We start from the raw sequence: 84,755 nt of genomic DNA on the forward strand, positions 1-84,755 counted from the left end.
GGGAAGCGGGTGCGCTGCGACTCGTGCCGGTCGGCCAGCGCGGTGAGGGCGGCGCGCAGCGCGGAGGCGGCCAACGCGGCGGCTCGGGCGGCGGCGGGCAACGCGGTGGCGGGCAGGGCGGCGCGTCGCGCGGTGGCCAGCAGCAGCGGTCCGGGCGCGGTGGCGGTGCCCCGGTCAACGACGCCATGGCGGAGGCGCTGCGCCGGGCCGGGCTGGCCTGACACGTCCCGCCGGGCTGAGGTCACGAACGGCCCAGCCCGGCAGCGCCCGCCGGGAAACCGCGACGTGCCGGCCGAGGCACCGGCATCACACCCTTGATCAACACAATCTCGCCGAGGTGGTGGCATCGGAGGCTCCGCGACACCACCACTTCGGCGAGCTGGAGTTGATCACGCCGGGCAGGGGCAGCACGCGTGCCAGAGCCCCGAACACCACTCACCAAGCGCGTTGTTGACCAAGGAGTTTATGGGTTGTTCGGGGCGTTCGACTGACACAAACCCCTTGATCACCGCAGCCTCGGCGGTGTGCGCGCCGGTTCCGCGTACCCTCGCGGTCGTGGGCGGTGAGGACGACGAGCGGTGGCGGGAGCGGCGACGCCACGCGGTGCGGGCGCACGCGGAGGCCGCCGCCCGGGAACGCGAGGCCGAGCAGGCGGAGGCCGCGGAGCTGGTGGCCCGGTTCGCAGCCGAGGCGCTGCGGCGCGGGCTGCGCGCCGACCGGCTGACCGCGACCGGCCACGACGGGCGCGGTCGCTACCGCACGCGGATCACCGGCTGGTACGTGGACCGGGCGCACAGCCGCGCGGTGGACACGGACGGGCGTTTCTATCTGCTCACCGTGCCGCCGGGTCTGCGCTCGCGGCTGCTAGGGGCCGACCCGCGGCCCAGCGCGCCGCCGCTCGTAGTCGGCCGGGGCGGTCGCGACGGCGAGTCGGTGCCGCTGGCGACGCTGCTCAGCCGTCGTCTCGACGCGGGCGACGACTGGCGCTGACCGGAGCCGGACGCCGATCTGCCCGCTGCCGTTGCACCGCGTGCGCGGCCCGCCGGGCGACGTGCCGCCACCAGCACAGCTGGACCACGAGCGTGAGCAGCCCGGCGAGCACGATCGCGGCCAGGTTGATCACCAGTTGGAGGGCGGAGCCGGCCGCCTCGTGCCACACGCCGTACGCGGACGCGACAGCCACGTTCGCCGCCGCCGGCACGGTGGTCACCGAGATCAGCACACCCACCAGCGAGCCGGACTTCTTCGAGGTCAGCGACAGCATGCCGGCCACGCCGGCGAGCAGGCCCACCACCCACGACAACGCGTCGGGCCGCCAGATGAAGTCGGTCATCGGCCGTTCCGCCAGCAGCATGTCCCGGTCGACAAGTCCGGCCGCGGTGAGCGCCCAGGTGCTCAGCACGGTGGCCGCCATGGCGACGAGGAAACCGACCGTCAGCGCCTTGGCCGAGTGGCCGACCACGCGCGGCTGACGTCGCAGCAGCGCCACGCAGAGCGCGGCGAGCGGCCCGAACTCGGGGCCGACCACCATCGCGCCGACGATCAGGATGGGCTGGTCGAGCAGCACGCCGACCCCGGCGATCATGGTGGCGACGACGATCAGGGCGAGGAACGTGCCGGTGAGCACCGTCTGCTCACCGGTCTTCGCGGCGATCTCGTCCCAGACCACGGCGTCCTCGCCGTGCCCGGGCGCCTCCTCGGCGGCCCGATCGGCCGCCTCGGACAGGGTCAGCTCGACGTCGTCGGCGGCGATCCCGCCGCGTACGTCGACGTCGAGGCTCTGCAGGCGGTGCAGGACGTGGTCCGCGCTCTCCCGGACGACATCGCAGAGGATGAGGTCGCCGGCGGGCCGCCGGGCGGCGCCCGGTACGACGACCAGATGGGTCACGCCTGGCGCGTCGGCGAGCAGGTCCGCCACGGCGGACGAGCGGTCGCCCGGCGCGATGATCCGCAGGTGCAGCACGGGCGCACTCTACTGCCACGGGACCGCCGGGCTCGTCCGCCTCAAGTGAGCTGTTTTCGCATTAATACGGCCGAATGTCGGAAGGTCGATACTTGTACCACAAAGAGCAGCTTCCTTCCTACCGTGCCGGTATGGGTACCACGTACGGAAGGCCCAAGCACATGACGTACCGCCTGCTGGTCCTGGCACTGACCGCGACCCTCGTGGCCCTCGCCGGAGATCCCGCCGCGGCCGCCATCGGCACCGCGCCGAACCGGTCGGCGGACCTGAGCGGTTACGCCCGGGACGGCTACCATCCGCAGTCCGTGCCGGAGAGCGGCCTGCCCTACAACGACGGCCCTCTGGCCCCGCGGGTGGACCCGAACCCGCACGACGACCAGGGCGTCAGGCTGTTCTCGTACAACGGCCAGACCTACGACCATCCCGTCGCCCAGGCACAGTGGGGACTGAGCAACCTGCGGACCTACCTCGCCAACCGTGATCAGCTCTTCCTCGACCGGGCGATGGCTCAGGCACAGCGGAACCTCGATCGCAGGGTCGAATCGCGTTTGGCCTGGTGGTACTCCTACGAATTCGACTTCCCACGGTGCAGCCAGATGCCCGTGGTTCGTGCTCCTTGGTACAGCGCGATGGCGCAGGGTCAGCTGCTCAGCCTCTTCGCCCGCCTGTACATGGTCACCAGGGACCAGAAGTGGCGCGAGGCCGCGGACCGAACCTTCGCCAGCCTCCTGCTTCCACCGGCCACCGGACTGCCCTGGGCCGGCTGGGTGGACGACGCCGGATACCTGTGGCTCGAAGAGTATCCGGTGACCCCGGGCGTGACCGGCGAGCGCGTGCTGAACGGCCACATCTTCGCGCTCTACGGCGCGTACGACTACTGGCGGCTGACCGGTGACCAACGGGCCGTCGCCCTCTTCGACGGGGCCGCCACCACGCTGCGCCGCCACGTGCCTTCGACGTTCCGTGCTCCGCAGTGGATCAGTCGCTATTCGATCGGGTGCCCGACCTCGTACGCGAGTTACCATCCCGTGCACATCGGTCAGCTGCTCAAGACGTACGAATTGACGCGGGCGCCGGTCTTCGCGGCTCTGGCCGATCTGTTCCGCGAGGACTACCCGACGCCGGCCGTCTCCGGCACCGTCGTCTTCTCCGGCGGGGCGCACGTCGGCTATCGGTTCTCCTCCACCGGCTCGGTGCTGGAGCAGAAGTCCCTGACCCTGTCCCGGCAGTCCCAGGCGAACGCCGACCAACGCATCCGCGTCCCCGGGCGCGGCATCCACTACCGCATGTCCAACGGAGCTCTCGCCGGGTTCCTCGTGCCCGAGACGCCTGGCGAACGGATCCTGCTCGGTGCGGTCGTGCGGCACAGCTACGCGCCGCAGCGGACGCTGTGGTTCAGTGCCGGCACCTACACCGGGCACCGGTACGGGGCGACCTGGAACGTCGTCGAGAGCAAGACGTTCACCTTCCCCCGCAGCTCCGCCGCACCGTTCGACGCCACCGCCTGGGTGAACGGCAGGATGAGCTACCGGATCACCGCCGGCGTGTACGCCGGATTCTGGGTGCCCGTGCACGACGGCCTTGCCCCGGCGCCGTGACCCCACGGAGTGGTCCGCACTCCCAGCCGTTTCCTCCGGGCCCCCGGCACGGTTGATCCGGGAGATCGGCCTGTCCGGTCCCGATCGCGGCCTTACACCACCTGTCCGGAGGTGGGGCCGGTTTCGGTAACGTACTCGTGCGGAGGTTGGAGCATGTCGTTCCCGGGTGTGCTCGCGAGGATGGAGCCGCTCCCGTCCGCCCGGTCCAGCCGGTCGAAACGACTCCTCTACATGCTCGTGCCGGAGTTCCTCGACACCGCGGGGACGGCCGGGGAACCCGCCGCCCACGCCCCGGCCGGACGGGAGCAGACGTCATGACCGGCCTGGTGCATCTGTCGGCTCCGGACGTCGGCCCGTTGGAGGAGTCCTACCTGATCGCCGCGCTGCGGTCCGGCTGGGTGGCGCCCATCGGCCCCGACCTCGAGGAGTTCGAGCGCGAGATCGCGTCGCGCGTCGGCACGCGGGGAGCGGTGGCGGTCAGCTCCGGCACGGCGGCGCTGCATCTGGCCCTGCTCGGTGTGGGTGTCGGCGCTGGGGACGTGGTGGTCGTACCCACGCTGACGTTCGTCGCGACCGCCAACGCGGTCCGGTACACCGGCGCGCGACCGGTCTTCGTCGACTGTGACCCACACACGGGCAACATCGACGTGTCGCTGCTCGCGGAGGTGCTGCACCGGCTGCGCGGCCGGGGCGAACGGGTGGCCGCTGTCGTTCCGGTGGACATGTTCGGCAGTTGCGCCGACTACACCCGCCTGCTCCCGGTCTGCGCCGAGGCAGGGGTGCCGGTGGTGGAGGACGCCGCGGAGGCGCTCGGCGCGGCACATCGCGGGCGGGCGGCCGGGTCGTTCGGGCGGGCCGCCGCGCTCTCCTTCAACGGCAACAAGATCATGACAACCTCGGGCGGCGGGATGCTCGTCTCCGATGACCTGTCGCTGCTGGCACGCGCCCGGCACCTCGCCACCCAGGCGCGCGAGCCGACGCCGCACTACGAGCACCGCGAGACCGGTTACAACTACCGGCTCAGCAACCTGCTCGCCGCCCTCGGCCGGGCGCAGCTGATCCGGCTCGACGGCATGATCGGACGACGCCGGCAGCTACGGGACCGGTACGCCAAGCTGTTCACGTCCGTGCCGGGAGTGGAACTCGTCGGCGCGGCGGACGACGCCTCGAACTGCTGGCTGACCGTCATCCGAGTGCGCCCCGACCGCGCCGGTTGGCACGCGGCCGACTTGGCCGAACAACTGCGGAAGAGGGACATCGAGACCCGGCCGGTGTGGAAACCCATGCACCGCCAGCCCGCCTTCGCCGACGCCGAGAGCGTCCTGAGCGGAGCCGCCGACGACCTCTTCGCGGAGGGGCTGACCCTACCCAGTGGCAGCGCGCTCACGGAGCCGCAGATCAGCACGGTGCTCGGTGCTGTCGACGAGTTCCTGGCCGCCCGGACCGCTGTGTAACCGCGCCACGCCTCTGACGATCGTGCGGTGCGGTTGCCACGCCGGCACCGCTCGGCCCGGCGCCGTCAGCGGCGGATGCCCGCCCATTCGTGGTGCCGGCGGACCGTCGAGAGGATGAAATCGACCACCCGTCGTGACGTATCGGTGACCTGGTAGTCGACCGGGCAGGGAACGCCTTCCCCGGCGTGCTGCCGGACGGTCACCCGGACGGCCTCCGTCACCCCCGCCGGGTCCAACCCGGTCATGATGATGCCCCCCACGTCGAGCGCCTCCGGCCGTTCGATCGACTCCCGGAGCGTGACGGCAGGGAAGCCGAGGATCGCGGCCTCCTCACTGATCGTCCCGCTGTCCGACAGGGTGCAGTAGGCGGCGGTCTGCAGGTGGACGTAGTCGGGCAGACCGAACGGCTCGTGGAAGACGACGCCGTCCAGCAGGTTCGCCTCCGGGGCCAGCGCCTCCAGCCGGTTGCGCGTTCGCGGGTGCGTGGAGACGAGGACCGGGAATCCCCACGCGTCCCGGACCGCGCGCAGGCATTCCAGCAGCCGGGCGAGCCTATCCGGGCGGTCGACGTTCTCCTCCCGGTGCGCACTGACGAGAAAGTAGCGGCCGGCGGTCAGGTCGAGCCGGCTCAGCACCGTGGACGCCGCGATCGCCGGCCGGTAGTGCTCCAGCACCTCTCGCATCGGCGAGCCCGTGTGCAGAATGCGCCGCGGATGCAGACCCTCCGTCAGCAGGTTGCGCCGCGCGTGTTCGCTGTAGACCAGGTTGAAGTCGGCGATGTGGTCGACCAGGCGGCGGTTCGTCTCCTCCGGGACGTTGAGGTCGAAGCAGCGGTTGCCCGCTTCCATGTGGTAAACCGGCACCTTCATACGGCGTGCCATCAGGGCTCCGATGCTGCTGTTCGTGTCCCCGAGGACGAGCAGGGCGTCCGGGCGCGTCTCCGCTATCGCGGCCTCCATCCCGATGAGGACGCCACCGAGAACGCGCCCCAGGGACGCGGTGTCGACCTGCAGGAACCGATCGGGCTCGCGGATCCGCAACTCCTTGAAGAAGACGTCGGACAGGGTGCTGTCCCAGTTCTGCCCGGTGTGCACGAGCACGTGCTCCACAGTGTCGTCGAGGCCCGCGATCACCCGGGAGAGCCGGATTATCTCCGGCCTGGTCCCGACCACTGTCATCACCCGTGTCATGAACTGCCTTTCGCCCGGCTGGCCCAACTTCCACCAGCGACTTCTGCTCGTTGGACCAACGAGCAGGCGACGTGCCCGGTGGCGGCCGAACGAGAGTAATCAGCGAATTATTCCCTTGTTACTGTTTTCTTGCTTCCTCGTCGTTATGAGCAAGTAACGTGCAATTGCGATGTGAGCTCCCGTCAGCGGAACGGGGGAGACTGGAGGAGATGTGGCTTCCTCGCTTTCGGGCCGACGCTTCCTGATCACCGGTGGCACCGGCTCGTTCGGCCAGACCATGGTCGTTCGCCTGCTGAAGGCCGGCGCCGAAGAGGTACGGGTGCTCAGCCGCGACGAGTCCAAGCAGGACGCGATGCGGCACCGGCTCCGGGACGATCGGGTGCGCTATTACGTCGGCGACGTCCGCGACTACGACAGCACGCTGAAGGCCACCCGCGGAGTCGAGTACGTGTTCCACGCGGCGGCGCTCAAGCAGGTGCCCTCCTGCGAGTTCTTCCCGTTGGAGGCGGTCCGGACCAACGTCCTGGGCAGCGCCAACGTTGTTGACGCCTGCGAGCGCAACGGCGTGGAGGCACTGGTCCTGCTCAGCACCGACAAGGCCGTCTATCCGGTCAACGCGATGGGCATGACGAAGGCCCTCATGGAGAAGGTGGCACAGGCCCACGCCCGCAACAACCCCGGCGCCCGGACCCGGGTCTGCTGCGTCCGGTACGGCAACGTCATGTACTCCCGCGGCTCGGTCATCCCGCTGTTCGTCGAGCAGATCCGCGGGGGCGTGCCGCTCACCGTGACTGAACCGACGATGACCCGCTTCCTGATGTCGCTGGAGCAGTCGGTCGAACTCGTCGAACACGCCTTCCACCACGGTCAGCCCGGTGACGTGTTCATCCGCAAGGCGGATGCCTGCACCATCGAGGATCTCGCCGTCGCGCTGTGCAACCTGTTCGGCGTCCCGGCGAAGTTCGACGTGCTGGGCATCCGGCACGGGGAGAAGCTGTACGAGACGCTGGCCAGCCGCGAGGACCTGGCCCGCGCCGAGGACTTCGGCGACTTCCTCCGCGTACCGGTGGACAGTCGTGACCTGAACTACGGCCTTTACTTCGACGAGGGCGACACGAACCGGGAGCACCGGGTCGACTACCACTCGCACAACGCGCGCCGGCTCGATGTCAGGGAAGTGATGGACCTGCTGGCGACCCTGCCGGAGTTGCGAGCGCAGCTCGACCAGATCAGCCAACCGGCCATGGCCGCACCGGCGCGACCGTCGTGACCGGCGAAGGGGTCGCGGGCGGCGCGGCGCGGGCACATCGGATCGCCCTCGTCACGCAGTGGTTCCCGCCCGAGCCGACCGGCATCCCCCTGGGCATCGCGCGGTCGCTGGAGCGACGTGACTTCGCCGTGGACGTGCTGACCGGCGTGCCGAACTATCCGACCGGGATCGTGCCTGCCGGATACCGTGCCGATCGCCGGAGCATCGAGGATCTGGACGGTCTGCGTGTGCTGCGCACCCCCCTCTACCCGAGCCACGACCGCTCGACCGTCCGGCGAACTGCCAACTACCTGAGCTGGGCCGCCTCGTCCACTCTGGCCGGGGGCGAAGTGCTGCGCTCGGCGGATGTGAGCCTCGTCTACGGCTCTCCCATCACCGCTGCCACCGCCGCGATGGCCGCCCGGATGCGGTGGCACACCCCGTACGTCCTCATGGTGATGGACCTCTGGCCGGACTCGGTGTTCGCCACCGGCTTCCTCACCGGCGGTGCGGGCAGGCGCCTGGCAGCCGGCGCTCTCGGTGCACTGACCGACCGCGTCTACCGCTGGGCCGACCACATCACTGTCCCCTCCCCCGGGCTGCGCGGGACGCTCATCGAGCGCGGCATCCCGGCGGAGAAGGTGTCCGTCGTCTACAACTGGGCAGACGAGAAGGTCATGCAGCCGGCCGAACCGGATCGTGCCTTCCGGGTTCGGCTCGGCATCGATCCGGACGCCTTCGTCGTCATGTACGCCGGCAACCTCGGCGCCGCGCAGCGGCTCGACGTCGCGGTCGAGGCGATGGAGCAACTGCGCGATCTGCCCGACGTGCACCTCGTACTGGTGGGTGGCGGGGTCGAACGGGACTCGCTGCGCGAGCGGGCCATGGCCAGCGGACTGGCCACCGTGCACTTCGCCGACCAGATCGCGCCGGAGCGGATCGCGGCCGCCATGGCCGACGCCCAGCTTCAGCTGGTGTCCCTAGCGGACGAACCGCTGTTCCACATCACCCTGCCCGGGAAGGTGCAGGCGATCCTGGCGAGCGGCCGGCCGGCTCTCGTGTGTGCCCCCGGTGACGCCGCGCGCATCGTGACCGGCGCGAACGCGGGATTCGCGGCACCCCCCGGCGACCCGGCCGCGCTGGCCGCGGTGATCCGGCGGGCCCGGTCCACACCGCGGGACCGGCTACGCGACATGGGCCACGCCGCCCGGCGGCACTACCTGGCCCACATGAGTGAGGAGATCAACGCGCAGGTGCTCGCCGATCTACTGACCGGCGCCGTCGAGCGGCGCGCCAGACGCGGCCACCGCAGGAGGAGGAAGGCATGACACGCGTTCTCGTTCTGGGTGTCACCGGAATGCTCGGCCACACCCTGCTGCGGGAGTTCGACCGGGAACACGCCATCGACGTGCGCGGCACCTGCCGGAGCACCGACCTGGCCGGGCTGCTGCCGCCCGTGCTCGCCGCCCGCGTCGAGACCGGCATCGACGCACGCGACGTCGACCACGTCGGCTCACTGATCCGGCGTCTGCGGCCGGAAGTGGTGGTCAACTGTGTGGGTGTTGTCAAACAGCGTCCGGAGGTACAGGACGCCGTCGGCACGATCCAGCTCAACGCCCTGTTCCCTCACCTGCTGGCCCGTCACTGCGCCCTGGTGGGTGCCCGTCTCGTACACGTCAGCACGGATTGTGTCTTCTCCGGTGACCGTGGCGACTACGTCGAGACGGACCTGCCCGACCCACCCGACCTGTACGGGCGGTCGAAGCTGCTGGGCGAGGTGACCGGTCCGCACGCACTGACGTTGCGGACCTCGATCATCGGTCACGAACTCACCTCGAACCGTTCCCTGGTCGACTGGTTCCTCGGCCAGACGGGCTCGGTACGGGGTTACACGAAAGCCGTCTACAGCGGCCTGACCACGCTCGAACTCGCTCGTGTCCTGCGTACCGTGGTTCTTCCGCGTACCGACCTTACGGGGCTCTATCACGTCGCGGCGACGCCGATCACCAAGTACGACCTGCTCAGGCTGGTGGCGTCCGAGTATCACTGGACTGGCGACATCGTCCCCTACGACGGCTTCGTCTGCGACCGGTCGCTGTCGGCCGACTCGTTCGCCGCCGCCACCGGCTACCGGCCGCCCGCCTGGTCCGAGATGATCGCCCAGTTGTATGCCGCCCGCTCCCGGTGGCAGCTGCCCGCGGACGGCTCGCGGTAGGGGCGGCGTCGCCGGTAGCGGGCACCGCGACGCCTGCTACCGGCGGGGCGGCGGTCAGAGGCGGTTCCGTCGCATTCCGGCGACGTCGGCGAGAATTTCCAGGTACTTCGCCATCTGGTCGTCCCGGTAAAGTCCGGCGAGCGCCGACGCCGGCACCTCGGCGATGTGGCCGTGCTGGTCCTTCTCGCTCAGCCAGAGTCGCAACTGCTCCGCGATTTGCGCCGGGTCACTGAGGACGACGCCGGCCCGACGGGTACGCAGGATCTCGGCAACGATCCCGACGGGGTGTCCGATCATGAGGATCGGACGTCGGGCGCGCAGGTAGTCGAAGAACTTCCCCGGCACCGTCCCGGCATCGCGCGGATCGTTCCACATCACCAGCACCAAGACGTCCGCCTCCGCCTGCACCCGCCACGACTTCTCGGCCGACACCTCACCCAGGTTCGTCACCGAATCGAAGACACCGGCGCGTTCGGTAGCGGCTTGCGCGACCCCGTTGTCCTCACCGGCGAAGACGACGTGGACGCGTCGGGCCTCCGGGCCGAGGAGTGCCACAGCGTCCAGTAGTGGCGAGGGATCCCGCTTGCCGGGGTTCAGGCGGCCTGTGTGCGCCACCGTCAGCCGTGCTCGTCCGGGCACGTCCGCTGCGGCCACCTGGCCGGTCGGCTCGCCCGTCGACTGCGGTGGACGCGGGTCGATGCCATTCATCACCACCGACGTCTCGATCCCGAACGTCGAGCGCATGATCTCGGCCAAGGGCTCGGAGATCGTGACGCACGCGGCGGCCGATCGGAGCAGCGCTCGTTCCATCCGGCGATCGATGACCCGCCGGATCCGCGTCCTGCCGTACGGCCAGTAGTCGTTGCCCACCGTCCACAGGTCTCGGTAGTCCGCCACCCAGGGCACGCGCAGGCGGCGGCCGATGGCGGCGGCAACCAGGTAGGCCGACGCCGGCGGGCCGGTCACCATGACCACGTCGGGTCGCCAGTCCCCCCGGCCGCCCCGAAGAAACGCGCGCACGGCGGGCACGACCCAGTTGACGCAGGCGTCGGGGACCAGGATCTCGCGTCCCAGCGTGCCCAGGACGGTCAGCACGCGGCGCCGGCCCACTCTCGCCTGGGCCTCCGCCCGGCGGACCGAGGAGACTACGCGGGCCGAGTCCGGCACCGGTGCCACCCGAAGGACGTCGCTCGCCGGAACACCGGCATCAGGCGATCCCGCGCCCGCCGGCGTCGCTGTCAGGATCCGGACGTCCCACCCCCGGGCGGCGGCGTAACGCGCCAGCTCACCGGGTCGGCGGGCACCCACCGACTCCGACGGCGGGAAGACGTAGGCAATGATCAGGAGTCGGGGTCGCGGATGCATCGGGACTCGTTCCTCGAAGGTCTTTATTATCCATTACCTAACGCTCTGAGGGCATACGTAGTTATGCAAGCGATATGTCCCGTATAGCCGGGGTCACACCGACTCCGGCTCCCGGGTCCGTCCCGTCGGCGCGACCGGCCTGCCCGGGACGCGGCCCTGGGCCCGCACCGTCGTCAGCGAGAGCAGCCAGCAGACCAGATAGGCCACGGCGGCGGCGATCCCGAACGCCCAGACGGCGGCGAGAGCCGAGCCGCCCAGCAGCCAGACACCCGCGACCGCGCCGACGACGACCACCACCCGGCCCACGTCCCAGGCGAGCTGCAGCTTCTGCCTGCCGAAGACGACAAGCGTCTGCGACAACGGTGACGCGACCAGTTGCGCGGCCGCGCCGATGGCGAGAGCCTGCCCGTACGCGCCGCTGTCGGCCCACTGCGGACCGAACAGCAGCCGGAACGCCGAAGGCGCCGCCAGGATCGCGACGACCGCGGCCGGAAGCGCGATCATGGTCAGCCGACGGCTCGCGCCGAGGAACATCGGGTGAGCTCGCTGCGGCTCCTCACGTGCCACCCGGGCGAGTTCCCCGAGGTAGACCTGGGCGATCGCGGTGCCGGCCAGGGCCACCGGCGCCGCCAGGACTCGTTGGGTGAGGCCGAGCCACCCGGCGACGGAGCTGCCGTACCAGAGGGCGATGAGCAGGACCGGCAGCTGGTTTCCCAGCACGTTGACCAGCCCGGACGGCGCGAGCACGAGCGGGAACCGGCGGTACCGCCGCATGGTCCGCCGCAGCACCCTGGGGTGGAAGGCGGCACGCGTACCGGGATCACGCAGGCGAGCGCCCGGCACCAGCATGAGCGACCCGGCCACCTGCCCGGCCGCGAGACCGAGGGAGAGCCCGCCGGCTCGTACGCCGGCTGCTCCGAAGATCACCTGGGCCGCAAGCGTAGCGACGGCCTGCAGGAAATTGCGCCGACCGATGGCGGCGTAGCGGCGATCGCGGACCGCGAGCTGGTTCAGCACCAGCAGGCAGCCCGTCGCCGCCGCCGCCCACGGGACGAGCCAGAGCCAGACGCGCAGGGCGGGCTGGTCGTAGGCGTCGGCGATCGGCTCCCCCGCCACCGCCACCACCAGCGTGCCCAGCGTGCCCGTCGACAGCGCGCAGAGGAGCCCGAGGGCCACGAGTGAATCGCCGTCCTTGTCCTCCGTGGGCAGCGGAACGGCCATTTCGAGGCGGAGTGCCGCGACCGCGCCGACAGTCGCCACCAGCGTCGCGATCACGGTGAATACGCCGAAGTCCGCCGGCGCGTAGAGGCGCGCCAGCACCGGTGCCGCGGCGAGCAGGAGCATCTGACCGCCAACGGTTCCCGAGGCGATGCTCAGCACGCCACGACGGGCCGCGGTCAGGCGCGGTCCGGGGGCGCCACGGCGGGTGGCCCGCCGCGCCTGGTCCGCGCGCACGCCTTATCGACCCGCTCCGACAGGTGTTCTCCGCTCCGGCCCGGCCGTCTGCGGTCCCGGCCGCCACCCGACCGCCTCGTGACCCGGGGCCAACGGGGCCGCGGACGCGGTACGGCGTGCCCGCGCCGACAGCGTGGTCTGCTCCGGCTTGATCCGGCCTCCCCAGTACCAGAGCGCCAGATAGGCGACGAGCCCGGTGTTGAGGAGCGTCTCGGGGCCGCCGACGGCCCACGTGCCCAGAACCACTGTCATTCCGGCATACCCCATCAGTTCCAGGGAGTTGTAGCTGGGCCGGCGCAGTCCGTTGAAGGTGATCTTCTGAAGCAGAAAGGCGAGGAGCGCGGCCCCGACCAGCACCCCGACTGTGCCGAAGTTGTGATGGATCGACCCCCACAGCGACGGCGGGGACGTGCCGACCGTCGAGCCGTAGAGCGTCGCGAACACCTCGTTGGCCAGGCTGCTTCCCCGGTCGCCGGGCAGTACGCCGGACAGCGAGCGGAGCCACTCACTGCCGTGGCGCACCGGCAGTTGAGACGTGTAGTTGAAGGCGGCGAGCCCGGACAACTGATTGTCCTCCATGAAGCGCCGGTACAGCTCGGTCGCGGCGGCCGTGACCGGGTGCCCCTCGCCATCCGCACTTCGTCCCAGCACCTGCGTCGCGACGAAGACCACAGGCGCTCCGAGCACCGGCACGAGCAGCACCCAGCGGGACATCGCGCGGCCGACAGCGAGGAACGAGTAGACGACGAGGGTCAGCAGAAACAGGAAGAACGCCCCGCGCTGACCGGTGCCGACGAGAGCCAGCGTCGCCAGGCCGAGCGGGAACAACGCGAAAACCCGGCCCATCAGACCGCGTTGGTTGAAGAACCACACCGCGAGGACCACGGCCAGCGCGGGCAGCAGAACGTTGCGGAACTGGTTAGCGTACCCGGGGAAGAAGTAGTCCTCGCCCGCGTACGACTGCAGGCGCAGCGTACTCACGTCCTCGGTCTGTCCGCTGAGCACCCCCCGCAGGCCCACGACGAAGGCGCTGTACCCGACCGCGGCGAAGTACGCAGCGGTGGCCGCCATCGACAGCACCGTCACGACCAGCACGCTCGGTGTCGGCCGCACGAGACGGAACGTGTAGGGCGCGTGGTCGCCCACCTTGCGCGGGACGGCACGCCGGCCGGCTCGCAAGGACATGAACGTCACCATGCTCACCAGGAGGTACGTCGCCACCGCACCGAGCACGAGCCGGGCATAGAACGTCTCGGTGGCGGAGTCCGGATCAACGAGCTGCACCGTCCCCAGGGCCATCAGCAGCTGCGAGATGACGAAGAGTCCGTCCGGGGTGAGCAGACCGTACGTACGGACGGCCACGACGTAGTGCAGAACGGCCAGCAGAGTCACCACGGCGAGGAACAACATCATGAGGTGCGGAATCCGTTCATCTTCTGGAGGCGTTTCCCCGGCCCCAGGCACCCTGCGGCACAAAGGGTCAACGACGGCTCGCCCGGCAGGTCACGGCGCGTCCCGCCGCCGATGCGGATCTCGCCTCGACCGAGGGATCGAACGCCGGGCACATCCGCCGCCGGTGTGGTGAGCTGTAGCGGTGGCGGGCGATGTGCTGGGGCTGGTGCTGCACCCCACCCGGGACGTCTCCGAGGTGGTGCGGATCATCGCGGACTGGGCGGCCCGACACCGGATCACGCTCGCGGTACGCGCCGAGGACCGCACGCGCGTACCTGCCTCGGTCGAGGCGATCGCGGCCGACGAGCTGGCCGGGCGCTGCGCCGCGCTGATCAGCATCGGTGGCGACGGCACCATGCTGGGCGCGCTGCGGATGGCCGTCCACGACCCGAAGCCGGTGCTCGGCGTACACCTGGGCCGGCTCGGCTTCCTGGTCGAGGTGGAACCGCCGGACCTGCCCCGGGCGCTGGAACGGCTGGTGGAGCACGACTTCACCGTCGAGTCGCACGCCTGCCTGGCCTGTGACGTCTGCGGCGACGACGTGGTGGCGTTCAACGACATCGCCCTGGTCCGGCAGCCCGGCGCGGGCTTCGTCACGGCCACCCTGGCGGTGGACGGCCAGCGGTACGGCTACTACCGGTGCGACGCGCTGGTGGTGAGCACGCCGACCGGCTCGACCGCGTACAGCTATGCCGCCGGCGGCCCGTTGATCTCGCCCGCGACCGAGGCGATGGTGGTGACGCCGTCCGCGCCGATGGCCGGGATCTCCCGCTCGGTGCTGCTCTCCGCGCACGAGACGGTGCACCTGGAGCTGCGCGCGGACTCGGCGCCGGTGGCGGTGGAGATGGACGGCCTGCTGATCCGGCAGGCGGCGACCGAGGGTTCGGTGCACATCCGGTACGTCAAGGACGCCGGCCGGGTGGTCCGTCTCGACCCGCGCCGCTACCAGGAGCGCAACCAGCTCAAGCTGAGCCTGCTGGACCTGCCCCTGCTGCCGGACCAGTTGCGCGAGCTGTTGCCGGACGGGTTGCGGGAGCAGCTCAACCGCCGGGAGCTGCCCCCGCCCCGCTGAGCCGGGTCAGGCGGTGGCGAGCACGCCGTCGACCAGCGCCTTCGCCTCCTCCTGGATGCGGGCCAGATGCTCCGGGCCCTGGAACGACTCGGCGTAGATCTTGTAGACGTCCTCGGTGCCGGACGGGCGGGCGGCGAACCAGCCGGATTCGGTGGTCACCTTGAGCCCGCCGATCGCGGCGCCGTTGCCCGGTGCGGTGGTGAGGATCGCGGTGATCGGCTCACCGGCCAGCTCGGTCGCGGTGACCTGCTCCGGCGAGAGCTTCGCCAGGACCGCCTTCTGCGCCCGGTCGGCCGGGGCGTCGATCCGGGCGTACGAGGGCGCGCCGAAGCGGTCGGCCAGCTCGGCCCAGTGCTCGCTGGGGCTGCGGCCGGTGGTGGCGATGATCTCGGCGGCGAGCAGGCAGAGCAGGATGCCGTCCTTGTCGGTGGTCCAGGTGCCGCCGTCGCGGCGCAGGAACGACGCGCCGGCGCTCTCCTCGCCGCCGAAGCCGACGGTGCCGTCGAGCAGGCCGGGCACGAACCACTTGAACCCGACCGGCACCTCCAAAAGCGGGCGGCCGAGGTCGGCCGCGACCCGGTCGATCATCGAGGACGAGACGAGGGTCTTGCCCACCGCCGCGGCCGGGCCCCACTGCTCCCGGGTACGGAACAGGTGGCCGATCGCCACGGCCAGGTAGTGGTTCGGGTTCATCAGTCCGCCGTCGGGCGTGACGACGCCGTGCCGGTCCGCGTCGGCGTCGTTGCCAGTGGAGACCGCGTAGTCGTTCCGGGCCGCGATCAGGGAGGCCATCGCGTTCGGCGAGGAGCAGTCCATCCGGATCTTGCCGTCGCCGTCGAGCGTCATGAACCGCCACGTCGGGTCCACGAGCGGGTTGATCACGGTGAGGTCGAGGCGGTGCCGGTCGGCGATCTCGCCCCAGTACGCCACGCTCGCCCCGCCCATCGGGTCCGCGCCGATGCGCACCCCGGCGTCGCGGATCGCGTCGATGTCCAGCGCGGCGGGCAGGTCGTCGACGTACCGGGCGAGGAAGTCGTACTCACCGGTGGTGGCGGCGGCGCGCGCCCGCGCGTACGGGATGCGTTTCACCTCCTTGAGCCCGGCGGCGAGGATGGCGTTCGCGCGGTCCTGGATCCACTTCGTGGCGTCGGTGTCGGCGGGCCCGCCGTGGGTGGGGTTGTACTTGAACCCGCCGTCGGACGGCGGGTTGTGCGACGGGGTGATCACGATGCCGTCGGCGAGGCCGCTGGTGCGACCCCGGTTGTGGGTGAGGATGGCGTGCGAGACGGCGGGCGTCGGGGTGTAGCCGTCGCGGCTGTCGCGCAGCACTGTGACGTCGTTGGCGGCGAGCACCTCCAGCGCGTCGGCCTCGGCGGGCGCGGAGAGCGCGTGGGTGTCCCGGCCGAGGAACAGCGGCCCGGAAAGGCCCTGCTCGCGCCGGTAGTCGCACAGGGCCTGGGTGACGGCGAGGATGTGGTCGGAGTTGAAGGCGTTGCGCAGGCTGGAGCCGCGGTGACCGGAGGTGCCGAAGGAGACCTGCTGCGCCGGGTCGTCCGGGTCCGGGTGCTCGGCGTAGTAGGCGGTGACCAGCCGGGGCACGTCGACCAGGTCGGCGGGCCGGGCGGGCTGGCCGGCACGGGGGTGGGCCACTGCGGGATCCTCCTCGGTGATGCGGTGGGGACTGCTCAGGGCTCGACGCGCTGGCCCTTGCCGATGACGACGATGCCGTTGTCGGACACGGTGTAGCGCTGGCGGTCCTTCTCCAGGTCGACGCCGATCTCGGCGCCCTCCGGGACGTGGACGTTCTTGTCCAGGATCGCGCGCCGGACGACCGCGTGGCGGCCGATCTGGACACCCTCCATCAGCACGGCGCCGTCGACGTGCGCCCACGAGTGGACCTTCACCTTCGGCGCCACGATCGAGTTCTCCACCAGCGAGCCGGAGATCACCGAGCCGGGCGACACCATCGAGCTGACCGCGCGGCCCACCCGCTCGCCCCAGGCGTGCACGAACTTGGCCGGCGGGTACGGCGGCTGCTCGGTGTAGATGGGCCACTCGAAGTTGTAGAGATTGAACACCGGGTGCACGTTGATCAGGTCCATGTGCGCGTCGTAGAACGAGTCGAGCGTCCCCACGTCCCGCCAGTAGCCGCGGTCGCGGTCGGTGCTGCCGGGCACCTCGTTGTCCTTGAAGTCGTAGACGTTCGCCTCGCCGCGCTCGACGAGCATCGGGATGATGCTGCCGCCCATGTCGTGCTTGCTCGTCTTGTCCGCCGCGTCGCGCTCGACCGCCTCGCACAGCGCCCGGGTGCTGAACACGTAGTTGCCCATCGAGGCGTAGATCTCGTCCGGCGCGTCGGGCAGCCCGACCGCGTCGGTGGGCTTCTCCCGGAACGCGCGGATGCGCTTGCCGTCCTCGCCGACCTCGATCACGCCGAACTGGTCGGCCGTCGCGAGCGGCTGCCGGATGCCGGCCACCGTGACCCCGGCGCCGGAGGCGATGTGGTCCTCGACCATCTGCCGGGGGTCCATCCGGTAGATGTGGTCGGCGCCGAAGACGATCACGTGGTCGGGCTGCTCGTCGTTGATCAGGTTGAAGCTCTGGTAGATCGCGTCGGCCGAGCCGGCGAACCACCACGGGCCGCGGCGCTGCTGCGCGGGCACCGGCGTGACGTAGTTGCCGAGCAGCGTCGACATCCGCCAGGTCTTGGTGATGTGCCGGTCCAGCGAGTGGGACTTGTACTGGGTCAGCACGACGATCTTGAGGAAGCCGGCGTTCGCCAGGTTGGAGAGGACGAAGTCGACCATGCGGTACATCCCGCCGAAGGGGACGGCGGGCTTCGCCCGGTCGGTGGTCAGGGGCATCAGGCGCTTGCCCTCCCCGCCGGCCAGGACGATCGCGAGCACCTTGGCAGCCATGCTCAGACGCTAACCATGTCGAACCGACTTCACCACTCGGACGCCCACACTTGCGCACCGGGTGCGACATGGCGCTCTGCACTAGGGTGCGGGCATGGCACCGATGCGCGTCGACCTGCTCACCCGCGAGTACCCGCCGGAGGTGTACGGCGGCGCCGGGGTGCACGTGGAATACCTCGCCCGCGAGCTGCGCCGGCTCGCCGACGTGCGGGTGCACTGCTTCGGCGCGCCCCGCGACGAACCGGGCGTCACCGCGTACGCCGAACCGGCCCCGCTCGCCGGCGCGAACGCCGCGCTGCGGGTCATGGGCGTCGACCTGGAGATGGCCGCCGGGACCGCCGGCACCGACGTGGTGCACAGCCACACCTGGTACGCCAACCTGGCCGGGCACACCGCGAAGCTGCTGCACGGGGTGCCGCACGTGGTCACCGCGCACAGCCTGGAGCCGCTGCGCCCGTGGAAGGCCGAGCAGCTCGGCGGCGGGTACGCGCTCTCCTCCTGGTGCGAGCGGACCGCCTTCGAGTCGGCGGACGCGATCATCGCGGTGAGCGCGGGCATGCGGCGCGACGTGCTCACCGCCTACCCGGCGGTGAACCCCGACCGGGTACGCGTGGTCTACAACGGCATCGACACCGCGCAGTACGCTCCGGACCCGGGCACCGACGTGCTCGACCGGCTCGGCATCGACCCGGCCCGGCCCAGCGTGGTCTACGTCGGGCGGATCACCCGGCAGAAGGGCCTGCCGTACCTGCTGCGGGCGGCCCGGGAACTCCCCGCCGACACCCAGCTCGTGCTGCTGGCCGGCGCGCCGGACACCCCGGAGATCGCCGCCGAGGTGGAGGGTCTCGTGGCGGAGCTGCGGGCCACCCGGTCGGGGGTGATCTGGGTGGCGGCGATGCTGCCCAAGCACGAGGTGATCCAGGTGCTCACCCACGCCACGGTCTTCGCCTGCCCGTCCGTCTACGAGCCGATGGGCATCGTCAACCTGGAGGCGATGGCCTGCGAGACCGCGGTGGTGGCCACCGCCACCGGCGGCATCCCGGAGGTGGTCGCCGACGGCGAGACCGGGCTGCTGGTGCCGATCGAGCAGGCCGGTGACGGCTCGGGCACGCCGCTGGACCCGGAGCGTTTCGTGGCCGACCTGGCCGCGCGGATCAACGAGTTGCTGGCCGACCCGGCGCGGATCGCGGCGTTCGGCGCGGCGGGACGGCGGCGCGCGGTGGAGCACTTCTCCTGGGACGCGATCGCCCGCCAGACGATCGAGGTGTACGGCTCGGTCGGCGCCACCGGCTGACCGCTGGGCGGTGCGTGTCCGTGCCCGCCGTGGCCGGTACGATTCCGGCATGAGCGCAGAGGCGGTGGGCAGGTCCATGCCGTCGACCGTGTCGCTCGACGACCTGACCGCGATGATGGCCGCGGACGAGCACCATCGATACGAGATCAGCCCTGAGGGAGTTCTCTCGATCATGCCGCCGCCGGGATACGCCCATGCGATCATCGCGACCCGGCTCATGGTGTGGCTCGCCCAGGGTGGCGTACCGGCGGATCACGTCGCCCAGGCTGTCGGGCTGCGCATCCCGGGACGGCACGGCGGGGTCGGTGGACGCATCCCCGACCTCGTGGTGTGGAGCAAGACGCAGGCCGACGGCGTGTGGCTGCCGCCCGCCGACGTGCTTCTCGTGACCGAGATCGTCTCGCCCGGCTCCGAGGGCACCGACACCGTGACCAAGCGCGGCGAGTACGCCGCGGCGGGCATCCCGCAGTACTGGGTCGTCGAGCAGGATCCGGCGCAGACCGTCACGATGCACCGCCTGGACGGCGCGGACTACCGGGTCCGGGCGACGATGCCGCTCGCCTGGGTCCTCAACACCAGCCCCGCCGAACACGACCTCGGCTGACGGCACGGCCCTCGACGGCGCCGGTCGGCGGGTACGGTCCCGGGATGCCGGACGCGATATTCGCCCACCCTCGCCTCGCCGCCGTCTACGACGCCTTCGACGGCGACCGGGACGACCTGGCCGCGTACCTCGCGATCGCCGGTGAACTGGGCGCACGCACGGTGCTGGACGTGGGCTGCGGGACCGGCTGCCTGGCGGTCCTGCTCGCGCGGCACGGCCACACGGTCGTCGGCGTCGACCCGGCCGAGGCGTCGCTGGACGTCGCCCGGGCGAAGGACCGCGAGGGCCGCGTCCGCTGGGTCCACGGCGACGCCACGACGCTGCCGCCGCTGCACGCCGACCTGGCCACGATGACCGGGAACGTGGCACAGGTCTTCTTGTCCGACACCGACTGGGCGCGGACCCTGCGCGGCGTGCACGCCGCGCTGCGGCCCGGCGGGCACCTCGTGTTCGAGACCCGGCGCCCCGAGCGGCGCGCGTGGGAGGAGTGGGCGGACACCGCGCCTGTCCTGCGGGACGTGCCGGGCGTCGGGCCGGTGGAGCAGCGCCTCCAGGTCACCGCGGTCGACCTGCCGCTGGTCTCGTTCCGGCACACGTACCGGTTCCTGCGCGACGGCACGGTCCTCACGTCGGACTCCACGCTGCGGTTCCGCGACCGCGACGAGATCGAGGCGAGCCTGACCGCCACCGGTCACCGGTTGACAGACGTGCGCGAGGCCCCCGACCGCCCCGGCCGGGAGTTCGTGTTCATCGCCGAGCGGTCAACCTGAACGCCACCCGTTCGATGGAACGGCATGGGTGGTCTCGGAGCCCTTTTGACACCCGTCGCGTTCCACTCGATGCCGTCCACGCCGGTCGGTGGAACGGTATGGGTGCTTCAGCGGCACCGGCCCGGCGCCCTCGTCGGCGCGGGGCTTCTGAGGTGAAGTCACCGAGCGCGAGAGGATCTCGCGCAGTAGGTTGAGCGGGTGACTGGACGGTTCCCGATCGAAGACGTCTCCCCCGTCGTCTCCTGCGGTCGCTACCCGGCCAAGGCGGTGGTCGGCGAGGTCGTGCCGGTGTCGGCGCGCGCCTACCGCGAGGGCCACGACGCGCTCGGGTGCAACGTGGTCTGGCTCGGCCCCGACGGCGCGGCCCGCCCGTTCACCCGGATGCGCCCGGGCGAGCCCGGCCAGGACCGCTGGCACGCCACCATCCGCCCGGACGCGGTGGGCCAGTGGCGTTTCGCCGTGGAGGCGTTCGGAGATCCGTACCTGACGTGGCAGAACGCGGTCACCAAGAAACTGGCCGCCGGCCAGGGCCCGGCCGAGCTGGCGAACGACCTGGCCGAGGGCGTCCGCGTGCTGACCGCCGCGCTGGAGCTGGTGCCGAAGGCCGACCGTGATCGCGTACGCGAAGCCGTGCGGACGCTGAGCGACGACGACCTGGAGCTGCCGCGGCGGGTGAGCGCGGCGCTGGATCTGGCCGACCTGCTCTGGGAGCACCCGGTGCGCGAGCTGGTCACCACCGGCGAGGAGCGCACGCTGTGGGTGGACCGCCCCCGGGCGCTCTTCTCCGCCTGGTACGAGTTCTTCCCCCGCTCCGAGGGCGCGATCCCGGCCACCGTCGACGCGCCCGCCCGTTCCGGCACGTTCGCCACCGCGATGGAACGGCTGCCCGGCGTCGCGGCGATGGGCTTCGACGTGCTCTACCTGCCGCCGATCCACCCGATCGGCCGGGTCAACCGCAAGGGCCGCAACAACGCGCTCACCGCCGGGCCGGACGACGTCGGCTCGCCGTGGGCGATCGGCGCGGCCGAGGGCGGTCACGACGCCATCCACCCCGATCTGGGTACGCCGGAGGACTTCCGCGACTTCGTCGCGGCCGCCGCCGAGCAGGGGCTGGAGGTGGCGATGGACCTGGCGTTGCAGTGCGCGCCGGACCACCCGTGGGTCACCGAGCACCCGGAGTGGTTCACCACCCGCGCCGACGGCAGCATCGCGTACGCGGAGAACCCACCCAAGAAGTACCAGGACATCTATCCGCTGAACTTCGACAACGACCCCGAGGGCATCCGGGCCGAGGTGCTGCGGGTCGTGCTGCACTGGGTCGGCGAGGGCATCCGGATCTTCCGGGTGGACAACCCGCACACCAAGCCGTTCGACTTCTGGCACTGGCTGATCGCCGAGGTCAAGAAGGTCGACCCGGACGTGCTGTTCCTCGCCGAGGCGTTCACCCGGCCGGCGATCATGCACGGGCTCGGCAAGATCGGCTTCACCCAGTCGTACACCTATTTCACCTGGCGCACGACGGCGGCCGAGATGCGGGAGTACTGCGAGGAACTGGTCGCCTCGGTCGACTGGATGCGGCCCAACTTCTGGCCCAACACGCCGGACATCCTGCACTCGTCGTTGCAGCACGGCGGCCCGCCGATGTTCAAGATCCGGGCGGTGCTGGCCGCGCTGCTGTCCCCCTCCTGGGGCATGTACGCGGGGTTCGAGCTGTTCGAGCACGTGGCGCGCCCGGGCGCGGAGGAGTACCTGGACAACGAGAAGTACGAGCTGCGGCCCCGGGACTGGGACGCCGCGCTGGCGCAGGGCCGGTCGCTGGCGCCGTTCATCACCACGCTGAACCGGGTACGCCGGGACAACCCCGCCCTGCACCAGCTGCGCAACCTGCGGTTCCACGACATCGACAACCCGGCGCTGCTGTGCTGGTCGAAGCACGACCCGGAGACCGGCAACACGGTGATCGTGGTCTGCTCGTTCGACTCCCGCGAGGTGCAGTGGGGCAACACCACACTCGACATGCCGGCGCTCGGCCTGGACTGGCACGAGCGGTTCACCGTGCGCGACGAGCTGACCGGCGCCGAGTACGACTGGGGTCAGCGCAACGCGGTACGCCTCGACCCGTACCTGCAACCGGCGCACGTGCTCACCGTGCGCCGCCCGGCCGCACCGGAGGCCGTCGCCGAACCGGAGCACCCGGCCGCGCCCGACCTCACAGTGGAAGACGTACCCGCCGACCTCTCCGGCGGCACCGCCCCGACCGCACCGGCCGACAAGGACGACGCCCGATGGACCAGCTGATCACCGGCGAGGTACACGACCCGCACGCCGTGCTCGGCGCACATCCGGCCGGTGGGAGCACCACGATCCGGACGCTGCGCCGGGGCGCGGGCGAGGTGACGGTGCTCGCCGACGGCGAACGGCACCCGATGAAGCGGGTGCACGACGCCGGTGTCTTCGAGGCGGTGCTCCCCGGCGAGGTGCTCGACTACCGGGTCGAGGTGGACGGCACCACGCACGACGACCCGTACCGTTATCCGCCCACGCTCGGCGACCTCGACCTGCACCTGATCGGCGAGGGCCGGCACGAGCGGCTCTGGGCGGCGCTCGGCGCCCGCGTGTTCGACGAGGGCGTCGCGTTCACCGTCTGGGCGCCCAACGCCCGCGCCGTGCGGCTCGTCGGCGACGTCACCGGCTGGGCGCCGGACGACGGCTGGCCGATGCGGTCGCTCGGGTCCAGCGGCGTGTGGGAGATCTTCGTGCCGGGCCTGCCGGTGGGCACCCGCTACAAGTACCGCGTCCTGGGCGCCGACGGTCGGTGGCGGGACAAGGCCGACCCGATGGCCGCGCGCACCGAGGTGCCGCCGGCCACCGCGTCGGTGGTGCACGAGTCACGGTACGAGTGGGGCGACGCGGACTGGCTCGCGCGCCGGTCCCGGCAGGCGCCGCACCAGGAGCCGATGAGCGTGTACGAGGTGCACCTGGGCTCCTGGCGGCCCGGCCTCGGCTACCGGGAACTGGCCGAGCAGCTCACCGCGTACGTGCTGGAGATGGGCTTCACCCACGTGGAGTTCCTGCCGGTGATGGAGCACCCGTTCGGCGGCTCGTGGGGTTACCAGGTCACCGGCTACTACGCGCCCACCGCCCGGTTCGGCGGCCCGGACGACTTCCGGTACCTGGTGGACCGGCTGCACGCGGCCGGCATCGGCGTGCTCCTGGACTGGGTGCCGGCGCACTTCCCCAAGGACGAGTGGGCGCTCGCGCGCTTCGACGGCACCCCGCTGTACGAGCACCCCGACCCGCGTCGCGGCGAGCACCCCGACTGGGGCACGTACGTCTTCGACTTCGGCCGCAACGAGGTCCGCAACTTCCTGGTCGCCAACGCGCTGTACTGGCTGGACGAGTTCCACATCGACGGGCTGCGCGTGGACGCGGTCGCCTCGATGCTCTACCTGGACTACTCCCGGTCCGACGGGCAGTGGGCCCCGAACGTGCACGGCGGCCGGGAGAACCTGGAGGCGATCGCGTTCCTCCAGGAGGTCAACGCCACCGTCTACCGGCACCACCCGGGCGTCCTGATGATCGCCGAGGAGTCCACCGCCTGGCCGGGCGTCACGAAGCCGACCTCGGACGGCGGGCTCGGGTTCGGGTTCAAGTGGAACATGGGCTGGATGCACGACACCCTGCTCTACACCTCGAAGGATCCGATCTACCGGCAGCACCACCACCATCAGCTCACGTTCTCTCTGGCGTACGCGTGGAGCGAGAACTACGTGCTGCCGATCAGCCACGACGAGGTGGTGCACGGCAAGGGCTCCCTCGCCGGCAAGATGCCCGGCGACACGTGGCAGCGGCTGGCCACCGTGCGGGCGCTGCTGGCGTACATGTGGGCGCACCCGGGCAAGCAGCTGCTCTTCATGGGCTGCGAGCTGGCCGACGACCGGGAGTGGAGCGAGGAGCGCGGCCTCGACTGGTACCTGACCCACGACCCGGCCCGCGCCGGTGTGCAACGGATGGTCGCCGACCTGAACCGGGTATACCGGGAGACCCCGGCGCTCTGGGCGCAGGACACCGACCCGGCCGGCTTCCGCTGGATCGCCGGGGACGACGTCGCCAACAACACGGTGTCGTTCATCCGGATCGCCCCGGACGGGCAGACGCTGGTGTGCGTGGCGAACTTCTCCGCGGCCCCGCTGGAGGACTACCGGATCGGCCTGCCCGCGGCCGGTACGTGGGCCGAGACGCTGAACACGGACGCCCACCACTACGGCGGTTCCGGCGTGGGCAACCTGGGCGAGGTGCACGCCGAGAACGTGCCCTGGCACGGCCTGCCTGCGTCGGCGTCCCTGCGCATCCCCCCGCTGGGCGTTCTCTGGCTGACACCCCGTTGATCATGAGGTTGGCGGCACTTCTGGAGATCCACAAGGCCGTCAACCTCATGATCGACGGGAGAGAAGAGGGGGACGGTCAGACCAGGTCGGCTTCTCGGAGGAGCTTCCAGAGGCCGGCGCCGTCGGGGGCGCTCAGCCACTTCTGGCCGATCGGGCCCGATGAGGACCGGCCGGCCGGGGCCGGCAGGCTGCCTGCCAGCACCGACTGGGTCGGCGACAGCTGCCGGATTGCCACCCCTGCGACGTGGTCCGGCTGCGCGGCGGCGAACTCGCGGTAGATCTCCGGGTCGTGCTGCCCGTCGTCACCGATCAGCAGCCACCGCACCTCGGGGAACTCCCGGGACAGCCGGGCCAGCGTGGCCCGCTTGTGTTCCCGCCCGCTGCGGAACCACCTGTCGGCGGTCGGCCCCCAGTCGGTGAGCAGCAGCGGCCCGGCCGGGTAGAGGTGCCGGGACAGGAACCGGGTGAGCGTCGGCGCGACGTTCCAGGCGCCGGTGGACAGGTAGAAGACCGGCGCGCCCGGGTGGGCGGTGGCCAGCCGCTCGTACAGCACCGCCATGCCGGGCACGGCGGTGCGGGCGTGCTCGTCCAGCACGAACGTGTTCCACGCGGCGAGCAGCGGCCGGGGCAGCGCGGTCACCATGACGGTGTCGTCGATGTCGGAGAGGATGCCGAAGCGCACGGCCGGGTCGAGGACGCGGACCAGCGCCTCCACCGGCTCGGCGTCGGCGACGCTGAGGCGTACGCAGCCCCAGCCGGGGGTGAAGTCGGCCTCGATCACGGTGTCGACGAAGCCGCTGCGGTCGGCGGTCACCTCCTGGCGCACGCCGTCGGCCTCGATGGTCACCTTGACGTGCTTGGCGGGCAACGTGGCGAAGCTGCGCCAGCCCCGCACCTTGTCCAGCCGGCCCCGCCGCCGCGTGTCCGGACGCCCCAGCAGCACCCGGCAGAGCACGCGCGCCCAGCCCGGGGCGCCGTAGCCCGCGTACGCGATGATGTTGGGCTGCCACCCGGTGCGCCGCAACCGGCGCTCCACCAGGCCGTGCACGGCGTCCTCGAAGCGCGCGGCGCGGTGCAGTTGCGGAACGGCCAGCTGGTCCGGTGGTGTGGGCGGCACACGGCAACAGTGCCACAACCGGAGCGGCCGGGCCACGCGAGTGATCCACGCCGATCCGCACCGGCGCCGGGCGCCGCCGTGACAGACTGCGGTCGGGACGACGACGGGGGCGTTGGTCGTGTCGACGACGAAGCGGGACCGGGTACGGCCGCGTCCGGACGCGCCGGCGCTGGTGGCACTGCTGCTCGGCGTCGCGGGGGTCGGTTACCGGCTGGTGCTGACGCTGCTCACGGTGCCCGCGTCGAACAGCGACGAGGCCACGTTCGGCCTGGCCGCGCTGCACATCGCCGCCGGCCGGGAGCGGCCGGTCTTCCTGTACGGCCAGCGCTACATGGGCGTGCTGGAGTCGTACCTGGCCGCGCCGCTCGTCGGCTGGGCCGGGCCGAGCTGGCCGGTGCTGCGGCTGCCGCTGCTGGCGCTCTTCGCGGTCTTCCTGTGGCTGGCGTACCGGCTGACCCGCCGCCTGTTCTCCCCCTGGCTCGCAGTTGTCGTGGTGGGTCTGCTGGCGCTCGGCTCGGAGCGGGTGGTCCGCGACCAGCTCACGGTGGTCGGCGGCCGTCCGGAGGTCAAGCCGGCGGTGCTGGGAATGCTGCTGATCGCGGTGGCCCTGGGCGACCGGCGGGTCCGGCACCACTGGCTGGCCACCGGCGCGTTCGGGCTGCTCGCCGGGCTGGCGCTGTGGTCGGACTGGCTGATCGCGCCGTACCTGCTGGTGGCCGCCGTGGTGCTCGCCGTGGCGGTGCCCCGGGATCTGATCGGCTGGCCGGGTGTGCTGCTGGTGGCGGGCTTCCTGGCCGGGATCGCCCCGATGGTCAAGGACAACCTCGTCGCGCCGCCCGGGCAGGACTCGCTGTCGGTGTTCCGCGAGATCAGCACCAAGGAGGGAGTCGCGCCGTCGCTCGCCGAACGGCTGCGCGGCGGACTGCTGGAGGGGGTGCCGCTGGCCTCCGGCATGTGCCCGATGGACGGCTGCGCGCGCTGGGCGCAGTGGTTCGGCGTGCTCTACCCGGTGCTGCTGGTGGCCGCCGCCGCGCTCGGGGTGGTCGCGTACCGCCGGGCCGCCGACCACGCCGCGCGGGTGCGGGCCGTGGCGATCCTCGCGCTGGTCGCGGGCGCGGCGTTGACGCTTCTGGCGTACGTGCGCAGCCCGCTCGCCGCGACCGACCCGCTCGGCAACGCCCGCTACCTGTCGGTGCTCCAGATCTCGCTGCCGGCCGTGTTGTGGCCGCTCTGGCTGGCCGCCGCGCACGCGCTGCGGGGCACCGCCGGGCGGGCGGCCCGGCTCGGCGGCGCCACGGCGGCGGTGGTGCTGGCCGGGCTGACCGCCGCGACGATTGCCGGCACCATGGCGTTCCTGGCCGGCGTGCCGGGCGTACGGGACGAGGAGCTGACCGCCCGCCGCCTGGCCGACGCGGTGCGGGGGGCCGGTCTGCACGAGGTGTACGGGGACTACTGGACCTGCAATCGGCTGATCTTCAACACCGGCGAGGCGGTCGCCTGTGGTGTGCTCGACGGGGCGCTGACGCCGGGGCAGAACCGCTATCCGGCGTACTGGCGGCGGGTGGCGCGCGCGGAACGGCCCGGGTACGTGGTGGCGGTCGGCTCCCCGGCCGAGCGCACGCTGCGGCGGCTGCTGGGCGACCGCGCCGACGCGGCGGTGGTGGCCGAGGTGGGCGGCAGTCGGGTGTACCACCCCGAGCGTGCCGTCCGGCCGTGGCGCTGACCCCGGCCCGTACGCTGTGCCGGTGCTCATCCTGCTGCCCCCGTCGGAGGGGAAGGCCGAGGCCGGCACCGGCCGCCGGCTGGACCTGTCCCGGCTGTCCCTGACCGAGCTGAACCCGGCCCGGGAGGCGGTCCTGACCGCGCTCGTCGACCTGTGCGCCGGGCCGGACGAGACGGCGGCCCGGACCGCGCTGGGCCTCACCGAGGGGCAGCGCGGCGAGCTGCGGCGCAACGCCCGGCTGCGGGAGGCGGCGACCGCGCCGGCCGGGCGGCTCTACACCGGGGTGCTCTACGAGGCGCTCGGACTGGACACACTGCCCCCCGACGCGCAGCGCGCGGCCCGACGCCAGGTGCTGATCAGCTCCGGCCTGTGGGGAGCGGTACGCCTCGCCGACCGGATCCCGCCGTACCGCTGCCCGATCGGGGCGCGGCTGCCGGGGCTCGGGGCGCTGTCGGCGTACTGGCGGGAGGCGCTCGGCCCGGTGCTGGAACCCGCCGCCGGGCGCGGCCCGGTGCTGGACCTGCGCTCCGGGGCGTACGCGGCCACCTGGACGCCGCGCGGCGCGCTCGCCGAACGCACGGTGACGGTGCGGGTACTGCACGAACGGATCGTGGACGGCACGCCGGCCCGGTCGGTGGTGAGCCACTTCAACAAGGCGACGAAGGGCCGGCTGGTGCGGGATCTGCTGCTCGCCGACGCCCGGCCGCGTACCGCCGACGCGCTGGTGGGAGCGCTGCGGGAGCTGAAGTACACGGTCGAGGAGGCGCCCCGGGCGGCCGGCCGGCCCCGGCAGGTCGACCTGGTGGTCACCGAGCTGTGAGACGCGGGCTTCCCGCAAATTTTGCTCAAGGCTCGGGCGCAGCGGTTCCCGGCCCGGCGCTCGGCAGCGACGGTAGAGGTACCCCGACTCTGACCGAGGAGCCGCGCCGATGCTCACCACGCTGCTCGACCGCCCGCGCCCGTCGCCGCCGCCGCTGGACTGGCTGACCCTGACCGACGCCTTCGAGATCGCCTGCATGGTGCGCTGCACGCCGCCGCCGGCCGCCGACGTACGCCGGCTCGACTCCGGACCGCACCGGGGCGGGATCGCCGAGTTCAACCGCGAGGACGCGGCGCAGCGGATGCGGCAGCTGCTGGGACGCCTCGACGTGCCGGTGGAGCACGAACTGACCACCGGTGGCCTGCGCCGCCGCTACGAGCTGCACCGGCTGTCCGTGCCGCCGCAGCACCGGGCGGCGTACGCGAATCTGCTGACCGCGGGCTGGCGGCAGGGCCGCCGGGAGCTGCTCGGCGGGCCGTTCCCGGGCGCCTCGGCGCCGCGGCGGCTGTGGCGGCCCCGGCTGGCGGCGGCGGCCTGGCGGGCGGCGCTGCTGGCGGGCGGCCGGCACGTCCGCCGGCACTGCCTCGGCATCCGGCTCGCCGACCGGGACCTGGCGGCGGTGCTGGTGCGCGGCGCGGCGCTGCTGGACGTGCCGGCGGCGCTGCGGCCGGGCTCGGGCTGTTTCCTGGTGGTGGTGCCCAACGGTGAGTACCGGGAGCGGATCACCGAGAGCGCGGAGCTGGCCCCGGCGAGCTGACCGGCCCGGCCTCGCGCCGTGGCGGGCGCACGCCCCGGGCCCGCGCGGGGGTCCGGGCACCGCGCGGGCTTGCGCCGCGGCGGGTGCACGGCGCAGAGTGCAGCCCGTGAGCCGACACTGGCCTGTGCGCGCCGCCGCCCCGCTCGTGCTGGTGCTCCTGCTCGTCGCCGGGCTGGCCGGGTGCCGGGACGAGCCGTCCGAGCCGACCCGCATCCGCATCGCCACCGGCAGCCCGACCGCCGTCTACCACGCCTTCGGCCAGTCGCTCGCCGCGCTGCTCAACCGGGAGGTGCCCGGCGTACGGGCCGAGGTGGTGGTCACCGCCGCCTCGGCGCAGAACGTCCGGCTGGTCGGCGCCGGGGAGGCGGAGCTGGGCTTCACCCAGGCCGACGTGCTGCCGCCGCGCGAGCCCGAGCATCCGTCGGTGCTCGCCGTGGCCCGCGTCTACGACGACCTGCTGCACCTGGTCACCCGCGCCGGCGGGCCGATCCGCACGCTCGACGACCTGCGCGGGCAGCGGGTGTCGGTGGGGGCCGACGGATCCGGCACGGAGATCACCGCCACCCGTCTGCTGGCGGTGGCCCAGCTCGGCGGCGACCGGGTACGCCAGGAGCACCTGGGACTGGACGACTCGGTGGCGGCCCTGCGGGACGGGCGGATCGACGCGTTCTTCTTCTCCGGCGGACTGCCCGTGCGCGGCGTCGCCGACCTGGCCCAGCGGACCTCGCTGCGGATCGTGGACCTGGGCGACTGGACCGAGCCGCTGCGGCGGGCGTACGGCCAGGTCTACGTGACCCGGGACGTGCCGCGGTCGGTGTACCGGGCCGACCCGGTCAGCACCGTGGCGAACCCGAACTACCTGATCGTCCGCGCCGACCTGCCCGCCGCGCTGGTGCGGGAGGTGACCCGGCTGCTGATGGACCGCCGGGAGGAACTGGCCGCCGCGCACCCGGCGGCGGGACGGATGAGTCCCCGGTCGGCGATCGTCACCACCCCGCTGCCGCTGCATCCGGGCGCGGCGCAGTGGTATCGCGCCGCGAAGCCCTGACGCCGGGTCAGCGCCCGACCGGCTCGTCGTCGTGCACCGGGAACCACAGCTCGGCGATCAGGCCCCGGGGCTCGCCCTGGCGCATGGTGAGCCGGCCGTCGGAGGCGTCCACGAGCACCGCCGCGATGGTCAGGCCGAGGCCCACGCCGTCCACGTTCTGCGCGTCCGGCGCCCGCCAGAACCGCTCGGTGGCCTGGTCGAGCTGGCTGGCCGTCATGCCCGGGCCGGTGTCGCCGACGGTGAGCACCGTCCCGCCGTCGGCGGCGCGCACGGTCACCGTCACCTCTCCCCCGGCGCCGCTGAACTTCACCGCGTTGTCGATCAGGGCGTCCAGCGCCTGGTCGATGGCGGTCGGCACGGTCCGGGCGTACACCGGCGCGTCGCCCGCGTCGAGGCGGAGCGTGACCTCGCGGTGCCGGGCCAGCGGCAGCCACGCCGCCACCCGGGACGCGGCGGTGGCGGTGGCGTCCACTGTCACCCGCTGGTTCTCCTCCCGCTCGGCGCGGGCCAGGGTGAGCAGCGCGTCGAGCACCGTGGCGAGCCGGTCGGTCTCCTCCAGCGCCAGCCGGTGCTCGGCACGCCCGTCCGGGTCGGTGAGGCTGGGGCCCAGTTCCTCCACCCGTAGCCGCAGCGCGGTGAGCGGGTTGCGGAGCTGGTGGCTGGCGTGCGCGACGAATGCGCGTTGCCGGTCCATCACGTCGGAGACGGCCTCGGCCATGTCGTTGAAGCTGGTCGCCAGCCGGCGCAGCTCGGGCGGGCCGAGCCCGGCGCGGACCCGCGCGGCGCGGCGGCCCTCGGCGATCTCGTGGGTCACCGCGTCCAGCTCGGTGACCGGGCGCAGCACCCAGCCGGCCAGCCCGAACGCGGTCGACACGCAGGCCAGCACCGCCAGCAGGCCGATGCCGGCGAGCAGCAGCCACCACACGGTGACGGTGCGGCGCACACCGTCCGCCGGGCTGGTCGTGACCACGGCGCCGAGCACCTCGCCGCCGTCGTTGATCGGCACGGCCGTCACCACCGGCCCGCTGCCCCAGGGCCAGACCGACTCCGGGCCGCTGAACTGCTGCCCGGACAGTGCGGTGTCGAGCGCCGCGCCGGTGCCCGCGCCCGGCTCCCAGCCGGACGAGGCCACCACGGTACGGCGTTCCCGGTCCACCACCGCCGCGCCGATGCCGTAGAGCGCGTCGTAGGCGGCCAGTTCCCCGTCCAGCGGGCCCGGACTGCCGCCCCGCAACGCCGGCCCGGCCAGCGAGGCGAAGCGGGTGGCGTCGGCGAGGCGGTCGGCGCGTACCCGGTCGGTCTCCCGGGTCGCGAGCGTGGCCGCCAGCGGGGTCTCCAGGGCGAGCAGGACCAGCACCATCAGCAGCAGGTAGCTGATCACCAGCCGGCGGCGCACGGGCCCCTCCTCACGCGTCGCGGAGCCGGTAGCCGACCCCGCGCACGGTCTCCACGAGCGTCGGGTCGCCGAGCTTGCCGCGCAGCGAGCCCACGTGCACCTCGACGGTGTGCCGGTCGGCCCAGGTGGTGCCCCACACGTCGAGCAGGATCCGCTCGCGCGGCACCGCCACCCCCGGCTGGCGGGCCAGGGACAGCAGGATGTCGAACTCCTTGCGGGTGAGCGTGACGTCCCGGCCGGCCACGGTCACGGTCCGGCCGCCCACGTCGATGCGGACCGCGCCGGCCTCGATCAGGTTGCGCTGCGGCGCGGTGTGCGCGGCCCGGCGCAGCACCGCCTCGATCCGCGCCTGCAACTCCACCATCGAGAACGGCTTCACCACGTAGTCGTCGGCACCCAGCCGCAGCCCCAGCACCCGGTCGCGTTCCTCGCCGCGTGCCGTCACCGCGATGATGCCGAGCCGGCTGCTGCGCCGCCGCAGCTCGCGGCACAGGTCGGTGCCGTCGCCGTCGGGCAGGCCCAGGTCGAGCAGCACCAGGTCGCAGGGGGCGGCGGAGAGCGCGGCGGCCACCGTCGCGGCGTGTTCCACCTGGTAGCCGCGCCGGGTCAGCGCGGACGACAACGCCGCGGCGACCCGGCGGTCGTCCTCGACCAGGAGGATCCGCACCCGTGCCTCCCTCCGCTCGACGTGTTGCCCTGCGAATGGTGGCAGACGCGCCGCGCGGACGCGAGGCCGCTCTAGGCTGCTGCCGTGATCTACAAGATTCTCTCCGACGACGAGTGGGCGCGGGCGCGGGCGGACGGGCGGTTCGCCGGCACCGCGATGGACCGGCAGGACGGCTACGTCCACCTCTCCGCCGCCGACCAGGTGGTGGAGACCGCCCGGCGCTTCTTCGCCGGGGTCACCGGCCTGACGCTGCTCGCGGTGGACGAGGCCCGGCTGGGCGACGCGCTGCGCTGGGAGGCGTCGCGCGGCGACGCGCTGTTCCCGCACCTGTACGCGGCGCTGCCGGTGGACGCGGTGGTGGCCGCGCACCCGCTGCCGGCCGACCGGCCCGCCGCCGACGCGGTGGCCGAACTGCTCGCGTGAGCGCTCGTTATGCTGCGTCGAGCCCGCCCGACGGCGCGACGCGCCCTGGCATGATGCGAGTTGAGATGACTGACAGCAACGACCGGTCCGCCTCCGTCTTCGTCCACCCGACGGCCGACGTGGAGTCCGGCGCCCAGGTCGGCGACGGCACCAAGGTCTGGCACCTGGCGCACATCCGGTCCAGCGCCCAGGTCGGCGCCGGCTGCGTGATCGGCCGCAACGTCTACGTCGACGCGGGCGTCACCGTCGGCGACCTGGTCAAGATCCAGAACAACGTCTCGGTCTACCAGGGCGTGACCATCGAGGACGAGGTGTTCGTGGGCCCGTGCGCGGTGTTCACCAACGACTTCCGCCCGCGCGCCCAGAATCCGGACTGGACGATCACCCCGACGGTCGTCCGCCGGGGCGCCTCGATCGGCGCGAACGCCACGCTCGTGTGCGGCATCGAGGTCGGCGAGTACGCGATGATCGCCGCCGGCTCGGTGGTGACCCGCGACGTCAAGCCGTACCAGCTGGTGGCCGGCAACCCGGCCCGCCCGAAGGGCTGGGTCGACGCCAAGGGCGAGGTCGTCTCCCGCGACGTCGACAACCCGCCGCACCAGGGCTGAACCGACGGGAAGGGGCGACGACCGCGCCGGTCGTCGCCCCCTTCCCGGTACGCCTCACCCGCAGAGCCGGCCGATCTCGTCCCGGAACCGGTCCATCGGGTTCGACCCGGCCGGGCCGAGCAGGTACTCCTTCAGCTCCCGCCGCGCCCCGGTCATCGGGTCGTCCCCGGCCCGGGTCACGTCGAGGATCTTCGCCAGCTCGCCGCAGTCCGCCGAGAGCAGGTACGCCGCCCGCGCGGTCGGGAACTGCCGCCGGAACTCGTCCTCGGGCAGGCCGGCCGGGTTCGCCACCACGTACGGGCGCTCGCTCTGCACGAAGTCGGAGACCACGCTGGACACGTCGCTGACCAGCAGGTCGGTGACGTTGAAGCAGTCGAACAGCCCCGGCGTACGGCCGGTGACCACCAGGTGCGCGGCGCCGTCCAGCGAGGACGGATCGGTCTCGCCGCCGGCCGCCTTGATCCGGGACACGATCCGCTCGTGCACGGCGCGGGCCTTGGGCGAGCGCGTCCCGGTCAGCGGGTGCGGCTTGTAGACCACCCGCACGTCCCCGGCGGCCAGCAGGCCGGACACGATCCGCTCCCCCATCAGCACGAGCGACGTGTGGTACGGGTCGTCGTCGAGCCAGCCCTCCCAGGTCGGCGCGTACAGCACCGTGAAACGGTGGTCGGCGGCCCCGGAGCCGAACGTGTGCACCCCGGCCAGCTGCGGGCGGCCGACCTCCACGATGTCCCGGTCCAGCACGCCGACGTCGGCCCGGGCGTACCGTTCCCGCCCGGCCGGCCCGGCCACCCAGACCTCGTCGTACACCTTGCTGTACGGGTTCACGCTCGCCTGCTTGTCGCTGTCGCCGTGGCCGACGAAGACGTGCTTCACGCCCGGCTCCCGCAGCAGGTGGATGTTGGCGCCGACGTTCGCCGCGTACAGCGCCACGCGCAGCGAGCCGAGGTCCAGGTTCATGAAGTCGACGCCGGCCGGCACGCAGATCACCGGCAGCCGGGTGTCGGCGAGCTGCTCGAACGCGTCCGCGGCCCGCAGCAGCACGACCGCCCGGCGGCCGGTCGCCTCCACCGGCGCGAGCCACATGTTGGCCTGGTAGACGTCCTTGGCCGGGCCGGCGAAGTAGAGCGCCACCTCGGGCCGTTCCCGGGCCATCCAGTCGTGCACGGCGGGCAGCACACCCGGGGCCTTGCCCCGGCCGCGCAGCGCGGTGAGCGCCAGCACCGCGGCGGTGACCAGGCCGGCGGCGAGCGTGACCAGGCCGGTGACCACCACCGGGGCGACCCGGTCCAGCGCGGCGGCCACCACTGCGGCCGGCACCAGCAGCACGTTCAGCAGCGGCATGCGCAGCCCGGCCAGCCGCCGCGCCCAGGCCGGCGGCACCGGAACCCGCCGCAGCGCGCCGAGGTCGATGTTGCGGGTGTACGCCGGGGGGTCGACCCGGCCGTCGATCACCTTGGCCACCGCGTTGGTGGCGACGGCCACCGTCCACAGGGCGGCGGGCAGCAGCAGGACGGCGACGGTGCCGGCCACGCCGGGGCGCACCGCGGCGATCACGAGCAGGGCCACCGACAGGTCCCGCACCAGCCGCCGGAACGTCTCGCCGAGACCGGCCTTGTCGAGCAGCGTGGCGGTCCCGGTGTGCCGCCCGGCCAGGGCCAGCTCACCGGCGACGGCGACGACCGCGGCCACCGCGTACGGGACCACCAGGCCGAGGACTCCGGCGAGGACCATGACCGCGTAGCCGAGCAGCGTCGCGCCGACCGCGGCGAGACCCTGCTGGCTGCGTACTCTGCTGAACAACGACACGCTCCCTGTCTGACCCACCGATGTCGGTGCGAGTCGATCTCCGACGGCTGCGACCCTAAACGGGTCACATGACACAAGTATTGCCGGGGTGTCCGGCAGGTGAACTCCGGACGGCGTCATCCCGGCCACGGCATGCGACGGGCCCCGGCCGTCCGAGACGGCCGGGGCCCGTGGAGCCGACGGGGTCAGCCCCCGATGACCACCCGGCGCACGCCGGTCCAGCGCGCCGGGTCGGTGACGCGGCGGCCGTCGACGAGCACCGTCACGCCCGGCAGGTCGGCCGGGGCGAGGGTGCGGTACTCCGCGTGGTCGGCCTGGATGACAGCGGCGCCGACCGGCTCGCCGTCGTAGCCGGGCAGGCCGTGCGCGACCAGCTCCTCGTTGGTGTACATCGGGTCCGAGACGTACGGCACCGCGCCCCGGCGGCGCAGCGCCTCCACGGTCGGGAAGACGCCGGAGAACGCGGTCTCCTTGACGCCGCCGCGGTAGGCGGCGCCCAGCACCAGCACGCCCACCCCGGTCAGGTCGCCGTACGCGGCGGCGAGCAGGTCGACCGCGTACTCCGGCATGGCCGCGTTCGCCTCACGGGCCGAGCGGACCACGGTGGCGGCCGGGTCGTTCCACAGGTACATCCGCGGGTAGATCGGGATGCAGTGGCCGCCGACCGCGATGCCCGGCGAGTGGATGTGGCTGTACGGCTGCGTGTTGCACGCCTCGATGACCTTGGTGACGTCCACGCCGACGGTGTCGGCGAAGCGGGCGAACTGGTTCGCCAGGCCGATGTTCACGTCCCGGTAGGTCGTCTCGGCGAGCTTGGCCAGCTCCGACGCCTCGGCCGAGCCGAGATCCCACACGCCGTTGGGGCGGTCCAGGTCGGGCCGCTCGTCGAAGTCGAGCACCGCCTCGTAGAACCGCACGCCGTGCGCGGCCGACGCCTCGTCGATGCCGCCGACCAGCTTCGGGTAGCGGCGCAGGTCGGCGAAGACCCGGCCGGTGAGCACCCGCTCGGGGCTGAACACCAGGTGGAAGTCGGTGCCGGCGGTCAGGCCGGAGCCCTCGGCGAGCATCGACGCCCACCGGTTGCGGGTGGTGCCGACCGGCAGCGTGGTCTCGTAGCTGACCAGCGTGCCCGGCTTCAGCCCACGGGCGATGGCCCGGGTGGCGTCGTCCATCCAGCCGAAGTCCGGCACGCCCTCGGCGTCCACGAACAGCGGCACGACCACGACGACCGCCTCCGACTCGGCGACCGCGGCGGCGGTGTCGGTGGTGGCCGACAGCAGGCCGGCGGCCACCGTCTCCTTGAGCTTGACGTCCAGGTCGGCCTCGCCCGGGAAGGGCACGGCACCGTCGTTGACCAGCTGGACGACCCGCTCGGAGACGTCGGCGCCGATCACCCGGTGCCCCTTGGACGCGAACTGCACGGCCAGCGGCAGACCGATCTTGCCGAGCGCGACGACGCAGATGTTCATGAACTACTTTCCTCCAGAGGGCCAGATTCGGCGCAGGCGGGCAAGGAACCGACCGGGGGTCACCGGCGTGATCGCGACGATCACCTGGCCCTTGTGGTTCGTGGTGGGCGTGACGAGATGCCATCGGACACCGCGCCGGGCCACCAGCCGGGGTGCGGAGACCGGGCGGTCGGTGCGCATCGGCGCCGAGCCCGTCCCGCCCAGGGCGGAGACCTCGGCGCGTACGATACGACGCTCGCCCGTCCCCGCGACGACCGCCAGCAAACGGTCCACCGCGAAGTCCGTCCGTACGACGGTACCGGGGCCGGAGGACTCGACCGACGTGACACCCGTCAGGTCGCCCACGCTGACGCGCAGCGCCTCCGCGCTCAGCTCGGCCAGCTCGGCCCAGCGGCTGCGCGCGGTGACCACCAGAGCCCGCGCCCCGGCGGCGTCGCGTCCCCAGGCCAGCTTGGTCGCGGTCAGCTTGGCCAGTATCGCGGCGGCACGCTCGGTCACGTCGTACCAGTCGTCCGGGTAGCCGAACGCCGGGTCGCGGAAGCCGACCTGGTCGGCGTACCAGCGGTCGCCCTCGATGACGACCTCGCACAGCGACCGGTCGGACTGCTGGCCGACGAGCGTGCGCAGCGCGTCGAGGTCACCGTCACGCGCCACCGCCAACCGCACCCGCTCCTCGGGCGCCATCCGGGCGGTGACCCCCTCGGTCAGGTACGCCTCGGCGAGCTTGCGGATCCGGTCGTGGACGTGCCGCTGGACGTCCGGGGAGAGGGCGAGGAACTCCGTGCGGAGCAGCTTCGCCACCTCCCAGGTGAAGTGGCGTACCAGCACCGCGTCCCGCCGCGGGCCGGGCTCGATCAGCCCGGCGACGAAACCGACGAGCTCCTCGGCGCAGCGCAGCCGCTCCTCGAACCGGCTCGCGTACGTGATGTTCTGGGCGTTGTCCCGCTTGACCGCGTAGTAGTACTCGTAGTCGCCGAGGACGGACACCTTCTTCGCCCGGAAGCACGCCTCCAGCGTGAACGGCTGGTCGCTGCCCATCGGCATGTCCGTGCGGTACCGCAGGCCGTACCGCTCGATCAGGTCCCGGCGGAACAGCTTGGTGTTCGACAACGACCAGGGCAGGTCGCTGTCGAACAGGTCGAGCCGCTCCTGGGTGGTGGCGTAGACGGCCTGGTGCACGTACCGCTTGTTGGTGCCGACCATCCGGCCCAGCACCACGTCGGAGTCCCACCGGTCGGCGGCCTCGACGAGGCGCTCCAGCGCCTCCGGGCCGAGGTGGTCGTCCGAACCGATGAAGAAGACGTACCGGCCTCGGGCGTGGTCGAGCGCCAGGTTGCTCGGCGCCGCCGGGCCGCCGGAGTTGGCCTGGTGCAGCACCCGGACCGTGCCCGGGTAGCGCTTGGCGTAGCGGTCCAGTTCGGCACCGCTGCCGTCGGTGGAGCCGTCGTCGACGGCGACGACCTCCAGCCGGTCCAGGCCGATGGTCTGCCCGACGAGGGAGTCGAGGCAGGCGGTCAGGTACGGCATGGTGTTGTAGACGGCGACCACCACCGTCACGTCCGGCCCGCTCACGCGCCCACCTCCACCTGTGCCGGCTCCACCGGGGCGTGCGCCGCCGGCGCCGGCCGGGGCGGGGCGTCGGGCAGCAGCCGGGAGTAGACCTCGTCGAGCACCCGCGCCTGCGCCTCCCACGTCCAGCCGGCCAGCAGGCCCGGCCGGTCGTACGCGGCGCGGTACCGCTGCGGGTCGGCGAGCACGGCGGTGACCGCGCGGACGAAGTCGGCCACGTCCTCGGCGCGGAACACCTCGCCCTGACCGGTCTCCCGGACAGTCTCGGCCATGGTGCGCACGTCGGAGACGACCAGCGGCAGACCGGCGTGTGAATACTCGAAGAACTTGGTGATCAGCGCGATCTCGTGGTTCGGCCAGTGCTGGATCGGGATGACGCCGACCTGCGCGCCGCTGAGGAACCGGACCACCTGGTGGTGCGGCACGTACGGCAGCACGTGCACCCGGTCCGCCACACCCAGCTCGCCGGCCCGGGTGACCAGGCCCCGGACGTACGCCGAGTCGGGCTTGTTGACCACGAACGCGACGTGCGCGCCGGGCAGCCGGGGCAGCGCCTCGACCATCACGCCGAGACCGCGCTTGGCGGCGGCCACCCCGCTGTAGACCAGCAGCGGGGTGTCCGGCCCGAGCCCGCAACGGGCACGGATGTCCGGCGCCGGTTCGGCCGGGTCCGCCGGCAGCTCGTCCACCGCCGGGGCGTTGAGCACGACCGCGGGCCGTTCGGCCAGCCCGTGCTCGGTGCGCAGCAGGTCGGCCAGGCCGCCGGAGACGGTCATGGTGGCGTCGGCGTACGGCACGTACTCCCGCTCGTGCGCCACGTTGCCGGGCAGCCAGCGGGCGTTGTCGCGCCACGGCTGCACGCCGGGCAGGTACTCGTGGGCGTCCCAGAGCAGCGCGATCCGCCGCCCCTTCGCGGCGGCTCGGACCTTCGCGCGGGCGCCGACGCCGAGCATCCGGAAGTCGTTGGCGTGGATCAGGTCCGGCGCCAGCTCGTCGACCACCGGGCCGTAGGCCAGCTCGTAGTCCCACAGGCCCGGCTCCAGTCGCCGCCACGCGCCGTCGCCGCGCAGTCCGCGCCAGAACATCGTGTACGCGCGGTCCCAGGGGCCGTCCAGCTTGCGGCCCTTGCGGGCCCGGGTGAGCTGACGGTTGCGGAAACCGACCCACTTGCGGGTCAGGCCGGACAGCTTCTCCTCGGCGCGCAGCGCGGCCCAGGGCAGCCCGCCCGGCCGGCCCGCGCCGGACTCGCGGGCCGCGACGGTGAGCGCCGCCCGGCGTACCGCCAGGTCCGCGCGCCAGGCCTTCACCGCCTGGGTACGGTGCGCCGCGATGCCGCTGGGCGGATAGGCGAGCGGGTGCCGCAGCCAGGCCCGGCGGAACTCGTGCCGGCGGCGGGCCAGCGGCTCGGGCATCGGCACGAGGCGCACCTCGGCGGCGCCGAGGCGCCAGCTCTGCGGGCTGCCGACCGGCGCCCGGCCGAGCAGCACGACGTCCCAGCCGGCGTCGGCGGCGGAACGGGCCGCCTTCTGCACCCGGGAGTCGCCGATGACCCCGTTGTCCACCAGCATCACGACCCGTCCCCGGGTGCCCGCCGCTGCGGTCGTGCCGTCAGATCCCATTCCTGCCCGTTTCGTCGTCGCCAGCACCGCGCCCGCGGACCCGAGCGAGTCTACGACAGCGGATCGGACCCGGACGTCCGCCGCCGCCGGTGCCCCCCGACCTGCTGTGACTGTTGCTACCCTCCACCCTGTTCAACGACCGGCGCCCGCTCCGGGTCGTTCGCCGGGTCGCCGGCCGCGCCACGCGGGCCTTCGGCCAACCGCAGCTCAGCGCGAACGGGACCGCACAATGGACGTGGTGACCACCGAGGAACCCCGCCGGCCCGCACCAGCCCCGCCGAGCGGGCCGGCCACAGCCGAGCGCCCCCGGCCGGGCCCCGTCCGGCGGCTGCGCGACGCCGCCCGGGACGCGGCGCCCGCGCTGGCGGTGTACGCGGTGATCCGGCTGATCGGCGTGCTGGCCGTGTACGTCTGGGCCCGGTCGCTGAACCTCTCCCCGGTGCGCGAGCTGACCCTGTCCGACGCCACGTACTACCTCGCCATCGCCCAACGGGGCTACGACGGGTACGAGCGGGTGCAGAGCGACATGGCGTTCTTCCCGCTGTATCCGGCCCTGATCGGCGTGGTGGAACGGCTCACCCCGCTCGGCCCGCGTACCGCCGGGCTGGCCGTGGCCACGCTCGCCGGCCTGGCGGCGGCCTGGGCCCTGTACGCGATCGGCTCGTACCTGCACGACCGTCGCACCGGCGTGCTGCTCGCCGCGCTCTGGGCCGCGCTGCCGCACGCCGTCGTGCAGTCGATGGCCTACAGCGAGACGCTGTTCACCGCCCTGGCCGCGTGGACGCTGTACGCGCTGCTGCGCCGCCACTGGCTGACCGCGGGCGCGCTCTGCCTGTTCGCCGGCCTGACCCGGCCCACCGCCTCGTCGCTGATCCCGGTGGTCGGCCTGGCCGCGCTGCTGGCTGTGGTCCGGCGCCGGGACGGCTGGCGGCCGTGGGTGGCCATGCTGCTCGCCCCGGCCGGATGGCTCGGCTACCTGGCCTGGGTGGGCGTCCAGACCGGGCGGCCGGACGGCTGGTTCCACATCCAGTCCGCCGGCTGGCGCAGCCACTTCGACTTCGGCGTGGACACGTTCCGGCGGGGACGTGAGGTGCTGGCGGTGTCCGCGACGCCGCAGATGCTCGTGGTGAGCCTGGTGCTGCTGCTGGCGCTGATGTTCTTCGTGCTCAGCGTGATCGACCGCCAGCCCTGGGAACTGCTGCTGTTCAGCGGGCTGATGCTCGTCACCACGCTCGGCGCGGCGGGCTACTACCACTCCAAGGCGCGGTTCCTGGTGCCGGCGTTCGCGCTGCTGCTGCCGGCCGCCGTCGGCCTGGCCCGGGCCGGGCGGGCCCGGGCCGTCACCGTGCTGGTCGCGCTCACCGCGTTCTCGACCTACTTCGGCGGCTACCTGCTGCTCATCTGGACCAGATCGCCGTGACGCTCACCGGGTGAGCGGGCGGACATCCCACAGCCAGACGTCCGCCACCCGCTGCCCCGGCCCGTACAGCGCGTCGAGCACCACCTTGAGGTCGTCGTGGCGGCGTGCCCGATCCGGCAGCGCCACCGCGTCGGCCTTCCAGTGCCGTACGTCGGCGCGGGCCTGCTCGACGTCCGCCGGCCCGACCGCGGTGTCCCGCTGGCCCCGCGACACGGCGGTGAGCAGCTTCGCGGTCGGCTGCGGCTCGACTCCCCACCGTCCGGTGTTGTCGGTCTTCGACACGGGTGCGAGGAAGTACCCCTCCGGGACGGCGAAGCCGGCCAGCGCGGCGGAACTCCAGTACAGCGACGTCATGCCGTCCACCGGAACCGGCACCAGGGTGCGGCCGGGGGCGACGTGGTCCTTCCAGACGCCGGCGGTGACGAAGTCCGGCACCGGGTTGCGCCCGCGCGCCTCCAGCGGGGTGGGCAGGATCGGCAGCAGCGCGGCGAACAGCGCGACCGCGGCCAGGCGGGGAACCAGCCGGGACCGGCCGGCCTCGCCCTCCCGTACCCGGGCCACCCGGTCCCCGGCGACCGCGAACAGCACGCCGAGCGCCACCGTGGTGATCAGCGCGAACCGGGAGACCACCACCGAGTCGAACACCGGCAGCTCGGACACCAGCGCGAACGGCGCCGGCACGTCGGTGCGCCGGGTACCGACGGTCCAGGTGGTGCCGATCGAGAACACGGCCGAGATCAGCGCGACCACGGCGAGCACCCGGACCACGATCTCGCGGCGCAGCCACCACGCGGCGCCCAGCGCGAGGATCACCACCGACCAGCCGTAGAAGCTGGCCTGCTCGGTGGTGTTCGGGCCCCAGCGCAGGGCGCTGGTGGGGCTGCCGGCCACCGACTCGGTGGCGTACCGCACGAACGACCCGAGGGTCAGCGCGTAGACGTCCGGGTTGCCCGGGTGACCGACCCGGTGCTGCGGACCGGCGAACTGCATCCACAGCGGGTACGCGGCGGCGGCCCCGACGAGCACACCCGTCACGGCGAGCCCGCCGAGCATCGGCCCGGCCCGGCGCAGCGCCTCGCGCGGCCGGAAGATCACGTAGCCGATCACCATCATCAGGCAGCCGAGCGCGGTCAGGAAGAGGATCTCCAGGCTGACGAAGAACTGCGCCACCACGAGCGCGCCCAGGACCAGGCCGTTGCGCACCGGGCGGCCGTCCCGGGCCAGCCTGATCACCTGCCACAGGATGAACGGCACCAGCCACTGGGCGGTGATGTGCGGGTGGCCGTTGCTGTGCGACACCAGCGCCGGCGCGAAGGCGCAGAACAGGCCACCGGCGAACGCGGCCGCCCGGGACGAGACCAGGTTCCGGGACAGCACGTGGTACCAGGCGTACGCGGTGCCCGCCAGGTTGAGCGTGATGAACAGCAGGTACGCGAACGGCGCGCCGAACAGCAGGGTGACCGGGGACAGCACCAGCCCGGGCAGCTGCATGCCGACGTTGGTCATCAGGTTCACGCCGTCCGGGGCGTTCTGCAAGGTGGTGAAGAACGGGTTCTCCAGGTTGCTGACCGCGTGCGCGGCGTACGCCAGCATCCACTCGTTGAAGCCCTGGTCGTTCGGGCGGCTGCCGAGCAGCCGGCCGTCGGGGTTCACCCAGCCCCGCGCGGTCACCCAGAACGCGCCGGCCAGGTAGATCGCCGCGACCAGCAGGTCCGGCCGCATCCGGTGCCACCGCCCCGGGCGGTCGGCGCGCTCCGGCGCGTCGGTCTCCGGCTGCGCCTGCTGCTGCGGCGCGGCGTCGGCGGGCCGGTCCCCGCCTTCGGAAGTGGGCGGCGTCGCGGTCGCGTCGGTGGCGTCGGCCACCGACCCACCGGCGTCTGGGGTGCGGGTACGGATGTCGGGCCCGGGGGCGGTCATGGCGCCGTAGTGTACGCAAGCCGGGCCGCGGCGCCGGGCCAGGCTCGCCAGGCCGGTGAAGAGTCGGCGACGATCCGCCGGCGGCGGGGCGTACCAGCGGTGACCGGTCCGCGCCGCGGCGGGCCGCGAGCCGCCGGGTGGGCACCCGCCGGACCGGGGTGATCCGGCCGGTTCGGTTAGGCTGGTCCCTCGTGTCCCGTTCCACGCCACCGGTCACCGTGCTCCCCGTCGGGGCGGCGGCGTCCGGTGACGAGGGGTGGCCCGGCCCACCATCACGCGCCGGCCGCGTCCGCGTACGTCGTCCGGCGGCGGACGGGGCACTACTATTCCTAGGGCCTGCGGGCACCGGCCCGGCCACGTGGCCGGGGTCCACGGCCTCCCGACTCGGGCGGCGGCCGGTCCGCACCGAGAATCCGTCGCAGATCACGAGGAGTCACGTGTGAAGGTCGTCAGCATCGTCGGCGCCCGACCGCAGTTGGTGAAGCTGGCGCCCATCGCGGCGGCGTTCGCCGAGGACGGGTGCGAGCACGTGATCGTGCACACCGGTCAGCACTACGACGCCGACCTGTCCGACGTCTTCTTCTCCGGCCTCGGCATCCCCGACCCGGACGTGCACCTGGGAATCGGCTCCGGCAGCCACGGCGTGCAGACCGGCAACACGCTGGCCGCCCTGGACCCGGTGCTCGCCGCCGAGGCGCCGGACTGGGTGCTGGTGTACGGCGACACCAACTCGACGCTGGCCGGCACGCTGTCGGCGGTGAAGCAGCACCTGCGGGTGGCACACCTGGAGGCCGGGCTGCGGTCGTTCAACCGGCGGATGCCGGAGGAGCACAACCGGGTGCTCACCGACCACGCCGCCGATCTGCTGCTGGCCCCCACCGAGGAGGCCGTACGGCACCTGGCCACGGAGGGCCTGGCCGCCCGTACCGAGCTGGTCGGTGACGTCATGGTGGACGTCTGCCTGCGGGTCCGCGACGACGTGGCGCGGGGCGGGCAGCCCCGCCCGGCGCTGCCCGACGGCATCGACCCGGACGCGCCGTACCTGCTCGCCACGCTGCACCGCGCGGAGAACACCGACGACCCGAAGCGGCTCGCCACGCTGCTCGACGCGCTCGCCGACCTGCCCGTGCCGGTCGCGCTGCTGGCCCACCCGCGGCTGGTCGCCCGCGCCGACGAGCACGGGCTGAAGCTGACCCGGGGCGCGCTGCACGCCGGCCGGCCGCTGCCGTACGCCGCGATGGTGGCCGCGGTGGTCGGCTCCGCCGGCGTGGTCACCGACTCGGGCGGCCTGCAGAAGGAGGCGTACCTGCTGGACCGGCCGTGCACCACGCTGCGCACCGAGACGGAATGGGTCGAGACGCTGGCCGACGGCTGGAACGTGCTGGTGCCGGACCCGCGCGAGCTGGGTACCCGGTGGGCGGCCACCGCGACGCGGCCCGCCCCGGAGGCGCCGCGCGGCACCCCGTACGGTGACGGCCGCGCGGCCCGGCGGGTCGCCGAGACGCTGCGGCGGCACCTGGCATGACGACCCGCGCCCTCCTCACGATCGGTTATCCGCGATGACCAACCGGACCGTCCCGCTCCCCCGCTCCCACGGCGGGAAGCGGCCGCACGCCATCTACCTCGCGATCGGCTTCCCGCCCGCGGCGAAGAGCAGCGCGTACCGGCTGCGCGAGACGGCGAACCAGTTCGTCGCCCAGGGCTGGGACATCACCGTCGTCACGATCTGCCAGCAGGCGTGGGAGCGGGAGTACGGCCTGGACCACACGCTCTCCGAGAAGGTCGACCCGCGGGTGCGGGTGGTCGAGCTGCCGCTGATCCGGGAGGACCTGGAAACCGACATCCGGGCGTTCTCCGAGGAGCGCTCGCTGGACCCGGCGGGCTGGATCAAGCGGCTGCGCAAGCGCGAGCAGAAGGCGTTCCCGGAGCCGGTCTTCGGCGGCTGGCGGTACGAGCTGGAGAAGGCGGTGCTGCGGCTGCACCGCGAGCACCCGGCCGACCTGCTGCTCGCCTCCTGCGCCCCGTACGTGAACCTGGCGGCCACCTGGAAGCTGTGGGAGGAGCACAAGGTCCCGTACGCGGTCGACTTCCGCGACGGCTGGTCGCTCGACGTGATCGGCGGCGGTGAGGCGTTCACCCGCGACTCCGTGTCCGGCCGGTGGGAGTCCACGGTGCTGGAGCACGCGCAGGCGGTGTGGTGCGTCAACGACCCGATCGCCGGCTTCTACCGCGAGCGGTACCCGCACCTGGCCGAGCGGGTGCACGTGGTGCGCAACGGCTACGACGAGGACAGCCTCCCGGACATCTCCGGCCGCTCGCCGGACCCGGCCGCCGGGCTGACCTTCGGCTACCTGGGCTCGGTCAACTTCAGCCCCGCGTTCCTGGAGTCGGTGCTGGACGCCTGGCGGATCGCCCGGCGCGACGACCCGCTGCTGGCCCGGTCCCGGTTCGAGGTGCGCGGGCACATCGGCGCGGGCGCCGCGCGCGAGGCCAACCGGCACATGGACCTGCTCAAGGAGGCCGCTGTCGACGGGGTCAGCTTCGGCGGCCCGGTGCCGAAGGCCGAGCTGGCGGCGACGTACGGCTCCTGGGACGCACTGGTGCTGATGCTCGTCGGCGGACGATTCGTCACCTCCGGCAAGGTGTACGAGTTCATGGCCAGCGGCCTGCCCGTGCTCTCCGCCCACGACGTCGACCACGACGCCAGCAACGTGCTGGCCGGCCATCCGCTGTGGACCGGGGCGGTCGGGCTCGACCCGCAGCGGCTCGCCGGCTCCTTCGTGGAGGCCGGCCGGATGGCCCTCAAGGCGACCGACGCCGACCGGGCCGCCGCCCGGGAACTGGCCCGCCGCTTCGCCCGGCCGGCCGTGCTCGCCCCGGCGGTCCGCCGCCTCACCGAACTCGTCCGGCCGACCGGCGCCGGCGCGGCCACCCCGGCCACGACCTCCTCGACGGGAGATGCCCGACCGTGACCACAGTGCTCATCGTGGCCGCCGCCGCACCGAAGCAGCCGGCCGTGCTGGTCGAGGCGCTGGAACGCTTCCGCAGCCGCGGCGCCCGCGTCACGGTGGCCTGCTTCTTCGACGCCGAGGAACTCCCGGTCGACCCGGCGCTGGCCGAGGTGCGGTCGTTCGTCGTACCCGCCGACAAGCGCGACGCCCGGCTGCGGCGGGCGCTCGGCCGGGCGCAGGCCAACCGCAAGATCTGGCTGCACGCGCAGCGCCACGCCTGGCTGCGGCAGCGTTTCCGGTCCGCCGACCTGCTGGTGGCCCTCGACCCCCGCTCGGTCCACACGGTGTGGGAGATGGCCCAGCGCAACACCCGGGCCGGTGCGCACTACGGGCTCGTGCCGGCGCAGCGGGCCCTCGACGCGCCCCGCGCCGAGCCGGTCGGCAAGCGGCTGGAGCGGCAGGTCGCGGCGGCCGCCGGCATCGGCACCCGGGGCGCCAAGCGGGCGGCGGTGGAGACGGTGCGCACCACCGTCCAGAAGGCCACCGGCCAGCGGATCATGAGCAACCCGGCGGGCGCCTGGTTCTGGTCCCGCGCGGTCGCCGCGCCCCGCGTACCGGACCGGCTGCGCAGCAAGCTCGCGGTACGGCTGCACGACAGCGCGGTCAAGGCGGGCCGTCCGGCGGTGGCCGCCCGGACCGCCGCGGCCGCGGTCAGCCGGATCAACAGCGCCGCCACGCGCGCGGACGTGCTCACCAAGGCGGCGCAGAGCGAACTGGCCCTCGGGCACGTCCCGTCCGGCCTGCACGACGCGATCCAAGCCCAGCTCGCGCTGGCCGACGCCCGGCTGGCGAAGGACCCCAAGAAGGCCGCCGCGGCGGTGTCCCGGGCGTGGAGCCTGGCGTCCAACCGGGTGCTGCACTTCGACCGGCTCTCCTCGCCGATGAGCGACGACCCGGGCGCCTTCCTGGCCCCGTTCCGGGAGAGCACGGCGGCCCGGAAGCTGTCCGAGCCGCGGGGCCGGCTCGCCCCGGCCGCCCCGGCGCCCACCGACCGGCCGCTGCGGCTGCTGGTCACCACGCTGATCAACGACAACTTCCTCCAGGAGATCCTGGAGCGCTACCGGGCGATGCCGAACGTCGAGGTCCGTTTCCTGGACCTGTACGAGGACCCGGTGACCCGCCCGCTGGCGCTCAGCGGCAGCACCGTGATGGAGCACCTGCTCGGCGCCGAGTCGACGTACGGCGCCAAGATCGAGGAGTGGCTGCGGCCGCACCTGGACTGGGCGGACACCGTCTTCGTCGACTGGTGCCAGGCCACCGCCGCGCTGTTCACGCTGCACGACCCCGGGACGGCCAGGATCATCGTCCGGCTGCACAGCTTCGAGGCGTTCAACTTCTGGCCGCACCTGGTGGACTTCTCCCGGGTCGACGACGTCGTCTTCGTCTCCGAGCACCTGAGGGACCTGTCCACCGCGGTGCTGCCCCAGCTCACCGGCGAACGGGCCCCCCGGCTGTGGGTGGTCGACAACGCGATGGACCTGCAGCGCTATCCCCGGGCCAAGCCGGCCGACGCCAGGTTCACGCTGGGGCTGGTCGGGTACAGCTCGGTGGCGAAGGACCCGCGGTGGGCGATCGACGTCCTGCGGAAGCTGCGCGAGCACGACGAGCGGTACCGCCTGACGCTCATCGGCAGCAACTTCAACAACCGGACCAGCAAGCCGGCCAAGGACTACGGCCGGCTGCTCGCCAAGGACCTGGCCGAACTGGAGCCGCTGGGCGCGGTCCGGCGCTACGGGCAGACCGACGACGTCCCGGGCGCGCTCCAGGAGGTCGGCGTCATCCTCAGCACCTCGGTGCGGGAGAGCTTCCACTGCGGCCTGGTGGAGGGCGCGGCGAGCGGCGCGGTGCCGGTGGTGCGGGACTGGCCGTTCTTCGCCGGCAAGCCGCACGGCGCCCGCACCCTGTTCCCCGCCGACTGGATGGCCGGCACCCCGGCGGAGGCGGCGGAGCGGATCCTGGCCGTCACCGCGACCGAGCAGGCGTGGGCGGAGGCCGGCCGGGCCGCCTCGGAGCACGTGCTGAAGACCTGGGACTGGGCCGTCACCCAGGCCGACTACGACCGGTTGCTGCTGGGCGACTGAACACGGTGACGCAGCGGGGCCCGGCCGGTCGGCCGGGCCCCGCTGTCGTTCTCCGCCGGTCAGCGCACCGGCACCGCCGCCCGCTGGTTCGGCACCGGCCGGACTGCGGTGTCCGCCTCCGCCGGCCGCACCGGCCCGGGGTGGTGCGGCAGCAGCCGGGTGTAGACCTCGTCCATCACCCGGGCCTGCGCCTCCCACGTCCACTGCTCCAGCACGCCCGGCCGGTCGTACGCGGCCCGGTAGCGCTGCGGGTCGGCCAGCACGGTACGCACCGCCCGGACGTAGTCGTCCAGATCCTCGGCCCGGAAGACCTCGCCGTGCCCGGTGGCCCGGGTCGCCTCGGCCATCGTCCGCACGTCGCTGACCACCATCGGCAGGCCGCCGTGGGCGTACTCGAAGAACTTGGTGATCAGCGCGATCTCGTGGTTCGGCTTGTGGTGGATCGGGATGACACCGAGGTCGGCCGGGGAGACGAACGCCGACACCTGCCAGTGCGGCACGTACGGCAGCAGGTGCACCCGGTCGGCCACGCCCAGCTCGGCGGCCAGCTCCTCCAGCTCGTACATGATCGGGGCCTTGCCGTTGGGGTGCACCGAGACCAGCGCGACGTGCGCCTCGGGCATCTCGGTGAGCCCCCGGATCATGATGTCCACGCCGCGCGACGGGTTGATGCCGCCGCAGTAGACGAGCAGCGGCGTGCCGGCGTCGATGCCGCACATCGCCCGGATGTCCGGCACCGGCGTGGCCCGCTGCTCGGCGGTGAGCGACCGCGGCGGCGCGTTCAGCACCACGGCCGGCTGCTCGGGCAGGTCGTGGCTCTCCCGCAGCAGGTCGGCCAGGGTGGACGAGACGGTGATGACCGCGTCGGCGTACGGCGCGTGCTCCCGCACGTAGGCGATCTGGGCGGGCAGCCAGCGCAGGTTCGCCGGCCGGCCGATGATGCCGGGGACGAACTCGTGCGCGTCCCAGAGCAGCTTGACGTCCCGCCCGCCGGCCCGGGCCCGCATGACCGCCCGGGCACCGACGCCGAGCATCCGGAAGTCGTGCGCGTGGATCAGGTCCGGCCGCAGCTCGTCGACCACCGAGGCGAAGGCCAGCTCGAAGTCCCACAGTTCCGGGTCCAGCCGGCGCCAGGCCCGGTCGCCGTGCACCCGCTGCCAGAACCGCAGCGCCGCGCGGTCGAGCCGGGAGTTCGGGTCCTGCTGGCTCTCCTGGAGCCGCCGCAGCTGCGCCGAGCGGAACTTGACCCACTGGAACGCCGTCTTGTTGAGGAAGTACGGCGCGGCCAGCCTGGCCTTGGCGGCCAGCTCGGCCCAGCGGGGCCCGCCCGCCGCCCGGTTCACCTTGATCTCGGAGAGACGGAACGTCAGGTCGTCCCGGCGGGCCCGCAGCGTGTTCAGCCGCCGCTTGGCGTCCGGACCCGGCTTGTACGCCAGCGGCCGGCGCAGCAGCGCGCGGCGGTACGCGACCGGATGCGTCAGCCGCCGGGGCATCCGGATCAGCCGGACCTCGGCGTCGCCGATGCGCCAGCTGTCCTCGGTCGCCGCACCCTTGAGGATGCCGACCAGGATCACCTCCCAGCCGGCCTCGGCGGCCGAACGGGCGGCCTTCTGCACCCGGGAGTCGCCGTGGACCCCGTTGTCGACCAGCATCACCACCCGTCCCCGGGTCGGTCGGGCATCGCTACTCGGGACAGCTTGCATCGGGTGCTTCTCCTCGTTGGCGGGGCGGTGCACGGGCGGTCGGCGGGTCACCGGAGGAAGGCGTCGAATGCCTCGGCGGTCCGCCGGCCGTCGTGGTGGTCACGGACGTAACGCGCACCCTCCGCGGCCAGGGCGACCGCGGCGGGCCTGTCGTCGAGCAGCGACTCGATCGTCTTGACGAGCGTGCCGGGTGTGGCGTTGGCGATCGGCGGCTGGACCCCGGCGGCCCGGTGCGGTCCTTCGCTCACGTACGCCACCACGACCTTGCCGGCGGCCATCCCCTCACAGGAGAAGGTGCCGTAGCTGCCCATCACCAACTGGTCGACCACGATGTCGCAGTCCTGCACCAGGCGGCGCATCTCGCTGTGCGGCAGACCCTCCACCAGGCGCAGTTCGATGATCCGTCGATCGTGCAGCTCCTGCAACCGGGGCAGGAGCCGGTCGGTGCCCTTGGTCCAGCGGTTGGACGGGGCGTGCAGCACCACCGGCCGGGTGCGTTCCAGCACCGGCCGGTCGCAGGCCCACGCGTCCACGTCCACGATCAGCGGCGCCCAGGTGGCGAACGGCACGTCGTCCAGCAGGTCCGGGGTGGTCACGAAGAACGGCAGGCCGCTCTCCTCGGCGGTGCGCCGGTTCCGCTCGGCCACCACGGTGAGCCGCTCGCGCAGTTCCTCCGGCGCGTCCCGGAACGCGGACTCGGCGTGCCGCTCCAGGTGCGCGCCGGGGTGGCGGATCTCACTGCCGTGCGCCAGCAGTGCGACCTTGAGCCGGGCCCGGCGCAGCGCGGGCAGGTCCGCGGCGATGTCGTCGCCGTTGAGCCGGCCGAGCACCGGGCGGAACGCGTCCACGATCAGGTGCGTGTACCAGCCGAGCACCCGCGCCGCCTGCTGCATCTGCACGTCGAGCCGGTGCTCGCCGGGGAAGTGCAGATACCGGTCGGCCGGGTAGCGGTAGGTGGCCGGTGGCTTGGCCACGACCAGCTCGATGCCGACGTCCGCCCGCGCGGCGCTGATCGCCACCGCGAGGGCGGAGAGCTGCCCGGCGAAGTTCGCCGTGCCCAGACCCAGCCGGACCGGTCCGGCGCCGAGCGCCCGCCACCGGCCCGGTGTGCCGGCCTCGACCGGCGCGGCCGCCGGCTCCGGCGGTTCCGGCGTCTCCGCCGCGTCGTCGCCGCCCCGCTGCCAGGCCCGTTCCACCGCCTTGGCGAAGGAGGGCACCGAGCCGGGCGCGTAGAAGTCGCCGGCCCGGTGGCGGGCCAGGTGCTCGCGGACCACCCGGTTGTCGGCGGCCACCACCCGCAGCCCGGCGGCGAGGCAGGTGTCGAGCAGCCCGAGGCCGGCGTCCGGCGCGAACCCGAACACGGCCACGTCCCCCGAGGCGAGGAACGCGGCCGTCATCGTGCGGGGGCGCGGCACCGGGTGGACCCGGCGGCGAGCCTTGCCGGCCCGGCGGACCAGGTCCTGGGCGGCCGCCTGCTCCGCCGCGTCGCAGACCAGCGCCAGGTGGAACTCGGGCAACCGGGCCAGGGCGCGCAGCACGCCGTCCAGCGCCCGGTCGCCGCTGATCCCGCCGGCGTGCACCAGCAGCGGCGTGCCGGCGGGAAGTTCACACAGTTCGCGTACCGAAGGGGTCTCCCAGGGGCGCGTGCCGGCGGCGGCCCGGCGGAGCGCGATGCGCCACCGCCGGGGTATCCGCCGCCGTACCGCGGAGACCGTCCGCCGCACCGGCGCCGGGCTCATCGCAGTGCCGGCTCCGCGTCGCTGCCGCTGGCCGCGACGGACACGACCTTGCCGTCGGCGGACGACTCCAGCAGGGCGGCCGCGACCTGCACGGTACGCAGACCCTGCCGCAGCGTGACGATGTCGCTCTGCTTGCCCTCCACCGCGTCCCGGAAGCGCTCGTGCTCGACCAGCAGCGGCTCCCGCTTCGGGATGGCGTAGCGGACCATGTCGCCCTCGGCCACGCCGCGGAACGCGCGCAGCGCCTCCCACTCGGTGTCGATGGCGGCGTTGGCGTAGAACGTCAGGTCGGCGGTGAGCGTGTCGGCCACGAAGCAGCCCTTGTCACCGGTGACCACGGTCGACCGCTCCTTGAGCGGGCTGAGCCAGTTCACCAGGTGGTTGACCATCGTGCCGTCGGCGAGCTGGCCGACCACGGCGACCATGTCCTCGTGCAGCCGGCCGCTGCGCGAGACCGTGCGGGCGGCGACCGAGGTGTACTGCTGGCCGGTCACCCAGGCGGTCAGGTCGATGTCGTGGGTGGCCAGGTCCATCACCACGCCGACGTCGGCGATCCGGTGCGGGAACGGGCCCTGGCGCCGGGTCACGACCTGGAACACCTCGCCCAGTTCGCCCGCCTCCAGGCGGGTACGCAGGCTCTGCAGTGCCGGGTTGTAGCGCTCGATGTGCCCGACGCCGGCGACCAGGCCGGCCTTCTCGAACGCCTCGACCAGACGGGTGGCGGCGTCGACGGACTGGGCGAGCGGCTTCTCGATGAGCGCGCAGACGCCGTTGGCGGCCAGCTCCATGCCGATCGGCTCGTGCAGCGCCGTCGGGCAGGCCACCACCGCGTAGTCGACACCGAGGGCGAGCAGGTCGCTCAGCTCGGGCACCACGGGCGCGCGCAGCGTGCCGGTCACGTCGCCGGCCGGGTCGACCACACCGACCAGCTCGACGCCGTCCAGGTTGGACAGCACGCGGGCGTGGTTGCGCCCCATCGCGCCGAGGCCGATCAGGCCGGCCCGCAGCTTCCGTCCGCCGTCGCTCATCGGGCACCGCCGGCCAAGTTCGCGCCCTCGGCGATCCGCTCCAGCTCGGCCTGGCTCAGCGACGGGTGCACCGGCAGCGAGACCACCTCGGCGGCGGCCCGCTCGGTCTCCGGCAGGTCCCACGCGCCCGGCTTGCCGTCGACGAGGTACGGCTTGAGCCGGTGGATCGGGGTCGGGTAGTAGACCGCGTTGCCGATGCCCAGCTCGGTGAGGCGGGCCTGGGCGGCGTCGCGGTCGCCCCGCACCCGCACCGTGTACTGGTGGTAGACGTGCTTGGCGCCGTCGGCGACCGGCGGGGTGACCATGCCGGTGATCGCCGAGTCGAGGAACTTGGCGTTGGCGCGGCGCTGCTCGGTCCACTCGGCGAGCTGGGTGAGCTGCACCCGGCCGATCGCGGCGGCCACGTCGGTCATCCGCATGTTGGCGCCGACGATCTCGTTGGCGTACCGCTGCTCCATGCCCTGGTTGCGCAGCAGCCGCAGGGTGCGGGCGAGGTCCGCGTCGGCGGTGCTGATCATGCCGCCCTCGAGCGAGTGCATGTTCTTCGTGGGGTAGAAGCTGAAGCACCCGGCGGTGCCGAACGCGCCGACCGGCGTGCCGTTCAGCTCGGCGCCGTGCGCCTGCGCGGCGTCCTCGACCACGGCGAGGCCGTGCTGCTGCGCGATCTCCATGATCCGGTCCATCGCGGCCGGGTGGCCGTAGAGGTGCACCGGCATGATCGCGACGGTCTTCGGCGTGATCGCGGCGGCGACCGCCTCCGGGTCGACGCAGAAGCTGCCCGGCTCGATGTCCACGAAGACCGGCTCGGCGCCGACCAGCCGGACCGCGTTGCCGCTGGCCGCGAAGGAGAACGACGGGACGATGACCTCGTCGCCCGGGCCGAAGCCGAGCGCCATCAGCGTCAGCTGGAGCGCGGAGGTGCCGGAGTTGACGGCGACGCAGTGCCGGCCGCCGACCAGGTCGCCGAACTCCTCCTCGAACGCCGCGACCTCGGGGCCCTGCACGACCCGGCCGCTCCGCAGCACCCGGACGGCCGCCTCGATCTCGGCCTCGCCGATGATCGGCCGTGCGGGGGGAATGAACTCTGGATGCGGCCCGACCATGGGGCTTCCTCCTGTCGACGCGGGATTCATGGGAGACATTTCGGGGGATAGTACCGGTCTGTCGGGAAAACCAGCGGGTTGCACTGATTGTCCGACCGGATGTGACCTTCTGTTCATGATCGACGACGGCCCTCCGGGGGCGGCCCGGGGTTCAGACTTCCACCTCGTCGCGTACAGGCCCCACGCATGCTACCCGCAGCGCGGCGACGATCGCGGCCGCCATCCGGGGCACCTCGGCGGGCTCCAGAGGGGCCCGGGAGATCGCCATCCGCCAGTAAACCGGGCCGACGATGAGATCGACGGCGGCGCGCCGGTCGGTGGCCGGGGACAGCTCACCACGCTCGACCGCCCGGCCGATCAGGATCCGCCCGACGGCCTGCTGGTAGTCGTCCAGGGCGGCCTGCAGCTTCTCCGCGATCTGCGGGTTGCGGGCCGCCTCGGCCAGCAGGTCCGGGATGATCTGCGCGGCCAGCCGGTGACGCAACGCGCGCGCCATGACGTGCAGCAGGATCTCCAGGTCACCGAGGAGGCTGCCGGTGTCCAGCAGCGGGATGTTCCGGCCCGCCACCGCCGAGACCATGTCCAGCACCAGGTCGAGCTTGGAACGCCAGCGGCGGTAGATGGCGGTCTTGCTCACACCGGCCCGCCGGGCCACCGCCTCGATGGAGAGGCGACCGTAGCCGACCTCGGCCAACTCCTGCATCACGGCGGCGCGGATGGCACTGGTGATCTCCCCGCGCAGCACCGCCGCGCCGGCCGGAGCACGCCTCTTCTCGGTCGTCACGTGGAACAATGTAGCGCAACGACGGTACGGTTGCGTCCCGACGTTCGGTGGACTACCTTCCATGCAGCAGCGAGGCGGCTCCTCCCCGCCCGGCCACGCTGGATCTCTTTCACCGCACTGCTCCCCATCAGCACGAAAGATCGGAGCGCCTGAACATGGCCAACACCGCGGTGGCCGACCCCGAATCCGGACTGACCCGGGCCCAACTGGCCCAGCGGTACGGACTGCGGGTGGCCGGGGAACGACCGCCCCTGGGTGAGTACGCACGCAGGTTGTGGGCGTACCGGCACTTCATGACCGCGTACTCGCGGGCGAAGGTCGCCTCCTCGCTGAGCAACACCCAGCTCGGCCAGCTCTGGCAGGTGCTGACACCGCTCACCAACGCGGCGGTCTACTTCCTGATCTTCGGCCTGATCCTGGCCCAGAGCCGGAACGTGCCGAACTTCATCGCGTACCTGTGCACCGGCGTCTTCATCTTCATCTTCACCCAGACCGCGGCGTCCAACGGCACCAACGCGATCACCGGCAACCTGGGCCTGATCCGGGCGCTCCAGTTCCCCCGGGCCGCGCTGCCGATCACCGTCACGCTCGTGCAGCTCCAGCAGCTGCTCATGTCGATGGTGGTGCTGGCCGTGATCGTGCTGCTGACCGGCGAGCCGATCACCTTCCGCTGGATCCTGATCGTCCCGATGCTGCTGCTCCAGACGATCTTCAACGTCGGGCTGAGCATGGTGATGGCCCGCCTCGGCTCCAAGGTCACCGACCTCAAGCAGGTCATGCCGTTCGTGATGCGCACCTGGCTGTACGCCTCGGGCGTGCTCTACCCGGTGGCGCTCATCCGCGAGCACCTGCCGCCGTGGGCGGCCAACATCCTGGAGTGGAACCCGCCGCTGGTCTTCATCGAACTGGCCCGCTACGCGCTGCTCGACTCGCACCAGCCGAACCTGATCAGCTCCCCGCTGAAGCTGTGGGTGATGGGCCTGTCCTGGGCGGTCGTGATGGGCATCGGCGGGTTCGTCTACTTCTGGCGCGGAGAGAAGGAGTACGGCCGTGGCTGAGCAGACCCTGCCGCTGAACGCCGGCCCGGTGACCGACTCGGGCCGCGTCCCCACCGTGGTGGTGGACGACGTGCACGTGATCTACCGGATCCACAAGGGCGCGAGCGGCGGCACCACCCCGGTGTCCGCGCTCAAGCGGATCGTCTCCCGCACCAAGGCGCCGAACATCCGCGAGGTGCACGCGGTCAAGGGCGTGAGCTTCACCGCGTACGAGGGTGAGGCGATCGGGCTGATCGGCAGCAACGGCTCCGGCAAGTCCACACTCCTGCGCGCCATCGCCGGGCTGCTCCCGCCGGCCCGCGGCGCCGTCTACACCCAGGGCCAGCCGTCGCTGCTCGGCGTGAACGCCGCGCTGCTGAACGACCTGTCCGGCGAGCGCAACGTGGTGCTCGGCTGCCTCGCCATGGGCATGCACCCGGACGAGGTCAAGAAGATCGCCCCGGAGATCATCGAGTTCTCCGGGATCAACGAACGCGGCGACTTCGCCTCGCTGCCGATGCGCACCTACTCCTCCGGCATGGGCGCGCGGCTGCGCTTCGCGATCTCCTCGGCGAAGAAGCACGACGTGCTGCTCATCGACGAGGCGCTGGCCACCGGCGACCGCAAGTTCCGGGTCCGCAGCGAGCAGCGGGTCCGCGAACTGCGCGACAGCGCCGGCACGGTCTTCCTGGTCAGCCACTCGATCGGCTCGATCCGGGACACCTGCGAGCGGACCATCTGGCTGGAGAGCGGCGTCCTGAAGATGGACGGCCCCACCAAGGAGGTCTGCGACGCGTACGAGAACCAGAAGTAGCGCCCCGGAGCGCACCGCACCGGGTTCCGCCCGGAGCGGTGCGCTCCGGCGTACGCGTTAAGGTTTTCGGACCCATCCCCTTTCACCCAGAGTGAGGTACGGCAATGACGCAGGACCACACCACCGCACCGGACGCCGCGCCGGCGAGCCCGGCACCCTGGCGCCCCACGCGTACGGTGGCCGTGATCCTCGCCGGGGGGACCGGCACGCGCCTCGGGCTGGGCATCCCGAAGCAGCTCCTCAAGATCGCCGGTAAGCCGATCATCGAGCACACCCTCGCCGTCTTCGAGGCCGCGCCGGAGATCGACGAGATCATCGTGCTGATGGCCACCGGTCACGTCGACGACGCGCGGCGCATCGTCGCCGGCGCCGGCTTCCGCAAGGTCACCAAGGTGATCGAGGGCGGCGAGACCCGCAACGACACCACCCGGATCGCGCTCGACGCGGTCGGCGAGGGCGACGTCAACATCCTCTTCCACGACGCGGTCCGCCCGCTGGTCAGCGCCCGGATCGTGCGCGAGTGCGTGAACGCGCTCTGGACGTACTCGGCCGTGGACGTGGCCATCCCGTCCGCCGACACGATCGTCCAGGTGGACGCGGACGACTGCATCACCGACATCCCGGTCCGCTCCCGGCTGCGCCGCGGCCAGACCCCGCAGGCGTTCCGCTCCGGCACCATCCGCGAGGCGTACCGCCGTGCCGAGGGCGACCCCGACTTCGCCGCCACCGACGACTGCGGCGTGGTGCTGCGCTACCTGCCCGGCACGCCGATCAAGGTGATCGACGGCTCGGACGAGAACATCAAGGTCACCCACCCGGTCGACGTGCACCTGGCCGACAAGCTGTTCCAGCTCGCCGCCGCCCAGGCGCCCCGCCTGACCGACCACCGCAGCTACGCCGAGGAGCTGACCGGCCGGACCGTCGTGGTCTTCGGCGGCAGCTACGGCATCGGCCACGACCTGGCCGAGCTGGCCCGCTCCTACGGCGCCCAGGTCTTCCCGTTCAGCCGCTCCACCACCGGCACGCACGTCGAGCGGGCCGACGACGTGGCCGCCGCGCTGAAGACCGCGTTCGAGGCGACCGGCCGGATCGACCACGTGGTGGTCACCGCCGGCATCCTGGAGAAGGGCGCGCTCGCCGAGATGGACTCGGAGACGATGGACCGTCTCCTGCACGTCAACTTCGTCGGCCCGGTCACCATCGCGCGCCAGTCCCTGCCGTACCTCCAGCAGACCAAGGGCCAGCTGCTGCTCTACACGTCCAGCTCGTACACCCGGGGCCGGGCCCGCTACGCGCTGTACTCGGCCACCAAGGCCGCGCTGGTCAACCTGACCCAGGCGCTCGCCGACGAGTGGGCCGAGTTCGGCGTACGGGTCAACTGCGTCAACCCGGAACGCACCGCCACCCCGATGCGGACGCGCGCGTTCGGCGAGGAGCCGGAGCACACGCTGCTCTCCTCCGAGGCGGTCGCACAGGCGTCCCTGGACGTGCTGATCTCCGACCTGACCGGCCAGGTGGTCGACGTGCGCCGGTCCCCCGGCGAGCAGGTCGCCGCCGTACCGGCCCAGCCGGGCCCGCACCGCTCCGAGCTGTCCGCCGACGCCTGAACCCGACGGGACGTACCAGATGCGTGGTGACCTGGTCCGCAAGCTGCTCGCCCGGGTGCTGACCACCGGGCTGGCGGTGCTGGCCTTCCTCGTCGTGGCGCTCACCGGCGCCACCGGCTGGGGCCTGGCCCTGGCGGTCGCGGCGCTCGCCGCCACCGCCTGGGAGCGCCGGGTCCGGCCGTCGGCCGACGGCCTCGCCGAGACGGTGCTCGTCGCCGCCGGCATCCTGGTCGGCTACGCGCGGCGGCTCGACGCCGGCTTCGACCCGGCGCTGGCCGCCTCCGCGCTGGTCCTGCTCGGGCTGGTGCTGCTGGTCGGGCCGCTGCGGCAGGCCGGCGCGCTGGAGATCCGCGCGGCGAACCTCCCGGTGCGCACGTGGACACCGGTCGTCGCCGCCCGGCTCGGCGACGCGCTGCTGGCGCTGCTCGCCGTGGTGGCGCTCGCCGCCGCCCTGGCGCTGCCCGCCTGGACGGCGCTCGTCGCCGCGCTGCTCGTCGGCGCCGGCTGCGGGGCGGTCGCGCTGGACCTCGCCCGGCGCCGGTTCCGCCCGCCCGCCGGAGGCGGCCCGGTCGGCCGCGCGCTGCGCCGCCACCAGCCCGAGTTCCTGCTGCACTTCTCCGCGCCGCCCGGCTCGGAGTACCAGGTCACCATGTGGCTGCCGTACCTGGAGCGGATCGGCCGCCCGTTCGTGGTGGTGCTGCGCGAACCGGAGTTCCTGCCGGCGGTGGCCGCCGCCACCCGCGCCCCGGTGGTCCTCTGCCCCACGCTGAAGGCGCTCGACGAGGCGCTGGTGCCGAGCCTGCGGGTGGCGTTCTACGTCAACCACGGCGCGAAGAACGCCCACGTGATCCGGTTCAACCAGCTCACCCATGTGCAGCTGCACCACGGCGACAGCGACAAGGCCCCCAGCGCCAACCCGGTCTCGGCCATCTTCGACAAGATCTTCGTGGCCGGGCAGGCCGCGATCGACAGGTACGCCCGCGCCGGCGTGGAGATCCCCGCCGACAAGTTCGTCGTGGTCGGCCGGCCCCAGGTCGAGGCCGTCGAGGTACGCCGGGAGCCGGTCAGCTCACCGGCGCAGCCCACGGTCCTCTACACGCCGACCTGGACCGGGCACCACGCCGACGCCAACTACTGCTCGCTGCCGGTGGCCGAGACGCTGATCCGCCGGCTGATCGACCGGGGCGCCGCGGTGATCCTGCGCGCCCACCCGTACACCGACAAGAACCCGGCCTCGGCCCGCCAGCTCGCCCGGCTCACCGAACTGCTCGCCGCCGACCGGGCCAAGACCGGCCGGCCGCACCTGTGGGGCGCCGCCGCGAGCCGGGAGCTGACGCTCACCGAGTGCGTCAACCGCGCCGACGCGCTGGTCTCCGACGTCTCCGGGGTCATCTCCGACTGGCTCTACTCCGGCAAGCCGTACGCGGTCACCGACACCGGCGCCGACGGTGAGCACTTCGTCGAGCGGTTCCCGCTCGCGGCGTCCGGCTACGTGCTGCGGCGCGACATGTCGAACGTGGACGAGGTGCTCACCGACCTGCTCGACGCCGACCCGAAGGCGGCGCGGCGCTGGGCGGCCCGGACCCGCTACCTGGGCGACTTCCCCGCCGACGGGTACGCCGAGGCGTTCCTCACCGCCGCCCGCCGGGAACTGGAACCCGACTGGGCGGTCCCGGCGCCGCGCACGGCCGGATAGCACGCGCCCGGCCCGGCCGGCCGCCTCAGAGGTACGGGTCGAGCAGGGCGAGCACCGCCTCCGGGTCCTCGACGTGCGCGTTGTGGCCCAGTCCGGGCAGCGTGGCCACCGGCACGCCCAGCTCCTTGAGCTGCGCGTCGGTCACCATCGGGTCCAGTTCGCCCCGGGCCAGCAGCACGGGCACACCGGTGGCGGCCAGCAGGGCCGGCAGCCGGGGTTCCCCGACGGCGAACGCGGCCGGGTCCATCGCGAGCCGCCAGCGGCCGTCCACCCGGCGCAGCCCCGCCTCCACCACCGGGTGGTCCGGTGCGAACAGCCCGGCGAGCCCGGAGACCCGCAGGTAGCGGCGGGCCGCCTCGTCACGGCTGGCCAACCAGGTCACCGGCCGGGCGGCCAGCTCCTCCGACTTGGCCAGCTCGGCCGGGGACCAGACCGCCTTGATGCCGAGCCCCACCACCGCGTCGACCGGAAGCCCTCGCTGCCGGGCCGCGAGCGCCAGCGCCACCACCCCGCCGAGCGAGTGCCCGAGCAGCACCAGCCGGTCCTCGGGGCCGAGCCGGACCGGGCCGAGCCCGTCGACCACGCGCTGGGCCAGGGCCTCGAACGAGTAGCCGTCGAGCGGCGGCGACCAGCCGTGTCCCGCCAGGTCGGGGGCGAGCCAGCGGCCGGGCCAGCCGCGTTCCAGCAGCGGCGCCCAGGGCAGCCACACCTCGCCGGTGGCACCCATGCCGTGCAGGAGAATCAGGTGCCGCTTCCCCGTCGCATCGCCCATTGGCGCAGTCTGCCACCGCCCGCACACGACACGCGAGACCGAACCCCGCCACCCGCACCCCGCCCTCGCCGTCGATCTTGGAGTTGTGGCACCTTCCATAGCGGGCGAGCCGGTCATACTGGGCGCCACAAGTCCAAGATCGGCGAGCCGGGGCGGCGCATGCCACACACGGGGAAGGCCGGCGCCCCGGGTGGGGTGCCGGCCTTCGGGTGTGCGGGAATCAGGCGGAGTAGCCGCGTGTGGAGACCCAGTGCGCCAGGTCGATCGTGGTGACCCAGTACGACGGCAGCGACGGGTCGGCCGAGTCGGCGATGCGTACGGTCCGGCCGTCGTTCTTGTAGCCGACCACAGCGACGTAGTGGCCGCCCGGGAACGAGTGCCAGCCACCGTTGGTGTCGGTGGCGGTACCGGCGACGTTCGCGACGACCGCGCGGCCGTTGCTGATCGCCTCGACCACGTCTGCCTGGAGCCGGTCCATCTGGGCCGGGGTGGCGGTGCCGGGAATCATGCGGGTCCGGTACGGGTTGCCCTTGACCTGCTGGTTGAGCACGCGGGTGGTGTCCTCGGCCGAGTTGGTGCCCATCTCGGTGGTGCCGAGGGGACCGGCCAGCGCGTCCTGGCTGCGCTCGATGCCGGCGGCGCTGAGCGCGTTGCGCACGGCGGCCGGCCCGCAGTAGAAGTAGTTGATCTGCGCCTGGTAGTCGTAGTCGAGCGTCTTGCTCGACGGCGGCTTCGGCTTGGCCTTGGGCGTGGTGTCCGGGTCGGCCGTGGCCTTCTTCGACGGGGAGGCGCTCGGCGACGCGCTGGGCGCGGCGGAGGCGCTGGGCGGTACGGCGATGCGGGCCTCGCCGCGGCTGGCGGGCTGCTCGCCGAGGCGGGCGGCGCCGAGGTCGGCGACCGCTGCGGTGTTCTCCTGGACCGGGGCGTCGTCACCGGCGGTGGCGACGGTGCCGGCGCCGGCCGCCAGCACGAGCGCGGCGGCCGATCCGGCGATGATCTGGTACGGGCGTTCGGTGACGATCCGTCGCAGCTGACGCTTCAGGTGGTGCTTCAAGAAATCCTCCACGGGGCGTGAGCGGCGCACGCCGGCCCGGCACGCGGAGGAACTCACGCGTGCTGGCGGGGCCGGATGGCCGGGGGGATCGGGAACGCCCGTGATGCCGGGCGCCCAGGGGGCGGTTGCCGGTCGCGCGTCAGGCGAGCGCGGGCACCGCGATGCCGTGGAGGCGGGGGGACGATCGAGGGGTGGGCACGAGGGGTACTCCTTCCGTGGCCGCCGACCGGGTTAGCTGACGGATTCGGGCGGGAAGTACGCCCTACCGCGGGCCGTGGGCTCGCGGATTCACCCCGATGGTGCTCATGGGTCCCCGGTTCGTGGAACACGATTAGGCGGGTCGGTGCGGCGTCGCCGTCGGCGATCGATTACCGCATCGGACGCGCCGACACTACCGGTGGGTATGTCCCATGCCAAGCGCTCCCACCTGCGTAAACATGATCCGCGGTAACGGATTTCGGAACACCCGGTTACTGACTTCACTCAATGGGACAAGCAGTTTCGAGGGCGCCTGGCGGCGGAAAGCGGACAGACGGCGGGCACCGGCCCCGCAATCGCGCGGCTCGATGACCTGTTCTGCGCCCGACGCCCGTTTCGGCGGCCCGGGTGACCGGGCTCACCACATTCCGGGTAACGATTCGGTCGAGACGACGCTCAGCCGACCCGCGCCGGGCGCCACCGGGCGTTCCGGACCGCCGCGGGCACCGGCAGGGCGCTCGTCGTCGCGCTCCGGTACGCCGGGACGGGCCGCAGTGCCGCCGTGGCCGCGTACGCCTCGGCGGCGAGCGTCCGGGCGGCCTCGGCGGCCAGTTCCGCGTCCCGCCACGCCGCCCGCTCCCGCTCGGCGGCGCTCTCCCATCCGGCCCGGCGCCCGTCCCGGACGGTGCGGGCCAGCACGATCTCCTGCTCGGCCGGGTGCCGGCGCGGATCCCACCCGTTGCGGCGCGCCAGCACGTCGGCGAGCTGACGGGCGGTCAGGTCGCCCCGCCAGTGCGCCGTCATGGCGGCGTGGTGCAGCCAGCGCTCCCGGGCCGCGTACTCGGCCGGAGTCCGCGGGGTGTGCGGGGCGGGCAGCGCGGCGGCGCCGGCCAGGCGGCGGGCGGCGGCGTCCGCCTCGTCGTACGCGGTCCAGGCCCGGTCCGCCTCGTCCTGCGCGGCCAGCCACCGCTCCCGGCGGCGACGGGCCGTCTGGGCGGCCCCGGCGGCGGCCACCGCCACCTCCTCGGCGTACCGGATCAGGTCGTCGCGGCGGGCGGCGTCGGCGTCGGCCGGGTCGGGGGCGGCCTCCGGCGCGGGTTCGCGTTCGGGCCGGGCGACGAGCGCGGCGAGCAGGCCGAGGGCGAGCAGCAGCAGGAAGGACCAGATGGCGGCGGCCTCGGGCACGGAGGTGAGGAAGTGGTACAGAGCGGTCTGCGACATGGTCGGCACCTCACGGGAAGGACCTGGCGGGAGGGCCGCACGGCCGGCCGGGGCGGGCGGGCCACCGGGAGGCGGGTGCGGGAATGACGTTCGGTGGGTGCGGGAACGGGCGCGGCCCGTGGGCGGATCAGCGGGCGGGCGGGGCCCGTGGGCCGGCCGGCGCGGCGGCCCGTCCGGCCGGGACCGGCTCCGCGACGGCCGGGACCGTCGCCCGGCGAGCGGGCGCCGGGACACCGGCGGGCGAGGCCGGCCGCTCGGCCACGCGGTCGACCTCCGGCCGCGCGGCGGTCGAGGCGCCCGTGACCGGGTACGCCGAGGCGGCGACCGCCGGAGCCGGGGCGGCAGCGGCGACACCGGCCGGCAGCGTGGCGGCGCCGAACGAACAGGCGACGACCACGGCGAGACTGGCGAGCATCCGGGCGGTCCAGCGCGCCACCCACCACACGGGGCAGGTGAGCGCGATCGGAAGCACGGGTACAAATTACCGCCGATCCCCCACGAACGCACCGCCGTACGGCGTGTCGCGGACCGACCGGCCGACGTGTGCGCGTGTCAGTCCGGGCGACGCCGCCCGGCGTACTCCATGCCCTCGGCCCGACCGGCGACGGACGTCGCGCCGCCCTCGGCGGCCGGGGTGGCGGCGTCGTCGGCGGGCCCGCGCGGAGCCGGCACGGCCGGTGCGCGCGACGCCGCGCGGGCCCGGCGGGACGGGCCGAGCAGGCGCATCATCGGTGTCTCCACCCAGCGGTGCAGCGCGGCGGCCAGCGCGAGCGTGACCACCAGGAAGCCGAGCACCGCGACGGGGCCGCGCCAGCCGGGCAGTCCGGTCCCCCAGTGCCCGGTCAGCCGCAGCACGGTGACCATGACCAGCACGTGGACCAGGTAGAAGGCGAACGAGACCTCGCCGAGCCAGACCATCGCGCGGGACCGCCAGGGGGTGGGCCGGCCGCGCACGTCGGCGTCCGCCGCCGCGGCGATGACCAGCAGGTACGCGACCGCGAGCAGCGCCGCCCAGAACTCGGCCGGGATCCACAGCGCGGCGACCACCCAGGTGGTGACGAAGAGCCCGGTGGCGACGGCGAGGTTCGGCCCGCGCCAGCGGTGCCGGCGCATCAGCTCGGCGGCGGCCACCCCCATCCAGAACTCCAGCGACCGGGTCACCGGGAAGATCTGGGTGAACCACCACCGCTGCTCCTCCGGGACGAGCTGCTGGCCGGGCCACAGCGCCAGGATGAGCAGCGGCGCCGCGACCAGCACGGTCCGCAGCACGCCGGTACGGGCCCGGCGCAGCCACGGCACCACGAGCGGCAGGCACAGGTAGAAGGCCAGCTCGCAGGAGAGCGACCAGCTCACGTTGTTGACGCTGTAGAAGTAGCCGCCCAGCGGGATCCACGCCTGGACCAGGAAGAAGTTGCCGATCGCGGCCCACGGCACGACCGGGTCGGCGAACCAGGCCGCGATCGCCAGCGCCGCGACGAACGTCACCACGTGGTTCGGGTAGATCTTGGCGAGCCGGCGGTGCAGGAACGTCCAGGCGCGCTCCCCGTCCCGGTACGACCAGACCAGCACGAACCCGCTGAGGATGAAGAAGAACTCGACACCGGACAGGCCCAGGCTGAACGCCTTGTCCACCACGGTCTTCAGGTGCGGCTCGGCGACGATCCCCATGGTGCCGGCGTGGAAGGCGAAGACCAGCAGCGCGGCGACCCACCGCAATCCGGTCAGCGACGGCAGTCGCGGGGCACGGGTGACGGTGGGCGCGCTGGTCATTCCGGGCACCCTACCCCGGGCAACCGGGACGTTCCCGGCGAGCCGACGTCCGCTCGGCTCCGCAGCGGCGGCGGATAGGATTTCCGTTCCAGCACGCGCGGGCACCCCACCCGGCTCCCGCCCGCACGCCGTGCCGTACGGAAGGTGAGCGAACCGGATGCACCAGCGGATCCTGCTCCGCGCCCGCAAGGGCCCGTTCGACGTCCTCACGCCCGAGGAGACGTTCGCCGGCAACTGGATCGGGGACAACAGCGGCAACCTGGTCTTCAGCCACGCCGCGCACAAGCTGCTCGCCACCTCCACGGCCGAGATCACACCGACCCGCACCCCGGCCGACCCGCGCCTCGCCGACGAGATCAACGAGCGGCACGACGTCTTCGTCGTACCGCTCGCCAACGCGTTCCGCCGCAGCTTCGTGCACCGCCTGGCTCCGCTGACCCGGCTGATCGAGCGGCTGAAGATCCCGGTGGTGGTGCTGGGCGTCGGCGTGCAGACGAACGTCGACGGCGACCGCGAGTACCTGCGGCCGATCGACGAGCCGGTGCGCGCGTTCTGCAAGGCCGTGCTGGACCGGTCGCACAGCATCGGCGTACGCGGCGAGGTGACCGAGAGCTACCTCAACGCGCTGGGCTTCTCCGCCGTCGAGCAGATCGGCTGCCCGTCGATGTTCCTGCACGGCGACTCGTTCCGCCTGGAGAAGACCCGCCCGGAGCTGACCGCCGAGTCGAAGGTCGCGCTCACCATCTCCCCGTACGTCCGCTCGATGGCCTCGGTGGTCCGCCACCACCAGGAGCGCTACCCGAACCTCTGCTACGTGCCACAGGACCTGCGGACGCTCGGCACCCTGCTCTACGGCGACGCGCCCGAGCACCGCGGCCAGAGCAGCGACATCCCGCTGCACACCTCGCACCCGCTGTTCGCCGAGGACAAGGTGCGCATGTTCGTCGACCCGTGGACCTGGATGTCGCACCTGTCCGGGTACGACTTCGCGTTCGGCACCCGCATCCACGGCACCATCACCGCGCTCGTCGCCGGCACGCCCGGCTACCTGTTCGCGCACGACTCGCGCACCCTGGAACTGGCCCGCTACTTCGGCATCCCGCACCGGATCATGCGGGACGTGCCGGCCGACGTCGACGCCGCCGACCTCTACGCCGAGGCCGACTACACCGCGCTCAACGACGGCCACAAGGCCCGCTTCGAGACCATCACCGCGTTCCTGGCCAAGCACGACCTCGGCACCTCGTTCGCCGACGGCGACAGCGCCGCGCGCTTCGACCGGCGCGTGGCCGAGACGGTGTTCCCGCCGGCCGTCCGGCCCGCCGCCGCCACCACGCCGGCCGAACTGCTGACCCGCATCGAGCGGCTGCGCGACGAGAACGCCAAGCTCACCACCACCATCGACGCGCTGCGCTCGCAGCAGCTCCGGGAGCGGATCAAGCAGGCCGTCCCGGGCACGGTCCGCCGGATGCTGCGGCGCTGACCGTCGTACGCCTGTTCGAGAGCACGGTACGATCGGCCGCGTGTCCGACGCGTACCAGCCCTCGATGCTCGACCTGGCCGAGCAGGGCCCGACCCTGGGCCCGCTCGCCGGGGCGCTGCGCCGGCACGAGCTGAGCCGGGGCGCCTGGGTCGACCACCTGCCCGGCTGGGTGCGCGGCTCCGACGAGGTGCTCGACACGCTGCGTCACGAGGTGCCCTGGCGGGCCGAGCGCCGCACCATGTACGACACCGAGGTCGACGTGCCGCGGCTGCTCTGCTGGTACGCCGCCGGCCGCCCGCTGCCGCATCCGGTGCTCACCGCGGCCCGGGAGGCGCTCACCCGGCACTACGCGCCCGAGCTGGGCGAGCCGTTCGTCACCGCCGGCATGTGCCTCTACCGCGACGGGCGCGACAGCGTGGCCTGGCACGGCGACACCCTGGGCCGCTCCGCGCACACCGACACCATGGTGGCGATCGTCTCGTTCGGTTCCCCGCGCGCGCTGCTGCTGCGCCCTCGCGGCGGGGGCGGCGGCAGCCTGCGCTTCCCGCTCGGCCACGGCGACCTCGTGGTCATGGGCGGCTCCTGCCAGCGCACCTGGGAGCACGCCGTGCCGAAGACCACCCGCCCGGTCGGCCCCCGGGTCAGCGTCCAGTTCCGTCCCACCGGCGTCGCCTGAGCCCGGGGCGGGCCCACGTCCGGCCAGGGCGCGTGCTAGAAACAACTCCCAGGGTCGATCACGCCCCCGTCACCCGATGACGCGAAGGGCGACCGATGACCCAGTCCCCCACCTCCTCTCGCTGGTCCCCGTGGGCCCTGCACGGCGACGGCCGCCACGTACGCCCCGGCGACGTGGTCCAGCCCGACGAACGGCTCTCCTGGCCGCGCACCGTCGGCGTGGGCGTGCAGCACGTGGTAGCCATGTTCGGCGCCACCTTCACCGTCCCGCTCATCACCGGGTTCCCGCCCGCCACGACGCTGTTCTTCTCCGGGCTCGGCACGCTGCTGTTCCTGCTGATCACCGGTAACCGGCTGCCCTCGTACCTCGGGTCGTCGTTCGCGTTCATCGCGCCGGTGCTGGCCGCGAAGACCGACGGCGGCATCGGCGCGGCCCTCGGCGGCATCGTCGTCGCGGGCGTGGCGCTGGCGATCGTCGGCGTGGTGGTGCAGGTGGCCGGCTCCCGCTGGATCGACGCGCTGATGCCGCCGGTGGTCACCGGCGCGATCGTCATGCTGATCGGCCTCAACCTCGCGCCGGTGGCCTGGGACGGCGACGGCTCCGGCACCGGCGTGAAGGCACAGCCGCTGATCGCCGTGGTCACGCTCGTCGCGATCCTGCTCACCACTGTGCTGTTCCGCGGCTTCGTGGCGCGGCTGTCGATCCTCGTCGGCGTGGTGGTCGGCTGGGTGCTCGCCGCGCTGACCGGCAACCTCGACCAGCAGGCGGTCAGCGGCCTGCGCCAGGCGGCCTGGGTGGGGTTCCCCGAGTTCCACACGCCGAGCTTCGACGCGCGCGCCGTCGTGCTGGTCATCCCGGTGATCCTGGTGCTGATCGCGGAGAACGCGGGGCACGTCAAGGCGGTCGCCGCGATGACCGGCCGCAACCTCGACCGCGACATGGGCCGGGCGCTGCTCGGCGACGGCGTCGCCACGGTGCTGGCCGGTTCCGGCGGCGGTTCCGGCACCACCACGTACGCGGAGAACATCGGCGTAATGGCGGCGACCCGCGTCTACTCCACCGCCGCGTACTGGATCGCCGGCGGCACGGCGATCCTGCTGGGGCTCTGCCCGAAGTTCGGCGCGCTGATCCTGACCGTCCCGGCCGGCGTGCTCGGTGGCGCCACCACCGCGTTGTACGGCCTGATCGCCATCCTGGGCGCCCGGATCTGGATCGAGAGCCGGGTCGACTTCCACGACCCGATCAACCTGTTCACCGCCGCGGTGGCAGTGATCATCGGCGCCGCCAACTACACGCTGACCGCCGGCGACCTGTCGTTCAACGGCATCGCCCTGGGCACGGCGGCCGCCCTCGCGATCTACCACGGCATGCGCCTGATCGCCCGCCTGCGCGGCACCACCCCCGAGTCCCGCCAGTCCCCCGAACCCGAACTCTGACCCACCCCACCGCCTGCCCCGCCCGGCCTCGCCCCGCCCCGCCTCACCCGGCCCCCGCCCACCCCCGCCCCGTTGATCATGAAGTTAGCGGCACAAATTGCCCGATTCACGCCCGCCAACTTCATGGTCAACAGGCGGCGGGGGCGCGATCAGGTCACCCCGAGGACCCGACCACGTCGATCATGAGGTTAGCGGCATTTGGTGTCCGTTTTGTCGCCGCTAACCTCATGATCGACCGTGCAGAGTGGGGCGAGTGCCAAGCACCCGGAACTCGCCAGCCGCCCAGGACGCCCAGTCCGCCAGGAGCGCCGCTGCGGTGATCAAGGAGTTTGTGGGCGACGGAAGGCGCGAGAAGGCCGCTAACTCCTTGATCAACACGCGATGGAAGTGCGAACCGCACCCCCGCGCCGCCGAACAGCCGTCAACCCCGACATACGCCATGGTCCGCCGCACCACCAGCTGCGGTGATCAAGGAGTTTGTGGTCGGCGCGGGGCGCGACAAGGCCGCCAACTCCTTGATCAACCGGATTGGGCGGGGCCGGGAGGGGCGCAGCCGCAAGGGCGTGGCGGGGCAGGGAGGGCGGGTTGAGTGGCCGGAGGGCTGGGGCGGCCAGGACCAGGGCGCCGGGCGGGGTGCGGGCGAGGGCGGGGGCGGGGGACGAGCGGGAGTGACTGAACGGTTGGGGGCGGGTGGCCGCGCCGCCGCCCCCAACCTGTCAGTCGCGGTCGATGTGGTGGCCTACGACGGTGGGGCCGAGCATCACGGCGAAACCGGAGCCGTCTCGGCGCGGGTCAGCCGGAGGCAGCTCCACCGGGTCGCCGGTGGCCGTCGCGCCGACCGGCCGCGGACCGATCCAGGCCACCGACAGCTCCACCTCACCCTTGAGGAACCGCTGCGCGCGTACGCCGCCGGTCGCCCTTCCCTTCGCCGGGTACGCCTTGAACGGCGTCACCTTCACGGTGGCTCCGGTCGAGGTGACCACCATCGGCTCACCGTGTTTCGCGTCGTCGGCGCGGATCGCGCCGAAGAAGACCGCCCGGGCGTCGCCTGGCAGGTTGATGCCGGCCATGCCGCCGCCCTTGAGCCCCTGCGGGCGTACCACCGATGCGGCGAAGCGCAGCAGCGACGCCTCCGAGGAGACGAAGGCCAGCGTCTCGGCGCCGTCGGTCAGCCAGGTCGCGCCGATCACCTCGTCGCCGTCGCGCAGCGAGATCACTTCGAACTCGTCGGAGCGGACCGGCCAGTCCGGGGCGCACACCTTCACCACGCCGGCCCGGGTGCCGAGCGCCAGCCCGGGCGAGCCCTGCGCGGACGGACCCAGCGGGGCGAGCCCGACCACCGTCTCGCCCGGCTCCAGCGGCACCAGTTCCGCCGCCGACATGCCACCGCGCAGCGACACCGTGCCGGACTGCTCCGGCAGCACCGGCAACGGCAACACGTCGATCTTGAACGCGCGTCCGGCGCTGGTCACCAGCAGCACCCGGCCGCGGGCGGTGGAGTGCACGAGCGCGCGTACCGCGTCGTGCTTGACCCGGCCGCTGCGCCGGCGCGCCTCGGCGGCCTCCTCCGACTCGGCCGCGGTCCGCGCCACCAGCCCGGTGGCGGAGAGGATCACCTGGCACGGGTCGTCGGCGACCTCCAGCGGACCGGCGGGCACCGAAGCGGCGAGCACCTCCTTGAGGTCGCCGTCGACGAGCGTGGTGCGCCGCGGCGCGCCGAACTGCTTGACCACGGCGGCCAGTTCGTCGGAGACCACCTTCCGCAGCACCTTGGGGTCGTCCAGGATCTTCGACAGCTCGGCGATCTCGCCGCGCAGCTTCTCCTGCTCGGCCTCCAGCTCCAGTCGGTCGTACTTGGTCAGTCGGCGCAGCGGAGTGTCCAGGATGTAGCTCGCCTGGATCTCGGAGAGCTTGAACTTCTGCATCAGGCCGTCCTTGGCGGCCTGCGCGTCCTCACTGGCCCGGATCAGCTTGACCACCCGGTCGATGTCGAGCAGGGCGATCAGCAGGCCGTCGACCAGGTGCAGGCGCTCCTCCCGCTTGCGCTTGCGGTACGCGCTGCGCCGGGTCACCACCTCGTAGCGGTGCGCCAGGAACACGTCGAGCAGTTCCTTGAGCCCGAGCGTGCGGGGCTGGCCGTCGACGAGCACCAGGTTGTTCACGCCGAAGGACTGCTCCAGCGGGGTGAGCCGGTAGAGGTCGGCCAGCAGCGCCTGCGGGTTCACGCCGACCTTGCACTCCACCACCAGGCGGGTGCCGTTCTCCCGGTCGGTGAGGTCCTTGACGTCGGCGATGCCGGTGAGCCGCTTGGTCTTGTTCACCTCGTTGGTGATGGCCGCGATGACCTTCTCGGCGCCGACGCCGTACGGCAGCTCGGTGACGGTGATGGCCTGCCGCCCGCGGCTGCCCTCCAGCGGGCCGATCTCCACCCGGCCGCGCATGCGCACCACGCCGCGCCCGGTCTCGTACGCGCGGCGCACCTCGTCCAGGCCGAGCAGCAGCCCGCCGGTGGGCAGGTCGGGGCCGGGGACGAACTCCATGAGCTTGTCGAGTGTGGCGTCCGGGTGGTTGATCAGCCAGCGGGCGGCCTGGACGACCTCGCCGAGGTTGTGCGGGATCATGTTCGTCGCCATGCCGACGGCGATGCCGGACGCGCCGTTGACGAGCAGGTTCGGGAACGCCGCCGGCAGCACGGTGGGCTGGGTCAGCGAGCCGTCGTAGTTCGGCTCGACGTCGACCGTGTCCTCACCCAGCTCGCCGGTGAGCAGCATCGCCTCCCGCGACATCCGGGCCTCGGTGTATCGCGCCGCGGCCGGGCCGTCGTCCGGGCTGCCGAAGTTGCCGTGCCCGTCGATGAGCGGAACGTTGAGCGAGAAGTCCTGCGCCAGCCGCACCATCGCGTCGTAGATGGCGGTGTCGCCGTGCGGATGGTACTTGCCCATTGCGTCGCCGACGATCCGGGCGCTCTTGACGTGGGCCCGGTCCGGGCGGTGGCCCTGCTCGTGCATGGACCAGAGGATGCGCCGGTGCACCGGCTTGAGCCCGTCGCGCGCGTCGGGCAGGGCGCGGGAGTGGATGACCGAGAACGCGTACTCCAGGTAGGAGTCCGAGACCTCGGTGACCAACGGGTTGTCGAAGACGCGGGCGCCGGCCTGGTCGAAGGCGGCCAGGTCCGCCTTCGCGCGGTCGTCCTTGCGGCGTGCCATGGTGCGGTTTCCTTCCGAGACGAACCCGTTGGTCAGGCGTCGATGGCGTCGCGGTCGACCCGGTCGGCGGAGTCGATCAGCCAGTTGCGGCGGGGTTCGACCTTCTCCCCCATGAGCAGTTCGAGGATCCGCTCGGCGGCCTCGACGTCGTCGAGCGTGATCCGGCGGACCGCCCGGGTGGCCGGGTTCATGGTGGTCTCCCACAATTCGTCGGCGTCCATCTCACCGAGGCCCTTGAAGCGCGGGATCGGCGTGACGATCTGCTTGCCGGCCTTCTCCAGCTTGCGGACGGTCGCCTCCATCTCCGCCTGGGTGTAGGTGTAGACGGTCTGCGGGTTGCGCCCCTTCGTGGTGATCTTGTGCAGGGGCGGCATCGCCGCGTAGAGCCGCCCGGCCTCGATCAGCGGCCGCATGTAGCGGGCGAACAGCGTGATCAGCAGGGTACGGATGTGCGCGCCGTCGACGTCCGCGTCGGCCATGATGAGCACCCGGCCGTACCGCAGGGCGGACAGGTCGAACGTACGGCCCGAGCCGGCGCCGAGCACCTGCACGATGGCCGCGCACTCGGCGTTGTCCAGCACCTGCTGGAGGTTGGCCTTCTGCACGTTGAGGATCTTGCCGCGGATCGGCAGCAGCGCCTGGTATTCCGAGGAACGGGCCATGCGGCTCGTGCCCAGTGCGCTGTCACCCTCCACGATGAACAGCTCGCTGCGCTCGACACCGGTGGCGCGGCAGTCGACCAGCTTGGCCGGCATGGCCGCGCCCTCCAGCGCGGTCTTGCGGCGAGCGGCGTCCTTCTGCTGCTTCTGGGTCAGCCGTACGCGGGCCGCGTCGACGATCTTCTGCAGCACCGTACGGGCCTCGGCCTTGGTCCGGCGGTCGTCCAGCCAGCTCTTGAGGTGCGCCTCGACCAGGCCCTGGAGCACCTTGGTGATGCCGGCGGTGGACAGTTCGTCCTTGGTCTGAGAGGTGAACTGCGGCTCGGGGATGCGCACGTGCACCACCGCGGTCATGCCCTCCAGGACGTCGTCCAGGGTGGGCGCGTCCTCCTTGGGCTTGAGCAGGCCGCGGGCGTTGCGGGCGGCCTCGGCGAGGGTACGGGCCAGCGCCCGCTCGAAGCCCTTGCGGTGGGTGCCGCCGTGGGCGTTGCGGATGGTGTTGGTGAAGCACTCGACGGTGCGCTCGTAGCCGGTGCCCCAGCGGAACGCCACCTCGACCTCGGCCCGTCGCTGCACGTTGGACTGCATGACGCCGTTGGCGTCGGCGGCGTTCTCCCGGTAGGTGCCCTCGCCGGTGACCAGCAACGTGCCGGAGACCGGCCGGTCGCCGGCCGGGGCGAGGAACTCCACCATGTCGGTGAGGCCGTCGGGGAAGTGGAAGCTCTCCTCGGCTGCCTGCTCGCCGGTCTCGTCGCGCAGCCGGTAGGCCACGCCGGGGACGAGGAACGCGGTGTTGCGCAGCTTGAGCCGGACCGCCTCGGTGTCGAGCGCGGCGCCGGTCTCGAAGTAGCGCGGATCGTGCCACCAGCGGATCGAGGTGCCGGTGCGCTGGCCGCGCTTCATCGCGCCGACGATCTGGAGACCGGGGCCCGGGGTGAACGGCGCGTCCGGGCCGTCGCCGTCGAAGACGCCCGGCACGCCGTGGCGGAACGACATGGCGTGGACCTTGCCGCCGCGCCGGACGGTGACGTCGAAGCGGCGGGACAGCGCGTTGACCGCCGACGCGCCGACGCCGTGCAGGCCGCCGGAGGTCTTGTAGCCGGAGCCGCCGAACTTGCCGCCCGCGTGCAGGCGGGTCAGCACCAGCTCGACGCCGGAGATGCCGGACTTGGCGTGCACGTCGGTGGGGATGCCCCGGCCGTCGTCGTCGACCTGGACGGAGCCGTCGGCGTGCAGGATCACGTCGACTCTGGTGGCGTGACCGGCGACACCCTCGTCGGTCGAGTTGTCGAGGATCTCGTTGACGAGGTGACCCACGCCACGGCTGTCGGTCGAGCCGATGTACATGCCCGGGCGCTTGCGGACGGCGTCGAGGCCCTCCAGATGCGTCAGGTCGTCGGCCCCGTAGAGGGTGTCAGGCTGTGCGGTCAACTGGTCGTACTCCCAGGTCTCGGCGGTGTGGTGCCGTTCACCGTGTGATCCCCCCACGATGATCGCCGGGCGCGGCGCGCCGGAGCGAGCCTAGCCGGGCGCCCCGACAGGTCGGCGGCACCGGGGCGGTGCGTTGCGCGATCGGCCTGCCGGACGGGTCCGGGCCGCGGCCGAGTACGGCGGCCCGGCGGGACGGGCGGGGGTCCAGGCGGCACAACGACCCGGGCGCCGAATGTCTTCCCCGGTGCGGGGCCACGGATGTCGAACCATTGACGTCCGTCACACGCGCGTGATCTGATCGCCCCCCTGAAGAATCTTTCACATTTCGATGTCTGGGAGGTCGGGCATGTCCGTGTTCCGTCGTTCCGTGCTCGCGGCGGCGCTCGCGCTCGCCACGGTCGCGTTACCCGCCGCCGCGGCACCCGCCCGGCCGGCCGCCGCCGCGCTGCCCACCGCCGCGGTGGCGCTGGGCGACAGCTTCATCAGCGGTGAGGGCGCCGGGGCGTACGCGCCGGTGGTGGACGTCAACGGGGTGGCCCAGGGCTTCCCCGGCTGGTCCGCCGCCAACGCCAACGCCTACTTCTGCCACCGCTCGCCGAACGCCTCGCTGTTCCAGGCGACCCTGCCGGGCATCTCCGCCCGGTTCAACCTGGCCTGCTCGGGCGGCCAGCCGTACGACATCGCGAACGCCTCCTCGACGCGGGCCAAGGGCCGGCAGGTGGCCGCCCAGCTCGACCAGCTCCGGACGGTGGCCCGGACCCACGACATCGACCTGGTGCTCGTCGGCCTCGGCTCGAACAACAGCTCGTTCACCTTCGGCAGCGTGGCGGAGAAGTGCGCCAACCGGTTCATCGCCGACGCGTGGACCGGCTGGTGGGAGTTCTGGGCGTACCTGGGCGGGCCGGTGGAGCAGAAGCCGTGCACCGACGCCGACCTGGGCACGGCCGCGCAGTTCACCGCCGCCACCGCGGAGACCACCACGGCGCTGCGGCAGCTGCTGGCCACGCTGGACGAGATCGACGCCGACGGCCAGCACCGGGTGGTGTTCCAGGACTACACCAACCCGCTGCCGTTCGAGCTGGACCAGAGCTACTGGACCGAGGACAGCCGCGACGACACCCGGGACAAGTTCCGCGCGCTGGGTGCCGAGCGGTACGCGGCCGGCTGCCCGATCCACCGGGCCAGCCTGGCGCCCGGCCACCGCTTCTCGCAGGGGCTCGGCACGCTCGTCAGCTCGGTACGCGGCACGCTGGCCGCCGAGTTCCCGCAGGACGACCTGGTCTACCTGAACGTGCAGCGCGCGTTCGACGGCGCCCGGCTCTGCGAGTCGACCGGCAGCCCGGGCAACGCCCTGGCCACGCCGATCCGGCTGATGGACGGCCCGACCGGCACGTTCGTCACCAGCCTCTCCGGGTACGACAAGCTCGACATCCAGCGGATCGCCAACGCCTGTGGCACGTACTTCCAGACCTGCCAGGAGTCGTGGCACCCGAACGCCGCCGGGCACAAGGTGCTCGGCCGGTGCCTGGCCGGGGCGGCGGCCACCGGCGCCCGTACCGTCTCCTGCGTCCGCGCCCCGGACGGCACGGTGAGTGTGAGCTGAGCTCGCCAGGACCGGGCCGGACATCCGGCCCGGTCCGGCGTCAGGCCCGGATCGCGGTGCCGAGTACGTGCGGCGAGGCCGGGGCCGGCAGCCCGGTGGGCGGGAAGCGGAAGCGGTCCAGCTCGGTCACCTGGAAACCGGCGGCCCGGATCGCGGCCATCGTGTCCCGGGCGGTGTGGCAGCCGGCACAGAACAGCGGCCAGAGCGTGGCGTCGGCGATGCGCTGGGCCCGGCGCAGGCCGGAGGTCTCGGCCACCACGTGTTCGTAGAAGCGCAGTTCGCCGCCGGGCCGCAGCACCCGGCGCGCCTCGCGCAGCGCGACCGCCTGGTCCGGCACCGAGCAGAGCACGAGCGACAGCACCACCGCGTCGGCGGCGCCGTCGGCGACCGGCAGCGCCTCGGCGAGACCGGCGGCGACGCTCACCGGGACCGGGGCGCCGGGCGCGGCGGCGCGGGCCAGGGCACGCAGGCGTGGTTCCGGCTCGACGGCGACCACCCGGGTCACCCCCGGCGGGTAGTGCGCGAGGTTGCGCCCGTTGCCGGCGCCGACCTCGACCACCCGGCCGCGCAGCCCGGCGACCAGGCGGCGGCGGTGCTCGGCCACCCCGGCCTGGTCCATGGTGACGCTGACGCGGGCGAAGAGCCGGGAGAAGATCGGGTGGGAGACGGCCATCAGCGACCGGCCGGTGGTGCGCCGAGGCTGAGCAGGAGCGGGCCGGCGGATCCGTCGACCAGGTCGCCGAGGCGTACCCCGTCGAGCACGGCGAGGAAGGCGGCCTGCGCGCGGCGCAGCTCACCGCGCAGCCGGCACTCGGCGACCAGTGGGCAGGCCGGCTGCGCACAGTCGACCACCTCACCGTCGCCCTCGAAGGCGCGGACGACCTGGCCGACTGTGAGATCGCCGGCGTGTTCGGCGAAGGCCACGCCGCCGGAGCGGCCCCGGATGGTCACCAGGACGCCGATGCGTTGCAGCCGCTGCACCACCTTGGCGACGTGGCTGCGGGGCAGCGCGAGCCGGGTGGCGAGTTCGTCGACTGTGGCCCGGACCGGGGACGCGGCGGTCAGCATGGCGATCCGCAGCGCCATGTCGGTCGACCGGTTGAGCCTCACGCACCGACCCTAGCCACTCGGCGCCGTCCAGGACACCGGCAGATCCACCGTGACCCATGCCACCCCGGCACCGGGACCTTCGGCCCTAAAAGAGGAATCAGAGATTCCTGTTTCGTGGAGATCGACCTGTTCGAGCCCCGGAAGGAGATTCGGTCGTGCTCTCGGAATCCTCAGCGGCGGTCGTGACCGCCACCCTGCCCGTCGTGCGGGCGCACGGCGAGGCCATCACCGGCCGCTTCTACCAGCGGATGTTCGACGCCCACCCGGACCTGCTGGACCTGTTCAACCGGGGCAACCAGGCCACCGGTGCGCAGAAGGCCGCGCTCGCCTCGGCGGTGGTCGCGTACGCCGCACACCTGACCGGCGACACCGGTATGCCGTGGGGGCCGGTCCTGGACCGGATCGCGCACAAGCACGCCTCGCTCGGCATCACCGCCACCCAGTACCCGATCGTCGGGCGGCACCTGCTCGCCGCGGTCGGCGAGGTGCTCGGCGACGCGGTCACCCCGGAGGTGGCCGCCGCCTGGGACGAGGTCTACTGGCTGCTGGCCTGCGAGCTGATCGCCCGCGAGGCGCGGCTCTACGCCGGCGCCGACGTGGCCGAGGGCGACCCGGTGTGGCGGGACTGGCGGGTGACCGGCCGCACCAGGGAGAGCGCCGACGTCGTCTCGCTCACCCTCGCGCCGGCCGGCGGCGGCGCCGCGCCGGACTTCACCCCCGGCCGGTACGTCTCGGTCGCCGTCGACCTGGACGGCGGCCGGGGGCAGCAGATCCGCCAGTACAGCCTCTCCGGCCGTCCCGGCGCCGACACGTGGCGGATCACCGTGAAGCGGGTACGCGGCGAGGGCGGCGCGCCCGACGGCATGGTCTCCGGTCACCTGCACGAGCGGGTGGCGGTCGGCGACACGCTGCGACTCAGCCCGGCGTTCGGTGAGGTCGACGCCACCGGTGGCGACGGGCCGCTGCTGCTGGTCAGCGCCGGCATCGGGCTCACCCCGGCGATGGCGGCGCTGGCCCACGTGGCCGACCGCGATCCCGGACGCCGGGTGACGCTGGCGCACGCCGACCGGGACGCCGAGGCGCACGCGCTGCGCGCGGAACTCCCCGCGCTCCAGCAGCGGCTGCCGAACCTGGCCGTCCAGCTCTGGTATCTCGACGCCGCCGGGGCCGACCTGCCCGGCCTGAAGGCGGAGGTGTCCGCCGGGCTGATCGACCCGGACCGCCTCCCGCTGCCCACCGGCGTGGCCGTGCACCTGTGCGGTCCGGTCGCGTTCATGAACCTGGTCCGGGCCAACCTGCTGCGCCGGGGCGTGCCGGCCGAGCGGATCGCCTACGAGGTGTTCGGTCCCGGGATGCTGCCGGGCTGACGCCCGCCGCGAAACAGGACTTCCGCGGACCCTTTTTGGTACCGGGACACGCGTCGATGCCCTGGCCAGGGCCGGGAGCCTCCACAGCGGAGGAGGCGGGCTCGCGGAGAAGTCGACGATCTCTGGTTAGGGGCGGAACCCGAGGGTACGGGTCCACCCATGCGCGTCCTTGGCATCAACGCGATCTTCCACGACCCGGCCGCCGCCCTGGTGGTCGACGGCCGGGTGGTGGCCGCCGCCGAAGAGGAACGGTTCAGCCGCCGCAAGCACGGCAAGCGACCCGTGCCGTTCTCCGCGTGGGAACTGCCCGAGTTGTCCGCCGCGTGGTGCCTGGCCAGTGCGGGCATCGACGTCGACCGGCTCGACGCGGTCGCGTACTCCTTCGACCCCGGCCTGTGCCGCGACGCGGCCGAGCTGGGGCTGGCCGACCCGTGGGACGGGCTGCGGGTGGACTACGCGCGGCGCGCCCCGCAGTTCCTCGCCGCCGCGCTGCCCGGCCTCGACCCGGAGAAGGTGCGGTTCGTCCCGCACCACGTGGCGCACGCCGCGTCCGCCGGACTGGCCGCGCCGCCCGCCGGCGACGACACCGCGGTGCTGGTGCTCGACGGCCGCGGCGAGGTGGCCAGCCACCTGGCCGGCGTCTACCGGGACGGGCGGCTGTCGCCGCTGCGCTCGCAGGAACTCCCCCACTCGCTCGGCCTGCTCTACGAGGACCTGACCCGGCACCTGGGATTCCTGCACTCCAGCGACGAGTACAAGGTGATGGCACTGGCCTCGTACGGCACGCCGAAGCACCTGGACGCGCTGCGCGAGCTGGTCCGGGTCACCGACGACGGCGGTTTCCGGGTCGAGCGGATCGACTGGGCGGGCCTGGCCAAGCGCGTCGAGCCGGGCGCGGAGCTGGGCGAGGCGCACGCCGACCTGGCCGCCAGCGTGCAGCGGCGGCTGGAGGAGGTCGTGCTCGACCTGGCCCGCTGGCTGTACGACGCCTCCGGCGGCGCCCGCACGCTCGCCATGGCCGGCGGGGTGGCGCTGAACTGTGTGGCGAACGCGCGGATCGCCGCCGAGGGCCCGTACCGCGACGTGTGGGTGCAGCCGGCCGCCGGCGACGCGGGCACGGCGCTCGGCGCGGCCCTGCACGTCGCCGCCGAACTCGGCGACCGGACCGCCCCGATGACCGGGGTGGACCTGGGCCGGGGCTGGTCCGACGAGGAGCTGGAGGCGGAACTGCGCCGGGCGGCGCTGCCGTACACCCGGCCCGAGTCGATCGCCGCCGAGGCGGCGGGGGTGCTCGCCGGCAACGGCATCGTCGCCTGGTACCAGGGGCGCAGCGAGTACGGCCCGCGCGCGCTCGGCCACCGGTCGCTGCTCGCCCACCCCGGCGACCGGGACACCACCCGCCGGATGAACGACGTGAAGGGCCGGGAGCAGTTCCGCCCGATCGCCCCGATGGTGCGCGCGGAACGCTTCCCGGACGTGTTCGAGGGCGTGTTCCCGAGCCCGTACATGCTGTTCGTGCACCGGGTGAAGCCGCAGTGGCGGGACCGCATCCCGGCGGTCACCCACGTGGACGGCACGGCCCGGGTGCAGACCGTGCACGCGGAGACCGAACCGTTGGTGGCCGGGATGCTGGCCGAGTTCGAGCGGCGCACCGGCCTGCCGGTGGTGGTGAACACGTCCCTGAACACGGCCGGGCGGCCCATGGTGGACACGCCGCGCGAGGCGATGGAGCTGTTCGGCTCCGCACCCGTGGATCTGCTCGCGCTCGGCCCGTTCGCGGTGCGCCGCCGGGCGTTCGGCGGTGACCGGTGATCAGCCTGGTCGTGCCCACGCTGGGCCGCCCCAGCCTGGCCGCGCTGCTGGACACGCTCGCCGCCCAACTGGGTGAGAAGAGACGCGACGAGACGAGCGACGTCGAGCTGCTGCTGGTCGACGACCGGGGCGGGGACGCCGGGGAACTGGCCGTGCCGGGGGCGCTGACCGCGTACACGAAGGTGCTGACCGGGCGCGGCGCGGGCCCGGCGGCCGCCCGCAACCTGGGCTGGCGCGCGGCCCGGGGTGAATGGGTGGTCTTCCTCGACGACGACGTGGTCCCGGCGCCGGACTGGGCGGCGCGGCTGCGCGCCGACCTGGCCGTGGCGGGCCGGGTCGGCGGCGTGCAGGGCGTGGTGGAGGTGCCGCTGCCGGCGCACCGGCGCCCCACCGACTGGGAACGCGGCACCGCCGGGCTGGCCGACGGGCGGTGGATCACCGCGGACATGGCGTACCGGCGGGCCGCGCTCGCCGCCGTCGGCGGGTTCGACGAGCGGTTCCCGCGCGCCTACCGGGAGGACGCCGAGCTGGCCCACCGGGTCCGCCGCGCCGGGTGGGAGCTGGTGCGCGGCACACGGCGGGTGACCCACCCGGTGCGGCCGGAGAGCCGCTGGGTCAGCCTGCGCACGCAGCGCGGCAACGCCGACGACGCGCTGCTGCGCCGCCGCTACGGCCGCCACTGGCGCACCGACCTCGACCTGCCGCCGGGGCGGCGGCCACGGCACACCGCGATCACCGCCGCCGGCGCGGTGGCGCTGGCGGCCGTCGCGGCACGCGCCGCCGTCCGGCACCCGGCGCGACGGGCGCTCGGCGTGGCCGGCGGCCTGGCCGCGCTCGGGTGGGCGGCCGGGACCGCCGAGTTCGCCCGCGCCCGGATCGCACCCGGTCCGCGCACCCCGGACGAGGTCGCCACCATGCTCGTCACCAGCGCGCTCATCCCGCCGCTGGCCACGGTCCACTGGGTACGCGGCTGGTGGCGCGCCCGCGCCGTCCCGGCCGGGGACGGCCGCTGATGTCCACCCCCGAGAGGCCGCGCGGGCTGTACGACGCGGTGCTGCTGGACCGCGACGGCACGCTGGTGGAGGACGTGCCGTACAACGGCGACCCGGAGAAGGTACGGCCGGTGCCCGGCGCCCGGGAGGCGCTGGACCGGTTGCGGGCCGCCGGGTTGCGGCTGGCGGTGGTGACGAACCAGTCCGGCCTGGCCCGGGGCCTGTTCACCGAGCCCCAGATGCGTGCCGTGCACGCCCGGATCGAGGAGTTGCTGGGCCCGTTCGACCACTGGGCGATCTGCCCGCACGACGACGGCGACCGCTGCGCCTGCCGCAAGCCGGCACCCGGCCTGGTGCACGAGGCGGCGCGTGCGCTCGGCACCACCCCGTCCCGGTGTGTGCTCGTCGGCGACATCGGCCGGGACATGACCGCCGCGCTCGCCGCCAGCGCGACGGGTGTGCTGGTGCCCACCCCGGTCACCCGGCCCGAGGAGGTGGCCGCCGCGCCGGCAGTCGCGACCGACCTGCCCGCCGCCGTGGGCGAGATCCTGCGCCGGACGCGGGCGGTCCGGGCGGTGACGCCCCGGAGGACCGGCACGGTGCTCGTGGTCCGCAGCGACTCGGCAGGTGACGTACTGGTGACCGGGCCGGGCATCCGGGCGGTCGCGGCCGGAGCGCAGCGCGTGGTGCTGCTGTGCGGGCCACGCGGCCGGGCCGCCGCCGAACTGCTCCCCGGCGTGGACGAGATCATCGAGTGGCGGCTGCCCTGGATCGACGGCTCCCCCGCGCCGGTGGACCCGGACGACATGCGCGCGCTGACCGACCGGCTCGCGGAGGTACGCGCCGACGAGGCGGTCGTGTTCACCTCCTTCCACCAGTCCGCCCTGCCCCTGGCCCTGCTGCTGCGCCTGGCCGGGGTGCCCCGGATCAGCGCCGTCAGCGACGACTACCCCGGCAGCCTGCTCGACGTGCGCCACCGCGTCCCGGCCGGCGTACCCGAACCCGAACGCGCCCTGTCCCTCGCCGCCGCCGCCGGTTTCGCGCTGCCCGACCACGACGAACCGGCCCTGCGCGTGCGGACCGGGCCGGACCCGGAGCCGCCCGGCGGCGCGTACGTCGTGGTGCACCCCGGCGCGTCGGTACCCGCCCGGGCCTGCCCGCCGGACCGCTGGACGCGGATCGTGGCCGCGCTGGCAGCCGACGGCCGGCGGGTGCTGGTCACCGGCGGGCCGGACGAGCGGGAGCTGACCGCCCAGGTGGCCGCCGCCGGAGGGGTGGACCTGGGCGGCACGACGGACCTGGCCGGGCTCGCCCGGCTGCTCACCGGCGCCCGGTGTTTGGTGGTCGGCAACACCGGCCCGGCTCACCTGGCCGCCGCGCTCGGCGTGCCGGTGGTGAGCCTGTTCGCCCCGACGGTGCCGTTCGGACAGTGGGGGCCGTACCGGGTGCCGACGGTGCGGCTCGGCGACGCGGGCGCGCCCTGCCGGGACAGCCGCGCCACCGTGTGCCCGGTCCCCGGGCACCCGTGCCTGAGCGGCGTCGACCCGGGCGAGGTGGTGGCCGCCGTCCGCACGCTGGCACCCGGCTGACCCGGCCGCCCCGACGTCGAGCACCGCAACCGTCGCCCCCGAGGAGAGAGATGAACGTACTGCTGTGGCACGTGCACGGCTCCTGGACGACGTCCTTCGTGCACGGCAGGCACCGCTACCTGGTGCCGGTCACCCCGGACCGGGGCCCGTACGGACTGGGCCGCGCCCGCACCTACCCGTGGCCGGACAACGCCGTCGAGATCACCCCCGAAGACCTGCGCCACGAGCACATCGACGTGGTCATCCTGCAACGCCCCGAGGAGACCAACCTCGCTGCCGAATGGCTCGGCCGCCGGCCCGGCCGCGACGTGCCCGCGATCTACGTCGAACACAACACCCCGAAAGGCGACGTCCCGAACACCCGCCACCCGATGGCCGACCGCGACGACCTGCTCCTCACCCACGTCACCGCGTTCAACGAACTGTTCTGGGACAACGGCACCACCAGGACCACAGTCGTCGACCACGGCGTCGTACCACCCGCCGTCGAATGGACCGGCGAACTCGACCGCCTCGCCGTCGTCACCAACGAACCGGTACGCCGCTGGCGCGTCACCGGCACCGACCTCATGCCGCGCTTCGCGGCGGTCGCCCCGCTCGACGTGTACGGGATGGGCGTGGCCGGGCTGCCGGACGCGCTCACCGCGGCGGGCTTCCCGGGCCTGCCGGTCACCGGGCACGAGGACCTGCCGCAGCACGCCATGCACGCCGAACTCGCCAGACGGCGCGCGTACCTGCACCTGTGCCGCTGGACCTCACTCGGCCTCAGCCTCATCGAGGCCATGACCATGGGCATGCCCGTGGTGGCACTGGCCACCACGGAAGCGGTGGACGCCGTCCCACCGGACGCCGGGGTGCTGTCCACCCGCGTCGACACGCTCGTGGAGGCGGCGCACTGGCTGACCGAGGACGCCGACGCCGCGTACCGGCTCGGCGCACGGGCACGCGAGGTGGCGAAGGAACGGTTCGGTCTGGACCGCTTCCTCGCCGACTGGGACCGGATCCTGGAGGAGGAGACATGCGCATCGCGATGATTTCCGAGCACGCCAGCCCACTCGCCGCCCTCGGCGAGGAGGACGCAGGCGGCCAGAACACGCACGTGGCGGAACTCGCGTCCGCGCTCACCGGCGCGGGCCACGACGTCCGCGTCTACACCCGCCGCGACTCCCCCACGCTGCCGGAGACGGTCGACGCGCCGGACGGCTACCAGGTGTGCCACGTGCCGGCCGGTCCCGCCCGGCGGGTGCCGAAGGACGACCTGCTGCCGTACATGGGGGAATTCGGCAGCTGGCTCGCCGACACCTGGCGGCGCGGCGGCTGGACCCCGGACGTGGCGCACGCGCACTTCTGGATGAGTGGACTGGCCATTGTGCACGCGAGCCGTCGCACCGGCGTGCCGACAGTGCTGACGTACCACGCGCTCGGCACCGTCAAGCGCCGCCACCAGGGCGCCCGGGACACCAGTCCACCAGGGCGCGCCGGCTACGAGCGGGCGCTCGGCCGGGCCGTGGACCGGGTCGTCGTGCAGTGCTCGGACGAGGTCGGCGAACTGGTCCGGATGGGCGTACCCCGGTCCCGGATGGCCCTCGTGCCGTCCGGCGTCAACGAGTCGGTGTTCCGCCCGGACGGCCCGGTCGCACCCCGCGACCCGGCCCGCCCGCGCATCCTCACCGTCGGGCGCATGGTCGAACGCAAGGGCTTCCTGGACGTGGTCCGGGCGCTGCCGGCGGTGCCGGACGCGGAGTGCGTCGTGGTCGGCGGACCGCCCGCGCACCTGCTGCCCGCCGACACGTTCGCCCGCCGGCTGTCCGCGCTCGCCGACTCGTGCGGCGTGGCCGACCGGGTACGGCTGCTCGGCGGCGTGCCGCGAGAGGAGATGGGCGCCTGGTACCGGTCGGCGGACGTGCTCGTGGCCGCACCCTGGTACGAGCCGTTCGGGCTCACCCCGCTGGAGGCGATGGCCTGCGGCGTACCGGTCATCGGCACGAACGTGGGCGGCATCGCCGACAGCGTGGTGGACGGGCTCACCGGCGACCTGGTGCCGCCGCGCGACCCCCGCGCGCTCGGCGCCGCGCTGCGCCGGCTGCTCGGCGACAACGTGCGCCGGTTCGCGTACGCCACCGCCGCGCTCGACCGCATCCGCAGCCGGTACTCCTGGAAGCGGTGCGCCGAGCAGCTCGGCGCGGTCTACGGCGCGCTGACCGGCGCGGCCCGGCCCACACCGGCGGTGGCGTGATGACACACCCCGACCCGCTCGAAACGCACCTGACCGGGCTGGCCGCGGCCCTGCTGCCGTACCGGCGGGAGGCGCAGCGGCTGGCCGCCTGGGGCACGGAACTGGCGTGGACGCTGGCCCGGGGCGGGCGGTTGCTGGTGGCCGGCAACGGCGGCAGCGCCGCCGAGGCCCAGCACCTCACCGCCGAA

At 73.1% G+C, this 84,755-nt stretch carries 67 protein-coding genes, 1 pseudogene and 1 riboswitch; of the genes and pseudogenes, 38 read left to right on the top strand and 30 right to left on the bottom strand.

Annotated elements, in window-relative coordinates:
• Positions 1-224 (bottom strand): hypothetical protein (locus tag V6U82_RS25370; protein ID WP_334465167.1); only part of this gene is annotated, 224 nt, incomplete at its 3' end.
• Between the two features lie 331 nt (positions 225-555).
• Between V6U82_RS25370 and V6U82_RS25375 the strand changes: the two genes are divergently transcribed.
• Positions 556-990, top strand: a complete 435-nt coding sequence (locus V6U82_RS25375; protein WP_334465169.1) for a hypothetical protein — start codon at positions 556-558, stop codon at positions 988-990.
• Here V6U82_RS25375 and V6U82_RS25380 read toward each other — a convergent pair.
• Positions 953-1,963, bottom strand: coding sequence for a DUF389 domain-containing protein (locus V6U82_RS25380; protein WP_128136401.1), 1,011 nt, complete (start codon positions 1,961-1,963; stop codon positions 953-955). The genes V6U82_RS25375 and V6U82_RS25380 overlap by 38 nt on opposite strands.
• A 131-nt stretch (positions 1,964-2,094) precedes the next feature.
• Here V6U82_RS25380 and V6U82_RS25385 point away from each other — a divergent pair, with 131 nt between their 5' ends.
• The 3 genes from V6U82_RS25385 (at position 2,095) to V6U82_RS25395 (ending at position 5,015) form a co-directional block, all read left to right on the top strand.
• Positions 2,095-3,561 carry a D-glucuronyl C5-epimerase family protein gene (locus tag V6U82_RS25385; RefSeq protein WP_334465172.1) on the top strand — a complete coding sequence of 489 codons (1,467 nt, stop codon included), beginning with the start codon at positions 2,095-2,097 and terminating at the stop codon, positions 3,559-3,561.
• Between the two features lie 153 nt (positions 3,562-3,714).
• Positions 3,715-3,879, top strand: a complete 165-nt coding sequence (locus V6U82_RS25390) for a hypothetical protein (protein WP_181726496.1) — start codon at positions 3,715-3,717, stop codon at positions 3,877-3,879.
• Positions 3,876-5,015 carry a DegT/DnrJ/EryC1/StrS family aminotransferase gene (locus V6U82_RS25395; RefSeq protein ID WP_128136399.1) on the top strand — a complete coding sequence of 380 codons (1,140 nt, stop codon included), beginning with the start codon at positions 3,876-3,878 and terminating at the stop codon, positions 5,013-5,015. Before V6U82_RS25390 ends, V6U82_RS25395 begins: the two co-directional genes overlap by 4 nt.
• Positions 5,016-5,080: 65 nt before the next feature.
• Here V6U82_RS25395 and wecB (V6U82_RS25400) read toward each other — a convergent pair whose 3' ends face one another.
• Complete coding sequence (wecB, locus tag V6U82_RS25400) at positions 5,081-6,205, bottom strand: non-hydrolyzing UDP-N-acetylglucosamine 2-epimerase (protein ID WP_334465178.1); 1,125 nt, start codon at positions 6,203-6,205, stop codon at positions 5,081-5,083.
• 211 nt (positions 6,206-6,416) lie between these two features.
• On the opposite strand from wecB (V6U82_RS25400), the gene V6U82_RS25405 reads away from it, so the two are divergent.
• Genes V6U82_RS25405 through V6U82_RS25415 form a run of 3 tightly spaced genes read left to right on the top strand, consistent with a single transcriptional unit; the run spans position 6,417 to position 9,669 of the window.
• Complete coding sequence (locus tag V6U82_RS25405; RefSeq protein WP_128136397.1) at positions 6,417-7,475, top strand: polysaccharide biosynthesis protein; 1,059 nt, start codon at positions 6,417-6,419, stop codon at positions 7,473-7,475.
• Complete coding sequence (locus tag V6U82_RS25410) at positions 7,472-8,782, top strand: glycosyltransferase family 4 protein (RefSeq protein WP_128136396.1); 1,311 nt, start codon at positions 7,472-7,474, stop codon at positions 8,780-8,782. Before V6U82_RS25405 ends, V6U82_RS25410 begins: the two co-directional genes overlap by 4 nt.
• Positions 8,779-9,669: a dTDP-4-dehydrorhamnose reductase family protein gene (locus V6U82_RS25415; protein WP_128136395.1), complete on the top strand. Its 891-nt coding sequence runs from the start codon at positions 8,779-8,781 to the stop codon at positions 9,667-9,669. The genes V6U82_RS25410 and V6U82_RS25415 overlap by 4 nt, the downstream gene beginning before the upstream one ends.
• 54 nt (positions 9,670-9,723) lie before the next feature.
• Here V6U82_RS25415 and V6U82_RS25420 read toward each other — a convergent pair whose 3' ends face one another.
• The 3 genes from V6U82_RS25420 to V6U82_RS25430 form a co-directional block, all read right to left on the bottom strand.
• Positions 9,724-11,034: a glycosyltransferase gene (locus tag V6U82_RS25420; protein ID WP_334465185.1), complete on the bottom strand. Its 1,311-nt coding sequence runs from the start codon at positions 11,032-11,034 to the stop codon at positions 9,724-9,726.
• Positions 11,035-11,127: 93 nt separating this feature from the next.
• Positions 11,128-12,489, bottom strand: coding sequence for a lipopolysaccharide biosynthesis protein (locus V6U82_RS25425; RefSeq protein WP_128136393.1), 1,362 nt, complete (start codon positions 12,487-12,489; stop codon positions 11,128-11,130).
• A gap of 3 nt (positions 12,490-12,492) precedes the next feature.
• The gene (locus V6U82_RS25430) at positions 12,493-13,902 is read right to left on the bottom strand and encodes an O-antigen polymerase (protein WP_334465189.1); all 1,410 of its coding nucleotides are present in this window, start codon (positions 13,900-13,902) and stop codon (positions 12,493-12,495) included.
• A gap of 181 nt (positions 13,903-14,083) precedes the next feature.
• Between V6U82_RS25430 and V6U82_RS25435 the strand changes: the two genes are divergently transcribed.
• Entirely contained in the window at positions 14,084-15,013 is a 930-nt protein-coding gene (locus V6U82_RS25435) for an NAD(+)/NADH kinase (RefSeq protein ID WP_128136391.1), read from the top strand.
• 6 nt (positions 15,014-15,019) lie between these two features.
• Here the strand turns inward: V6U82_RS25435 and pgm are convergent, their stop codons facing one another.
• Both pgm and glgC read right to left on the bottom strand, forming a co-directional pair.
• Positions 15,020-16,663 carry a phosphoglucomutase (alpha-D-glucose-1,6-bisphosphate-dependent) gene (gene pgm / locus V6U82_RS25440; protein WP_334465193.1) on the bottom strand — a complete coding sequence of 548 codons (1,644 nt, stop codon included), beginning with the start codon at positions 16,661-16,663 and terminating at the stop codon, positions 15,020-15,022.
• 35 nt (positions 16,664-16,698) lie between these two features.
• Positions 16,699-17,931, bottom strand: a complete 1,233-nt coding sequence (gene glgC, locus V6U82_RS25445; protein ID WP_334465195.1) for a glucose-1-phosphate adenylyltransferase — start codon at positions 17,929-17,931, stop codon at positions 16,699-16,701.
• A gap of 94 nt (positions 17,932-18,025) precedes the next feature.
• Between glgC and glgA the strand changes: the two genes are divergently transcribed.
• From glgA to glgB, 5 genes are all read left to right on the top strand, one after another.
• Complete coding sequence (glgA, locus tag V6U82_RS25450; protein ID WP_334465197.1) at positions 18,026-19,225, top strand: glycogen synthase; 1,200 nt, start codon at positions 18,026-18,028, stop codon at positions 19,223-19,225.
• A gap of 49 nt (positions 19,226-19,274) precedes the next feature.
• Complete coding sequence (locus V6U82_RS25455; RefSeq protein WP_334465198.1) at positions 19,275-19,829, top strand: Uma2 family endonuclease; 555 nt, start codon at positions 19,275-19,277, stop codon at positions 19,827-19,829.
• Between the two features lie 44 nt (positions 19,830-19,873).
• Positions 19,874-20,599: a class I SAM-dependent methyltransferase gene (locus tag V6U82_RS25460; protein WP_334465199.1), complete on the top strand. Its 726-nt coding sequence runs from the start codon at positions 19,874-19,876 to the stop codon at positions 20,597-20,599.
• 198 nt (positions 20,600-20,797) lie between these two features.
• Entirely contained in the window at positions 20,798-22,897 is a 2,100-nt protein-coding gene (locus V6U82_RS25465) for an alpha-1,4-glucan--maltose-1-phosphate maltosyltransferase (protein WP_334465200.1), read from the top strand.
• Positions 22,885-24,987 carry a 1,4-alpha-glucan branching protein GlgB gene (glgB, locus tag V6U82_RS25470; protein ID WP_334465201.1) on the top strand — a complete coding sequence of 701 codons (2,103 nt, stop codon included), beginning with the start codon at positions 22,885-22,887 and terminating at the stop codon, positions 24,985-24,987. Before V6U82_RS25465 ends, glgB begins: the two co-directional genes overlap by 13 nt.
• Positions 24,988-25,063: 76 nt before the next feature.
• Here glgB and V6U82_RS25475 read toward each other — a convergent pair whose 3' ends face one another.
• Entirely contained in the window at positions 25,064-26,140 is a 1,077-nt protein-coding gene (locus V6U82_RS25475; RefSeq protein ID WP_442933466.1) for an App1 family protein, read from the bottom strand.
• Between the two features lie 82 nt (positions 26,141-26,222).
• Between V6U82_RS25475 and V6U82_RS25480 the strand changes: the two genes are divergently transcribed.
• The 4 genes from V6U82_RS25480 to V6U82_RS25495 all read left to right on the top strand — a co-directional run bounded on the left by V6U82_RS25480 (position 26,223) and on the right by V6U82_RS25495 (position 30,452).
• Entirely contained in the window at positions 26,223-27,827 is a 1,605-nt protein-coding gene (locus tag V6U82_RS25480; protein WP_334465203.1) for a hypothetical protein, read from the top strand.
• 16 nt (positions 27,828-27,843) lie between these two features.
• The gene (gene yaaA / locus V6U82_RS25485) at positions 27,844-28,647 is read left to right on the top strand and encodes a peroxide stress protein YaaA (protein ID WP_334465303.1); all 804 of its coding nucleotides are present in this window, start codon (positions 27,844-27,846) and stop codon (positions 28,645-28,647) included.
• A 109-nt stretch (positions 28,648-28,756) separates the two neighbouring features.
• Positions 28,757-29,404, top strand: a complete 648-nt coding sequence (locus V6U82_RS25490; RefSeq protein WP_120570701.1) for a hypothetical protein — start codon at positions 28,757-28,759, stop codon at positions 29,402-29,404.
• A gap of 106 nt (positions 29,405-29,510) precedes the next feature.
• Entirely contained in the window at positions 29,511-30,452 is a 942-nt protein-coding gene (locus V6U82_RS25495; protein WP_334465206.1) for a TAXI family TRAP transporter solute-binding subunit, read from the top strand.
• Between the two features lie 7 nt (positions 30,453-30,459).
• On the opposite strand, the gene V6U82_RS25500 is transcribed toward V6U82_RS25495, so the two are convergent.
• Positions 30,460-31,848 carry a sensor histidine kinase gene (locus tag V6U82_RS25500; protein ID WP_334465209.1) on the bottom strand — a complete coding sequence of 463 codons (1,389 nt, stop codon included), beginning with the start codon at positions 31,846-31,848 and terminating at the stop codon, positions 30,460-30,462.
• 10 nt (positions 31,849-31,858) lie between these two features.
• Positions 31,859-32,515: a response regulator transcription factor gene (locus V6U82_RS25505; protein WP_120570704.1), complete on the bottom strand. Its 657-nt coding sequence runs from the start codon at positions 32,513-32,515 to the stop codon at positions 31,859-31,861.
• Positions 32,516-32,599: 84 nt separating this feature from the next.
• On the opposite strand from V6U82_RS25505, the gene V6U82_RS25510 reads away from it, so the two are divergent.
• Positions 32,600-32,938, top strand: coding sequence for a DUF952 domain-containing protein (locus V6U82_RS25510; RefSeq protein ID WP_334465214.1), 339 nt, complete (start codon positions 32,600-32,602; stop codon positions 32,936-32,938).
• A gap of 65 nt (positions 32,939-33,003) precedes the next feature.
• Positions 33,004-33,546, top strand: coding sequence for an acyltransferase (locus V6U82_RS25515; RefSeq protein WP_128137653.1), 543 nt, complete (start codon positions 33,004-33,006; stop codon positions 33,544-33,546).
• 54 nt (positions 33,547-33,600) lie between these two features.
• Here the strand turns inward: V6U82_RS25515 and V6U82_RS25520 are convergent, their stop codons facing one another.
• The 4 genes from V6U82_RS25520 to V6U82_RS25535 form a co-directional block, all read right to left on the bottom strand.
• Positions 33,601-35,349, bottom strand: coding sequence for a CDP-glycerol glycerophosphotransferase family protein (locus tag V6U82_RS25520; RefSeq protein ID WP_334465217.1), 1,749 nt, complete (start codon positions 35,347-35,349; stop codon positions 33,601-33,603).
• A 191-nt stretch (positions 35,350-35,540) separates the two neighbouring features.
• Positions 35,541-36,824, bottom strand: coding sequence for a nucleotide sugar dehydrogenase (locus V6U82_RS25525; protein ID WP_091423628.1), 1,284 nt, complete (start codon positions 36,822-36,824; stop codon positions 35,541-35,543).
• A gap of 3 nt (positions 36,825-36,827) precedes the next feature.
• On the bottom strand, positions 36,828-38,396 hold the full coding sequence (locus V6U82_RS25530) for a glycosyltransferase family 2 protein (RefSeq protein ID WP_334465223.1): 1,569 nt from the start codon (positions 38,394-38,396) through the stop codon (positions 36,828-36,830).
• A complete protein-coding gene (locus tag V6U82_RS25535; protein WP_442933467.1) occupies positions 38,393-40,012 on the bottom strand; it encodes a glycosyltransferase family 4 protein in 1,620 nt (539 codons plus the stop codon). The genes V6U82_RS25530 and V6U82_RS25535 overlap by 4 nt, the downstream gene beginning before the upstream one ends.
• 229 nt (positions 40,013-40,241) lie before the next feature.
• On the opposite strand from V6U82_RS25535, the gene V6U82_RS25540 reads away from it, so the two are divergent.
• A complete protein-coding gene (locus V6U82_RS25540) occupies positions 40,242-41,432 on the top strand; it encodes a hypothetical protein (protein WP_334465226.1) in 1,191 nt (396 codons plus the stop codon).
• 3 nt (positions 41,433-41,435) lie between these two features.
• Here the strand turns inward: V6U82_RS25540 and V6U82_RS25545 are convergent, their stop codons facing one another.
• Complete coding sequence (locus V6U82_RS25545; protein WP_334465229.1) at positions 41,436-43,349, bottom strand: hypothetical protein; 1,914 nt, start codon at positions 43,347-43,349, stop codon at positions 41,436-41,438.
• 439 nt (positions 43,350-43,788) lie between these two features.
• Here V6U82_RS25545 and wecB (V6U82_RS25550) point away from each other — a divergent pair, with 439 nt between their 5' ends.
• The 3 genes from wecB (V6U82_RS25550) to V6U82_RS25560 are packed head-to-tail and all read left to right on the top strand — an operon-like array spanning position 43,789 to position 48,441.
• A complete protein-coding gene (wecB, locus tag V6U82_RS25550) occupies positions 43,789-44,874 on the top strand; it encodes a non-hydrolyzing UDP-N-acetylglucosamine 2-epimerase (protein WP_334465232.1) in 1,086 nt (361 codons plus the stop codon).
• A 34-nt stretch (positions 44,875-44,908) separates the two neighbouring features.
• A complete protein-coding gene (locus tag V6U82_RS25555; RefSeq protein ID WP_334465235.1) occupies positions 44,909-46,321 on the top strand; it encodes a glycosyl transferase in 1,413 nt (470 codons plus the stop codon).
• Positions 46,318-48,441, top strand: a complete 2,124-nt coding sequence (locus V6U82_RS25560) for a glycosyltransferase family 1 protein (protein WP_334465238.1) — start codon at positions 46,318-46,320, stop codon at positions 48,439-48,441. Before V6U82_RS25555 ends, V6U82_RS25560 begins: the two co-directional genes overlap by 4 nt.
• Before the next feature lie 59 nt (positions 48,442-48,500).
• On the opposite strand, the gene V6U82_RS25565 is transcribed toward V6U82_RS25560, so the two are convergent.
• The 5 genes from V6U82_RS25565 to V6U82_RS25585 all read right to left on the bottom strand — a co-directional run bounded on the left by V6U82_RS25565 (position 48,501) and on the right by V6U82_RS25585 (position 54,798).
• Entirely contained in the window at positions 48,501-50,093 is a 1,593-nt protein-coding gene (locus V6U82_RS25565; protein WP_128138660.1) for a glycosyltransferase, read from the bottom strand.
• A 98-nt stretch (positions 50,094-50,191) separates the two neighbouring features.
• The gene (locus V6U82_RS25570; protein ID WP_334465242.1) at positions 50,192-51,883 is read right to left on the bottom strand and encodes a glycosyl transferase family 1; all 1,692 of its coding nucleotides are present in this window, start codon (positions 51,881-51,883) and stop codon (positions 50,192-50,194) included.
• Entirely contained in the window at positions 51,880-52,911 is a 1,032-nt protein-coding gene (locus V6U82_RS25575) for a Gfo/Idh/MocA family protein (protein ID WP_128138128.1), read from the bottom strand. The genes V6U82_RS25570 and V6U82_RS25575 overlap by 4 nt, the downstream gene beginning before the upstream one ends.
• Positions 52,908-54,014, bottom strand: coding sequence for a DegT/DnrJ/EryC1/StrS family aminotransferase (locus V6U82_RS25580; protein ID WP_120570715.1), 1,107 nt, complete (start codon positions 54,012-54,014; stop codon positions 52,908-52,910). Before V6U82_RS25580 ends, V6U82_RS25575 begins: the two co-directional genes overlap by 4 nt.
• A 151-nt stretch (positions 54,015-54,165) precedes the next feature.
• Complete coding sequence (locus tag V6U82_RS25585) at positions 54,166-54,798, bottom strand: TetR/AcrR family transcriptional regulator (protein ID WP_334465247.1); 633 nt, start codon at positions 54,796-54,798, stop codon at positions 54,166-54,168.
• Between the two features lie 155 nt (positions 54,799-54,953).
• On the opposite strand from V6U82_RS25585, the gene V6U82_RS25590 reads away from it, so the two are divergent.
• The 4 genes from V6U82_RS25590 (at position 54,954) to V6U82_RS25605 (ending at position 59,952) form a co-directional block, all read left to right on the top strand.
• Positions 54,954-55,856, top strand: a complete 903-nt coding sequence (locus tag V6U82_RS25590) for an ABC transporter permease (RefSeq protein ID WP_334465250.1) — start codon at positions 54,954-54,956, stop codon at positions 55,854-55,856.
• A complete protein-coding gene (locus V6U82_RS25595) occupies positions 55,849-56,649 on the top strand; it encodes an ABC transporter ATP-binding protein (protein ID WP_091423599.1) in 801 nt (266 codons plus the stop codon). The genes V6U82_RS25590 and V6U82_RS25595 overlap by 8 nt, the downstream gene beginning before the upstream one ends.
• A gap of 104 nt (positions 56,650-56,753) precedes the next feature.
• A complete protein-coding gene (locus V6U82_RS25600) occupies positions 56,754-58,256 on the top strand; it encodes a bifunctional cytidylyltransferase/SDR family oxidoreductase (protein WP_334465253.1) in 1,503 nt (500 codons plus the stop codon).
• Positions 58,257-58,275: 19 nt separating this feature from the next.
• Complete coding sequence (locus V6U82_RS25605) at positions 58,276-59,952, top strand: CDP-glycerol glycerophosphotransferase family protein (protein ID WP_334465256.1); 1,677 nt, start codon at positions 58,276-58,278, stop codon at positions 59,950-59,952.
• A 25-nt stretch (positions 59,953-59,977) separates the two neighbouring features.
• On the opposite strand, the gene V6U82_RS25610 is transcribed toward V6U82_RS25605, so the two are convergent.
• From V6U82_RS25610 to V6U82_RS25630, 5 genes are all read right to left on the bottom strand, one after another.
• Positions 59,978-60,724 (bottom strand): alpha/beta fold hydrolase, encoded by a 747-nt coding sequence (locus V6U82_RS25610; protein ID WP_334465259.1) that lies wholly within the window; start codon positions 60,722-60,724, stop codon positions 59,978-59,980.
• A gap of 220 nt (positions 60,725-60,944) precedes the next feature.
• Positions 60,945-61,790: a C39 family peptidase gene (locus V6U82_RS25615; RefSeq protein WP_181726744.1), complete on the bottom strand. Its 846-nt coding sequence runs from the start codon at positions 61,788-61,790 to the stop codon at positions 60,945-60,947.
• A 193-nt stretch (positions 61,791-61,983) separates the two neighbouring features.
• Positions 61,984-62,126: riboswitch (cyclic di-AMP (ydaO/yuaA leader) on the bottom strand.
• 306 nt (positions 62,127-62,432) lie between these two features.
• The gene (locus V6U82_RS25620) at positions 62,433-63,197 is read right to left on the bottom strand and encodes a hypothetical protein (protein WP_334465263.1); all 765 of its coding nucleotides are present in this window, start codon (positions 63,195-63,197) and stop codon (positions 62,433-62,435) included.
• A gap of 127 nt (positions 63,198-63,324) precedes the next feature.
• Positions 63,325-63,669 carry a hypothetical protein gene (locus tag V6U82_RS25625; RefSeq protein WP_334465266.1) on the bottom strand — a complete coding sequence of 115 codons (345 nt, stop codon included), beginning with the start codon at positions 63,667-63,669 and terminating at the stop codon, positions 63,325-63,327.
• Positions 63,670-63,749: 80 nt separating this feature from the next.
• Positions 63,750-64,967, bottom strand: a complete 1,218-nt coding sequence (locus V6U82_RS25630; RefSeq protein ID WP_334465269.1) for an acyltransferase family protein — start codon at positions 64,965-64,967, stop codon at positions 63,750-63,752.
• A gap of 157 nt (positions 64,968-65,124) precedes the next feature.
• Between V6U82_RS25630 and V6U82_RS25635 the strand changes: the two genes are divergently transcribed.
• The 3 genes from V6U82_RS25635 to V6U82_RS25645 all read left to right on the top strand — a co-directional run bounded on the left by V6U82_RS25635 (position 65,125) and on the right by V6U82_RS25645 (position 68,562).
• On the top strand, positions 65,125-66,450 hold the full coding sequence (locus V6U82_RS25635; protein ID WP_128138546.1) for a polysaccharide pyruvyl transferase family protein: 1,326 nt from the start codon (positions 65,125-65,127) through the stop codon (positions 66,448-66,450).
• A gap of 40 nt (positions 66,451-66,490) precedes the next feature.
• Entirely contained in the window at positions 66,491-67,126 is a 636-nt protein-coding gene (locus tag V6U82_RS25640) for an alpha-ketoglutarate-dependent dioxygenase AlkB (protein ID WP_334465272.1), read from the top strand.
• 95 nt (positions 67,127-67,221) lie between these two features.
• A complete protein-coding gene (locus tag V6U82_RS25645) occupies positions 67,222-68,562 on the top strand; it encodes a uracil-xanthine permease family protein (protein ID WP_334465274.1) in 1,341 nt (446 codons plus the stop codon).
• Between the two features lie 716 nt (positions 68,563-69,278).
• Here the strand turns inward: V6U82_RS25645 and V6U82_RS25650 are convergent.
• Together V6U82_RS25650 and V6U82_RS25655 are read right to left on the bottom strand one after the other, a co-directional pair.
• Positions 69,279-71,768, bottom strand: a complete 2,490-nt coding sequence (locus V6U82_RS25650) for a DNA gyrase/topoisomerase IV subunit A (RefSeq protein WP_334465277.1) — start codon at positions 71,766-71,768, stop codon at positions 69,279-69,281.
• Between the two features lie 32 nt (positions 71,769-71,800).
• Positions 71,801-73,915 (bottom strand): DNA gyrase/topoisomerase IV subunit B, encoded by a 2,115-nt coding sequence (locus tag V6U82_RS25655; RefSeq protein WP_181726664.1) that lies wholly within the window; start codon positions 73,913-73,915, stop codon positions 71,801-71,803.
• Positions 73,916-74,204: 289 nt separating this feature from the next.
• On the opposite strand from V6U82_RS25655, the gene V6U82_RS25660 reads away from it, so the two are divergent.
• On the top strand, positions 74,205-75,461 hold the full coding sequence (locus tag V6U82_RS25660; RefSeq protein ID WP_334465284.1) for a hypothetical protein: 1,257 nt from the start codon (positions 74,205-74,207) through the stop codon (positions 75,459-75,461).
• 40 nt (positions 75,462-75,501) lie between these two features.
• On the opposite strand, the gene V6U82_RS25665 is transcribed toward V6U82_RS25660, so the two are convergent.
• Positions 75,502-76,134 (bottom strand): class I SAM-dependent methyltransferase, encoded by a 633-nt coding sequence (locus V6U82_RS25665; RefSeq protein WP_334465287.1) that lies wholly within the window; start codon positions 76,132-76,134, stop codon positions 75,502-75,504.
• On the bottom strand, positions 76,134-76,571 hold the full coding sequence (locus V6U82_RS25670) for an RrF2 family transcriptional regulator (RefSeq protein ID WP_128138941.1): 438 nt from the start codon (positions 76,569-76,571) through the stop codon (positions 76,134-76,136). Before V6U82_RS25670 ends, V6U82_RS25665 begins: the two co-directional genes overlap by 1 nt.
• Before the next feature lie 155 nt (positions 76,572-76,726).
• On the opposite strand from V6U82_RS25670, the gene V6U82_RS25675 reads away from it, so the two are divergent.
• From V6U82_RS25675 to V6U82_RS25705, 7 genes and pseudogenes are all read left to right on the top strand, one after another.
• Positions 76,727-77,938 (top strand): globin domain-containing protein, encoded by a 1,212-nt coding sequence (locus V6U82_RS25675; protein WP_334465290.1) that lies wholly within the window; start codon positions 76,727-76,729, stop codon positions 77,936-77,938.
• Positions 77,939-78,097: 159 nt separating this feature from the next.
• Positions 78,098-79,750 (top strand): carbamoyltransferase family protein, encoded by a 1,653-nt coding sequence (locus V6U82_RS25680; RefSeq protein ID WP_334465292.1) that lies wholly within the window; start codon positions 78,098-78,100, stop codon positions 79,748-79,750.
• Positions 79,747-80,763, top strand: a complete 1,017-nt coding sequence (locus V6U82_RS25685) for a glycosyltransferase family 2 protein (RefSeq protein WP_334465293.1) — start codon at positions 79,747-79,749, stop codon at positions 80,761-80,763. Before V6U82_RS25680 ends, V6U82_RS25685 begins: the two co-directional genes overlap by 4 nt.
• Positions 80,763-82,331: an HAD-IIIA family hydrolase gene (locus V6U82_RS25690; RefSeq protein WP_334465295.1), complete on the top strand. Its 1,569-nt coding sequence runs from the start codon at positions 80,763-80,765 to the stop codon at positions 82,329-82,331. The genes V6U82_RS25685 and V6U82_RS25690 overlap by 1 nt, the downstream gene beginning before the upstream one ends.
• A 50-nt stretch (positions 82,332-82,381) precedes the next feature.
• Complete coding sequence (locus V6U82_RS25695; protein WP_334465297.1) at positions 82,382-83,365, top strand: glycosyltransferase; 984 nt, start codon at positions 82,382-82,384, stop codon at positions 83,363-83,365.
• Positions 83,350-84,567, top strand: coding sequence for a glycosyltransferase (locus V6U82_RS25700; RefSeq protein WP_334465300.1), 1,218 nt, complete (start codon positions 83,350-83,352; stop codon positions 84,565-84,567). The genes V6U82_RS25695 and V6U82_RS25700 overlap by 16 nt, the downstream gene beginning before the upstream one ends.
• Positions 84,567-84,755: pseudogene (locus V6U82_RS25705) on the top strand (phosphoheptose isomerase); the annotation flags it as partial. The gene V6U82_RS25700 and the pseudogene V6U82_RS25705, both read left to right, overlap by 1 nt.

Origin of the sequence: Micromonospora sp. CPCC 205554 (assembly GCF_036902745.1) — a bacterium.
Lineage (GTDB): Bacteria > Actinomycetota > Actinomycetes > Mycobacteriales > Micromonosporaceae > Micromonospora > Micromonospora tulbaghiae.

Bases quoted from the DNA above. Each gene is read 5' to 3' on its own strand.
- V6U82_RS25535 (WP_442933467.1), bottom strand. From the start codon at position 40,012: ATGGGATCTGACGGCACGACCGCAGCGGCGGGCACCCGGGGACGGGTC.
- glgA (WP_334465197.1), top strand. From the start codon at position 18,026: ATGGCACCGATGCGCGTCGACCTGCTCACCCGCGAGTACCCGCCGGAG.
- V6U82_RS25415 (WP_128136395.1), top strand. From the start codon at position 8,779: ATGACACGCGTTCTCGTTCTGGGTGTCACCGGAATGCTCGGCCACACC.
- V6U82_RS25395 (WP_128136399.1), top strand. From the start codon at position 3,876: ATGACCGGCCTGGTGCATCTGTCGGCTCCGGACGTCGGCCCGTTGGAG.
- V6U82_RS25455 (WP_334465198.1), top strand. From the start codon at position 19,275: ATGAGCGCAGAGGCGGTGGGCAGGTCCATGCCGTCGACCGTGTCGCTC.
- V6U82_RS25665 (WP_334465287.1), bottom strand. From the start codon at position 76,134: ATGGCCGTCTCCCACCCGATCTTCTCCCGGCTCTTCGCCCGCGTCAGC.
- V6U82_RS25565 (WP_128138660.1), bottom strand. From the start codon at position 50,093: ATGCTGGTCGACAACGGGGTCCACGGCGACTCCCGGGTGCAGAAGGCC.
- V6U82_RS25610 (WP_334465259.1), bottom strand. From the start codon at position 60,724: ATGGGCGATGCGACGGGGAAGCGGCACCTGATTCTCCTGCACGGCATG.
- V6U82_RS25390 (WP_181726496.1), top strand. From the start codon at position 3,715: ATGTCGTTCCCGGGTGTGCTCGCGAGGATGGAGCCGCTCCCGTCCGCC.
- V6U82_RS25645 (WP_334465274.1), top strand. From the start codon at position 67,222: ATGACCCAGTCCCCCACCTCCTCTCGCTGGTCCCCGTGGGCCCTGCAC.
- V6U82_RS25460 (WP_334465199.1), top strand. From the start codon at position 19,874: ATGCCGGACGCGATATTCGCCCACCCTCGCCTCGCCGCCGTCTACGAC.
- V6U82_RS25605 (WP_334465256.1), top strand. From the start codon at position 58,276: ATGCGTGGTGACCTGGTCCGCAAGCTGCTCGCCCGGGTGCTGACCACC.
- V6U82_RS25620 (WP_334465263.1), bottom strand. From the start codon at position 63,197: ATGTCGCAGACCGCTCTGTACCACTTCCTCACCTCCGTGCCCGAGGCC.
- wecB (WP_334465178.1), bottom strand. From the start codon at position 6,205: ATGACACGGGTGATGACAGTGGTCGGGACCAGGCCGGAGATAATCCGG.
- V6U82_RS25635 (WP_128138546.1), top strand. From the start codon at position 65,125: ATGCACCAGCGGATCCTGCTCCGCGCCCGCAAGGGCCCGTTCGACGTC.
- V6U82_RS25590 (WP_334465250.1), top strand. From the start codon at position 54,954: ATGGCCAACACCGCGGTGGCCGACCCCGAATCCGGACTGACCCGGGCC.
- V6U82_RS25525 (WP_091423628.1), bottom strand. From the start codon at position 36,824: ATGAACATCTGCGTCGTCGCGCTCGGCAAGATCGGTCTGCCGCTGGCC.
- V6U82_RS25420 (WP_334465185.1), bottom strand. From the start codon at position 11,034: ATGCATCCGCGACCCCGACTCCTGATCATTGCCTACGTCTTCCCGCCG.
- V6U82_RS25695 (WP_334465297.1), top strand. From the start codon at position 82,382: ATGAACGTACTGCTGTGGCACGTGCACGGCTCCTGGACGACGTCCTTC.
- V6U82_RS25700 (WP_334465300.1), top strand. From the start codon at position 83,350: ATGCGCATCGCGATGATTTCCGAGCACGCCAGCCCACTCGCCGCCCTC.
- glgC (WP_334465195.1), bottom strand. From the start codon at position 17,931: ATGGCTGCCAAGGTGCTCGCGATCGTCCTGGCCGGCGGGGAGGGCAAG.
- glgB (WP_334465201.1), top strand. From the start codon at position 22,885: ATGGACCAGCTGATCACCGGCGAGGTACACGACCCGCACGCCGTGCTC.
- V6U82_RS25515 (WP_128137653.1), top strand. From the start codon at position 33,004: ATGACTGACAGCAACGACCGGTCCGCCTCCGTCTTCGTCCACCCGACG.
- V6U82_RS25540 (WP_334465226.1), top strand. From the start codon at position 40,242: ATGGACGTGGTGACCACCGAGGAACCCCGCCGGCCCGCACCAGCCCCG.
- V6U82_RS25490 (WP_120570701.1), top strand. From the start codon at position 28,757: ATGCTCACCACGCTGCTCGACCGCCCGCGCCCGTCGCCGCCGCCGCTG.
- V6U82_RS25570 (WP_334465242.1), bottom strand. From the start codon at position 51,883: ATGAGCCCGGCGCCGGTGCGGCGGACGGTCTCCGCGGTACGGCGGCGG.
- V6U82_RS25575 (WP_128138128.1), bottom strand. From the start codon at position 52,911: ATGAGCGACGGCGGACGGAAGCTGCGGGCCGGCCTGATCGGCCTCGGC.
- V6U82_RS25430 (WP_334465189.1), bottom strand. From the start codon at position 13,902: ATGATGTTGTTCCTCGCCGTGGTGACTCTGCTGGCCGTTCTGCACTAC.
- V6U82_RS25680 (WP_334465292.1), top strand. From the start codon at position 78,098: ATGCGCGTCCTTGGCATCAACGCGATCTTCCACGACCCGGCCGCCGCC.
- V6U82_RS25580 (WP_120570715.1), bottom strand. From the start codon at position 54,014: ATGGTCGGGCCGCATCCAGAGTTCATTCCCCCCGCACGGCCGATCATC.
- V6U82_RS25555 (WP_334465235.1), top strand. From the start codon at position 44,909: ATGACCAACCGGACCGTCCCGCTCCCCCGCTCCCACGGCGGGAAGCGG.
- V6U82_RS25385 (WP_334465172.1), top strand. From the start codon at position 2,095: ATGGGTACCACGTACGGAAGGCCCAAGCACATGACGTACCGCCTGCTG.
- V6U82_RS25660 (WP_334465284.1), top strand. From the start codon at position 74,205: ATGTCCGTGTTCCGTCGTTCCGTGCTCGCGGCGGCGCTCGCGCTCGCC.
- V6U82_RS25650 (WP_334465277.1), bottom strand. From the start codon at position 71,768: ATGGCACGCCGCAAGGACGACCGCGCGAAGGCGGACCTGGCCGCCTTC.
- V6U82_RS25545 (WP_334465229.1), bottom strand. From the start codon at position 43,349: ATGACCGCCCCCGGGCCCGACATCCGTACCCGCACCCCAGACGCCGGT.
- V6U82_RS25690 (WP_334465295.1), top strand. From the start codon at position 80,763: ATGTCCACCCCCGAGAGGCCGCGCGGGCTGTACGACGCGGTGCTGCTG.
- V6U82_RS25600 (WP_334465253.1), top strand. From the start codon at position 56,754: ATGACGCAGGACCACACCACCGCACCGGACGCCGCGCCGGCGAGCCCG.
- V6U82_RS25630 (WP_334465269.1), bottom strand. From the start codon at position 64,967: ATGACCAGCGCGCCCACCGTCACCCGTGCCCCGCGACTGCCGTCGCTG.